Raw genomic sequence first — 115343 nt, 5'->3', positions numbered from 1 at the left:
GGCCGGTCGGGTGGGCAACAGGGCTGTGTGCAAACTAAACCGGGCGGGGGTGGTGAGCACCGGCGCATCGGCCAGTGTGGCCTCGTTGAGAGCGTACAGGTGCAGGGTCACATGGGGTTTGTGCACCGAATCGATGAGCGTTTGCAGCCGCATGGGGTTGGTCGGGCTGGGTAGGGTCACTATGGGTTCGCCCCGTTGCCGGGCCTGTTGCAACTCAAACCGGAAGGTGCGCATCACCAGCGAGTCGGCTACGGCTATGTGTACGGCTGTCCGGTCTTTGGGGTTGGTTTTGTCGGGCCATACGGGTTCGGCCAGCCAAACCGAGAGCAGGGTAATCAGCAGACACCGGAGCGCGAGTAGCAGGGCATTTTCAAATTTGAGCCCCCGTTGTGGCTGTTCGGTGGCTTCGCGGAGCCACTCCATAGCGGCCCACGCCATCGGCTGGCCTTTTTTCTGATGCCAGAAGTGAATCAGAATGGGCACCGCTACGGCCAGCAAACCCCATAAAAAAGCAGGCTGTACAAATGTCATGTAAAAAGGGGTTTGTCATTTTTGGCAGCCGCCATAAACCCAAAACTAAGTAGTCAGACAGAATTAAATGTAAAATGAATAGTGTAAAATGTGTAATGAAATGGCTGATTATTAGCAGGTAATACAATTATTCATTATGCATTTTACATTGTTCATTCACTTAAAGACCATAAACCAAAAACTAAAGACCAAAAACCGGAACACCGGCCGCTCTAAACCATATTCCCTTAACCCAGAACTCTCCGAAGCACCAGTGCGATCGGCTCGCTCAGGAGCGCGCGGGTCAGTTGCACGTTGGGCACGCGGAGGCCTTCGTCCAGCATCTGAAAGTAAGCCGCGGCCCGCTCCCGAATCGTATTCTGCACGGCTTCGGCCTGTATCTCCACTTCCCGGCCGGTTTCCAGATCCTGAAAGCGAAAAAAGCCCGACATCGAGAAGTCCATTTCCTGATCGCCCAGTACCTGAATCAGCAGAATTTCCCGGCGCGGATGCGCCAGCGTTCGTACCAGCGCGAGCCACTCGTCGTTGACCTGCAACAGATCCGACACCACAATGAGCATCTCATTCGTTTTGGTGCCAAACGGCGGTAGTGTCGGCTCGGTTGGGTTCCAGGCCCCGGCGGCTTCAGCCTTTTCGAGAGCCACTACAATCTGCTGAAACGCCTGATGCCCTGGCCTGGCCAATGGCTGCATGATACCGTTTTGCAGACCATACAGGCTCATGTCGTCGCCTTGCCGAAAGCCAAGGTAAGCCAGCGAAGCCACCACAATTTTGGCGTAACTGAGCCGCGAAATGCCGTTTTCGACGTAGTTCATTGAGCCTGACAAATCGAGCAGAAACCGAATCTGGCGGTTGCTTTCCGTGGCCGATTCGCGCACCATGTGGCGGTCGGTACGGGCCAGCAGCTTCCAGTCGATGCGTTTGGGGTCGTCGCCGGGTTGGTAGTGCCGGTATTGCTCAAACTCCGCGCCTACACCCGCCCGCCGACTGGTGTGCAGCCCCAGCCGAAGCTCCTCGCTAACGAGTTTGCCGGCAAGGTGAAGGTCATTGAGTTTGATGAGTTCCTGAGCAAGCATAGGGCATACGGATCAGAGCTTCAGTTCGGCCAGCACCTTGTCGATGAGCGTGTCGGTGGTGATGCCTTCCGACTCCGCCCGGAAGTTGAGCGCCACCCGGTGCCGTAGCACGGGGTGCGCCAGCGCCCGAATGTCGTCGGGAATAACCGAAAACCGCTCGTTGAGCACGGCGCGGGCTTTGGCGCACAAAATGAGGGCCTGCCCCGCTCGTGGGCCCGCCCCCCATTCGCCCCACTGCTTCACAAAAGCCACGGGCGTTTGGTCGGATGGGCCGCTTCCCGGCCGGGTCGACCGAACGAGCCGGTTGACCATCGTCAGCAGTTCGTCGCTGATGTGTACCTGCCGGGTGAGGTTTTGCAGTTCGAGTACTTCCTCATCCGTAAAGATGGTCGACAGCGCTGGTCGACTGGTACCGGTAGTTTGACGGAGTACGGCCAGTTCTTCGGTTTCGGAGGGGTAGCCGAGCCGAATATACAGCAAAAACCGGTCGAGCTGGGCTTCGGGCAACGGGTAGGTGCCGGCCTGCTCAATGGGATTTTGGGTGGCAATAATCAGAAAGGGCCGGGGCAGTGGGTAGTCCTGCCCGTTGTAGGTAACCCGGTACTCCTGCATGGCTTCGAGCAGGGCAGCCTGGGTTTTGGGCGGGGTCCGGTTAATCTCGTCGGCCAGTACCACATTGGCAAAAATGGGCCCTTTGTTGAACTGGAAAAACTTCCGGCCGGTCTGATGGTCTTCTTCCAGTACCTCCGTGCCCAGAATATCGCCGGGCATCAGGTCGGGGGTAAACTGCACCCGCTTAAACGACATCGCCAACGCATCCGACATGGTTTTGACCAGCAGGGTTTTAGCCAGGCCGGGTACGCCTTCGAGCAGGCAGTGGCCGCCCGCCAGCAGGGTAATCAGCACCTCGTCGATGGCTTCGTGTTGCCCAACGATCACTTTTCCAATTTCCGCTTTCAGCAGCGGTAGCTTACTGACGAGTTGTTTGTAGTGTTGTGTGTTCAAAAAAAGTAGCAGTTGACGGTAGCAGTTGGCAGTTGGGTAGGCCGTCAGACTGGATTAAGCTGTCTACAGCCACTGCCAGCTATTACTTAGGTTAAAGCATACGTTACAATATTGACCCCAAATTTGGTGTTGTCTTCGGCCAGAAACCGCTTGTTCCGGAAGTCATAATCCCACTCACAGCCGTAATCCTTGTTGCTGTACAAAACTCCAATGCGTCCGTTCACCATCACCGCCTTCAGGTAGTCGTGCACAAGGTCGTCGCCCCAGCCATTGAGCTCAAACGAGGTGGTTGGCGGGCCGTCGTAAAACTTAAAGAAACAGGTGTAAAGGGGGTGGTTGTTCGGGATTTTTTGCAGGGCTTTGGGCCCGAAGGTGCGGGCCATTTCCTGCTCAAACGACTTGGCAAAAAGCCCGTCTATGTCGTGGTTACAATCGTCGACAAATACAAAGCCGCCGTTTTGCACATACCGCCGGAAGTGGTCGCGCTCAACGGCCGAAAACTCCACCAGTTTGTGTCCGCTGAGGTAGCAAAACGGCGCCCGGAACAGGTCGTTGCTGCTCAGTAGCACCACGCGCTCTTTCTGATCGACCGGAATCTTGGTGTATTCGACCAGCGAATGCAACAGGTTGACCGGCATCCGCTGATCGGTATCCCAATCGCCGGAGGTGTACTGGATGCGGGTAAAAACGAATGGTTTCACGCGGTCGCTAAGCGCTCTTCAGGTTGTTGATTGGGTAAAAATAGCGATTTGTGGCCGACCAACCCGTGAATTGTGATAAACGGACGCGACTTGGCCGCAGATAATATGGAATAAACGAATTTCTACCGAATCAGTGGTGGCTTTTGGTCAAGGGGTGTAGGACACGTTTTTTGACAGGATTACAGGATAAACAGGATTCATTCAGGTCGGAGAAAATCCTGTTTATCCTGTAATCTTCCGTGCCGCCGGGTCTGATGAGCTTGCCTTATACCCGGTCAGGCTGCAACGCCGGAGGTCTTTTCGGTAGGGAAGAAAAAAAATTGAAAAAAAGTCGGCAAGGATAGAAGAACGTAAAAAGATTACGTTTTGGGGGTTGCAAATTTGTCATGAACAGTAAACAACAATACTGATTATGAACACGGCAACGCTTCTTCAATCTTCGCAACGAATCGCCCCGGCTACGCAGCATCTGATGCGCTGGCAGGAGCCGTTGGCTACGCGCCTGCGCTATGGCCACAACTTGCCGGGTCAGGTAGCGAACCGGCTCCTCAACGTCGAACTGGGCCTGTACCTGCTGGCCGAACTGCTGCCTATGGCTCCGCCCGAAGCCCTGCCCGACCTGCTCAACGGCCGTGAGTCGGCTTATCTGAAGCGGCCGGTCTGGACACCCAAGCAACACCGGTACCTCAGCCGTTGCCAGTTGCTGCTGGCCCCCTACAAAGACCGGGCTACCTGGTTTAATGCGCTGGCTAAGTACAACACGCTGCCCATTGGCCCGCGCGTGTTTACGCTCAATGCCAACGGGGTGTATCGGTCGGGTGTAGATATGTATGCATTGCATGAGCGGCTCATTTTGTTCCGCCGGGCCCTTATGTAAGCCCAATTAGAACACTAAACGAAGCCATTAAGGGTTGTCAACGCTGGTATATGACCGCTTGTTGGCAACCCTTAACGGCTTTTTGGGTGAAGTGTATGTAGCAGTTTGTAGCCAAAACAGGTGAAAGAGGGGTAACTTACCCCGCACTATCGGGTTGTATGTATGAACCCGATGCCCCTTGTGCTATGACCCCGGACTTTCTGCTCTACGGAGCCAATGGCTACACCGCCCGGCTTATTATTGAACAGGCTACTCACTACGGCCTAACGCCGATTCTGGCCGGGCGCAATGCCGAAAAAATAGCCCTGCTGGCCCGGCAGTATGGGCTGGAGTACCGCGTGGCCGATCTGACCGATGCCGCATCACTCGATGCTGCGTTGGCGGGTGTTCCGGTGGTATTGCATTGTGCCGGGCCATTTTCCAAAACGGCCTTACCCATGCAGCAGGCCTGTTTGCGTACTCAAACGCACTATCTGGATATTACGGGCGAAGTGGCTGTATTTGAGCAGGGGAAAGCCTTGCACCAACAGGCCGTAGACCGCCAGGTTATGCTGATGTCGGGTGTTGGGTTCGATGTTGTCCCTACTGATTGCATGGCCCTGCACCTGAAAAACAAACTCCCCGATGCGACGCATCTGCAACTGGCGTTCGCCAACGACGGGGGGAGCGTGTCGCGGGGCACGGCCCTCACCGCCGTCGAAAACCTGGGGACTGATGGGCTTATTCGGCAGAATGGGCAACTAAAAGGCGTTCCGAATGCCTACAAAACGTTGGAGGTGCCCTTTGAGCCGGGCCGAAAGCGGGTTTGTGCCACCATTCCGTGGGGCGATTTGTCGACGGCTTACGCGACAACGGGCATTCCGAATATCGAAACGTACATGGCCATGACGCCGGGCATGATTCGGGGGCTGCGGTTGGGTAACGCGCTGGGTTGGCTATTGGGTAGTAAGCCAGTGCGGAGGTTTCTGCAAAACCGCATTGAAAAGCGGCTCACCGGCCCCGACGCCGGGGTGCGCAACCGGTCGCGGTCGCTGGTGTGGGGGCGGGCCGAGAACAAAGCCGGGCAGTCGGTTGAAGCGTGGCTGGTATGCCCCGAAGGTTACACGCTCACCGCCACCATGGCGTTGATCATCACCCGCAAGGTACTCAATGGCAACTGGCAACCTGGCTACCAAACCCCCGCGGGCCTTTACGGCGAGGGATTGGTGCTCGAAGGAGGAGGGGAGTGGGGGTGAGGAAAGGGAAAAGGAAAAAGGAAAATCTGTTCCCCTTCTGCCTTCTGCCTTCTCCTTTTCTCCCTTCCTCCCTTTTTATAACTTATACCAAGCAATCAGCAACCCGCCGATGGCGGCTCCGACGAGTGGGCCGAGCACCGGAACCCAGGCGTAACCCCAATCGGACGACCCTTTGCCGGGAATGGGCAATACGGCGTGCGCCAGCCTAGGGGCCAGGTCACGGGCGGGGTTAATGGCATAACCCGTGGTGCCGCCGAGCGAGAGACCGATGCTCCATACCAGCACACCCACCAGATACGGCCCTACGCCCACGGCCATTTGCCCGAGGCCTTTCGACGAAATGCCCGCCAGGCCCAGAATGAGTACAATGGTACCCAGCGCTTCGCTCAGAAAGTTGGCACCGTAATTCCGAATGGCGGGCCCGGTTGCAAAGCAGGCCAATTTGTTGCCGGGGTCGGGCGTGGCGCCCCAGTGGGGCAGGTGGTGCAGCCAAACCAGAATGGCCCCCAGGAAAGCGCCGATCATCTGCGCCAGAAAATACGACGGAATTTTACTGTAATCGTCCGTTGCGACGGCAAAGGCAAGCGTTACGGCGGGGCTCAGATGGGCGTCGATGCTGCCGAAGGCTTTGGCGACAAATACGCCAAACGTAACCGCAAAGGCCCAGCCGGTAGTGATGACTATCCAGCCAGCGTTTTCGCCTTTGGTTTGTTTCAATACGACATTGGCAACAACGCCATTGCCCAACAAAAGCAGCACCATCGTGCCAATCAGTTCACCCAGGAAAGGAGAGGTTTGCATAAGTTTTACAAGAGAATAGAGCGGCCGTTGGTTTAGGTTACGATTCAGGGTCGGTCGCCCGGCTTCTGAGAGTGATATTTTGTGCTAATTAAGCCATATTTTTGAGACTCATACCCAATTCATCACGAATGAAAACTATCGAATTTGAAATAACCGGCAAACCCGCCGAAATTCTCCGCACCGTTGAACGCCCCCTTCCTGAGCCCGGCCCGGGTGAAGTACGCGTGAAAGTGCTTGCCAGCCCGATCAACCCGTCGGACATTATGTTTGTGCAAAATCTGTATGGTATCCGGCCGCAGCTGCCGTCGGGCGCGGGTTTTGAAGGAGTTGGTATTGTCGATAAAGTCGGCGATGGCGTGTCAATTCAGCCGGGGACCCGTGTGGGTTTTTCGGGCGTTGGAGCCTGGTCTGAATACACGATTGCGCACCACCGGAGCCTGATTCCGGTACCCGACGCCATGCCCGACGAGGTGGCCGCTCAACTGTTTGTGAATCCGTTTACGGCCTTTGCCATGGTGCAGGAGTCGGGCGTACAGGCTGGGCAGTGGCTCATGCTCACTGCCTGCGGGTCGGCATTTGGTAAAATGGTTATTCAGCTTTGTAAACAGAAAGGTATTCAGACTATCGGCACCGTTCGGCGCGATGACCTCAACGACGAGCTGAAAGCCTTGGGCCTGACGGAGGTGATCAACACCGAAACCGAAAATATGGCCGCCCGCGTCCGCGAGATCACGGGCGGAGCGGGTGTATCCTGCGTGCTCGATGCCGTGGGCGGGCACACCGCAAGCGAGGCCATCAAGTGCCTCGGCAAAGGCGGGGTGATGCTCATTTACGGCTTATTGAGCCTGCAAGACCCGTCGATCAACGTGGGGCTGATGATTTTCCGCGAGCTGACGATTCGGGGTTTCTGGCTCACCGACTGGATGCGCCGGACCGATAGTAAAACCCGGCAGGAGGTGGCGCAGAATGTTATTTCGATGCTGGCGTCGGGAGAGATTCAGTTGCCTGTCGAAGCAACGTACTCACTTGATCAGATCGTTGAAGCCGTTGAACATTCGGAGCGGCACGGGCGCTGGGGTAAGATTCTGGTGAAGCCCTGAGCCCCGCCCTTTCCTAATTTTACGCCCCGGTTTGCGTACCCTTTGCTATCTTTGAACATGTGGCTACGGGTATAAGGTGCTCCCTGAGTGCCTTATATCTGGAGTTTGACACTGTAAATTAACAATATCCGGCAAAGGCTTCTCGTTAACACCGAGGTAATGCGCTGCCGCTCATTGCTTTCAACCTCCGACGATTACTGTATGATTTTGCTTCAGGTTCCGGCTCTTGACACGGCCGCATCGGCCTCCGCTGCTACGGGAGTGGCCCCCCAACAAAGCCTGCAACTGATTGACCTGGTTGCCAAAGGGGGCTGGGTTATGATTCCCATCGCCATCCTTTTCTTCGCGGCCCTGTACATCATTTTCGAACGATTCTTTGTGATCCGGGCGCAAACCCGTGTTGATGAAGGGTTTGTCGACAACGTGAAAGACATGGTGCTGCAGGGGAATATCAAATCGGCTGAGTCGTTTTGCCGGAATCAGAAAACATCCGTTGGCCGCGTGTTTGAAAAAGCCGTTGGCCGGATCGGGGCCCCCATCCGCGAAATTGAGAGCACCATCGAAACCGTTGGGCAGATTGAACTGGGACGCCTTGAGCGCAACATGGGTTACCTCGGGGTAATTGCCGGTATTGCGCCCATGCTTGGGTTTATCGGGACCATTTCGGGGATTATCCGAATCTTTTACGACATCTCGCTATCCGACAACATCAGCGTCGGGATTATTGCCGGTGGTCTGTACGAAAAAATGATTACCTCAGGGGCTGGTCTTATTGTGGGGGTTATTGCCTACACGGGCTATCACCTGCTCAATATGATGGTCGAGAAGTTTACACTCCGGCTCGAAATGAACGCGTTCGAGTTTCTGGAAGTGCTCCAAAAGCCTACCGAAAACGTTCGGGTTCGCTAGAAGCGATGAGTGATGAGTTATGAACGATGAGTGGACAACTACTCATTCATAACTCATCGCTCATAACTCATCACTACTATGAAGCTACGCCGAAAAAATAAGTTTGCCGCCGAAGTGGCCACCTCGTCGCTGAACGACATCATGTTCTTCCTGTTGTTGTTCTTTTTGATTATCTCGACGGTGGCCAACCCGAATGTAATTAAGCTGATGCTGCCCAAGGCTTCGTCGTCGCAGCAGTTGAGCAAAAAGCAGGTGACGCTTTCAGTGGATGCCAACAAGCAGTATTTTATCGATAAGCAGCCGGTTGCGCCCGAAAACCTCGAAAATGAGCTGAAGGCGATTATGGCCGGTATCGATGAGCCCACGGTGGTGGTTCGGTTCGACAAAAGTCTGACGGTTCAGGATCTGGTAGGCGTACTCGAAACGGGTGCCAAATTGAACATCAAAATGGTTATGGCTACGTCTAAGTAAGCCGCCAAAGCGTTTAACAGCAAAGGGGAGCCGGTTTCGACCGGCTCCCCTTTGCGTTGGTGTCAGACTCGTTCAGAGGGGAGGTATGAAACCCTGATCTTACTGTGTAGCGGCCAACTCTAAACCGGAAACCCTAAACTCTAAACTACTTTTTATAGAAGCCAGCGGAAGAATACAAACAGCGTAGCCGAGAGCAGAATGGCAACGGGCAATGTCAGCAACCAGGCAAGCATAATGTTTTGAATCGTACCGGCTTGCAGGTTTTTGATGCCTTTGCTGGCCACCATAGCACCGGCAATACCCGACGAGAGCGAGTGCGTGGTACTAACCGGCACTTTGAAGGCCGACGCCATACCGATGGTAACAGCCGCTACCAGCTCGGCCGATGCCCCCTGCGCGTAGGTCAGGTGGCTCTTGCCGATTTTTTCGCCCACGGTCACCACAATCCGTTTCCAGCCAATCATGGTTCCGAAGCCCAATGAGAGCGAAATCATCAGAATAACCCAGAAAGGTGCGTGGTCAGTAAATTTCCGCAGGCCTTTTTCTTCCTGCGTAGCGGCTGCACTCAGGGCTTTCCGGTCGGCGTCGCTCAGCTTTACGGCTTCACTTTCGTTTAGTTTCTTCACATTGCTGCTGATCGTGAGCAGGGCCTGCCGAACGTCGAGTGCGTGTTCGCGTTCGATTTTGTTGGCGGCCAGCACCTTCTCCAGATTCTGCGCACTCGCCTTGATCTGGGCAATGCGGGCTTTCTCGGTCACGTTGAGCAGCGTGGTGTCGATAAGGGCAATTTTCTGCTCCACAACCGTCAGGTCGGGGCGGAGTTGCTGCACATCGAGTCGGTTGTCGACGGCGAAATAAGCGGGCAAAATACCGATCAGAATAAGCATAACCAGACCGATACCCTTCTGACCGTCGTTGCGGCCGTGAAAAAAGCTCACCAGCGTACAGGTCATGATCAAAATACCGCGCACCCAGGCCGGTGGTGCCTGTCCGGGTTGTGGTTCGTCGAAAAGCTGCTTGCGCACTTCTTTGTTGAGCGACCGGCGCAGCACAAACATGAGTACTACGGCAAGGCTAAACCCGATCAGGGGCGACAGAAACAGGGCTGCAAACACTTCCTTGGCTTTGTCCCAGTTGACGGCTGCAATGCCCATTTCGTTGTCGGGCAGAACGGCATAACCCAGCCCAACGCCAATAATGGCCCCGATCAGCGTGTGCGAGCTTGACGCGGGCAGACCAAAATACCAGGTCCCAAAGTTCCAGATAATGGCGCTGAACAGAAGCGCCAGCACCATGGCTATACTGTGGTAGACGTTCTGATCAATCAGCAACTCGACCGGAAGCAGGTTTACGATGCTCATACCCACACCCACGCCCCCGGTGATTACCCCCAGAAAATTCATAAATCCAGACCAGACAACGGCCTGAGTTGGTTGCAGCGAGTTGGTATAAATAACGGTGGCAACGGCATTGGCGGTGTCGTGAAAGCCGTTGATGAATTCGAAGACGCAAGCGGCTAAAATGCAGAATGCGAGCAGGATAAAAATGCCGGTCTCTAAGCCGAACATAGTGATTTTAAGTTAGATACAAGCTTCTGGTTTGACTAAACCACCACAAAGGTCTGCAAAACCAGCCACGCGCCGGGGAATCCAATGTTATGTAATTGTTAAGTCTGCAACAGGGCCTTTGCCTGCCTCGCCATTTTGGGGTATCCGCGCGGGCTCGAACTGAACCCGGGTTTGGGGCAGGCTCTCGGGGTATTCTTCCCGTAAAAACACAATAATGGCCTCGCGCAGGTGGCAACGCAGGTCGAAGGCCGAGGGAGCGTCGGCCGCAGAGACCAGAATCCGGACAATGACGCCCGTAGGGGTGGTGTCGGTAATCTGAACGGCAAAAACGTCCTGATTCCAAAGCGGGTCGGCTTCGGCAAACTCGCGGGCTTTTTCGCGGAGTCGCTCAATCGGTACGTTGTAATCCAGATACAGCAGAATCGCCCCCGTGATGGAAGCATCGGAGCGGGTCCAGTTCTGGAACGGGGTTTCGACAAAATACGTGATAGGCAAAATCAGCCGCCGACGGTCCCAGAGCCTGACCACCACGTTGGTCAGGTTGATTTCTTCAATACGGCCCCACTCATTTTCGACCACCACGGCATCGTCGAGCCTGATTTGCTGGGTAAAGGCGATTTGAATACCGGCCAGCAGGTTAGCCAGGGTTTTTTGGGCCGCAAAACCAATCAAGACCGAGAAAACCCCCGCCGAGGTAAGCACACTAAGACCTACTTTCCGGCTTCCCTGGAAGGTGAGTAAGAGCAGGGCTCCACTGATAATGAAAATCAGAAAAACAATAAACCGCCGGACGAACCGAACCTGCGTGACAAACTTTCGCTGCGAGAGGTTTACATCCTGCGTGGTGTCGTATTGACGCACCAGGAGCAGCTCACCTACTTTCAGGAGTTGGACCACCAGCCAGGTAGCCGCTATCAGAAACAGCACCTCGGCCGCCTTGTCGGCTACGGGATGACGTCGGATAAACCGCGCCGATTGTATGTTGGTGGCTAATAGAAAAAACAGGGAAGGTACAAACGCCCAAAATGCCCAGCGTACGTAGGTGCGTAGGTAACCCAGGGCCTGCGAAGGGCGTTTTCGGTTCACAAACCGGATCGTTTGCGTCACGATCAGGTTAACAATAAGCCCCGCCAGAACGGCAATAATTAACAGAATCCAGCCCGACAGGTCACGGTTGGGAACAAATCCAAACCACCGGATCAGGCTACGAATCCAGGTATCAATCTGTTGCTGCATGGGGCAAAGGTAAGGCTATTCAAATGTGATTGTCCGGTAAATCGCCTGCATGGGCAAGGCCCGAGTGCTTAATCTTATGATTTGGTTCAAGATAGATCGGCTACTCAGTACTGGACATTAGATGTTGGACATTAGACGTTAGACCTCCCTACAGAATGGTAATAAGTCTAACGTCTAATGTCTGAAGTCCAAATGTCCAGTACTGAAGATCGGCTATTAATCGATTGGTTTTTCGACTACGCCAGCAGGGGTTTTATCACCTTGCCGTGCACATCGGTTAGCCGGTACCGACGCCCCTGATGCTTGAAGGTTAGTTTCTCGTGGTCTACGCCCATCAGGTGCATCACCGTGGCCTGAAAATCGTGCACGTGTACGGGGTCGCGGGCGATGTTGTACCCAAATTCGTCGGTTTCGCCGTACACGAAGCTCTTTTTTATGCCCGCACCCGCCATCCAGATGGTGTAGCAACGCGGGTGATGATCGCGGCCGTAGTTGTCTTTTTTCAGTTTACCCTGTGAATAGTTGGTACGCCCAAACTCGCCCCCCCAGATTACGAGCGTATCGTCGAGGAGGCCGCGCTGTTTGAGGTCCATCACCAAAGCCGCCGATGCCTGATCGACGCTTTTGGTTTGCACCCTGATGTCGTTGGGCAGGTTGCCGTGCTGATCCCAACCCTGATGGTAAAGCTGCACAAACTTCACATCTTTTTCTATCAGTTTACGCGCCAGCAGGCAGTTGGCCGCAAACGTGCCGGGCTGCCGGCTATCGGGGCCGTACAGGTCAAAAATGTAGTTGGGTTCTTTGGAGAGGTCGAGGGTTTCGGGCACCGAGGCCTGCATTCGGTAGGCCATTTCGTACTGTTGCATTCGGTTGTCGATCTCCGGGTCGAGCACGTGTTTAGCCTGCTCATGATGCAGTTTGGCCAGATAATCGAGCATCCGTCGGCGGCTCGTCCGATCAATACCGGGCGGATTGTTGAGGTAAAAAACCGGGTCGGGGCCCGACCGAAATACCACTCCCTGATGCACCGATGGCAAAAAACCGTTGCTCCAGAGCTTGGCGTAGAGGGGTTGGTCGCCGTTGCGGCCTTTGGAAAGCAGCACCACAAACGCGGGCATATTCTGATTGTCGGAGCCGAGGCCATAACTCACCCACGAGCCAAAACTGGGCCGACCAGCCTGTTGACTGCCCGTTTGGATAAACGTAACGGCGGGGTCGTGGTTGATGGCTTCGGTGTGCATGGTTTTGATAAAGCACAGGTCATCCACCACCCGCGACGTGTACGGCAGCAACTCACTCACCCAGGCACGGCTTTGGCCGTGTTGCGCAAATTTGAAGGCCGATGCCGCCAGCGGAAACCGGCTTTGCCCGGCGGTCATGCCGGTCAGGCGTTGCCCTTTTCGCACCGATTCGGGTAGCTCCTGCCCCCACATGGTTTCGAGCCGGGGTTTGTAATCGAACAGTTCGAGTTGGCTGGGTGCCCCGCTTTGAAACAGATAGATAACCCGCTTTACCTTAGGCGGAAAATGCGGTTTGCCGAGCGCCGGACCCGCGGCCGCCGAAGCCGTACCCGGATTGAGCAACGACGCCAGCGCCAGCGTACCAATACCGGCACCGGTTTGCCCCAGAAACGTCCGGCGGCTCATCATATCGTGGAGTTGATCCTGAAGGTCCATAGTGGTTATCGGTAGCAGGGTCTGGATGGTTGCTCCAAAGGTCCTTGTGGTTTATCGCTTTACAATGGCTTCGTCGAAATTCATAATCGTGTTGCCTACCACCGTCCAGGCTGCGAGCTGTTCGGGCGGTAGTTGCCGGGCAACGGGGTATTCACCCACGGTGAGCAACTCGGCTGCCCGCTTGGGGTTGGCCCGGAAATCGCGTAGTTCTTCGGCGTAGAGCTGTTGCATCAGGCCGACTTCCTGCGGACGGGCGGGCCTGCCAACAATCGACTTGAAGAAGGCATGTATTATCTCTTCGCTGTTCGCCAGATTGCTTTTTCGCTTTTCGGCCTCTTTCTGGGCCAACACGCGGGCAGCCTCTACAAACTGAGGATCATTGAGCGTAACCAGTGCCTGTAGCGGGGTCGATGTTTTTTGTCGTTTTACGGTACAGGTGTGCCGCTCGGCCGCGTCGAAGTTGAGCATCATGGGCGGGGGCGACGACCGTTTCCAGATTGTGTACATCGACCGCCGGTACAGGCTGTCGCCGTGGTTCTGCACATAATTCACGGCGTTGCGCGTAGCCAGGGCCTCCCAGATACCCGCGGGCTGGTACGGGTGTACGCTCGGTCCGCCAATCTGGCGAGTCAGTAAGCCGCTGGCGGCAAGGGCATTGTCGCGTACCTGCTCGGCACTCAGCCGGTAACTGGGCCCCCGGCTCAGGTAGGTATTGTCGAAGTCGCGTTCGCGCACCGATGGCGGCACGCTCGACGATTGCCGGTACGTGGCCGAAAGTACAATCAGTTTGTGCAGGGCTTTCACATCCCACGGCCCCACGTTCCCGGCGGGGTCAGACCAACCGTCGCGAAAACGGACCGCCAGATAGTCGAGCAGTTCGGGGTGCGAGGGCAGGTTACCCTGATTCCCAAAGTCGTCGCTGCTTTTTACGAGTCCCTGCCCGAAATATTGCTGCCAGATTCGGTTTACGGCTACGCGGGCAAACAATGGGTTGTCGGAGCGGAGTAGCCATTGGGCCAGCCCCAGTCGGTCGGGCGTTTCGTTGTCGAGTGGAGGTAGAAAATGAGGTACCTCGGCCTCGACCCGCTCGCCGGGGGCATCGTAAGCCCCGCGTTTGAGCAAGTGTGTGGCCACCTTGTACCGACGTTCGCTCATGGTCATCACGTCGATTTGCTCGTTCAGAATCCGGGTTTCCTCGGCCAGTTGAGCTTGTCGCGCGGCTTGTCGTTGTTTGTACGACTCGTCGAAATTAGTCAGGTAATAGGCAAACAGGTCGGCTTGTTGGGCCTCGGTTCGGTCGGGGTTCTGTAAGGCCTCGCGCACCACATCGCGCTGCACTGTCAGCGACTGAGCCTCCAGCCGGGTAAGGGCGCGGTTGTATACCCGCACTTCATCGACGGCGTAGCCTTTGTAGTTCTGATCGTGCGAATGCCCAATCGAGAAGTTGGGCGTTCCGGCCCCCCAGTAGCTATGGTTTTTACCCCAAACGGTGCTTTGGGTGAGGTTGTCGGTCATTACCCGCGTGGCTGTCGGGTTGCCGTTAACATAAAACTGTACCCCATCGGCGCGGCTGCTGCCATCGTAGCTGATGGTCAGGTGCATCCAGTGGTTTAGGGGGAGCCGTTGCCGGGTTTCGATGTCGATGGCATCGTCGGGCCATACGTAGCTCATCCGAAACGCCAGCCGCCCGTCGGGTAGTCGCTGAAGCCGGTACCCTCTGAATCCGTTAAAAGGCCCCAAATCGCGGTTGAAGAGTGAACCTTCCAGTTTGGGATCGTTGACATTAACCCAAAGGCTTACCGTAAAGGGCTGATGCCGTTCGAACCAGGCCGGGCGGGCCCAGTCGTTTTCGGGTTGTTCCCAACGGCCGGCCCCTTTGAGCTGAAGCCGACTTTCGCCCACGAGCCTGACCCCGCGCCCAACGGCTCCTTTTACAAACGGAATCGGGTAGTCGAGATCGCCCTGGGTTTCGAGGGGGAGGGTGTCATTGGCGATGTTGGCGAACAACCGGCGTATTTTGGGCGGTTCGGCCTTAGGCTCGGCGGCTTTCGGGGAGTCTTGTTTGAGCGACGCGAGCCGAACGAGCGACTGGGGCTTGACCAACTTTTGTTTGGCTTCGTCCGGCTTCTTTTCGTCTTTCTTTTTCGACTCCACCGGCACGTCCTTGCTTTGGTCGAACGGCACGTAAATGACCAGGTTTTTCCGGGCGGGCAACAGGGCTGTTTGGGGCGCTTTTTCGGCCTTCGCCAGCCAGTCGGTAAACCGTTGCTTTACGCCTTCTTCGTCGGCCTGTTGGGCGCGGTCGAGCGTACTGATGCGCTTTCGGATAGCCGTCAGCTTGGCGTCGGCTTCGGGCGTGGGCAGCGTAATGTGCGGGGAGGGTTCGCCGTTGTACGGAATCTGGCCGTATTCGTTGTTTTGGGCGAAAAAAGCGGTCAGCGCGTAATAATCTTTCTGGCTGATGGGGTCGTACTTATGATCGTGGCAGCGGGCGCATTCGACCGACATTCCCAGCATGGCTTTTCCGAAGGTAGCTGCCCGGTCGGCCAGGTACTCCTGCCGGTATTCTTCGGGCACAATGCCGCCTTCCTGGCTTTGCTGGTGATTGCGGTTAAACGCCGTGGCAATCAGCCGGTCGCGGTCGGTAGCGCGGTTGCCGGTATTGGGCAGCAGGTCACCGGCCAATTGCCAGGTGATAAACGTGTTGTAGGGCTGATTCTGGTTAAACGACCGGATTACCCAGTCGCGGTAGGGCCACATGGTCCGCAGGCCGTCGTCCTGATACCCGTGGGTGTCGGCGTAGCGGGCCAGGTCGAGCCAGTCGACGGCCTGCCGCTCGCCATAGTGGGGGCTTTTCAGTAATCGGTCAACGGCTTTTTCGTAGGCCTGTGGCGATTTGTCGGCCATGAATTGATCTACTTCCGCCGGGGTAGGGGGCAAGCCCGTTAGGTCGAGCGATACCCGCCGGAGCAGGGTAAGCCGATCGGCCTCGGGAGCGGGCTTCAGGTTGTGTTCGGTATGCGTTTGGGCCACAAACCGGTCAATGTCGTTGCGAGCCCAGGTACCGCCCGCTTTCGGTACGTCGGGCAGGGTCGGGGCCGTAAGCGACCAGTGCTCTTTGTACTCGGCACCCTGTTCAATCCAGCGGATGAGGGTCGCTTTTTCCTCCACCGATAACGCCAGGTTGGAGGCCGGCGTGGGCATCATGTAATCGGGGTCGGTACTGACGATGCGGTGGTACACCTCGCTATGGGCCAGATTACCGGGGTCGATAGCTGTGTTGCCGCTCTCGGTCAGTGCTTCGTAAGCTCCCTCGGGTGTGTCGAGCCGGAGCCCGGCCTTTTGTTTGTTCTGGTCGGGGCCGTGGCAGGCAAAACACCGGTCCGACAGAATCGGCTTGACGTGCAGATTGTAGTCGACTTTTTCGGGCAGGTTGGCTTCGGCCGCGACAATTTCTGCGGGCTTTTCAACCGACCGTTGGCAGGAGCCGAGCCCAAGGGCCAGTTCCAGAATGCCAACGGTTGTGATGAGGGAAGCGTGACGAAGCAGCGTATTCGGGCGACGCAGCATAATCGGGACTAAATTTTTGCACAATGCGGATAGCGCATATATACAAAAATAAGAATTGTCCTTTCTGCTAAACGCTAAATGACAATTTCTACGACAAACCGGGCAAAATAGACCATAAATGAATGGTCTGTCCTGAACCGACCCGTCGTCTGATTAATATTCACGTTGTACCTGCAAGGGAACGCAGCCTGCACAACCCGATACCACACGTGGCTGAAGCTTGTCATTGGCTCGCGGTGCCCGTATGAGTTGCTGGGGCGGATATGCCTGAAAAACGCCGTACTGTAGCACCACTTCAACTGAAACCTCGGTGTCGGGCTGGTTGACCAGCCGTGCCTTGATTCGGTACGTACCTGCCACTACGCCCCCTACACCGGGCGAAACAGGTAGGTACAATCGTTGTTGGGAGTAGCCCGGTTGCTCCGTGTACGAAACGGCCGTTTGCCAGTCGGTTGGGCCAAATGGACCATCAATTCGCTCCAGGCTAATCTGCACCGGGCGTTCGGCGGCTACCAACACCTGGAACCCGTGGGTGGGTGCGTCGTATTTGTAGCCCAGTCGGTCGATGCCGGCGGCCACCGTGCCCGTTTTTGGGGGTGTGGTAGTTGCAGAGGTGGTAGAGCCCGGTTGCGTAACGGGAGCTTGCGCGATAAAGATTGAAAATACACCGTAAGCCAGAGTTACCTCGGAGGTAATGACAGCATCGGGCTGCGATGTGAGCCGCGCCGACAGTCGGTACCGGCCGGCTACTACGCCCCCAACGCCCGGAGCAACGGGCGCGTAAAACCGTTGGGCCGTGTAACCCGACTCACCCGTGAAGGAGGTGACCGGACCCCAGCCGGTTTCGGCAAAGGGTCCGTCCAGCCGCTCGAGCCGCACCTCAACGGGGCCGTCGGCATCGGTCAGCAACTGGAACCCGTGGGTTGGCGCATCGTATTTATAGCCCACTTTACGCAAACCAGCCACGGTGGAGTTGGTGGTTGTTGGCGTTTGTGGGGTAGTTGGCGTTTGCGGAGTAGAGGGTGTTTCTACCGGTGGAGTGGTAGGGGTTTCGTTGGCCGGAAAAATCGTGCGAAAACCGCCACTCAGCACAACGGCAATTGCTTTTTCGGACGTGGGCTGACCAATACGGCGGGCACTAATCAGGTATTGACCAGCTTCGACCCCACCTTCGCCCGGCCTCACCGGCGGATAAAAGCGGGTGTAATTGTACGAATCCCGAAACGCCCCGGCATTGGTCGTAAACCAACCGTTGTCGGCAAAGGTGCCATTGAGCCGCTGCACTTTTACTTCGACAGGGCCGTCGGCATCTACAAATAGGTTGAAGCCATGCGTGAGGGCGTCGTACTCGTAGCCGATGCGCCGAACCGAAGTGGCCGTACCGGGCTGTGTGGTCGGCATAGGCGTGGGAGCCGTTACGCCAAATGGCTGGCTTGGCCGCCCCACAATGGCCGGGTTGGTGGCATCGACCCGAACGGTGTACGTGCCAGTGGGCAGTGTTTCGGGCAACCGAACGGTCAGTGGGTTTTGCGTACCCGTGCCCAAATCGGCAAGTTGCTGACCATCGACCGTGAAAAGCCGCACCACAAACGGGCTGTCAGACGTGAATCCTTCGGGCCGAACGTACGGCACGGTAATGGTTTGCCCCGACCGGGCGCCAATGGGTACAATGAGGCCCGTTGTGATCTCGGGAGAACTGCCGGTGAGCGTACCCGGTTGCGATTGGCTGAAAAACTGATCGGTCAGGCTGTTGTTCCAGAGGTCGGCAAACCGGACCAGGCCATTACCGCTAAAATGCAGGCCATCGCCCCGGTCGTCGGGGCTGGTGTACAGGTCGGTTTCGGGGCCTGGCCAAACACCCTCGACGGTGTTGATAAGTTCGTTCTGACCGGCAATGATGGCCGGGTCGGTGCGGCCGCCGATGTACGAAACCCGCGACATGATCCACGGCAGTCGGCTGTAGCCGCTTTGCTGGCGGGTTTTGTCGATGACGACCTTAACGTTGGCCACGTATTCCTGTTGCCCCCGGAACCCATTGTCCGACTCGCCCTGATGCCACAGCACGGCCCGAACGCCCGTTCGGCGGGCGTAGTGATCGAGGGCGGCACTCATAGCCCGATAAGGTTGCAGGTAGGGGCCGGGCGTACCGCCGGGGTCTTGCCCCTGGGCCGACAGCCGCCAGACATTGCTGTTGGTACCGCCGTAGGCCGCGCCCAGAAACAGCACCGGCACATTGAGCCGGGCCGTAAGCCGGTCGCCAAGCATACCGAATACGTGCAGAAAGTTGTAGGGGGCCATTTTGCGGCCTGCACTCGCATGGCTGAATGTGAGGGGCAGGTTAAACTCCGGCAGGTTTTCGTCGCGGAAATCGACCACCGATACCCGGTCGTCGCTGGCACCGGCAACGGGCGTCCAGGGGTTGCCCTGTGCGTTGGATTGCCCCGATACAATAAAGACCTCACCCACGCCTACGCGCTCAACGGTTGTTTCGGCCAGTAGGTCGCCGTTCCGATAGGCTCGTACCCCAAGCCGATACCAGCCCCCCCGTACCGATAACTGTCCGCTGAAACGTCCGTTACGGGGAGCGGGGTCAATAATCGTCCAGTTGGTAGCGATACCTTGCCCCGGTACCATAGCCTCCACGCGGGCTTCGATACGGTTGGCATCCGCCGGACATGAGCCGGCAATCGGGACCTGGGCTCCGTTTTGATTGTTGCGTTGGTACACGATGCGTGGCTGGGGCGTATGCACCGCCAGTTGTGCGTAGAGTACTGTAGAAATCAGTAAGAGGGAAAGTGTGAGTAGTGCTTTTGTCATAACCGTGCAGAACACGTACGATATAGGCAAAAACTGTACGAAAAAAGGCCAATGTACACTGACTGGTACGTTGGCCTTACAAAAAAAGCACCTTTAGTAGCTAAATTGCCTGATCAATAGACGCTTAACACTATTCAAAATGAAACGGTCCGTGTATCAAAAATCAGGCCACTTTACTGCTTGGTTGTTTTGGGCGACTCAATAGCCGCTTGGGTTACACTGGTTGCAAAGCTGGCAATCGCCTGTTCGTTGAGCCCGCCAATAATTTCGAGCTGAGGAGCCGCTTTTTTCAACTGGGCAATGCCAGCGGGCGTTACTTTCGTTTGCCACAGATACAGAGTTCGTAGGCTTTTGATGCCCGCGAGTTCGGCCAGGCCAGCGTCGGAAATAGCTGTACCGTACAGGTTAAGGTACGCCAGATGGGGCAATCCTTTCAGATTTTTGAGACCCGCATCGGTGATTTTGGTTTGCTCCAGATGCAGTTTGTGCAAGTTTTTCAGTTTGGCAATCTGCGCCAGGGCACCATCGCCTATGCCCGTATTGCTCAGTTTCAGCCAAACCAGCTGCTCATCGAGAGCGGTAAGGGCAGCCGCATCGGCATCGCTGAACGTGCGGGCATTTACGGCGCTCACTTCAAGCTGATTTTGCTCTTTCGACAGGGGCATCACGAGCAAGCCTGTTTTGCGTACGGTTTCGAGGGCACCCGCATCGGCCGCGGGTACCTGCATAGTGAGCACGTCAGGTTCGGGGGCCGGGCCGGTGGGGGCCGCAGATGTCGAACTACTGCCGCTTGCCGGTGCACCACTACCCAGCTGGGCCAAAGCCGGTTTTACGGCATCGGTCACGGGCAGGTCGGCCACTTTTTTGTCGAAGGGCGCTCCCTGATCAATCCACCAGCTCAGGATAGCCACCTGACTGTCGGTAAGCTGCGTTTTGCCTTTGGGCGGCATATGCTCATCGTCGTCGAGCGGAAGCAGGCAACGCTTAATCAACTCGCTGTCGAGCCCTTTGCCCGGAACAAATACCGGCCCGCCTTCGCCCCCTTTGCGGAGCATCTCGGCCGTATCGAAACGGAGGTCGCCTTTCGATTTTTCGGCGTTGTGACATTGTACGCACCGGGCCTGCAAAATGGGGTTGACCACCTGCTCGTACACCAGTGCCTGATTCACGTCGGCCAGCGGTTTTATGGCTACTTCGGTTTCTTTGCGCGGAGGCATACCCGCCAATGACCGGAAGGGTTCGGGCGTGTATTGCGTGAGGTAGTCGGACCCGTGCGTGAGCGCCCCCCCATGATGCCCGGCCACCATCAGCAAGACAATAGAGACGACCAATGCCGGTACATACAGCAACGACCCGAACGGGATACGGTCGCCAAACCGCTCCGACTTAACCAGCCAGGCTACCCAGGCAAAACCGGCCACCCCAATACCCTGCCATTGGTGTTCTTCCAGAATTTCGGCTTCGTAGCCGCCCCCCAGCGAGAGCAGATACCCAAACAAACAGGCTACCGTGGCGCTCACCGCCGACCAGAACAGAATCAGGCTGATAACCGAATCGGTCAGGCTGACGGCTCCCAACCGCCGACCCACTTCCAGAAGCCCGGCAATCAGCAGAAAGCCAATGGGCAGATGCACAATGAGCGGGTGGAAATGACCAAAAAACAATGCCCAATCCGACGGGGCCTGGAGAAGTATCATGTAGTTAGCCGATGCGTTCGAGTTTGATCGGATACGTTTTCTGCGAACTCCACTGCGCTACGTACAGGTTCTCGTCACTGTCGACGTGTACGTCGTGCGGGTGCATGAGGCCCATAAACGACCGGTCTTTTTGTTGCTCCTGCAGTTTGCCGTTTTGGTAAACAGGGGCCGTACCGCCGGGGGTCGAAACGACCTTATCGTTTTTATCCAGAATCTGTATATAGCCCGAGTTGGGGTACTGATCGGATGTGCTTCGGTAAGCGGCCCCAAAGATGTAATCGCCGTGCAGTACCGGCCGACAAATGTAGGTGCCCGGCAACGGGATGGTCGCCAGGTATTTGCCGTCGAGGGTAAACCGCTTGAAGCACTGATGCCGCCGGTCGGTAACGAGCAGGGTTGGGTTGGCCTTATTACGGGTGTCGACAAGTACGCCGTGGCAGCAGTCGAATTTATCGTTTACAGCCGCGTCGTTGCTTTTGCCGCCAAAGTGCCGGATGTACCGCCCTTTGGCGTCGTACTGCGTAATGTAATTGGCCCCATAGCCATCGGCCACGTAAATGTCGCCATTGGCCGGGTTGACGGCTGTTTCGGTCGGGGTAAACTCACCGGCATGGGCATACACCCCGGTTTCTCGGGGGTAGTCGATCTTCATGATCTCGCGGCCTTTGAGGTCGGTTTTGATTACCTGCCGCCGGGCGTTATCGCTGATGAGCAGAAACTGTTCGCCCCCCTCGTTCAGAATAGTGAGGCCGTGAGCACCGGGGTAGGTGGTTCCCCAGCTATCGAGCAGCTTACCCGATTTGTCGTAAATCAGGACGTTGTTTTTGGTTTCGTTGGTGAGCAAAAAGATCCGCCCTTTGGCATCTTCCACCATTTCGTGGCAGTCATTGACGGGGTTTTTGCCCGCGTCCAATACGCCCCAGTTGGGTACTACCCGGTACCGGTGTGTGTTGTGGCCCAGCACCACATTATCGGCTGTGCGGATGTGGTTGGCCGGAGCCAGAACGGGCAACGTAACGCCCGCGAGGGTTGCCAGAGCCGCTTTCTGCAAGAAATCGCGACGGTCGAGCCGGTTCGTATTCATACGTGATACGTGGTTTTTGGTCTTTCGTTCGTAGCGGTATGGTGGGTTGATTGGCGCACTCGGCACGTAAATTGTGTCTGAATGGAGTAAACCGTAAACCAAAAACTAGAAACGATAAACGTTGTAAGGGTTTGTCGTAAAAGAATAATAGACCGGTTTGCTTACTTGATAGTCGGCGGTTTTTGCGCGGTAGTGAGGTAGGTAGCGGCAAGTGCCGCCGGACTTGTCTACCACTTTACTGAAGATTGTTCGTGGCGCTTTTCATACTTTTGTGGTTCCGTTGCCCACCCGGAAACACGGTACTAACCAGAGAGCTTTATTTACTTGACCCATGACGCACCAATTACAACTTCGTAAACCGCTGGCTTTCTTCGATCTCGAAACCACGGGGGTTAACATTGCGAAGGACCGAATTATCGACATCTGCATTGTTAAGGCGATGCCCTCGGGCGAAGTCGTGATCAAAAATCAGCGCGTGAATCCCGGTATGCCGATTCCGGTAGAGTCGAGCCTGATTCATGGTATTTATGACGAAGATGTAGTCGATGCACCGCCGTTTAAAGCCGTGGCCCGGGTGCTGGCGCAGTTTCTGGACGGCTGCGACCTGGCCGGGTTCAACATCAATCGATTCGATGTGCCTTTGCTGGTGGAGGAGTTTCTGCGGGCCAACGTTGATTTTGACATGCGAAACCGGCGGATGATTGATGCCCAGCGGATTTATCATCTCATGGAGCCGCGCACCCTCTCGGCAGCCTATAAGTTTTACTGCAACAAAGACCTCGAGAATGCTCACAGTGCCGAGGCCGATACCCTGGCTACATTCGAGGTACTCAGTGCCCAAATGGCCCGGTACGAGGGCATGCCCGCCAAAGACGAGGCTGGCCGGGCGGTGGTATTCCAACCTGATGTTGATTTTCTGCACGCGCTGACCATGAATAAAAACGTGGACCTGGCCGGGCGGATTATTTACAACGACAAAGGCGAAGAGGTATTCAACTTCGGTAAACACAAGGGCGTGGCCGTGCTGGATGTGCTTAAAAAAGAGCCTTCTTTCTACGACTGGATGCTCAAAGGCGAGTTTCCGCTCGACACCAAACGCCGACTGACCGAGATCCGGCTGCGGATGTTTACCAACGGCACGAAGTGAGTATGTGCCGACGGAGGCCCGTTTTAGGGCCAAATTCGGTCGGATAGGCTCTCGACGAAAGAAGTCAGCTATCCACCGACACACTTTTATCATTACATTTGCGCGACTTTTACATTACCGGTTCACTATGCAACCCACTCAGCAGGTACTCATTCCGGAGGTCATTCAACAAATACCGCTCAACTATTATCTCATTTTTAGTACAGCGTTGTTTGTGATTGGCATTATCGGTGTGTTGACCCGGCGTAATGCCATCATAATCTTCATGTCGATTGAGCTCATGCTCAATGCCGTCAACATGCTCCTCATTGCCTTTTCGTCGTACAAGTCCGATCCGACGGGGCAGGTATTCGTCTTTTTCATCATGGCTGTGGCTGCCGCCGAAGTTGCGGTTGGGCTTGCCATTATTGTGATGATCTATCGTAATACGCGCTCAATTGATATCGGGGCCCTCAACAAACTGAAATGGTAAAGCGAGTTTTCGGTTTACAGCTCTCTGTTTACCGTTGCGCCGGGCGACTTGCCCATGTTGCAACCGGTGAACATGACTGAAAACGGAAAACAGCAAACTGAAAACTTGTTTCTATGCAAGCTGAACTACTCTGTATTCTTATTCCCCTATTGCCCCTTCTTGGTTTTGTGGCCAATGGTCTGGGGTTCCGTCGGGTTCCGGCGTCGTTGGTAGGGCCGCTGGCCGTAGCTGGGCCGGTGCTGTCATTTCTGGCGGTTCTTAGCCTGTTTTCAAACTTCCGGGCAGGGGGTAATCAACCCTTCAAAGCCTTGTTGTTCGACTGGATCAGCGTGGCCGACCTGCATATTAACTTCTCCTTCCAGATCGACCAGCTCTCGCTGATTATGCTGCTGGTAGTGACGGGTGTAGGCTCACTCATTCACCTTTACAGCATTGGCTACATGAAGCACGATGAAGGGTATGGTAAGTTTATGGCTTTCCTGAACCTGTTCCTGTTCTTCATGCTCTTGCTGGTGATGGGCTCCAACTACGTCATCATGTTTATTGGCTGGGAAGGTGTTGGCTTGTGTTCGTATCTGCTTATCGGATTCTGGAACACCAACACCAGCTACAATAATGCCGCCCGCAAAGCCTTCGTGATGAACCGGATTGGTGACCTTGGCTTCCTGCTGGGCATTTTCCTCATCTTTACCACCTTTGGTTCGGTTGAATACAGCGATGTGTTTGCCTCGGCAACGGGTATGACCATTGGCGACAAAACGGTGCTGGCCATTACGCTGCTGCTGTTTGTAGGTGCCATGGGTAAGTCGGCGCAGATTCCGCTTTATACCTGGCTGCCTGATGCAATGGCTGGCCCCACGCCGGTATCCGCCCTGATTCACGCGGCTACCATGGTGACGGCCGGTATTTACATGGTGGTTCGGTCCAACGTACTGTACACCCTGTCTCCGCTGACGCTCGAAATCATGGGTGGTATTGCGATGGCAACGGCTCTGCTGGCCGCATCGATTGGTCTGTTGCAGAATGATATCAAGAAAGTACTGGCTTACTCAACGGTGTCGCAGCTCGGCTACATGTTCCTGGGCCTGAGTGTGGCGGCTTATACGGGCGGTATGTTCCACGTACTGACGCACGCTTTCTTCAAAGCGCTTCTCTTCCTTGGGGCTGGTAGTGTAATTCACGCCATGTCCGACGAACAGGACATCCGTAATATGGGTGGTTTGCGCAAGTACCTGCCTATTACGTTCTGGACCTTCCTGATTGGTACCATTGCCATTTCGGGTATTCCGCCGTTTGCCGGTTTCTTCTCGAAAGACGAAATTCTGGCGCACGTTTGGGAGCATAACAAAGTCCTCTGGGCATTGGGTGTGCTGGGCTCGGCCATGACATCATTCTATATGTTCCGGCTTCTGTTCCTGACGTTCTTCGGTGAATTCCGGGGCACGGCCGAACAAAAACATCATCTGCACGAGTCGCCCCTGACCATGACCCTGCCCCTGATGGTGCTGGCGGTATTGTCGGTAGTGGGTGGTTTGCTGAATGTACCGCACGCACTCGGTGGCCACTCTGCTCTGGCCGAGTTTATGGCACCGTTGTACGCTGGATCGCAGCAGGTGAACCCGGCTGCGTTTGGTGGGCATACCATGGGAGCCAGCGAAGAACTGATGCTCATGGGGATTTCGGCGGGGGTAGCTCTGCTGTCGGCTATTGTTGCCTACGTTATGTATGTGCGCAACGCGGCCGTACCCGCTCCTGATTCGGCCGAGCGGTCGCTGCCCGCTAAAGTGGTTTACAACAAATATTACATCGACGAATTTTACGAAGTACTCATTGTACGTCCGGTGCGGGCACTGGGCGATGGGCTCTACAGCGTTGGCGAATTCGTTGTCGATGGGGTGGTGGGTGCCGTAGCCTGGTTGGTTCGGACCGTGTCGGGCCAACTTCGGCTGGTGCAGAACGGCTCCATCGGCTCGTATGTGTTTGCTATGGTCCTGAGCCTGGCCCTGATTATTGCCCTGCGGTTTTTTATCAACTGGACGTCCGTTTTGGGCTACCTGAATATCTGAACGTAACGACCCATTCATGCTCACGCTTGCTCTTATTTTCTTCCCGGCCGTAGCAGCCACGGTCACGTTACTTCTCAACGGCGACTCGGCTAAGCGGTTTGCCCTCGGGGCCGCTCTTCTCGAGTTTTTGCTGGCGGCCTATGTTGTCAGTCAGTTTATGGCCACGCCCGAGTTTCAGTTTGGCTTCGACGTGCCCTGGATCAACGTCCTTGGTATCCGGTTCAGCGGTGGAATCGACGGCATCAGCATCTTGCTGGTTTTGCTTACAGGTCTGCTGGTTCCGCTCATTGTATTATCGGCCTTTGGTCAGAATTACAATCGGCCGGCTACGTTTTACGCCCTGATTCTGTACATGCAGGCGGCCCTGATGGGGGTGTTTACGGCCCGCGATGCGTTTCTGTTTTATCTCTTTTTCGAAGCGGCCCTGATACCTGTCTATTTTCTGGCGGCATTATGGGGCGGTGCCAACCGAATTCCGGTTACGTTTAAATTCTTCATCTACACAATTTTCGGCAGCTTGCTCATGCTTGTTGCCCTTGTGTATCTGTACTACCAAACGCCCGGTCTGCATTCGTCAGCCATTGCCGATTTCTATAAGCTTAACCTGACACCGGCCGCACAGGGCTGGGTTTTCTGGGCCTTCTTTATCGCCTTTGCGATCAAGATGCCGGTATTCCCGTTTCACACCTGGCAGCCCGATACCTACGTTGAGTCGCCGACACCAGCCACCATGTTGCTGGCGGGTATTATGCTCAAGATGGGGGTTTATGGCCTTATTCGGTTTATTCTGCCGATTGTGCCCGCCGGGCTGGACACCTGGGGGATGATGGCCGTGGTGCTGTCGGTGATCGGTATTGTGTATGGTTCGGTGATTGCTATCCGTCAGCGCGATATGAAGCGTCTGATTGCGTATTCATCGTTTGCGCACGTGGGGCTCATGGCCGCCGGGGTTTTCTCACAAACCACCTATGGTGTACAGGGTGCCCTGATTCAGATGCTGGCGCACGGTGTCAATGTGGTGGGTCTGTTTTTTGTAGCCGAGCTGATCTTCGACCGGGCCAAAACCCGGCAACTTGATCAGTTGGGTGGCATTACCCGCACGACGCCCAAGCTTACGGTACTGTTTATGATTCTGATGTTGGGAAGCGTGGCTCTGCCGCTCACCAACGGCTTTGTGGGTGAGTTTCTGCTGCTCAAAGGAGTGTTTGATTACAACAACTACCTGGGTGCATTGGCCGGTCTGACCATTATTCTGGGCGCGGTGTATATGTTGCGGATGTTCCAGAAAACCATGTTTGGTAAGGCCAGCAACAATACACAGTCGTTTGCCGACCTGAGCACCTCCGAACTTTGGGTGCTTGTTCCCTTAGTATTCTTTGTGTTCTGGATGGGCCTGTACCCGGCTTCATTCCTTAAACTCACCGAACCCGCCGTTACGAACCTGTTGCGGTACATCAAATAGACATCATGCTACCCATCATATTACTTTCGGTTTTCGGAATTGCCCTGTTGTTTCTGGGGTTTGCCAAATCAAAAGCGATTCTACTCCCGGCTACGCTGCTGTTTATTGCTATAGCCTTCGGAGCGTCGTTTGTTGACTGGGGCAAGAATTACATGTACTTCAACGACATGTTGTTGTCAACCAACCTGTCTATTGCTTTCACGGCTATTGTGCTGTTGTCGGCATTTATGGTGGTGTCGTTGTCGAGCAGTTTTCTGGAAGATGAGTCGGCTCAACCGGCCGAATACTACGCCATCATGCTGTTTTCGCTCGTGGGGGCCATCATGATGATTAGTTTCGAAAACCTCATCATGTTGTTTGTGGGTGTCGAGATTCTGTCGGTAGCCATGTACGTGCTCACCGGTAGCGACAAGCGTAACCTGCGCTCCAACGAGGCCGCCCTGAAGTACTTCCTGATGGGCTCCTTTGCCACGGGTATCATGCTGTTTGGTCTGGCCCTGCTCTACGGAACATCCGGCTCGTTTGTGCTTTCTGACCTTCGCTCGTATGTGAATGGCGGGGTTGCGTATGGCTCACCTTTGTTGCTGTACATGGGCCTGCTGCTGCTGCTGGTTGGTATTCTGTTCAAAGTATCGGCGGCTCCGTTCCATTTCTGGACACCCGACGTGTATGAAGGGGCTCCCACACTGTTTACGGCTTTTATGTCGACGGTGGTTAAAACGGCTGGCTTTGCCGCCCTGCTCCGTTTACTGTCGTTTTCGTTTACGGGTATTTACTCGTTCTGGGGCGTCATTCTGATGGTCGTGACGGTAATCACGCTGGTTGTGAGCAACTTCACGGCTGTGTACCAGAGCAGCTTCAAGCGGATGATGGCCTATTCGAGCATTTCTCATGCGGGTTATCTGCTCATTGCCCTGACGGCCGTTGGGCAGCAGAGCAAGCAGGCACTGGTGTTTTACTCGCTTGCTTACTCAGTAGCCACAATTGCCGCATTTGGGGTGTTGCTCGTGGTGAGCCGCCACCAATCGGGCGAGGGTAAACCCACCGACGAAAGCTACGATGCTTTCAACGGGCTGGCCCGGCAGAACCCGTTGCTGGGTTTTATCATGACGGTGGCTATGCTTTCGCTGGCGGGTATCCCGCTGACGGCCGGTTTCTGGGGTAAGTTTATGGTGTTTACCACAGCCGCCAACCGGGGTATTTTCTGGTTGCTCGTTGTAGCCGTACTGATGTCGGCGGTAAGCATCTATTACTACTTCCGGGTTATCATTGCCATGTACCTCCGCGACGGGCAGACAACCGCCATCCGGGTAGCTCCGTTTTATCGGTATGTACTAATTGCTGCTACTATTCTTACCATTGTCTTGGGTATATTGCCTAACTTAGTTCGCAGTCTGGTGTAACACTGTGTGAGCGCACCCATCGGGATCGCTCATCAATTCAATACGCATTGCTCTGAACGGCTACACAACAATTCTGTCTATTGGTTGTGTAGCCGTTCAATCAGTAAAGAAGTCTCAAGTAAGCCAACGGCTAACTTATCCATTCGTTTGACGGTTTGATCATTATTCAGAACAACTAACTGCCCTGTAAACGTGAACGTAGAGGTACTGCAAACAACCAAAATCGGTCGGCGTAAAGACTTTCTTACGTTTTTCCTGACGGCACTGTTTGGGGCCTCCGTCAACTTCTTCAGCCAGATCGTCTACCGCGAGAATCTGGATTATTCCTTCGATACGAGTGTCGTGCTGGGCTACCTGACTGCCACCGTTGTCAGCTTCGTACCAACCAAAGTGTACGCATTTTCGGCCCGGCAAACAGGCAATACCAGCCGCGAAGCCGTAAAATTTGTGGCCATTGCGTTGGTGGCCTGGGCGGTGCAGTATTTTGTATCGGTCGGAACACTCCGATGGATTGCCACCCCTCTGTTACCCAAAGTAGAAGTATTCTGGCGCGAAAAAACCTCACATGTGGCCGGCATGGGTTTTAGCTTCCTCGCCAATTATTTCGGGCATAAGCTGCTTACTTTCCGTAGCACCGGTGTGTATGACCGCCTGCGGGCGCGTACCGGTCGGGTCTCTTAACCCCCATTTCAATAAAGTTAGCCTACCTGCAAACAGGATTTTTCTGATAGATAAGCCCTTAAATTAAAATTAAATAGGGGTTTGCTTTGTATTTTTCAAGCCGACTCCGCTATTTGCAACCGGAACTTAAAACAACCACTATTAAGACAATGAAAAAAGTATTTGCTTTACTGTTCGTTGGCACGATGGTTACTTTCGCTGCCTGCCAGAGCAAGCCTAAGACTGAAGAAGCTGCTGTTGACTCAACTGCAACGACTACTATGTCAACTGACTCAGCTGCCATGTCAACCGACACGACGGCTGCTGCAGCTACGGATTCAGCTGCTGTTGCTCCTGCCGACAGCGCGAAGTAATTTCGGACACCAACCGAAAGCACTGGAAGAAGCCTTATCTTTGATAGGGCTTCTTTTTTTATGGATGTTTTTGAAACGCATTTTCCGGCCGGAGCCTCGGCGTATGCACGAGGGTTATGGCAGGAATACAAGTTTGGATTTACTATTTCCCGCCCCCGTCGTACACGGCTGGGCGATTTCAGGGCGCTGCCCGACGGCTCTTTGCATATTTCGGTCAATGCCGACCTAAATCCGTACGCGTTTCTGATCACGTATGTGCATGAAGTGGCGCACGCGGCTGTGCACCGGGCTCAGCCGCAAGGTCGCCGTCGGGCTGCCCCGAAGCCGCATGGGCCGCAATGGCAACAGACGTTTGCCGATCTGATGCGGCCCGTGCTGACTGCAGCGGTTTTCCCGGAAGCTATTCTGACACCCCTTCGTGATTATCTGCGGCAGCCCGCGGCCTCGTCGCATGCGCATCCGGGTTTGATGGCCGCTTTGCGTAGTGCCGATCCACAGCCAACAGGCCGAGTGCTGCTACAGGACCTTCCTGAAGGAAGCGCGTTTCGGTTAGCGAAAAAGACCTTTGTGCGGGGTACAGTTCGGCGCACGCGCATTGTTTGTAAAGAGGTGGCATCGGGCCGTTCGTATGCGATTCTGGCCCATGCTCTGGTCGAGATGGAAAATGGATAAGGGGTACGATTTTAGGGAGAACAGGCAACGTAACAGCGGGGTAGGACGCCTGGTGCAGCCCAGCGGCCTGGGATTGGCGGGCCTGGCTCTACTGCTGAGTCTGTATGCCTCGGCTCAGTCGGTTCTGCGCACCGGTACGTGGGTCAAAATCGGCATTACGCAAACAGGCCCGTACCGGCTCAGTTACGAGACTCTGAGCGCCATCCATCCGGCCTTTGCCAACGCCGACCCGCGTCGATTCCGGTTGTATGGCAACGGCGGAACCCCTTTACCACAAGCCAACGCAGCCCCGCGTCCGACAGACCTGACTGAGAATGCAATTCTGGTCGAAGGTGAGGCCGATGGGCGTTTTGACCGGGGCGATGCCCTGTTGTTCTGGGGCGAAGGGCCACACGTAATCCGGCAAGACTCGGCGACGGGCCGGTTGAGCCACACGATTAACCCCTACAGCGATACCACTTTTTATTTCCTGACCATAGCCGATCAGCCCGGCCGCCGGATGGCCGTGCGGGCACCGGGTGCTGGTACCGGCTTGTCGGCTGTGTCGTCGTTTGCCCATTACCGGTTTCACGAACTCGAACAAACGAGCCGGGTACGGTCGGGGCGCGAGTGGCTGGGTGAGTTTTTTGGCATTACAACCGAACAAACGTTTACGTTTGAGACGCCCGGTCTGGTGGCCAATTCGCCTGTAGAAATTACATCGTCGGTGGTGGCCGATGCCCCCGCAACCACCCAGTTTACCCTCCGCCTGAATGGTCAGTCGCTCGGCACCCAATCGTTCGAGGCCCTTTCGGGGTATCGCTACGATCGGAAAGGGATAGAAAACCGTCGTCTTTTTACGGCCCCGGCGGGTACCGAAACCAACCTGCGGGTTACGCTCAGCTACGATAGGGCCGGTCAGTCGGCGGCAGCGGCTTACCTCAACTTTTTGGGGGTACAAACCCGGCGGGAGTTGCGCATGTACGACGCGCCAACGCTGGCGTGGCTCACTCCCGGTCGGTACACCCTGCGGCAGGCTACGGCCGGGTTACGTGTATGGGACGTAAGCCTGCCGACCGTGCCCGTGAGCCAATCGGTAGCACCGACGGGGACCGATGCCACGTGGGCGAGCCTGAGTCGGGGGGCGTATGTGCTGTTTGCCGATAACCAGTTTAGGCAACCTCTCACGCTCGCGTTGGTGCCCAATCAGAACGTGCGGGCCGAAGCAACGCCCCAACTGCTGATCGTAACGCCAGTGGCTTTCCGGGCCGAAGCCGAACGACTGGCAGCTTTTCGGCAAACCAACGACGGCCTCACCACGCTGGTGGTGACTACGCAGCAGTTGTATAACGAATTTGCGTCGGGGCAACCCGACCCGACCGCTATTCGTGATGCGGCCCGGTATTTCGATCGGAAAACCCCCGGCACCCTGCGTTACCTACTCCTGTTTGGCGATGCTACCTTCGACTACCGAAACCTGTCGGGCATATTGAACCCGGCGCAATGGGCCAATACAGTGCCAGTTTACGAAAGTCGCGAATCGCTGCATCCGGTGCTCAGTTATTCGTCAGACGATTATTTTGGTTTTTTACAGGACAATGCTGGCGAATGGCCCGAAACCAATGCCGGAGACCTGCGACTTGACATTGGAATTGGGCGGCTTCCCGTAAAAACACCCGACGAAGCCCGTACCGTGGTCGATAAACTGATTCGGTACGCTACCGACCGTACCCTGGCGGGCGATTGGCAAACCCGGGTCGCGTTTGTAGCCGATGATGGCGACTCGAACATTCACCAGAACGATGCCGACCAACTGGCCCGCGCTATAGAACGACAAACCGCGTTTCGGCCGCAGCGTATTTTTCTGGATGATTTTGTGCAGGAGTCGGCACCGGGTGGGCAGCGGGCGCCGGGCGTGAACCAGACCATCAGCCGGATTATGGACGAAGGGCGGCTGATTATTAACTACACCGGTCATGGGGGCGAAACGGGCTGGGCCGAAGAGCAGGTACTGACCTTGAACGATATTTTTGCCTGGCGAAACCGACGCTTGCCGCTGCTTGTGACGGCTACCTGTGAGTTTGGCCGCTACGACGACCCCAACGTAAACTCTGGTGCCGAACTGGCGCTGCTGAGTCGGCAGGGAGGGGCCATTGGCCTGCTTACCACCACCCGGCCGGTGTACGCCAACACGAATTTCCTGCTTAACGAAGCGTTTTATCAGGCCGTGTTCAAGCCCGTTAATGGCCAGATGCCGCGCCTGGGCGATGTGTTTCGGGAAACGAAAAATAACAGTCTGAGCGGGAGCCTAAATCGTAACTTCGCTCTCATGGGCGACCCGTCGATGCGGTTGGCGTATCCGCAGGCCGACGTGACGCTGACGCACGTCAACGGTCGGGCCGTGAAGGCAGGGGCTCCCGATACCCTGCGCGCATTGCAGTCGGTGGTGCTGGAGGGTGAAATTGTGCAACCGGCTAACCGGCAGCGGATAGCCGATTTCAACGGGCGAGTGCGGCTAACCCTGTACGACAAACCGCTTGCGCGCACCACCCGCGGCACCGAAAGCAGCCCTATGAATTACCAAACCTACGCGAGCCTTATTTTTTCGGGTCAGGTAGCCGTGAATCAGGGCCGTTTCCGGGTACAGTTTGTCGTGCCGAAAGACATTGATTATACCTTTGGGCAGGGGCGGTTGTATGCTTACGCGCTACGGGCCGACAGCCTGTTCGATGCGATTGGCCAGTCGGCTAATCTCGTTATTGGTGGCACGGCGGCCAGCCCAGTTGTTGATACGCAACCGCCTTCGCTCACCCTCGCCGTGCTTGGGGCCACGCCCGATGCGGGCGACCGGGTACGCGTTGCCGGGCCCGACGTTACGCTGCGCATTCAAGTGGCCGATAATATGGGCATCAATCTGGCACAAACTGGCTTAGGCCACGAGCTGACGGTGCAGTTGAATACGGAGGCTCCAATCGTTTTGAACAGTAATTACGTATCTGAAGATAGCGAAGGTCGGCGGGGGAGTGCGAGCGTAACGTTCCGTAACCTGCCCTCGGGCTCGTACACGGTGCGGGCGAAAGCCTGGGATGTTAACAATAATTCAACTGAGGGGGCGTTGACGTTTATAGTGTCGGAAAAGCCCTCCCTGCTGATTCGTTCGCTCTGGGCCAGCCCTAATCCGGTAGTTGATCAAACGCAGTTGGCGTTGAATCACAACCGGCCGGGCGAAACCCTCGACTGGTCGGTGCAGGTGTACGATCAGGCCGGGCGTTTGCTGAGTGAACAGGTTGGTCAGTGCGATCGTTGCCCCGAAACCGTGTCGTTGGGTCAATGGGACGGACGAAACAGCGCTGGGTCTTTGCTAATCAACGGGTTATACCTGTACCGGGTCGTACTTCGGGCCGCTTCGGACGGTTCCGAAGCTAAAGCTGGCAACCGGATTCTGCTGGTGCGGTAACACACTGGATAAATGCCCGGCATCAATTTTGAGCACTTTTTTTCATTCATAGCGAATCGTCGTAATTTTGACCCCCGGCCCGCATCTCAGTGGAGATCAGCGCCGTGTTCACTTACCATATTTTATGAAGCGCAGCTCTTCCCGCCTTTTTCTCGGAGTCATCTGCTTTGTTCCTTTTCTGGCTTCCGCGCAAACAACGCCAGTAAATGCCAGCGGTCAGCAAGTCCGCAATGCCGTTACCTCTGCGGTGCCATTCCTGAACTTCACGCCCGATGCCCGTAGCGGTGCTATGGGCGATGCCGGGGTCGCTCTCAGTGCCGACGCTAACGCCATTTACTGGAACCCCTCCAAACTGGTATTTGCCGATAAAGACGCCGGAGCCTCGCTCTCGTACACGCCCTGGCTGCGCGACCTCATCGGCGACATGTATTACACCAACCTGATGGGGTATAAGAAGATCGGTAAGAATCAAGCTATTGGCGCTTCGATGACGTATTTTGATCTCGGAACCATTCAGTTCACGACTAGTCAGGGCCTGGCTGCCGGTACGTTCAACTCCCGCGAGTATGCCTTTACCGGGTCGTATTCGGCCCGTCTGACGAAGAACTTCTCAATGGGCGTAAACATCAAGTACCTGAACTCAAACCTTGCTGGTTCGACGATGGTAGTGGGTACGCCGGTGAAGCCAGCTGCCACTGCTGCTGCCGATATTAGCGCGTTTTACCGGAACGAGGTTCGCGACGAAGCAACCGGCCGGGGCCTTGGCCTGGCGTTCGGAGCCATGCTCTCGAATCTGGGTGGCCGCGTATCGTACGGGACAGATCAACGCTACTATATCCCAACCAATTTCCGTTTGGGAACCGCTTTGACGTACTATGCCGATCAGTACAACAAATTCAACATCGCGCTGGACCTGAACAAGCTGATGGTGCCTACACCGCCTGTCGACACAACGAAGTCGTACATTGCGTCGGTGTTTGGTTCCTTTGCCGATGCACCGGGTGGTTTCTCTGAAGAACTGAAAGAGGTTACGATCTCGACCGGGGTGGAGTACTGGTACAATGATCAGTTTGCGGCCCGGCTGGGCTACTTCCACGAGTCGGCGCAGAAAGGCGGCCGTCGGTTCTTTACGGCTGGGGTTGGCATCCGGCTTCAGGATCGGTACGGCGTTGATTTCTCGTATCTGATGCCCGTCACGCAGGGAAGCCCACTGGCTAATACCTTCCGGGTATCGTTGCTGATCAACCTGAGCAAAGGCGTTCGTATTGCCGATGAAGAAGATGTCGAAGACGACTCTTCCAACTAACATATTCAGTCACTAACGGAAAGACGTTAGGTATCAGGCTCACTTTGGATCGTCTGACGCCTAACGTCTTTCCGCATACATACACCTACGGGTTTGCGCTCAGCCAACCCTCTTGCGTAAGGCCCCCCTGAGGGGCCGTTCGGATATGCTTTTAGATCGTACACAGTCACCTTCGTTTCAGGCCATTCATGAAGTGCGTTTGCCCGCCGTGCAATCTACCACATTGGCCAATGGTTTACCCGTTCATCTGGTTTCGGTTCATCAGCAGCCGGTTATGCGGATCGAGTGTATTTTCGATGCCGGTACCTGGTACGAAAATGGGCAGGCGGGTGCTGCCTTTTTCGCTATGAAAATGCTCGCCGAAGGAACCGCCGGGCATTCGTCGGCCCAAATCAGTGAGTATTTCGACCGGTACGGGGCGTTTCTGGAACTCAACGCTGGCCCCGACCGGTGCAGTGTAGTGGTGTACTGCCTCACGCGCCATCTGGCCGATGTGTTGCCTATGGTGAAAGAAATGCTCACCGAACCGGTGTTCCCTGAGAAAGAGTTTGAAGACCTGCGCAACATTACGCTCCAAAACCTGCGCGTCAACCTCGAAAAGAACGCGTATGTAGCCGGGGTGCTGTTTCGGGAAAATCTGTTCGGGAAGGCGCATCCGTACGGGCGTACACAGCGGCCGGAGGTAGTCGAACAGATTACCCGGACCGATATTGCGGGCCATTTCGACCGAACCATTCGGAACCGCCCCTTTCAGGTCTTACTGGCCGGACACGTGACCGAAGCGGAGGTTGCACTTGTAGATCATTACTTCGGCTCAATGACCTTTGCCGGGTCCGTTACCGACACAGAGACCCTGCCCGAACTGGCCACGAGCCAACCGGTTATTCTGGCCGAAAAGGCCGAGAGTCTGCAATCGTCAATTCGGATGGGACGCCGGTTGTTTACCCGCGATCATCCCGATTTCTTCCCGATGCTGGTGACTAACGAACTGCTGGGGGGGTATTTCGGGTCGCGACTCATGAAGAATATCCGCGAAGAAAAAGGGTTCACCTACGGCATTTCGTCAAACCTGATCTCATTCCGGCACGAAGGCTACTTCCTCATCGGTACCGATGTAAAGAAAGAGTTTACCCAGCAAACCCTCGATGAAACCCGGAAGGAAATCCGGCGACTCCAAACCGAGCTGGTTCCCGCCGATGAACTCGAAACCGTCAAGAATTTTATGGCGGGTGAGTTTGTAGGCTCGCTCAACACCCCGTTCGAAATTGCCGATCGGTATAAGCTGATTTTGCTGGATGGCCTGCCAACCGACTTTCTGACGAATTACGTGGCTAACATTCGGTCGGTTTCCGCCGAAACGATTGCCCAAATGGCAACCCGGTACCTGACCGAAAATGACCTTATTGAGGTCGTAGTTGGAGGAAAGTAAGATTATGCAATAAAATAAGCGTTTTGGTATATTTGATATGCCGAAAACTTTTATTAAATCTTAACTTTGGGATAATATTGACGGTTTCTTGTGTTATCATTGCGACTGCCTGCAGAATAAAATGTAGGTTCAATCCATAATAACTCACGTTTATGAGTGTATTGGCTGTAGCCGTAGCGTTTGTACTTGCGTATCTGTTGGGCTCCATCCCAACGTCTGTTTGGTATGGTCAGGCCTTTTTTGGGGTCGATGTTCGTCAGTTTGGTAGCGGTAACGCCGGAGCCACCAACACCTTCCGGGTGCTGGGTAAGCGGGCTGGTACCGTGGTCATGCTGGTCGATGTGCTGAAAGGCTACACGGCTGCCTTGTTGGCCACGCTTCTTTGGCAGATTGGCTGGATCACCGAAGACCATATCCTGATTTTTAAGCTTCTGTTTGGCCTGACGGCCGTGGTGGGGCACCTGTATCCGGTGTTCGCTCAGTTTCGGGGCGGCAAAGGCGTTGCTTCGTTGCTGGGTATGGTATTGGCCACGCACCCTGAGGTAGCCGCCGTTTGTATCGGTATCTTTTTGCTGGTGGTGCTTTCGTCGCAGTATGTATCACTGGGTTCTATGCTGGCTGCGCTGGCGTTTCCGGTTCTGCTACTCATGCGTGCTTTCGGTCAGAAAGAAAGCCCCCTGCTTATTGTATTTGGCTTTGTGGTGTTTCTGCTGGTGGTACTCACCCACAAAAAGAACATTAGCCGAATCCTGAACGGGCAGGAAAGCAGAACCGTACTGATCCGGCTGCGGAAACGGAAATAATCGTTTATAAAATAAGGCGGGTGCAAGCCCCCGACGCGAAGGCGCTGCGAACGAGATTAATTCTGTTCCGGCGCCTTCGCTTCTTTGTATGAGGGTTTCAAAACCCGCCCGGTTTTTGCCAACTTTGCGAATCAACAGCGTGAACCTAAAAACCAAATCCTGATGAATGCTGCTACTGCATCGTACATTGAGTCAAACAAACAGCGTTATTTAGACGAACTCCTCGACCTGCTCCGAATTCCCTCGGTATCGGCCGACTCCAAATTTAAAGACGACGTTCGGCGGGCAGCCGAGTTTGTCCGCGATAAACTGACGGCGGCCGGTGTCGACCGGGCTCAGTTGTTCGAAACGGCCGGACACCCCATTGTGTACGCCGAAAAACTGATCGACCCGGCACTACCAACCGTATTGGTTTACGGCCACTACGATGTGCAGCCCGCCGACCCCTACGAACTCTGGCACACGCCCCCCTTTGAGCCGACCATCCGCAACGAGCGCATCTACGCCCGCGGAGCCTGCGACGACAAAGGGCAGTTTTACATGCACGTGAAAGCCATCGAGGCAATGATTGCCACCGACTCGCTGCCTTGCAACGTGAAGGTGATGATTGAAGGCGAGGAGGAGGTCGGTTCAGACCATCTGGGGCTTTTCGTAACCGAGAACCGGGAGCTTCTGAAAGCCGACGCCATCCTGATTTCCGACACCAGTATCATTGCCAACGATGTCCCCTCGCTCGAAACAGGTCTGCGTGGCCTTTCGTACGTAGAGGTAGAAGTGACCGGTCCCAACCGCGACCTGCACTCGGGTGTGTACGGTGGTGGCGTCGATAATCCGGTGAATGTGCTGTGTCAGATGATTGCGTCGCTCAAAGATGCCGACGGCCATATCACGATTCCGGGTTTTTACGACAAAGTAGTTGAGCTGAGTGCCGACGAGCGTGCCGAAATGGCCAAAGCACCGTTCGATCTGGTCGAATACAAACGCGACTTGGGTATTCAGGAGGTGTTTGGCGAGGCCGGTTACTCAACCATCGAGCGCACCTCGGTACGGCCTACGCTGGACGTAAACGGTATCTGGGGCGGCTATATTGGCGAGGGAGCCAAGACGGTGTTGCCCTCTAAAGCATCCGCCAAAATCAGTATGCGGCTGGTGCCGAACCAAACGCCCGATGAAATCACCGAGCTGTTTACCAAACACTTTGAGTCTATTGCGCCCGCATCTGTACGGGTTGAGGTACGGCCCCATCACGGTGGTCTGCCTTATGTGATGCCTACTGACTCGGTGGAGTTTGAAGCAGCCAGCCGGGCTATGGAAGAATCGTGGGGGAAGAAACCGATCCCGACCCGGGGGGGAGGGAGTATCCCGATTGTGGCGCTTTTTGAGCAGGAGCTGGGTATCAAGTCGATTCTGATGGGTTTCGGCCTTGATATCGACGCACTTCACTCGCCCAACGAGAGCTACGGCCTGTTTAATTTTTACAAAGGAATCGAAACCATTCCCTTGTTTTTCAAGCACTACGCGGCTCTCAAACAGAACTAAGCGTATTTTGCACCTTAAAGAGGAGCGAGAGGGATTCTCTACGCTCCTCTTTTTGTAAGCCTAAACCATGCGCACTACTACTCAATTGATAGGTCTGCTGCTTGCTGTCAGTACGCTGACAGCCTATGCACAGGCCCCTACTTCGCCGACGAGCAAAACCCTGACCCCCGCAGAACAGAAGCGGCAGGAGCGTTTGCAGCGGGAAATCGAAGCGCAACGTAAGTTTAAAGCCGAAATGGCCGAGCGGCAACGGCAGTACTTTGCCGAACAGGCCGAAAAAGAGCGCAAGCGTAAAGAACGCGAAGCGCAGAAGGAAGCTCAGAAACGGGGAGAAACACCTACGGCCAAAACAGAAGCTCCGAAGTCGGTACCCTCCAGTACGGCCCCCGCTTCAGCACCAGCACCGGCTACGTCGCCCGTAACAGCCCCTCCGGCAGCTACGTCGCCGATTTCGACGGCCCCGGCGGATGCGCCAACTCCAACGCCGAGCAAGGCCTCAACCGCCGATCGTGAACGTGAAGCCCGACGGGCATCCGAAGCCGCCCGGCAGGAGCAGGCTGCCCGCGAAAAAGCCGCTCGGCAGGCACAGGATGCACAAAACCGCGAAGCCGCCCAAAAACAACGGGATGCCCTTCAGCAACAACGCGAGGCCGCGCGTCGGCAGGCGGAGTTGGAGCGGCAGCAGCAACAGCAGCAACGGGATGCCGAACGTGCGCTTGAGCGGCAGACGAAGGAACAGCGTCGGCGCGAAGAAGCCGCTACGGCCGTGGCAACCCGCCCCGACACAACCGCGGCATTCAGTGCCCGGAAACAGTTATTTCCCAAAGACCACCTGTTTGCGCCCATCCTACTCGACCCGCTTCAATCGCAGACGTACGGCAGTGTGCTGCCTCTGTTTGTGAGCAATGGCGAGCGGTACGAGGGAACAATTGTACCCTTTGCGTTTGGCTTACAAAAACCGTTTTTCCGGCGGCAAACTGGTACCAACCGGGCCAGCGAATGGGCGCTTGATGTGGCTTCGTTCACGCAATTTGAGGTGTACAAAGACGAAAAAATTAACAAGCAGCGCCGGCAACTGATTAATACCGACTACCGGGTGGGTATCTCGTACCACCTCCGGCGCGGCCCCGGTACCTGGCGATTCCGGGCGTACCACCTTTCATCGCACCTCGGCGACGATTTTATCATTCGGAATCAGCTGAATTTCCGGTTACCCAATGCCGTTAACTACGAACTGATCGACGCGACGTACAGCCAGCAGATACGCGATGTGCGTGTGTACGGAGGTTTGGGTGTGGGGCTGCGAATTTCGCAGGAGCGCAAGCCCCTGAGCGCGCAGGCGGGGTTCTGGTACAAAAAACCATCGACCAAAAATTCGCAGCTGGTTGGCGGGCTTGATCTGAAAATGTGGCAGCAAACCAATTTCAGGCCGGGCGTCAAAGCCGGTATCGGGACAACGGTGGGGCAGGGGCCAAACAACCTGACATTCCTGCTCGAAACCTACGCGGGTTTCCGGCCTTACAGCATCTACGAAGCCGACCGGGTATTCTGGTTAGGAGTTGGGGTGTATCTGCAACCGTTTTAGGTAATCATAGAGCCACGGATTGAGCCGGTTACAGGAGGGCAATCCGTGGCTTTAACCAAACTAACCTACTCAATCCGTTCCATCCCTGCGCCTATTGCAATATCTTTGCCGGATGGAATTATCTGCGCTGACGGCAATCACGCCCGTCGATGGCCGCTATCGTCGGCAAGTAACCGCTTTAGCCCCGTACTTCTCTGAGTTTGGCCTGATTCGGTACCGGGTTCGGATTGAAATCGAGTACTTTATCGCGCTTTGCGAGTGGCCTATTCCCCAACTGGCCGATACGGATACGAACCTGTTCCCGACCCTTCGGGGGCTGTACGAGAACTTTACCGAAGCCGACGCCCTCCGGATCAAAGAAATCGAGTCGACCACCAACCACGACGTTAAGGCGGTTGAGTATTTCATTAAAGAGAAGCTGCAAAGCCTACCTATCGCCGACAAGCTGGAGTTTATCCACTTTGGCTTAACCTCGCAGGATATCAACAACACCGCCATCCCGCTCCTGCTTGATGAAGCCCTGAAAACTGAGATTACGCCCCTGTACCGCGAGGTGAATGAGCGGCTGCGTCAACTAGCCGACCAATGGGCCAATGTGCCCATGCTGGCTCGTACGCACGGGCAACCGGCTTCGCCAACCCGGCTGGGTAAAGAACTGCTGGTTTTTTGCGAGCGGATCGACAAACAGCTGGACCTGCTGACCCAGATTCCGTCGGCGGCCAAGTTTGGCGGGGCTACGGGCAATTTCAACGCGCACCACGTAGCCTACCCGGCCATTGACTGGAAGCAGTTTGGCGATGGTTTTGTGCAGAGCCTCGGGCTGGTACGGAGCCAGTTTACCACGCAGATTGAGCATTACGATATGCTGGCGGCAACGCTTGACGCGTTTAAGCGGCTCAACACGATTCTGATTGATCTGGACCGCGACATCTGGACGTACGTCTCGATGAATTATTTCAAGCAGAAGCTGAAAGCTGGCGAGGTTGGTTCGTCGGCCATGCCGCACAAGGTGAACCCCATTGATTTTGAAAATTCGGAGGGGAATCTGGGCATTGCCAACGCTCTGTTTGAGCACCTGTCGGCCAAATTGCCCATCTCCCGCTTGCAGCGCGACCTGACCGACTCAACGGTGCTGCGTAATCTGGGTGTGCCGTTTGCCCATGCAGTCATTGCGTTGAAAGCTACCCTCAAAGGACTAAATAAGCTTGAACTGAATGAAGCCGCTCTGCTGGCCGACCTGGAAGAAAACTGGGCCGTAGTGGCCGAAGCCCTCCAGACTATTCTGCGTCGGGAAGGCTACCCACAACCCTACGAGGCCCTGAAGGCTCTGACGCGTACCAACGAGAAGATTACAGCCAACAGCATCCGTCAGTTTATTGACGAGCTGGACGTGTCGGAGTCGATAAAGACCGAACTTCGTGCCGTAACTCCGCACGGATACGTCGGGATATAAGTGCCAAAGGATACGACGGGCGGGTACCTAAAACAGGCTTGTTTTGGGTACCCGCTCTTTTTTTTAGATGTTACGTGTATCAACTCGCCCGGTTTCGAGGTTTAGTACCCCGCGCGGGCATACGGCCGAACAGATGCCACAGCCCACACACGACGAACGTACGATGTCTTGCTGGCGTTGGGCGTACCAGCGCACATCAATCCCCATTTCGCAATAAGCCGAACAATTGCCGCACGAAATACACTGCCCGCCGTTGGTGGTAATCCGAAAACGCGATTTGAAACGCTGCACTAACCCCAGATAGGCGGCCAGCGGACACCCAAACCGGCACCAGACCCGGTTGCCCATGATGGGGTAAAAACCGGTACCAATGACCCCCGAAAACAGGGAGCCGATGTAAAATCCGTAGGCCGACCGAACGCTGTACGAATCGAGCACACCCAATACGGTCGATTGGCCGGTGAAGTAGGTGTACAAAACGAGGGCTGTCATCACCACCGCGAAAACCAGCACCCCGTGCACCAGCCACCGCTCAAATTTCCAGGCACCCAGCCGCTTGTCGGAAAGTTGGCGGTACGGGTCGCCGAGGGTTTCGGCCAGGCCCCCGCAGCCACACACCCAGGAACAATACCAGCGCTTGCCAAAAAAGTAGGTGAGCACAGGCACGCCTATAACTGTCAGGATAATGCCCCAAACGAGCATGAATACCCCGAAGGTGCCGGCCTCAATTTTGGCGTTGAGCTCATAATCGAAGAAAAAATCGTAGTCGAGTGGCCAGATATTTTTCAGGTCCTGATAGGGCTGATTGAGTAAGGCCAGTATTTCGGGAATCAGAAAGGCAAACGAAACTTGAAAAAACATGACCGAAGCCGTGCGCCATTGCTGGTAGGGGCTGTGCCGGTGCCGAATCAACATTCGGATGCCCATAACCAGAATCACGACCGTGTACAGAAATCCGTACAAAAACCATTGGCTGGCGAGTGCCTGAGTGCCCGGCTTGCCGCTAATCAACTGCCGGATGGGGCTCACAATGAGCGTCCAGTTGGTCAGGTACTCGGGAAAGAAATAGAGCAGAATATAAAACCCGATCAGAAATGACCCCACGAGCCATGCCACCCAGCCCCGGTTGGTAGCCGGGTGCTCGTACAGGTGCTCATTGCGAATACCCGCCGGGCCATGGTACTTCGGGTTAACGAGCACATACACTAGCCCACCCAGCGTAGCTAAGCCAATACTTAACCAGAACCACAGCCACGGGTGGTCGGCCACCGTCCCGACCGACGCGGCCTGGGTTACGGCAAAGGTGTAGTTGTCATAAATTACCGCATCCCATTGGCTGCGGGCGCGCATCTCCTCGTTGTAGCCATCTATCGCGCCCTGAAACGCCTGGATAAACGCTATCTGGTTATCATAAAGTTTATCGCGCATAGGGGCCGTTCGGTCGAGCAGAATAGCCCGGTGCTCGGGTTTTACGAGGTCCGTCAGTGTTGTTTCGGTGAGCCGAAATTGCCCCAACGTGAGACTGAGTATGAAAACGGCAAAACCGGTCAGAAAGAGCCCAAGCCCCAGATTACGTAAGAGGTGCATGTGTTAACCAAGGCGAAGAAAGTAGTTATGTAATATACGACACCCGGCTGGTAATGGTTCTAAACCGGTCGATTAAACCACTAAGTAGATTTTTTGTCTAAACTTTGGTTACTAAGAAGTAATGCCAATTAAAATTTTATGAAACATATGAAATCCCTATTGTATAGTCAGTCTAGTGTCTAAATTTGTTTAAACGCTTTTGCCGTAGCTGTTATGCCGACCGTAACTTATGAATCACTGAAAGCCGAGCAGGCCTGGATGGTCGTTTCGGATCAATTGAACCAACGTAACACGTTGCTCTCCAGAGGTATCAGTCACCTCGAACGTCAGGTAGCGGAGCTGCCACTGGCCAGCCGATTAATGATTTTGCGGTATCACTTGCGGCATAGCCTGCGCAAAATGACGGGCGATGCCCGGCGGTTGCCCCGCAACTCCGACGATGCCGATGCCATCAGTCAGCAGTGGATGCACATTCATCAGTTGCACTTTTTGCTGCGTCAGATCGACGCTGAATTGCAGAACGCTTCGGAAGATAGCGATGCATTCCGCGACTGGCTCGAATCCATGGAGTCTCGCGTCTACAAGTCGGCTTTGGTCACCTTGAATTAAGGGCTGCCGAACAAGTGAATGAAATAAAAAAGCCGCTCCTCAAGTTGGGGGCGGCTTTCTGTTTAGCATATTCTCTCAAATAAAAAGACGAAGTTCAGGGGGCCATTGGCCTACAGATTTACTGAAGTCGTTTATGCCGGATGATCACGCAGGAGGGTTCCCCGCAATCTGGAATCAGCCCGAACGATGGGTCTGTAGATTGAGCCGGAGCCAATGCTCGTAGCGATGGAGCGGCCGGTGCCGGGTTCTGAAGCTGAATTTTACCGCTGAGTAGACCATAAACAGGCGAGAAGTTCGACTGCCGGGTGCTGATGGTACGGTGCAACGGCTGGCCTGCTACGAAGTTCGACGCGTCGAGGGCGATAATGTAAATTTCGTTGGCGTACAGGCTGTTGAACTGGTAAACACCCTGGGCGTTGGTACGAACTCGGTCGAGGATCTTACCATCGGCCGGATTACCATCCCCGTTGGGGTCTGAGTAGAGCGTAGCCGTCACGTTCGGAACGCCCGGTTCGCCCGGTTCCTGCCGTCCGTTGCGGGCAATGCCGTTGCCGCGTCCGTTGTCCAGAAAAACCACGCTGGAGAGCGACTGCGGAGGGCCACAATCCGGTACAGTGATAGCCATCAGATCGACGGCGCTGAAAGTATCGTTGGCCAGAGCTACTACGTACGTACCGGCTTTCTGAAGCTCCCGTACAGCACCCTTTGGAGTGATGGTGGCCAATGAACCGCTCGGTTTGCTGATCATCCGCCACGACAGACCCGCCGATGGGGCGGTTAAATCGAGGGTGGTTATACCGCACCGGGTCGTGATATCGGGACCGGCATCGGGTACTACGTTTGAGGGGGCGGGGTTTACCGTTACCAACACCGTGTCGGTGCAAACGGTAGCCGGAGCCTCAGGCTGTGCCTGGGGCGGGCCGTCGGGGTTGGTCGAAATCCATTCAATTTGTACCGAACCGGTGGTTTGCGAGCCAGCCGGTGGAGTCAGCTGAATTTGCCGGATAATCGACGAGGCCCAGTTGGTATTGCGCAGGTCGATCTCGTACGTACGAAACTGATTGTCGTTCACCACTGTGAATTCCTTGAAGCGGAACCCCAAAAAGTCGGTATCCTCAAAGTTGCGCCAGTGAAACTGATACTTTGTCTGGTTGTTGTTCAGGTTAAAAGCGGCCCGTACGTACACTTTGGGGTTGTCGGAGCCTTTCCAGTGAACGGCCGGTGATTTGAACAGCTGCGACCCCTGACCATTGTGTACAATCTGTACTTTGTTGCTGATAGGAAAGCCCGTGTCATTACCTTCAAACAGGTGCCACCCGGCCCGGCTGTTCGAAAACCGGTAGTTCGGGCCGGTGTCGGGGCGCGGCTGGGCATATACGTAGGCACGTATATCGTTGACATGGCCCACCACCAGCTCGTAATCAAAGTCGGTAACGGAGTTATGGTCAAGCTGGGCGAATGGCGTAGCGGCAATGTATGACGTGCTGGAGCCGAACTCATTGTCGGTAAACTCGTCGCCGAAGAACCCTTCCTTAAAAAACAGGTTGTTTGGCGAGTACAGGCCCACACCCGTGCCATCGTCGCGGGTAAGCGCCATCCAGGGCTCCGACACCTTCACATTGGCTAACTCAAACGGAGCTGTGCGCTGGTATTTGTCGCCGTTGGTAAAGGGCTGTGTGCCAGTATATCCCCAGGCTTTGCGGTACGCCCCATTTAGGTACAGGCACGGAAACTCCTGCTCGCGGGCGGTGAACTGGGTCTTGTCGTTGCGGCCAAGGGTAACCCGTACGTGTACCTTTACCACCGGGCCTGCCAGCCGAACCCAGTGCTCGATGATGGTACCTTCTTCGTAATTACGGAGGGGCCAGAACTTAGCGGCCGTTTTCACATACAGAAGGTTGTCGCGTTTCTCAAACGCCAGAATCCGGCCGGGATTACCGTAGTAGTCGCCAGCCTGAAGGGGGTTCCAGCCAATCTGGCTCCAAACATCTTTGATCTCAAAACCAGCGGGTTTAAACGGAACAGGCCCTGAATAGGCAGCTACCTGTATCTGGCGGCCAAGGTCATAATTGTTGACCATGTTGACCCCCGTTTTGGTGGAGAGGTACGTGATAGCCCCACCGTACCGGCCGTCAACGCCAACTTTAATCTGGCCGTTGTCGAGCATTTCGAGCCCGGTCAGCGTATTGCTACGCAAAGGACCGTCCGACTCAATAGGGCGGTCGGCGTGTAGGTTCATGCTGTGCGCGATAGACGACAAGACAAACCGATACGTACCGGGGGTGCGCATACCGCTGATCGCGCCGGTCTGCGCGTGGATAGTTGCATCGGCCACTGGGTTGCCCGACGGCATACACCAGAAATAACCGGCTGGGGCGTCTTTCAATTTGAAAGACGACTGGGTGGTGCTCTGGTCAGCACCTGCGTCGGGTTTAACGCAGGGAATCTGGGCCAGCGCCTTCATGTTCGTTAAATGGGTGATCAGTAAAAGCCCTGTCCAGATTCCTCTGAAACGCCGTTCTCGTAAAAAAACCATACCTGGATTGACTTCTTTATAGCCTCAGGTATGGTTCTGAACAAAATGTATGCCAGTATGTTAAATAGCTCAAAATGGGCCTTATTGGCCTGTAAACGCCTTATTCTGAGCCTCAATGCTCGCGTTGTCGATCGGACCGGATGTAATTACAACCCGGTATTGGAATGTAACTGATTTGCCCGCGCCGAGTGTATAGTTCATGGGGGCGTCTTTGCCGCTCGACAAGACCGAAGGTGCCAGCGGATTTGCTGCATATAGGCCATAACCTCTTGAATGCCAATAGGTGGGGTAGCCGACGTTTTTCGGGTGATCCATGATAACGACCGAAACATCTTCATCGTTGATCTTACCGGTCAGGTTCATCCATTTGGCGCGGGTGCCCCAAACAGCCTCGCCTTCAATACCTTCGCTGCTGTGGTATTTTCCCGTAATACCGGCACTTGCCGCAGCCGGTACTTTCGTGGCGATCCCGTTTGCGTCGGTGAAAACTTCGGGTTTGTTTGAAGGGTGTTCCAGTTCGCGGCTAACCCGAATGGCAACCATGCCTTCTTTGTTGTCTTTAAAAACAACGTCTTTACCCAGTGCAGTAAGCGTTGTAATCCGGTCGATGCTGCGCTGCTTGCCGCTCCCTTTGAAAATATACGTTGTGCGTTCGCGGAGCATGGGCTGATTGTCTTTGTCGAGCCAAGCGGCTGTCACCACCAGTTCGGCCTGATCTTTCCCACTCTTCATCGATTGCACGCCCGTATGTACAACCGTTCCGTAGGTACCTTTATGGTCGGGGCTAATATCGGTCGAGTTGTTCCAGAAATCGTGGCCGTTTACGTCGCCGTAGTTCAGCCACATACCCACGTGGTGCGGGTGGTCGACGCGCTCACCGGGGCGCGGGTCGAGGGGCCAGCCACGCGTGATGAAGTTACCGCCCGCTGTGCGGATGGGGTACAGAACGGCTTTTTTGAGCGATGCCGGGCCGGGGTAGATATAGGCCGTAAAGGGTTTACCGTCGACGGTAACCTCTACCCGCTTGGCGGCTTCGTCGTGACGAAGCTGAATCCGGTTTTGTGCGACGGCCGACAAGCTGATTAATGACAGGAATAGGATCTTTTTCATGAATTTCAGATAAAAGGAATGGCACGCAAATGACGTGGATTGAGCTAACCAACAGCGATTTCCTGAACGAAATCCGTGTTGATCGGCTACATCTGCGTCATCCGCGTGCCATTCGGCCGGTTAAAAGTTAGCTCAGAATCATGTCGCTTTTACCCGCGTCCCACGCAACCCGCTTACCGGTGTGCAGGGCCGTAGTCGCCATAATGTTGGCTACCGAGTGGTTGAAACCGGCCCGTGCGGGGGCATTGGGTTCTTTGCGGCTGCGTACGCACTCCATCCAGTTAAGCATGTGGAGCGAGGTCATCGGGTCGGCTCCGGTGTTGGCACCTGTTTCCATTTTGGTGGCGTTGGCCAGCGTCATTTCGGGCAAGAGGTTAGCCTGCATACCCATATCTCTGGCCGGACCTGCCTGAAGACCACCCTCGGGCGTGATTTTGTTCGTGTCAAGGTTGATCATACCACCGTTCGAGTAGTAGTATTCTTTGGTACCGCCGGCTTCGTTGTGCATCCGCGATGAATACAGTACCTGGAAGCCTTTCGACTTATCGTTGTCTGGGCCGTAATCAAATACTGCTGTGAATGTATCGGCGTTTACGCGGCCATCTTTCCAGACGTACACCCCGCCATTGGCTACCACCGAACGGGGGTGCTCGTAGCCGCTAAACCAGTGAACGGTATCAATCTGGTGCGACATCCACTGTCCCGGAATCCCCGATGAGTAAGGGTAAAACAACCGGTACTCCAAATATTTGCGGGGGTCCCACTCCACCTTCGGCCGGTTCAGCAGGTAGCGGTTCCAGTCGGTGTCTTCTTTCCGGATTTCAGCAACGAGTTTGGGCCGGCGCCAGCGACCGGGCTGGTTTACGTTCCACGTCATTTCAACCATGCTGATATCGCCAAATTTGCCCGACCGGATAAAGTCATTGGCCGAATGGTAGTTGGGGGCCGACCGGCGCTGCGAGCCTACCTGCACAATCCGCTTCGATTTCTCAACGGCCTTGAGGGCTTTGCGGGCATCTTCCAGTGACTCAGCAAACGGCTTCTCTACGTACACATCCCGCCCAGACTCGACCGCGTCGACGCAGTGCAGCGCGTGCTGAAAGTCGGCGGTGCTGATGATGACAGCGTCCACGTCTTTCCGGTCGAGCAACTCGTCGTTGTTCCGCGACTTGAAGAAATTCGAATCCGCCCAGTTTTTGCCTTTCAGAAATTGCTCGGCTTCATCGCGACGGCGGCTCCAGATGTCAGAAACACCTACGAAGGCAAAGTTCTGGTTTTTGGCGTGGTTCATAAAGGCCGGAGCAAGCGACTGCCGGAACCGGTCAGAGAACCCAATGATACCCACCCGAACGCGCTCGTTGGCGCCGAGAATACGGGCGTAGCTGCTGGCAGAGAAGCTCATGCCAAGGCCAGCCAATGCTGATTTTTTTATAAACTCACGACGGTTTTCCATGATAGGACTACGTTTTGCCACTGAATGTTATGCCTCTTGAAAAGAGCGCAGCCGGGGCTTCCTACTGCCTGGAGTGGAGTCCGAAAGCATATTTGTTCGGGGCTGTAAGCCCGTAAGGATGACCCAGATGCACTCATAGACCGGTATTGTATGTACTGTGCGGAATAGAGCCTGCCGGAAAGGCAGCCATACAAACCACATAAACAAAAACGGGGTCTGGCTTCGCGTTGGAAACCAGACCCCGTACCCTTACTAAGCCGTTGTGAGCGGACTTACAAGGTTTTAATCTTGATATTGCGGAACGACACCTTGTCGCCGTGGTCCTGGAGCAGAATGTGGCCTTTGGGGGCTTCGCCAAACCGACCGTTGGCGTTGTAAGCGGGTGCAGCATACTTGCTCATGCTAACCAGCTTCCGGAATTCCTCGCTGCCACGCTCGTACTCTACCACTTTTTTGCCGTTGAGCCAGTGCTCCACGTGGGTACCGTTGACGAGTACGCGGCCTGCGTTCCACTCACCAATGGGGTTTACCTGCTTGCCCTGGGCAGTAATCAGGTCATAGAGCGAACCCACGGTGCGGTTGCCGTTGCGGCCCATCTTGGCATCGGGGTGCTTGGCATCATCGAGTACCTGAAACTCCAGACCGAAGGCCGAACCGGCTGGTTTGGGTTTGTGCTCAACCACAAAGTATTTCAACCCGCTGTTGGCCCCTTCGGTCAGCCGAAACTCAAACATAAGGTCAAAATTGCTGTATTCACCCTCGGTGACAATGTCGCCAAAGTTAGTCGACTCCGAACCATCCGATTTCTGAATGGATAGCGTACCATCTTCCACATTCCAGCCTTTGGCCGGAAATTTATCCATGTACGCACCCCGCCAGCCTTTGGTGGTCTTGCCGTCGAAAAGCAACTTCCAGCCCTCGCGCTTCTCTTTAGCGGTCAGGGTATTGGGCGATTGTGGCCGCTCGGCGGCAATCAGAGCTGTTAGTAAGAGGCCAGTGAGGCCGGTGATCAAAAACGATTTCACAACTTAAATTTTAGTGTCTTAGTGATGTACTCTTTACTAATGGCCGCACACTGAGCTGCCGTTTTGTCTTTTTCGGGAACACCGTCGAGCTCAACCACACCCCAGCCTTTAAACTTGATTTTGTCGAGGGCCTTAAACACCGCAGCCACATCGACATTACCCCGCCCGAGTTCAACGAATTTATACGCCCGTCCGTTGTTTGTTCCATCGGTAATAGGCGACATGGTGTCTTTGAGGTGGAGCGAATGAATCATGTCGCGGTATTGAATCACGGCTTTTTCCGGCAGGCCGCCCCCTTGTCTGTAGTGGGCAATATCGAGCAGAAGCCGCATGTACTTCGGGTTCATAGCCTGCACAATTACATCGACCTCTTCGGGGGTTTCGCCGAGTTGGTGCATGTGGTTGTGGTACACGGCCTGAACGCCCAAATCGGCCGTTTGCTGGCCAATTTTGTTCATAACCTCCGCCAGGCGCTTCAGTTCATCCGTAGTCGGTAGCCGATCTTTGGGCCGCACGTTGTTGGTGAGCTGTAAGGCCGAGCCACCCAATGCCTTCACAAAGCTGGCGTGGGCCACATGCTGGTCGATCGTGCTTTGCTCTTTGGCCGGGTCGATCTCGACATTCCCGCTCGAAAACATACACAGTTGTAGCCCGGCTGCGTCGAGCATGGCTTTCAGTTCCGAGGGTTTAGTCCGGTAAGGCCCAAACGCGTTGGCCCGGAGCTGAATACCCCGAAAACCAAGCCCGGAAATGTCTTTGATTGCCTGAGCGTCGTTGCCGCCCCAGGTGATGGCCGAGTAGCCAATCTGCAAACCGGATTTGTGGGGGGCCGAGTGGAGGGCCAGGGCGTCGGCTCCGGCCGAGAGTGCCAGAGCCGACAGGCCGGCTGACTGGAGGAACTGCCGTCTGTTGAGTACGGACTCCTTCATGATGGATTCGGGAATAGTCAGTGCCGTTTCGATGTGTCAGACACGTCACAGCGACATCTGCTGGTTAAATGTATATACTTTGTCAGAAATAATGCGATTAAAAAAGTAGGCGCGGTCGATTATCTACCCAGTGGTACAGAGGGCTTATCGTTTGACAGCTTTGTTCAACTGACCAACCGAAAGTTTAAGCGGAAAGACCAGATGCCCCCGTACTTCGAGCGAGTCGCCGGGGTGCATGGTCACCCGCCGGTCGTCGTCGTTGAGCAACAGGGTAAGGGTACCCCGTTGTAAGCCGATGCGGGTTCCTTCGGCCTGTTGACCAATCCAGAATTCGGTGCCGGTGGCTTCCACGGTTACGTCGGAGGTGTGCACCCGAAAGGTGGACGTTTTAGGGCTGTGTACCACCGAAAACCGGGCCTCGCCCTGTAACCATACAGCGCGCGGAATTTCGCCAACCCACTGCTGAACAAACTCCAGCTGACTGTTGGGTTGTAGCCGGGCTTTGGAGCCATCAGGGAGACGCACCATGCGGGTTTGGGCACTCCCCGAACGAATGGTTTGCAGTTTATCGCTCCGGTGGATCCAGTAACTCCAGCCAATAAACAGGAGTAAACCCAGTGCAGCGGCAACGGTGCGGCCAAAATACCACCACGTTACTACCTTCTGGATGCTGGGTTGCAGGGGTTTCACCTCATCGAGCTCGCGCAACGAGCCCCGAATCCGCTCCCAGAGGTTCGCCATCTCGTCGTTTGCCATAGCACCCGGCAGGGGCGTCGAGCAGTCGATGACCATTCGGCGGGCTTCTTCAACAATGGCCCGGCGGTGGGGGTGTTGCTTTGTGAAGGTTTGCCAGAACAAGGCCACTTCGTCGTCGTCGGGGTGTTGTACCCACCGCATAAACATATCGTCGAGGGCTAACTCCTCAGCGGCATATGTAGCGTAGGGTTTCATCGTGTGGACGTTTGGACGAGTGTTGATACGGGGGCAAAAGATACCCGTGCTGTAATTTCTACTTGTAATTCAGGGATTCTGACAAAAGAAGAAGTACCCCCCGGTTCACCGGACTGCGAAGATACTCACTTATCCAGTTTGTGTGGGATCTTTCTTCTTTTGTCTCTTATTTTGACTTACTGTTTCCGTTCGGGCAAAAGCACAAACCGAATCAGATTCTGGCCCGACAAATACTGATTAGCCGCAGCCCGTGTGCTTTCAACAGTGACCCGGTTTAGCTGTTCGGCTTCCCGGAGAATTTCGGTGGGGTCGTCCTGATTGAAATATTGATTGGTGAGGTAGCCCAGCCAGAAATTGTTGTCTTTCAACTGAATTTCGGTTTCCCGGCGGCTTTCGGCTTTGAACTTGTCAATGTCTTTCGGGTCGGCTCCTTTCTGTTTCACCTCGTTGATCACGTCGAGGGTTTTCCCGATGAGCTTTTCCACGTTTTCGGGCGCACAGCCAAAACCGACCCGGAAGGTGTACCGCTGCGCAGGTAGCTTGCTGTACGAGCCACTGACGCCCGGTGTGTACACGCCCCCCTCTTCCTCGCGGAGTTTTTCGGTGAGTTTTATTTCGAGCACTTCAGCCAGGGCGTCGATTTGGGTAGTGGTTTCGGGGCTCCAGCTGAGGTCGCCACTGAATACGAGTTGCACCGTAGCGCGGGGCTCCAGACCCTTGTACACCGTTTTGTTCAGCTTGCCGGCCGGAATTCGGATGCCCAGATCGCGGAAGTTTTCCCGGGGGGTAGTGGCATTGCCGGGTAGACCCCCAATGTATTTTTCCACGAGAGGCTTGAGCCGGGCGGGGTCGATGTTGCCAACAAAAAAAAAGGTGAAGTCGGCGGCATTGGCAAACCGTTCCCGGTAAATCTGTTCGGCCCGGTCGAGGCTGATCTGGTCCAGATCGGTCGGGGCAAGGGGTTGCCGGCGTGGGTTGTTTTGGCCCAGCGTTACCGAAATCGTGTCCTGAAACACTTTCTGGGGTGTTGGCGTGGTAATCTGATTCTGCAACAGGCTACGCTGGTTCGACAGGAATCCCTGCACCACGTCGGAGTCTTTGCGCGGTTGGGTGAAGTAGCTGTACAGCAGTTGCAGAGAGGTTTCGAGGTCTTTGGGGGTGGTGCTACCGCTGACCCCTTCGTTGATTTCGCTGATGTATGGATTCACACTGAGCGACTTACCCGCCAGGTATTTCCCTAACTGAATCTGATTGAACGGCCCGGTGCCGCCCTGCCCGATAAGAGTTGATGCAAACCGGGCGTTCATGTAGTCCTTCAAATCGTACAGGGATGTACCCCCGTAGCTAACACTGGCAAAAAGAATCTGGTCGTTTTTGAAGTCGGTGGGTTTCAGTACCACGCGGGCACCGTTGCCCAGGGTCCATTCAGTTACGCCGATGGGGGCAACCTGCTTTTCGCCTACCACGGGTTTTGCGGTTGGGCTGGTAGCCAGCAGCGGCTTATTAACCGTCTGATCAACGTAGGCCGTCAGGTCTTTGCCCGCATTGTCAATGACCCGAATTACCTGCTCTACGCTCGGGAGTTTGTCTTTGTCTTTTTCGGGGGCCATAATCACGACCGCCCGGTTTTCGTTGCCGATAAACGTACCTGCCAGTTTGTTTACCTCGCTCAGTTGAATCCCATCGAGGTACTTATTCACAAACTGGTAATAAAAGTCAATACCTGTAGCAGGGCTGCCCTCCAGATAGTACTGCACGTACTGCCCCACGAGCGACGACGACCGGGTTTTGTCGCGCTCACGATAGGCCTGCTCAACGCCGGTGCGCAACTCCTGCTTGGCCCGAGCCAGTTCGGTCGGGGTAAAGCCGAAACGCCGGGCGCGGCCGTTTTCGTCGAGCACCGCCCGAATGGCCACCTCTACACTGCCGGCATCTTTGGGTACGGCTATCGACGAGAATGCATCCAGATTTCCCAGAAAACCACCGTAGTTACTGAACCCAAACACAAAGGGTGGATTGGCTTTCTGGGTCAGCTCCTGAATCCGGTTTCCGAGCATGGCGTTGAACAGGCTCCGTTGCAGACCGTCGCGCAGGTCGCCAATGGTCCGTTCTTTTATTTCGGGCCGTTTGTAAATCACCTGTACAATGGTGTTTGGCTGTTCGGGGTCGGTCACCACTACGACTTTAGTGTCTTTGTGGGGTTCGATGCCGTACTCGGGCCGGGCTTTGGCGTTGGCAGCAGGCTTGGGAATCCGGCCGAACTTTTCGCGGATCATGGCTTCCACCTGCTTTTCGTCGAAGTCGCCCACGGCAATTACCGCCATCAGGTCGGGACGGTACCAGTCGCGGTAGAAATCACGGAGTAAACTCGGTCGAAAACTGCTGATAATGTTGTCTTTACCAATGGGTAGCCGGCTTGCGTACCGGGAGTTGTTCAGGATAAGCGGAAAGTACTTGTCGCGCATGCGTTGCTGCGCCCCACGCCCGAGCCGGGCTTCTTCCAGAATAACCCCCCGTTCTTTTTCGATTTCGACCGAATCGAGCAGCGCATTGTGTGCCCAGTCTTCCAGAATCTGGAACGACCGTTCGAAAAGCTGGACGGAGTCGGTGGGTACAGGGAGCTGATATACGGTTTCGTCGAAGCTGGTGTACGCATTCAGGTCGGCACCAAAGCGTACGCCCGACGATTGCAGAAAATTAACGAGTTCGTTTTTAGGGAAATTCCTGGTGCCGTTGAAGGCCATGTGCTCCATGAAGTGAGCGAGTCCCTGCTGGTCGGGGTTTTCGAGTACCGATCCGGCCCGGATCACCAGCCGCAATTCAGCCCGGTTTTTGGGCTCGGAATTTTTGCGGATAAAGTAGGTAAGGCCGTTTGGCAGCTTGCCCACCTTCACAGTCGGGTCGAACGGAATGGGAGAGGTTAAACCTGCCGGGCCTTTGGTGATTTTGGCGGGCGTTTTTGGTGCCGAGGTTTTAGGGGCTGGCTGGGCCAGAAGGAGCGAGGAGCTGAGGAGCCACCCCGCCAGGTATACGTACCGAAGCATACGGTCGGGAAGTCGTTCGTTTAGATAAAGTTAGCCGCACCAACCTAGTCAGTGCGGCTAACCTGAATAACGAACCGACGGCCAGAAACGTTTATAAATAGCTGGCCATTTCGGTTTGTAGTGCCTGCGCTTCGGCGGCTGCCCGCTCGGCAAAGTCGGGCCCGGCCGATGCGTATAGAATACTCCGGGAAGCATTGACCAGCAACCCGCCCCGGCTATTGAGGCCTATCCGCGATACCTCGGCGAGTGAGCCGCCCTGAGCGCCCACCCCCGGAACAAGCAGAAAATGATCGGGGGCAATTTCGCGGATACGTGCCAGTTGGTCGGTTTGTGTGGCCCCTACCACAAACATCAGTTGGTCGGGCGTGGTCCAGGTTTGGGCGGTTTCCATCACAACTTCAAATAATTCCTGCTCGCCTACGGGTTGGCGTTGAAAATCGGCGCTACCGGCATTGGAAGTTAGGGCCAGCAGAATGACCCATTTGCCGGGATATTCCAAAAACGGGACAACCGAATCGCGGCCCATGTACGGGGCCACCGTTACGGAGTCGAAATTGAGACCGGCCGCCGAGGGGTCAAAAAACGTACGGGCGTACAGGCTTGAGGTATTGCCAATATCGCCCCGCTTGGCGTCGGCAATAGTAAAGCAATCGGCCGGGATGTAGTCGATTGTTTTCTGAAGGCTCTCCCAACCGCGCGGGCCCATAGCCTCGTAAAAGGCAATATTGGGTTTGTAGGCTACGGCATACGGGGCGGTGGCGTCGATGATAGCCCGGTTAAATGCAAAAACAGGGTCGGGCTCGTTCAGCAGGTGCGATGGGATCTTACGAATATCTGTATCCAGCCCTACGCAGAGGTATGACCGTTTCCGGTAAATAATTTGGGAAAGTTCTTCGGCAGTCATGCAACGGATTAACGAAAAGTCATGTCGTCAAAGGTACGAACTACGACTGGGCTTTCGTAGTTTTGTACCAATTACCGGATTTTCATCTAATTAGAACTGATTTATGCAGGTTCGCCAAACGTCGATCGAGGGGCTGATTGAACTGATTCCACGCGTATTTAAAGACGAACGAGGACACTTTTTAGAAACATACAACAAGCCGTTGTTTGAGTCATTGGGCTTGCCCATGAACTTTGTGCAGGACAACCAGTCATTTTCGGTAAAGGGCGTTTTGCGGGGGCTTCATTTTCAGAATGAGCCGTTTGCGCAAGGAAAACTGGTACGGGTGATCACCGGCCGAGTACTCGATGTGGCCGTTGACCTCCGGGAAGACTCACCCACGTTTGGCCGGTACGAGACATTTCTGCTGGATGCTGCTCTGAGCAATATGGCCTGGATTCCGGCTGGTTTTGCGCACGGCTTTGTGGCTCTTGAAGACTGTATTTTTAGCTACAAGTGCACGAATGTATATAACAAGCAGGCCGAGGGTGGTCTGATTTGGAACGACCCGGATATTAACATTGACTGGGGCATTACCAATCCGATTGTTTCGGACAAAGATCAGGAGTTGCCCACGCTGCGGAGCCTGTTTCCGCATGCGATGGTTTAGCCTAAATCAATTCTTTTTCAAAAAAAGCAGAGTCGTGAGGCTCTGCTTTTTTATTTTGGCATAGTTCATGTATAATGAGGTTTTACCCAACTAACCCCCCATAAAATCGTGAGGCTCTTACTTAAACTCTGCGGCTCTTACTTAACGCATGCCTATGTCGTTTTCTTTCCTTACGCGCTCACGAAGGCCGGCTCCCCGGTCTACCTCACTGTCGGTGAACACCACAGACATTCACTGCCATATCCTGCCCGGGCTGGGGGGAGGTCCTGAAACGCTCGATCAGAGTGTCTCAATCGTTCGTCAGCTCAGTCGGCTTGGATTTAAGCGAATTGTGGCGACCCCCCATATCATGCATCGCTTTTATGGGGCAACGCCGGAGCAGATACGAACAGCAGCACATACCCTTCAGCATCGACTCCTCGACGAGGGGCTGATGGTCTATATTGATACGGCAGCTCAGTACTACATCGACGATGGGTTTCTGACTATGCTCGACAACCGCAGTGAGCTGTTACCGTTTGGGACGTATATCGACGCCCCTCGGTCGCTGGTGCTCATCGAAACGTCGTTGATTAGCTTTCCTGATACCTGGTACGATGTGACCGATATGCTTAATGCACGCGGATTGATGCCGGTACTGGCGCATCCCGAACGGTATATCTATTTGCAGAACAACCGCGATTGGGTGCGCTTGCTCCGAAACCGCGGAACGCTCTTTAAGCTGGATATGAGCTCGTTACTTGGCCGTCATGGGCAAACGGCCCGGCAAATGGCCGAGTGGATGATTGAGCAAGGGCATATCTCGTTTATTGGAGCCGATGTGCTCAATGAACAACACCTCCGTATGTTACGCGAGGCTTTGGCTTCGTCGTTTGGGCAACGATTGAGAAAGTAAACACAGGTATTAGGGCGGGTAGCCGATAAGGAGCCCGCCCTAATCTTATTTTTCAAACATTTCTTCCAGCACTTTACGGCCTACTTTCCGGGCCGAGAGTGGATTTTGCCCCGTCACAAGACGCTCATCCACTTCGAGGTGAGGCAGAAACGGGATTAGCCCCTTGCTATAGTGTGCGTTTTTTTTCTTTAGCTCATCTTCGAGCAAAAACGGTACTTCTTCGTCCAGACGCACCAGCTTTTCTTCCATATTCGAGAACCCCGTAACCTGCTTGTCGTTGAGCAGATAGCTGCCGTCTGAGAGCCGGACGTTGAGCAACCCGCAAACCCCGTGACACACCGCTGATACCATACCGCCGGTTTCGTAAATGCGCCGGGTGATGGCCTGTAGCTGTGGGTTATCGGGAAAGTCCCACATGGTGCCATGCCCACCGGTTAGGTACAGCAGCTGATACGGCTCCGTTGCAACGTCGGCGAGGCTGACCGAGTTTTCCAGTTTATGGCGAATCTCGGGGTTCTGGTACCATTTTTCATTGATGTTATCGCGTCGGTCGAGGCTCCGCTCATCAATCGGGATAAAGCCACCGTGTGGGCTGGCAATGTCGATGGTGAAGTTTCGGTCGGCGATTTCGTCGTAAAAGTGGGTAAGTTCACTCAGCCAAAGTCCGGTTTTGTGGGGCTTGGTTGGGTAATCTTTGTGATTGGTACAGACAATGAGGGCTTTCATATAGAAGGCAAAAGGGCGTGCACACGGAACGCCAATCTACAAACCAACACCAACAATCCAAAAGAGATTAGCCGTTCGAGAGTTCCTGAGCGCGTACCTGAGCCGCCCGGATACCGGCCACCAGGGTATCGGCCAGCGAGCCAGCTTCGAACTGACGCAGGGCAGCCTCGGTGGTTCCTCCTTTCGACGCGACGGCTTTGATCAGGTCGTCGAGCGATTTATCGGCGTTGTTGATCAGGTGAAACGAGCCGAGCATCGTTTGTTTCACCAGCAGCGTGGCCACACCCTCGTCGAAACCCATTTGTCGGCCGGCCTCTACCATAGCTTTAACCACGTAGTAAAAGTAAGCGGGGCCGCTGCCACTCAGTGCCGTAACGGCATCGAGCATGGCTTCGTCTTCCAGAAAAATAGACCGCCCGGTAGCATTAATCAGGTTCTCAACCCGGCGCAGGTTGGTCAGGTCTACCTCTTTGGCCGCCGTGAAGCCCGTAATACCCATACCGAGCATAGCGGGCGTGTTGGGCATGGCCCGGATTACCAGCGGGTGATTGAGCCGTTGCTGAATCTGACTCATCGGAATCCCTGCCATGATCGACAGGACCACCTGATTCGGTTTGATCACGGCGGCTAGTGCATCGCACACCCCGCCAAAATCCTGGGGTTTCACCGACAGGATAACCAGATCATACTCCGCTACGCGTGGCCCGATGGTATCGACCACAACTCCGGCTTTTTCGGCCTTGAGCGCCTGCGACCGTTCGGTGCTTTTTTCAATCAGTAACAGGTCATCTTTCTTTACCAGATCGTACTGAAGAAACGACTTGGCGAAGGCCATACCCATGTTACCACAACCAACAATTGCAATTTTCATAAAGTGGGAAAAGGAAAAAGGCGGTAATAAAAAAGGAGAAAGAATACCGTACGTTCTGTCTCCTTTCTCCTCCTGCTCATTATTTTAGAATCTCTTCAAGTTTTTGTTCGAGTGCCGGGCCGCGTAGGTCTTTGGCAATAATCTTCCCCTCTTTATCGAGCAGAAAGGTCTTCGGAATGCCCGTTACTCCGTACTGCTGAGCCGCAGCCGACTGCCAGTAGCGCAGGTCCGAAACGTGTGTCCAGGTGAGGTTATCGTTCCGAATGGCCTTTACCCAGTTTTCGCGGCTTTGGTCGAGCGATACGCTGTAGATGGTGAAGTCTTTGTCTTTGTACTTGTTGTACAGCCGCACTACGTTGGGATTCTCCATCCGGCAGGGCCCGCACCAGCTCGCCCAAAAATCAACAAGCACATACTTGCCCCGTAGCGACGACAGTGGTACGGCTTTACCGGTGGTATCGTTCAGGGCAATGTCGGGTGCCACCGAGCCGGTCATCAACCCCCGAATCCGGGCGATGTTACCAATAAATCCTTTGGCCTGCGGGCTGTTAGGGTTTTCGCTTTCAAACCGGCGTGCCAACTTATCAAGCGTGGGGAAATCGGTATCGACGCTCAGAAAATTGGTGGCAAATAAGGCCGCCAGTGAGGTACCCATTTCGGGCAACAACGCTTTTACCTTATCCGTAAACTCTTTAGATGCTGCATCAGACTGAGCCATAATCGCGTCCATTTTTTTCTGGTCGCGCTTGGCGGCTGCATCGTTATACTGGTTTTGCCAGGCGGTACTTTTAGCCCGGATGTCCTCGTACATACTCATCAGTTTGCCGTAGTACTCCATATTCCTGGAGCCCGTAACCACGGCCTGCCCTTTTTTACCCGTTTTCAGATCGGTCTGGAAACCGTCGGCCGTGATATTGAGGGTTTCGCCACCTTCGAGCAGGAGCACCACTTTCTGGCCACCGGCAATATTGACCAGATACACGCCCCCGCCGTCGGGTATGCGCGACTTAATCGTAAACTGGTTGTTGCGGTCGAGCTTAGCTGAATCGAGCCGGAGGGCGGGTTGTCCGTTGGTCTCCAGATACACCATGTTGCCGGGGCTGGCGCTCCGTACTTTGCCCGTCAGGTTAATTTCTTTCTGAACGGGTGCTGTTTGGGCCATAGCGGCCACAGCAGGCACAAACGCCGACAGAAGTAGGCCAAAAAGTTGCTTTACGTTCATAGTCACTTCGACAATTCGTTGACAATTAATTGATTGACTAACTTGGGGTCTGCCGATCCTTTTGACTTTTTCATCACCTCACCAACAAACAAACCTAGCAGGTTTTTTTTGCCTTTCTGGTACTGGGCAACTTTATCGGGCCAGGCGGCCAACACCTCACTTACCAACGTTTGCAGGGCGTCGGTATTGCGGTTCTGCTCCAGCCCGTGGGCCTTGGCCAGTTCGGCGGGTGTTTTTTCGGGGTTTTCAATTAAGAGGCCGAAGATCGTTTGAGCCGCGGTTTGGCTCACCGTTCCGTCATCGATGAGCGTAATCAGGCTGGCCAACTGCCCGGCCGATACCGGAAACTGGCGCTCGCGTAGTGTCCGGTCGCTGAGTTGCGCCCGTACGGGGCCCATGAGCCAGTTCGATACGGCCTTATAGTTGGACGTCTGGGCGCAAACAGCCTCAAAATAGTCGACCAGTTCGCGGGCGTCCGAAAGTTGGGTAGCGTCGTACTCGGGTAGGCCGTAGTGGGTCGTTAGTTTCTGAAATACGGCGGCCGGCAAAGCAGGCATGGAGGCTTCAATGGCCGACAACCACTCGTCAGACACCACCAGCGGAGCCAGGTCTGGATCGGGGAAATACCGGTAGTCGTTCATGGTCTCTTTCTCGCGCATGGCGTGTGTGAGACCCGTGTTGGCGTCGAACGTGCGGGTTTGCTGCCGGATTGGTTCGCCCGCTTCGGTAGCCTCAACCTGTCGCCGAAACTCAGCCTCGACCGCCCGCTGCACATTGCGGATCGAGTTGAGGTTTTTTACTTCAACTTTGGTACCGAGGTGAGTAGCGCCCTTTGGCCGGATAGACAGGTTAACATCGCAACGCAGCGATCCCTCTTCCATATTTCCATCGCAAATACCCAGGTACCGAACCAGTTTCCGCACCTCAGTGAGGTACTGTCCCGCTTCTTCGGCCGATTGAATGCAGGGTTCGGTCACCATCTCGATGAGTGGCGTACCGGCCCGGTTGTAGTCCAGATTGGTAGAGGTACCCTCGTCGTGAATCGACTTCCCGGCGTCTTCTTCCAGGTGAATGTGGTGAATCAGCACGTCATGATCTACGGTAGGCTTTCCGTTCTCGTCTTTGAGTTTTACTCGGATGCGGCCACCCACGCAGATCGGGGTCTTGTCCTGCGAGAGCTGGTAGCCCTTGGGCAGGTCGGGGTAAAAGTAGTTTTTTCGGGCAAAAACGTTGAACCGGGTAATGTCGCAACCACAGGCGAGGCCCATCCGAATGGCGTATTCGACAGCTTTCCGGTTTAGTTTGGGCAGGGTGCCGGGGTGCGCCAGCGTGATAACGCTCACGTTGGTGTTGGGTTCCGACCCGAAGACGTTGGCGTCGGCCGCAAAAATCTTGGACTCGGTTAATAACTGGCAGTGCACCTCCAGGCCAATGACGGCCTCATATTTTGTGCTTACCTCGCTGCCGGGGGCTACCGCTGCTACCATACGTACTGAAAAAGCTATTTTCAGCAAAGATAGTGGCATTTAGCTTGCCTACCTCAAATCACATTGAGCCGGTACTTCAAATAGGTTTGAGCCAGCAGGGCAATTTTGGTGGTATCCGGAACCCGCACCCGCTCGTTCTGAATCTTCGTCACAGGCAGCGCCTTAATCTTGTTGAACAAGGTTTGGTAGTAAGTGTAGGCCAGATACACGCCCATGCGCGCACCTTTGGGCAGATTCATGATACCGATATAAGCCTCGTCGAAGTCGCGTTGAATATCGTCTTCAATCAGTTGCTTGGCATCGCGTGAGAAATCATTGAAATCAACGCCCGGAAAATAGGTCCGGCCGCGTTCCTGATAATCGCTTTTGACATCGCGCAGGAAATTTACTTTCTGAAAAGCGGCTCCCAGCTTCCGGGCCGACTCGCGAAGCCGGTCGTATTCGGCACAGTCGCCCTCGCAGAATACGCGCAGGCACATAAGCCCAACTACCTCGGCCGAGCCGTAAATGTATTCGTTGTAGCCGCTATCGTCGTATTCCTGAAAATACAGATCCATCTCCATACTTTTCAGAAAGGCGTCGATCAGCTCGCGCTCTATTCTGTATTGCCGAACCACCAGCTGGAATGACTGAAGCACCGGGTTCAGGCTGATTCCCTTCTCAATGGCTTCGTAGGTATCATACCGGAACTTGTCGAGCAACTCTTTCTTGTCGAAGTCGTGAAACGTATCCACGATTTCGTCAGCATAGCGCACAAAGCCGTAGATGGCGTAAATGGGCAGGTGAAACTTACGGTCCAGTGTTTTGATACCGAGCGTAAACGACGTGCTGTAGTGCTCGGTGATCAATTTACTGCATTCCAGTGCCGTTTGGTTAAATAAAGCCATCATAGCATGTAGGGGGTACGGGAGGATGGAGAAACTGTAATCTACGCAAATTCTCTGGCAACTTCATCAGCCACGACCAAGCCAGAGATCAGAGACGGCGGAACGCCCGGCCCCGGAACCGTCAGTTGCCCCGTATAGAACAAGTTGGTGACTTTTTTGTTTTTTAGCGAGGGTTTCAAAAAAGCCGTTTGCAGCAACGTATTGGCCAAACCGTAGGCGTTCCCCCGGAACGCATTGTAATCGGCCTTGAAATCACTATGGGCGTAGCTACGCTTGTACACGACATGCTCGCGGATGGGCTCGCCAACGTAGGCTTCCAGGCGCTCCATAATGAGATGATAGTATTTCTCGCGGGTAGCCTCGTCGTCGGTCAGGTCGGGCGCAACCGGTATGAGCAGGAACAGGTTTTCGGAGCCTTCTGGAGCTACGCTGGAGTCGGTTTTCGACGGGGCCGACGCATAAAACAGCGGACGTGAGGGCCAGCGTGGGTTGGTATAAATTTCTTCGGCGTGTAGGGTAAAGTCTTCGTCGAAGAACAGGTTGTGATGCTGAAGCTTGGGCAAACGCTTGTTTACACCGAGGTAAAACAAGAGCGACGAAGGAGCCATAACGCGCTTTTTCCAGTACGCGTCGTCGTAGTTGCGCAGGCGTGGGTCAACGAGTTTCGTTTCTACATGGTTGTAATCGGCACCTGCTACCACTACATCCGCTTCAAAAACACCTTTATCGGTTACGATTCGGCGGGCCGCCAGGCTACCGGGGGCCAGCTCGATTTGCTGTACGTTCTGATTTAATAAAATTTTGACCCCTTTTTCTTCGGCCAGGCTTACCATGCCTTTCACAATCTCGTGCATGCCGCCCATAGGGTACCAGGTGCCCATAGCCATTTCGGCATAGTTCATCAGACTGTACATGGCCGGTGTATTCTGCGGAGTCGCGCCCAGAAAAAGAATCGGGAACTCGATCAGCTGCAACAGACGGGGGTGGCTGAAAAACTTACGGGCGTGGCTGGCGAAAGACTGAAACACGTCGAGCCGGGCTACATCGTACAGTAGTTTCAGGCTCATAAACTCGGTAATCGACCGGCTTGGCTTCCAAACGAACTTATGAATACCAACGTCGTATTTGTAAGCGGCCTGCCGCAGAAATTCTTCCAATCGGGCTCCGCTGCCGGGTTCAATAGATTCGAACAGGCGTTTCAGACCGGCCATGTCGGCGGGCAGGTCAACGGCTTCGTTGGGGCCGAAAATAACCGAGTAGGAGGGGTCTAACCGGATCAGGTTGTAGTAATCGGAAGGCTTTTTGCCGAATCGGGCAAAATACGTTTCGAAGATGTCGGGCATCCAATACCAGCTTGGGCCCATATCGAACGTAAATCCAGACGCCTGAAAGACCCGGGCTCGCCCGCCGGCCATTTCGTTCTTTTCTAAAATTGTGACGTCGTATCCTTTATTGGCCAGACTTGTAGCCGCCGACAGACCGGCGAAACCGGCCCCAATCACAATTACCCGTTTAGGCATATGCACGATCCGGCTGAGAGCCGGGTTAAGTCAGTTTTTAGGTAGGTACCGGCCAATCTAAAAAATAAATGGCGAAGGCCGTAAAAAGGTAACCTAATTCAGGGGTATTGGTTTGGTGTAAAACCAAAAAAGTTGGTCGCAAAACAACCAACTTTTCGGAACCTTCCTCTTTTTTAACCAAAAACTACTCAATCAAGATATAATACGAGTGGCCTCGTAAAAAGTCACACGATTATGCAGCATAATACGCATAAACTTTCAATTTATCTTTCAGCTCCTTGCGGGCGATGTGAATCCGATTCTTCACCGTACCGATGGGTATGTCCAATTTAGCGGCAATTTCGTGGTATTTGAAGCCCCGGAAATGCATCATAAACGGCGTGCGGTAGGTTTCATCAAGGCTGTTGACAGCCCGGCTGATGTCTTCCTGAGCGAAGGTCGAGTACGCGCCATTGTCCGTGCTGCTGTCCATCGTGTTGATGTAATGCAGGTTGTCGGTTGTGTCAATGAAGGTATTCTTCCGAACCATCCGCTGATAGTTGGTAATAAATGTATTTTTCATGATCGTGTAAAGCCACGCCTTCAGGTTGGTACCGTCGGTGTACTTGTCACGATTGGTAAATGCTTTCAATAACGTGTCCTGCAACAGATCATTGGCATCTTCAACGTCTTTTGTCAGGCGCAGGGCGAAGGGACGAAGTGATTTCGATACTTTGCCAATATGATGAGTGAATTCGAGCGCTGTCATGGCTGTTCAGTGTGTTATTTGTTGAACCGAGTCTGTGATTGTTTAGACAAAAACGCAACCAAAGTTTTTCAAAAAAGAAAATATCACTCGTAAAAAGGGTAAATGACTCAAAATTAAGGGGTTAAAAAGGGGGCTCTTTCATGCCAGTTTGTCAATCTCAACCAGTGTGGAGTGAGGAACTGTGGAAATCATACCCCATACTGTGGAAATGAACGCTCAGGCTTTGTTTAAGTTCCCTTGGCATAAAATTAAACAAAACTTTTGGCTTGTCAAGTGCAACTAACAGAAAAAGCCGCCTAACTAATGTTGGGCGGCTTTTTCTGTTTAACAAAACTGCAACAATCTTACTCAGAAGGGTTGTTGAGGTTACTGTGACGGCGTCCGTAGAGGAAATACACGATTAAGCCGAGCGTTCCCCAAATCACAAACGTGATTTTTGTATCGGTCCGGAGATTGTACATCAGGTACAGGTTAGCCAGAATACCAAGCGTAGCAATAACTGGCAGGGCGGGGGTCCGGTAGGGGCGCTCCAGGTTTGGCTCACGCACCCGAAGGATCCATACAGCCGCGCAAATCATAGCAAACGCGAGCAGCGTGCCTGAGCTACACAACTCCGAAACCTTGTCGATAGGCGTCAGGGCCGCTACTATCGAAACAATGGCACCTACGAAGATGGTACTCTTCCAGGGTGTCTTGAAGGTGGGGTGGATGGAAGCAAACAGGTTTTTGGGCAACAGACCATCTTTGGCCATGCCGAGGAAGATACGAGTCTGTCCGAGCATCATCACGAGCATTACCGAAGTAAGACCGGCAATGGCCGCAATCGTGATCAGGTAAACCGCCCAGGTCAGACCAGCGTCGGCAAAAGCCTGCGCAACCGGTGCTTTCAGGTCCAGATCCTTATAGTTGACCATACCCGTCAGCACGAGCGAGACAAGAATGTACAACAACGTACAGATCAGCAGAGAGGCAATAATCGCAAACGGAACGTCTTTGCGCGGGTTGATGGCCTCGCCAGCCTGGGTCGACACAGCATCGAAACCGATGTAGGCGAAGAACACAATACCAGCGGCTGTCACGATCCCATCAAAGCCATAATGGGTTTGGCCAGAATCGTCTACAACTGGATCAGGAATAAACGGCGTCCAGTTCGATACATCGACAAAGAAAGCCCCGGCAATGATAACAAAGATTACCGTAGCCACTTTCACAATCACAATCAAGTTGTTGGTGCTGGCAGCTTCTTTGATACCTTTCACCAGAATGTAGGTAACTACCCATACAATCAGGAAGGCCGGCAGGTTTACGGCAAACGTAAAATCAGGAATGACTTCGCCAGCCGCACGCAGTTTCTCGGCTTTTTCCTGAGCCGTTACCGGATCGTTCATAAGCCAGAGCGGAGGGTCAATACCGAAGAGGTGAAGCAGTTTTTCGAAATACCCCGACCAGCTTACGGCTACTGTTGTGGCACCCATCATGTATTCGAGAATGAGGTTCCAACCGATAAACCAGGCGAAGATTTCACCCACGGTACCGTATGAGTACGCGTAGGCTGAGCCTTCTACCGGTAAAATGGAAGCAAATTCAGCGTAGCAAAGTGCGGCAAACGTACAGGCAATCCCTGCAATGATGAACGCTACAGCCAGTGCCGGACCGGCCCAGTCGTGAGCAGCAATACCCGTCAGAACGAAGATACCCCCTCCAATTACAGCGCCAATACCGAGCGACGTAAGGCCCCAACGACTCAAAACTCGCTTGAGCTCGCTCTTTTTCATGTCGGCCTCGTAAGCAGCCAAGGGTTTTTTACGCCATACGCTGGTATCTACCTGTTTAATCTTTGTTTCCATGTAGAGGAAAGATTATTGTGATGAATTAGTGTTTCAGGAAATTTTGTGCTGCTACAACGAGCAAACAAGATAGCGAAATATTCAGCAAGACAAAAAAAGCCGGATGATGCACAAACCACCCGGCTTTTTCGGAATTCACAATTTATGACTGCGACGGACGGATCAGGGGCGTTTTTGCCTTCTTCTCTTTCTTAGCCGCCGTTGCCGAAAACTCTTCGGGCGTCTCCACGTTGTCCGTAAAGTCGGCCGGAACCGTGTCAATCCGGGCAGTGGTAGGCGTGGTTGGCTTGTCCTGATCTTTGCTCAGGGTGTCAACCACAATCGGGGTAGCTACGAACAGCGATGAGTAGGTACCCACAATGACCCCGATCAACATAGCGAACGAGAAGCCCCGGATGGTAGCACCACCAAACAGGAAGAGCACCACCAGTACCAGCATCGTCGACAGACCCGTAACGGCCGTGCGGCTCAGGGTGCTGTTGAGGGCGTTGTTGATAATCGTCGCGATACTTTCTTTCTTACCCTTGCTTTCGTTCAGGTACTCGCGTACCCGGTCGAATACCACAACGGTATCGTTCATTGAGTAACCCATGATAGTGAGCAGGGCACCGATAAAGGCCTGATCAATATCGAGGGAGAACGGCAGGATACCGTTGAAGATAGAGAAGATAGCCAGGATGATCAGGACGTCGTGGAACAGAGCCACCAATGCACCGTAACCGAAAGCCAGCTTCTTGAATCGAATCAGGATGTAGGTGAATACCACGGCTACGGCCAGCAAAATCGACCAGAAGGCCGACACAATCAGGTCGTTGGCAATGGTAGGACCTACCTTCTGCGAGCTTTCGATGCTTGCTTTGTTACCGCTGATTTTGGCCAGACCATTATTTACGGCAGCTTCTACCTGCTTATCTGAATCGGGCGAGTCGTTATCGATCATGTAGCTGGTCGTAATCTTCACCTGATCGGAGTTAACCCCCGTACCACCGTAGGTTTTCACCTCAGGGGCACCACCCAGCGGAGCTTCCAGGGCATCGCGTACATCGGTTGTGGCAATAGGCTGCTCAAACCGAACCACGTACGAACGACCGCCTTTGAAGTCAACACCTAAGCCGAAGCCTTTCCACAATACCGAAACAATACCCAGTGCGATGATCGTCGACGAGATGATGTAGTAGATGCGACGGTGTGAAACGAAATCGAAGTTCGAATCCTTGAAGAGGTTTTTGGTCCAGCCTACCGAAAAGGCCAGCGTTTTGCCGCTCTCGGTGTACGAATCCAGAATCAGGCGTGTGATCAGGATAGCCGCAAACAATGACGTGAAAATACCGATCACCAGCGTTACGGCGAAGCCACGAATCAGACCCGTACCAAACAGCAGCAGGATAAAACCAGTAAGCAGGGTGGTAATGTTCGAGTCGAAGATAGACGAGTACGCGTTCCGGAAACCGTCGGAAATGGCTTGCTTAAACGGCTTGCCCAGTGCCAGTTCTTCTTTGATCCGCTCAAAAATCAGTACGTTCGCATCCACCGACATACCGATCGTCAGTACAATACCGGCAATACCGGGCATAGTCAGTACGGTGCCAGGTACGGCAGCCATAACGCCCAGCAGGAAGAACATGTTTATAATCAGGGCGATGTCGGCAATTACACCGGCGCTACCGTAGTAGATTACTACAAAGGCCAGTACGATGAGCAAGCCCACCAACGACGAAATGATACCGGCGCTGATAGCCTCCGAACCGAGCGTAGAACCCACGATGCTTTCTTCTACAATGGTTGTGGGGGCAGGCAGTTTACCGGCCTTCAGTACGTTGGCCATGTCTTTGGTTTCTTCAACCGTAAACTGACCCGTGATGCTTGAGCGACCACCCGTGATTTCGTTTTGTACGTTGGGGGCCGTGTACACCTGATTGTCGAGCAGGATGGCTACGGGCCGGCCTACGTTGGCACCCGTCAGGGCGGCCCACTTACGGGCGCCCGTTGCGTTCATGTTCATGGTCACCTCAGGGCGGCCAGCTTCATCGTAATCATTGGCGGCATCGGTAATCACATCGCCTTCGAGTGGAGCCTGACCACCGGGTTTCTTCAGGAAGTAAATCGGCAGAATCTCACGGTTGTCGGTGGTGGTGAAGCCTTTCCGATCCCATGAGTACACCATATCAGCCGGGAACAGAGCCCGCACTTCGGGGTTGTTCAGAACGGCATTGGCACGAGCCGTATCCTTCAGGTAAACACCCAGTTGATTTTGCGATACAGGGACAAATAATTGAGTCAGGGCTGAACCGGTAGCGGCTGAGTCGGCTTTGGTTGAGTCACCTTTAGCACCACTGGCCAGCTGAGAAGCCAAATCACCTTTGGCGGCTGTGCCCGACGCGGGAGCAGCCGTCTGTGCGGCTTTGCGAGCAGCTTCTTCACGAAGCAGGTAAGCGCCCAGACCTTCGATACCGGCCGAGATTTCGCCCAGTTGGTACACCTCGCAGAACTCAAGCTTGGCCGCACCAGTCAACAGTCGGCGGATACGCTCGGGGTTGTCGGCACCCGGCAACTCGATAAGTACCCGACCCGTACCCGGCAGGCGCTGTACGTTGGCGTTTGATACCCCGAACTTGTCGACACGAGCCTGAATAATCTGGAAAGCCCGGCCAATAGCGCCTTCAACTTCCTCATTCAGTACCCGGCGTACCTCGGTGTCGGTCGACTGATAGCTCAGTTTACCCCGGTTGGCACTGGTCGCAAACAGGCTGGCCAGTTTGTTGCCCGGCGACACCTCTTTGTAGGCGTCAACGAACAGATCAACAAAGCTGGCGCGGCTCGATTTCTGCGCTTCCTGTGCTTTCTTGATGGCCTCGTTGAACTTGGGGTCGCGGGTATTGCCAGCCAAACCGCGCAAAATGTCGGCTGGTGTTACTTCGAGTACTACGTGCATACCGCCCTGGAGGTCAAGACCCAGGCCGAGTTCGCGCTCGGTCACTTCCTGAAGCGTGTTGCCCAGATAAACGGGCTCTTTCCAGAGCGAATCGAGATACCGCTGTTTCTTTCTGAGATCAATATCGCCTGACTTAGTAGTGGCGAAGGCCGTCGCGTCTTCTTTAATGCTACGCGAGACGAAGGTAAACGACAGGTAGTAAACGCTCAGCAGCGCAATGACACCCGTCAGGATAAGTATTCCGGTTTTGTTTTGCATGGTCTTTCTACAGAAGACACTAATTGGAGGAACGCAGCGAGTCGCTCAACGCACGCATTTGGGGCTAGCCACGGAGCGGAACGAATGGTACTGATTCCGATTGGAAAATGGATTGTTACTGAAGAATGGAATGTGACAGCCCGACACGGAGAATAAACGTGTGTGTTGGGTCACGAGTGGGCCCGACTACGGGGCATTGGGGGCAATAAAATGGCCGAATACGTGCCGGAAATAAGCGAAATAAAAATAAGGCTCGGTGAGCAGCAGCCGAACTGTACCGGCTGCCAGCATCAGCAAAACCGCCATGATCGGCGGGGGCAACAACCAGAACGGCTGTTCAAAATCGAAAGAAGTAGCCGGGGTAACAACGGCTTCAAACGCGGCCGTACTAATCTGCGTTTCGGCGGGCGCATCGGTCTTGCCTGCTTTCTGAGCGGCTTCGGTTTTCTGTACGGGCGCTTTTCCTGCTATTTCGTGACCCATTGAGGAATGACCCCAACCAGCCAGGAACAGCAGCAAGCTAACCAGTAACAGGCTAACCGAACGGACCAATATAATGCGCTGATGCTTCACGGTTTTACAATGCAGATTACAAATTTAGTGCCATTCTGTAAGATCTGCAAACCTTCTGGTGGTGATATTCACGCCCGTCGCTGGTTACCCGAACCGACAGTGTCTACCAAATTGCCGCATATAAACAATCCGTGCGGGCAACTTTCAGTACAGCAGGATAGCGGAGGGGTGGCAGGGTCGTTTCGGCCAAATTTGAATCGCTGATAGTAGAACCAACCCCGTATTTGTTTCTTGAAGGGAAAATTAAGCCAATCAAGTGGTCATGAAAACGATTGTATGTAGTCTCTTTTTGTGTGCTCAGGTGTTTTTTGCGCAGGCCGTATTTGGGCAGCAAAGTCTGGGGGTTGTTCGGCACAATCATCTGGCCCTGCACGTGAAAGATATACAGGCCAGTACGCAATTTTACAAAGAAGTACTCGGGCTCAAGTCTATTCCGGTCCCCGACAACCTGAAAGCCATTCGCTCGTGGTTCGATGTGGGTGAGGGGCAGCAGATTCATTTACTGGCCGGGCGGAATACGGAGTTTACCCACGACAAAAACGGAAGCCACATTGCGTTGTTTGTGACCGACATTGCGCAGTCGGAGGCTTTCCTGAAACAGCGGGCCATTACCTACCACAAACAGGTTCGGTTTGATGGCGTCGTACAGATCTATTTTCCTGACCCCGATGGGTACTTATTCGAGTTGAATGAAGTGAAAAAATAAACAAATCGAAGACGCCCGACTGGTAATCAGTCGGGCGTCTTCGATTTATCGGGTTCAGGCGGTAACGCCCTCGGCAAATAACTGAATCATTTCCCGGTTGAAGGCCGGAATATCGTCGGGGTTGCGGCTCGTGACCAGATTCCCGTCGCGTACGACCGTCTGATCAACCCAATTGGCCCCGGCATTGCGCAGGTCGGTCTGAATAGATGGGTACGAAGTCATGGTTTTGCCCTGTACCACATCGGCTTCAATCAGGAGTATAGGCGCGTGGCAAATAGCCGCCACTGGTTTTTGATTATCGAAAAACGACGTTACAAACGACACGGCTTCGGGCTCGAGCCGGAGTTTATCGGGGTTCAGCACCCCGCCCGGTAATAGCAGGGCATCATAGTCGTCGGGGTTGGCCGATTCGAGGGGGAGGTCCGAATCGAAGGTATCGCCCCAGTCGGTATCGTCCCAGCCTTTCACTTCACCCCCTTTGGGCGAAATCACATGAACAATAGCCCCGGCGGCTTCGAGCGCATTTTTGGGGTCGGTGAATTCGATTTGTTCGAATCCTTCGGTAAACAGGGCGGCTACTTTCTTGCCCTGAAGGTTTGGTTGACTTTCCATATTCGTTGAGTTACTATTTGAGAAAAAACACCGGTAGTCCGGCTTTGTTTGCTAAACTGTTCGGACGGCGGGTAGCGACTCGACAAACTGGTTGGTGAAAAGCTTGTTGATGTCGAGGTTCATCACGATCTCCCCATCGCGGTTCACAATTAGGCGGTGCCGGATGAGGTAGTTGACAAACTGAACCCAAACCTCCCGGCGCATAACGCCCCACTGCCCCGCCGTGTCGAGGTAATAACCTGAGGCTGTCTGCTGGCTCAGTTCCACAAACCCTTCGTCGGCCAGGGTGGGGTGCCCACTGGTTTTGCAGAGCAGGTGCGCGGCTTCGTCGGGCTTTTCGACGGCAAACCGAAAGCCAGCCGCCGTTGCTTCCACAAACCGTTGGAGCACATCAGTCTTCTGGTCGATCAGATCCTGCCGGGTAGCCAGCAGGGGGCTGTAGCCGTACGGAATTTCGTAGTCGTCGAGCAGAAACCGGTTGAGCTGCACATCGTTCAGGGTAGCTTCTACCCCCTCCCACGGCAGAAAAATCCAGGTAGCGTCGATCTCGTTGGTGAGCAGGGCCTGCCATAAATTGAGCCGGGTTGGCTTGTGGGTAGCAATTACGCCCCGGCCGCCATCGTTGCGAATCATTTGCCGGACAATATCGTCCTCAAACCGGGCCCCGTACGAGCCGTACACCTTTCCGTCGAGTTGAGCCGGGCGTTCGAGGCCGCTTTGCTGGAGCGTCACAATCGCGCTGGCATCGCGGGCCAGCATGGCCGCTACGGCTACCAGCGGCACGTTGGGCGTAGTGGTGTGGAAACTGATGACACTCTCCGAGGGGACCACGGCCAGGTCGACCTCGCCTTTTGCCAGCCGACGGGCGGGTGTCTGTTTGTACTTATCCACATCGGGCGAGGTAATTTCCACCGTGAGGTTGGCATCCCGGTAATAGCCGAGGGCCGATGCCACATAAAATCCAGTATGATTGGTATTGGGTGTCCAGTCGAGGGCAAGGCGAAGCAAATCCATAAAAAAACGGGCTAACTACAAGAGTTAACCCGTTTCGGTTGGCATTAGTTATGAGCTGTTACGCGTTAGCCTGTAGTTAACAACGTGTCTTAAAAGTTAGCCGTCAGGTTTACAAAGTAATAGCCCCCGTTGAATCCAAATTGGGTGGCGTTACGGCTGTACACAAACCGGCCAAAAGACGTATTGTCGAGCGGTGGTGTCACAAAAGCCTGCGTATTCTTAATCTTGTCGGGGTACACATCCAACGCATTGTTGGCACCAACCGCAATGGTAATGGCTTTGGTTAGCGCATAGCCAATGTTGATGTCAGTCACAATTTTGGGGCTGTACGTCTCGTCGAGGGCTGCGTTCGACGGGTCACGAACGCCCACTTCGCCAAACCGGGTAGCCCGGACATTAAAGCGCAGTTTATTGATCGTGTAGTTAGCCCCAAGGGTTATTTTGCTGCGTGGATTGGCTAATTCAATGAAACCCCGCTGCTGCCGGTTAAACAGTACGTTTCCGAAGGTGTTGTCGTTCGGAATACGTTCTGTACCGCGTAGTTCGGTAATGTCGGTGCGGTTGAAGTTAGCCGCCAGCGTCAGGTCCAGCTTGCCCGTGTTGATTCTGGGGCTGGTCGAGACTACTACATCCAGGCCGCGAGTGCGGGTGTTGATGGCATTGGTAAAGAAAGCCGCTGCGTTTACATCGCGGGCCCCGGCTCCGTCGAGAATACCAGTCACTACTTGTCCAGAGGTGCTTGTGCCCCGCTGAAATTGTCCGGTCAACACAATCCGGTCGGTAATATCAATCTGGTAAGCATCCACCGTGATGCTCAGGTTCGAAACCGGCCGCGACGTAAGCCCAAGGGCGTAATTCAACGATCGTTCGGCCTTTAGCTGAGGGATGCCGAAGGCGTTGGCGATTGCCTCGCCGTTGCGGAAGGTGCCCACCTGTAAGGGGGTGAGTGTGCCGCCTACGTTGACAAACTGTGTTGATACCGCGCTGAACAGCCGCTGATGCATAGAGGGGGCCCTGAAACCGGTTGAGATACTTCCCCGAATCGACAGGATTTCGTCCACAATTTTGTAGCGACCGGCTACCTTCCAGGCTACGTTGCCCCCAAAGTCAGAGTAATTTTCAAACCGGGTAGCCGCGTTCAGCAATAACCGGCTGGTAATGTCGCTTTCCACATCGACATAGGCTGCAAATACATTCCGGGTGGCATTAACGGCATTGGTGGGCCGGAAACCCGGGAACACCTGCGCCCCGGCGGCAAACTGAGTAGCCGGTGGAGCCTGGTTGTAGCTCTGCCACGAGGTTTCTTCGCCAGCCGAAATCTGGTAGTTGTCTACCCGGTACGAGAGGCCACCCGCTACGTTGAACGAGTTCAGGCCCAGCTGACTGCCAAAATCACGCGATACCCCTGCATCGGTCGTGAGCTGATTGAACCGGAGTGTACCGGCGTAAAACTCCGACTGTGTCCGGTCGGGGCGGGTAGTGGCCCGCGCCAGCGAAGCGTTCAGGGAGTTTTTTACGTCGAACCGGAATTGGTTACCACCATACACCGCACTGACATCCCAGTTCCAGCCCGATTCGCTCTTGCCGCTCAAACCGGCCGTGCCCGAATAATCCTGGATAGTCGACTGAATTTGCGGCAGATAGCCATTCCGGTATATCGTTGTGTCGATCTGCGTATTCTGAAACGGGTAACGGTAGAAGCCCGCAGCAATGCCGCGCCGATAGTTATAGCCGCCGTTGGCGTAGAAGGTGGCGGTTTTGCTGAGCGGAAGCCGCATATTGATAAACGTAGCAACGTTGTCGACGGCCGAATTACCAATCTGCATGTTGTTTTCCCGGCTGAAGCCCCGTTGCGCAATGCGGGCTTCGTCTTGCGCCCGCAAGGTCTGGTTTACCGCGCCATTGCTGACCCAGTTGAAATACACCGGGCCGGTGTAGGTACCAGCACGATTGGTGGCTTCGCGGCTGCGACCCTCAACCGTTACGCTCAATACCCCTTCTTTCCCCAGCCGGAAACCGTGGTTCACGCCCAGCAGCAACACCCGGCCGTCGCCGGCATACTGCTGGCCAAATTGCGCATTGACCGAGGTGCCGATTTTTTCTTTTAGCCGAAGGTTGATAACCCCCGCAATTGCGTCGGACCCGTACTGCGATGCCGCTCCGTCGCGCAACACTTCAACGCGTTCCAGCGCAGTGGCTGGTAAGGCGTTCAGGTCAGTGCCCACCGAGCCGCGCCCGATGGTTCCGTTGACGTTGACCAGTGCCTGATTGTGCCGACGCTTGCCGTTGAGTAGCACCAGCACCTGATCGGGGCCAAGGCCGCGAATGGTGGCAGGGTCGATGTGGTCGGTTCCGTCGGCTACGGTCTGACGCGACGAATTGAATGAAGGCGCCACAAAGTTCAGCTGCTGGGTTGGTTCAACCTGCCCGGTGGCGGCCAGGTCGCGCGATTGGATCACATCGACCGGGGCAACGGTTTCAACGCTCGTGCGTACCTGCGTTGAGCGCGAGCCCACCACCACTACTTCGCTGAGGCTTGCATTTGACTCGGTTAGTTCGACGTTCAACACGACCGACTCACCAGCGCCTACCGTTACTTTTGATTCACGGGTTTCGGAGCCGATCGCGCTAAACCGAATCGTATAGGTACCGGCTGCTTTCAGGGGTAACGAGTAAGAACCGCTTCCGTCGGTAGTGGCACCCTGTGTGGTACCGGTAGCCAGCACCGTGACACCAGCCAGGGCCTCTTTGGTGCGGGCATCGGTGACGCGCCCGCTAATTCGCTGGGCAAATGAGGTTGCCACTGTCAATAGCAGTAGCGAAGCGGTTAAAGTGAGCCGCTTCATTGTATAGAACTTGCGCATAGGTTAGTTGGTTGACAAAATTAAATTTTGAAAACTTTACTGATCACGACGAAATGTCTACGTAGATGCAGACATATGCCGTAAAATAAATAACCCGATTCAGCCCATACGGTTTGAATCGGGTTATGCTTTTAAAAATTACTCACCACTTACTTTTTGCGCGGAGTACCGGTATTACTCTGTTATTCAGCTTTATATTGCTGAATGATTTTGTACAGAGCTTTTTGCTTTTCCAGCTCCGGGAAAAACTCAAAGAGTTGCAGATGGCCGTTGTAGTCGAGGGTAAGGGCCGCTTCGAGCTGTATCAGGGCTTCGCGGTACATGCCTGCATGGATCAGATATACTGCTGAGCGGTAGTACAAGTCAGCTTCTTTGGGTAACTCCTCCAGGCCCAGCTGAATAATGTCGTTGGCTTTGTCGAAGTTGCCCTGATCAAACGGCACCAGCGACCAGACCAGGTACACATCGGGGTTCGACGGGTCGACCGAGGCCGCCTTTTCGAAGGCTTCTACGCTTGATACCACATTGCCGATTTTATACTCCGTTTCGGCCAGCGCAAGGTAATACTCGGCGTTGTTGTCGTTGAGCTTGATGGCTTTTTGCAGAAAGGGAAGGGCTTCGTACCACTTGCCCGATTCGCTCAAACAAACCCCGATACCGTACCAGGCTTCGTCCCACATGTTATCGAGCCGAACAGCCTCGCGGTACTCCCGAATGGCTTCGGGCAGGCGATCCTGCTTTTCCAGACTGGCCCCCAGGTGGCAGTAGGTATCAGCGGTTGGTTCTTCGTGCAGCAGGGTAGTCCGGTAGCAACCTTCGGCCTTTTCAAACTGCCCCAGGTTCATGTACGTATTCCCCAGATTGAAGTGCGCCGAGGCAAAATCGTCCTTAATGATCGTTGCGTACTCGTACGCTTCGGCGGCTTCCTCAAACCGGGTCAGCTTGCTATACGTAATGCCCAGATTGTACCACGCATGGTACGAATACGGGTCTTTGTCGATTAGACCTTTGTAGTACGGCAGGCTGGCCTCAAGCTCACCCGTTACGTCGAAGCAAAACGACAGCTCGTACAGTGCGTTCTCGTTGGCCATGTTGAGGTCAATGGCCTTTTTGTAGCAGTTGATGGCTTCGTCGTATTTGCCCCAGTTCTGATAGCTCTGACCAATCTGGAAATAGATATCGTCTTTGTCGTCGGTGTTGTCGAGCATGTCTTCCAACACCTGCACCGATTCCTCAAACCGCCCGGCCATGTTCAGTACCGTTCCCTGCATGTACTGCACGTCGAGGTCGCCGGGGTTAAAGAGCCCCGCCCGTTCGAGCAGTTCGAGCGACTCATCAAATCGGCTGAAATTGGCCAGAATCTGCGCCTTGTCGAGCATCAGCTCCAGGGCGTAGGGGAAGTTTTCGAGGCCGGCTTCGGCGGCTTGGAACGCTTTTTCGAGGTCGCCCTCACCCAGGTAGTGCTCAACGAATCGCTCATAGACGTCAAGGTCAAAAAATTGACGCTCCTGCTTAACCAGCATGGCCTCAAACCGCCGGAGAGAATCATTTATATCACCTTCTCTTTCTTCAAACTCTTGCTCCATGTTGAGTCCTCAATGGGTTATGTTCAGGGGATAGGGGCCGCACCAGAAGCGCGAGCTATCCCAAACTGTAAGAAATATAAGTACAAAATCAGAATCTGCAACGCCCGGAATTAAAAAATTACAGCCCGGTGAAAGCTCGGGCCGCGCGTGTCAGGGTTTCTGAAAGAGGGCGGTATTGAAAATCAATTGTCTGGGTGATTTTCTGTCCATCAAACGCATACCACGAACTGGCCGACCGTGCTGTTTCGCGGGTGATGAGCGGGGCTTTGCCCGTCAGTCGGGCGCGGATACTTTCCAGCGGCCAGAGCAACTGCGTCAGTACAGGCGCTATGCGAATCCGGGGTGGGCGTTTGTTGAGGGCTGCCGCCATCTGTTCTAACAATTCGCGGTAGGGAATCGTGCCCGCGTTCAGAATAAACCGGTCTTCGGTGAGCGAATCGGCCTCCATGAGCTGGAAAAGGGCTTCAGCTACGTCGAGTACGTCGACATAGTTGACCAATCCGGCCGGATAAAACGGTTTTTCGTCGTTGACGTATTTGAAAAGCTGTACGCTGCTCCGGTTCCAGTCGCCCTCGCCCAGCACAATACTCGGGTTCACCATCACGGTGGGGAGCCCCTCGGCTACGCCCCGCCATACTTCCAGCTCGGCCCGGTACTTGCTCTTGGCGTAGGCCGAGTTATTAGGCGACTCTTCCCATTTCTGGCTCTCATCAATCCCGATCGGCTCGGTGGTGCGGGTTTTGCTCGCCGGGCGGCCCAGGGCGGCTACCGAACTCAGGTAGCCCAGCTTCCGAACATCCGCTTTCAGGCATACATTGACCACGTTGGCGGTGCCCTCCACATTGACCTGATCCATACGCGCCCGGTCTTTCGGAATAAACGAAACCAGGGCGGCCGCGTGAATCACGTCGAGGGTGGGGGTGTCGCGTTTGGCATGCAGGGCGGCTTCGAGCGAAGGAATATCGAGGACATCGCCCTCGTGCCAGCGAATCTGATCGGCCACATCGGCGAGTAAGCCCGTGTGCCCCACCGAGCGGGTGAGTGCTTCGACCCGGTAGCCGGCTGCCAGGTAGCGCCGGGTTATATGTGACCCTATAAAGCCGGTAGCACCGGTTATGAATACGGTTTTAGGGGGTATCGGTGAATCCATGCAAAAAGTGGCCGGAGCTATGAAAGGGGTACTCAAAACGCCACCGTCCGGTGACCACATAACCAACCGGGAACATATTAAGGTCCCAGTGGGTATATTCCATAGCGATTCGACCCTGTTTTGGTAAACTTAACAATCCTCGGTGCCGAATTGCTAATTTTGCAGAAATTAGTTGCCAGGAGCCGGTATGGATGGCACCGCAAGGCCGTCTGTCCGGGTGCACCAGGCACTCAATCTCCAATCATGTTAGAAAATCCGCAGCGATATACCGTAACGGCAGCCCTTATCTACGCTAACGGCCCTATTCATATCGGGCACCTTGCCGGTTGCTACCTTCCGGCCGATATCTACGTGCGTTACCTTCGGGCAACGGGCAAAGATGTGGCCTTTATCAGTGGTACCGACGAACATGGGGTGCCGATCACGATCCGGGCGCAGAAAGAGGGGATCACCCCGCAGCAGGTGGTGGATAAGTACTATACCCAAATCAAAAAATCGTTTGAAGATTTCGGGATCTCGTTCGACATCTATTCCCGGACTTCCAACAAGATTCACCACGAAACCTCGCAGGAGATCTTCCTGAACCTGTATGAGGGCAGTAATTTCACGGAGGAGGTCACCGAACAGTATTACGACGAAACCGCTAAGCAGTTTCTGGCCGACCGCTACATTGTGGGCGTGTGCCCGGTATGCGGTAACGAAAATGCGTACGGCGATCAGTGCGAACGCTGCGGTTCGACCCTCAGCCCTACCGAGCTGAAAGAGCCGCTGCGGTCGATGCTGTCGGGGGCAAAACCGGTGCTGAAATCGACCAAAAACTGGTACCTGCCCCTCGACCGGATGCAGCCCCGGATCGAAGAATACGTAAACAGCCACCCGGAGTGGAAAACCAACGTGTTTGGGCAATGCCAGTCGTGGCTCAAAGAAGGCCTGCGTCCCCGCGCTATGACCCGCGACCTCGACTGGGGCATCAGCGTGCCCCTGCCCGACACCGACGGTAAGGTGCTTTACGTATGGTTCGATGCGCCTATTGGCTACATTTCGATGACCAAAGAGTGGGCTGCCGAGCAGGGCCGCGACTGGGAACTGTACTGGCGCGACGAGCATACCAAGCTGGTGCACTTTATTGGCAAAGACAATATCGTGTTTCACTGCATCATTTTCCCGGCGATGCTGATGCACGAGGGTAGCTATATTCTGGCCGACAATGTACCCGCCAACGAATTTATGAATCTGGAGGGCGACAAAATCAGTACCTCGCGCAACTGGGCCGTCTGGCTGCACGAGTATCTGGACGAAATGCCCAATAAAGAAGATGTGCTCCGGTACGTGCTGGCGGCCAATGCCCCCGAAACCAAAGACTCTGAGTTTACGTGGAAGGACTTCCAGACCCGCAATAACGCCGAGCTGGTTGGGATATTCGGAAACTTTGTAAATCGGGCTTTCGTGCTGACGCAGAAATTCTGCGATAACCGCGTGCCCACCCTCGCCGACCTGACCGAGTACGACCACGTGGTGCTGAACGAACTGGCGCAGTACCCCGACCGCATTGGGCAGGCCATTGGGCAGTATCGTTTCCGGGAGGCCCTCATGCACCTTATGGACCTGGCGCGGCTTGGCAATAAGTACCTGGCCGAAACCGAGCCCTGGAAGGTGGTTAAAACCGATGTGAACCGCGCCCAGACCATTCTGCATATTGCGTTGCAGATTACGGCCAACCTGAGCATTTTGTGTGAGCCCTTTCTGCCGTTTACGGCCCGCAAGCTCCGGCAGCAACTGAATGCCGAGGTGCTGGACAAGGATATTCTGACCTGGCTCAATGCCGGAAAAGCCGACCTGCTCACCGAAGGGCATACGCTGGGCCAAAGCAGTCTTCTGTTTGAAAAGCTGGAAGATGATGTGATTAATCGACAGATTCAAAAATTACACGACGCGAAACGCATGAACGAGTTAGCCACTAAAGAGGTACCCACCCTCAAAGGTGAGATCACCTACGACGATTTTGCCAAAATGGACATTCGGATCGGTACCATTACGGAAGCTGAGCGAGTGCCTAAAAGTGATAAGTTGCTGAAACTACGGGTTGATGACGGGATGGGCGGCCGCCAGATTCTGAGCGGTATTGCCAAGCACTTCGCGCCCGAGGACCTGATCGGGAAGCAGGTGACGTTTCTGGCCAATCTGGCCCCGCGCAAGATGATGGGGCTGGAGTCGCAGGGTATGATTCTGATGGCTGAGGACCGCGACGGAGCCCTGGCCATGTTGCCGCCCAGCAAGGATGTTTGGAACGGAGCTACTGTTAGCTAATACTCAATTTATTGGCTTATAAAATGCTGTGAAGGCCGGGTAAAAACCCGGCTTTTTTACTTAGTAACCAGGGTCAAATAAAGGAGAATATACCCTAGGGTTATTTGTTTTGATTGCAAAAGGATCTTGGTATAGTCATAAATTTTGTCTCCTTTGGGGGGCGGAATTACATTAAGAACAAATTAATTATGTGTCTTTTAAAGCTACTTAAAGGTACTGATGTGTAGAAATATATAGCGACTTATAGAAAAAATACTATCAATAGGACCACTTGTTCGAAATGCGGCAAATTGTGATCTAAAGATGAGTTACTCGGTATATATAAAATAGTCTAAATGGACAGATCTAACCCATCTTTAAAAAATCCATACAATGAAACCGAAGTTCCAACTACTCATAGTAGATGAAAGTACCTATGTAGCTGGTATTCTCACGCAAACGCTTGAAAAGGACTTTGAGATAACCGTTGTTAACACAGGTCAGGACGCGGCTCGGCTACTAATCCAAGGAAATCGGTACGATTGTGTGCTTACCGAGTTGAATCTTCCATTTTTCAGCGGTCTCGAAATCACGAAGCTGATTCGGATGAGCAAACTCATTGCTCATACCCCAATTGTTATACTTTCCAGTGCTACCTCCAGCGACACCCGAATTGAGTGTCTTGAACAAGGCGTTGACAGTTTTATCTCCAAGCCGTTCAACCCACTCGAAGTGAAGGCCAAACTCAATGCACTCCTGCGCCGGACGGTTCCCCAAACCGACGAGCGGATGGTGGCCGATCTGGACCGCGCCGAACCCAAAAGCGCCTGGCAGCCCAAGTCTCGCTTCCTGTCGATTTTCTCGCGTGGGTACAGTGTATCGCAAAGTGCCTGATTGGTTATAGGGCCCGTGGGCAGTTGTCTGGTAAAAACAGAGCAATATCTGTGCCAGCATCACGGTGCTAAGTCCTCGTTATACAGCCTCCTTGTTTTGTGAATAGTTCGATAAGGCCCAGTCTTCTCCTGATCGAAGAAGACGACTATATCGTGAATCGGCTTATCGATTCATTGGGCGGATCATGTTTGCTCACGCGCTTTCGGAATACAAAACATGCAGAACTGTGGTTGGTCGGTGCTACTCCGGTAGATCTGATTATCGTAGACCAACAAAGCAGTTTTGGGGTATTGGCCCTGGTTCGGACTAACCGAACGCTGGTGTCGGTGCCCGTTTTGTTGACAAGAGAGCTTGACAGGCAGATCGTTAGAGTTTCATCAACCCCAGGAGTTATGGATATTATTGACGCGGAGGAGTCTGACAAGCGTATTCGGCAGCAAGTAGATTATTACACGGAGGTCTATGACCGATTGAAGCAGGCCCCAGCGCCGGTCGAGGGGCAGACGGCCTTTGTGTTTCGGTTACCCTGGTGGAAACGTGCCGTCGATGTGCTGGTGTCGTCGGTGGCTCTGATCCTGCTTTCGCCACTCCTGTTGCTCGTCGCGATTCTGATTAAACTCGATTCGAGGGGGCCGGTTTTTTACCGTTCTACCCGAGCAGGTACCAATTACCGGATCATCAACATGTATAAGTTCCGGACTATGCGCGTTCGGGCCGATCAGGAAATTACAAGTTTGGCCGGCTCCAACATCTATGCCAAAAGCCCCCAGCCAGCCGATTTGGAAGACCCCATTACTGACTCGGCCACGTTTTTGTGCAGTGCCTGCCGCGAGCGGGGCATTGCGTGTCAGCAGCCACTATTCGACCAGAACCGGCTGATTTGCGAAAAGCTGTACCTGCGCGAAAACGAAGAAGCCGCCAAGTTTATGAAGTTTCGGAACGACCCCCGCATTACGCGTCTGGGTACGTTTCTACGCAACAGCAGTATCGACGAGCTGCCGCAATTGCTCAATGTACTACTCGGCGATATGTCGGTGGTGGGTAACCGGCCCTTACCCCTGTACGAAGCTGAAAAACTGACCACCAACGAGTCGGCACAGCGATTTGCCGGACCGGCTGGCCTCACGGGTCTCTGGCAGGTAAAGAAGCGGGCTAAAGGACAGGGTCCCATGTCGGATCGTGAACGAACGGCTCTCGACATTGAGTATGCCCAGACTTTTTCGTTCAAAACAGACCTTTACATCATGTGGCGGACCCTCTTTAGCTTATGGCAGAAGGAAAACGTGTAGGCGACAAGGCCCCGCTCGTGTCGATGGTGACCATCAACTACAATCAGGCCGAAACGACCCGGCAATTTCTCGAGTCGGTGCGGGGGCTGGCGTACCCGAATTATGAGGTAATCGTTGTCGACAATGCCTCGGTACCAAGCCTGACCAGCCAAGTGGATATGGCGCGGTATCCGTGGGCACGCGTTGTGCGGAGCGATGTGAACCTGGGTTTTACGGGTGGTAATAATCTGGGAATGCAGCACGCGCGCGGGGCGTACTTTTTCATTGTGAACAACGATACCGAGCTGACTCCCAATGTGCTGGATGAATTGCTCCGGCCGTTTGAGCAGTCGGCGTTGGTGGGTGTGGTATGCCCCAAAATCAGCTATTTCGATAATCCCCGGCTCCTGCAATACGCCGGGTACGGTGCCATGAATATGCTGACCGGAACGGCGCATATGGTAGGTTGCAACCAAACCGATCAGGGGCAGTTCGACCAGCCGGGGCCGACCCCTTTTGCGCACGGATGCGCCATGCTCGTGAGCCGAAGGGTGGTGGAGCAGGTAGGGCGTTTTGCTGAGCGGTTTTTTCTTTACTACGAAGAACTCGACTGGTCGCAGCGCATCCGCAATGCCGGGTTTCAGATCTACTACCAGCCGTCGGCCAGTATTTTACACAAAGAGTCGGTTTCGGTGGGGCGGCACAGCACGCTCAAAACGTACTACCTCACGCGCAACCGGATTTTGTTTATGCGTCGGCACGGTTCACCGGCTCAACGGGCTGTGTTTTACGCCTTTTTTGCCGGAGCAGTGCTGCCCAAGCACCTGCTCACGTATGCGCTGAAAGGGCAGTTTGCCCATGCCAAAGCGTTTGCGCGTGGTGTGCTCTGGAACCTCACGTCGGGGAGTACGTCGCCCGTGTAATACCTAATCTACTGCTATCCATGACAGCGCTCTATTACATACTGGTCGGTTTATTTGCGGGGCTGAGCTTTGTGGTGTTTTACACCTATCTGGGGTACGGCCTTGTGGCCTGGGTGCTGGTGAAACTGCGCGGCAACCAGCGCCAAAACGCCCAGCCCGCAGAGCTGCCGCACGTGACTATGGTGGTGCCTGCCTATAACGAAGTCGATTATCTGCCTGCCAAGCTCCACAACTGCCTCGCGCAGGATTACCCGGCCGACCGGCTGCACATCCTGTTTGTGGTAGAAGGTTCAACCGACGGATCGGCCGAGTACCTGGCCCGGCAGGAGGCCCCCAACCTCCGCATTCTGTCGGGGAGTCAGCGCTTAGGTAAGATTGCCGCTATGAACCGGGCCATGAGCGAGGTACAAACGCCCATCACCATTTTTACCGATGCCAATACGCAGCTCAACACAGAGGCTGTGAGCCGCTTAGTGAGCCGGTTTGCGGAGGGTGTGGGGGCCGTAACGGGCGAAAAACGGATTCAGATGGCCGATGCCGAGTCGGCTGCGGGTAGTGGCGAAGGCCTGTACTGGCGGTATGAATCGTTTCTGAAAAAACTGGATGCGCAACTGCACACCATTGTAGGGGCTGCGGGCGAGTTGTTTGCCATCCGCACCGATCTGTACGAACCCGTAGAGCCCGATACCCTGCTCGACGATTTTGTGATTTCGCTACGAATTGCCGGGCGCGGGTACCGGGTTGAGTACGCGCCCGATGCGTACGCGCTCGAACGGCCGTCGCATTCGGTAGGTGAAGAAAAGAAACGTAAGGTTCGGATAGCCGCCGGTGGTTTTCAGGCCATGAAACGGCTGGCGTACCTGCTCAACGTGGCGCGTTATGGCTGGTTGAGCTTTCAGTATGTATCGCACCGGGTATTGCGGTGGGCCGTAACGCCGTTCTGTTTGCCCGCCCTGCTCTTGCTCAATGTCCTCATTCTGGGTGTGCTGTACGCCCCTGATACCCAGACTCCGCCGGGAACGGCCTCGTTCTGGTGGGCTATGTTGGGGGCTCAGCTTGTTTTCTACGCGGCTGCCTACGTAGGCTACGTGCTCGAAAACCGACAAACCCGCCTGAAACTGACGTTTGTGCCCTTCTATTTTGTGTTCATGAACTGGTGCGTCCTGCTGGGATTTGCCCGGTTCAATCGGGGTAATTTGACGGGTGTCTGGGAAAAATCGAAGCGAGCGGCCTAAGCAGAGGCCATTCGACACAAACTCAACGATTCAAAAAAGACAATGACCCATACTGATTCATTTACCGAAACGCTGATGGACCGGCTCCGGGATAAAGCCTGGCTGGTGGGGGTGTTCGGTGTGGCAACGGCGCTGGTAAGTGGTTGGCTCATTGGTACGATGGGCGTCAAAGGGGCGATGATTATTGTAGCCCTGCCCATTGTCCTGGCGGTGCTGCTGAGTATTCTGCTCGAACCCCGTATCGGCCTGTACCTGTACGTTAACTTTAGTTTTCTGATTGGAGCGTCGCGGTTCCTCGAAAATGACCTGCCGGTTGGTACCGGCCTCGACGGGTTGCTGGTGTTCACGTTGCTGAGTGTCTTTCTGAACGGTCGGCAGATGAACTGGCGTCGGTTGAATAATCCGGCTTTTTATCTGCTCACGATTTGGCTTGTTTACACCATCCTTGAGTACTTCAATCCCAATGCACCGTATCAGCCGGCCTGGTTTTATCATGCCCGCTCGTACTCACTCAACTGGTTTTTTCTGGCCATCATCGTGCTGGTAACGCCCATTACCACGGCCAATGTCTGGCTCTTTATCCGAACGTGGCTGGTGTGGTCGGTGCTGGCGGCTTTGTGGGGCTTCAAACAGCAGTATATCGGCCTCACACCCGCCGAGCAAAACTGGCTGGCCGCCGGGGCCGAAAAAACCCACATTTTGTGGGGCCAACTCCGAAGCTTCTCGTTTTATTCCGACGCCGGGCAGTATGGCTCCGAGATGGCGGGTGTCACGCTGGTGAGCCTGATCCTGTTTTTTCAGGTCAAAAAGATCCCGTCTAAGCTGCTATATCTGGTGTTGGTGCTGGTATTGTTCTGGGGGTATGCCGTTTCGGGTACTCGGTCGTCGCTGTTTGTGCTCATTGCCGGTTACGCGGCTTATCTGGGCTTGCAGCGCAAAATTGTCCCTATTATTCAGGGCGTCAGTTTGGCGGCTCCGTTGCTGGCAGTACTGCTGTTTACCAACATCGGCAACAACGTGTACCAGATTTACCGGATTCGGACGGCGTTGCGACCCACGCAGGATGAGTCGTTTCTGGTGCGGCTGGAGAATCAGCAGCGCATTCGTAACTACCTCAAAGACCTTCCGTTTGGGGTCGGGGTTGGGTCGTCGTCGGGAGCCGGGGTTCGGTTTTCGCCCAATCACTGGGCCGCCCAAATTCCGCCCGACAGCTGGTATGTGCAGCTTTGGATCGAGACCGGCATTGTGGGCGTGGTGATTTATCTGTTTATGCTGGCCGGGATGATTCTGATTGGTACGTACCGGCTCTGGCAACTCAAAGACCCCTGGCTGACTACCCTCATGCTGGTGCTGCTATCCGAATTTATCGGCATTGCCGTGGTGAGTTACTCGAACCCCATTATGGGTCAGTTTCCAACCAGCACCATCGTGTTTATCAGTTCCATGCTGTTTACGTCGGCCCACCGTTGGGCGCGTAAGCCAGCCCCTTCTGTCGACGATTCATTGTTACACCGCGTCCCATCCTACCCCGTACATGGAGCCTTTCGATAGTATCGTATGTGTTGGTCAGACCACCTGGGAGGGCGACTTCCAGAAGGCGGTTGTGCAGCTGATGTGTGAATTTTCCGTGCGGCACCGGGTCCTGTACGTCGACTATCAGCATACGTACAAGGATTTACTGATGGGCGTGGCCGGGCAACGCGGGGTACCGGTACGAACCCTGATGCGGTTGACCAGTCAGTTGGCAAAAAAGCCCGGAAAAAATGGGAGTGAGGTGTACGTGTGGCACCCGCCTACCATGTTGCCGATCAACTGGTTATCGCCTGAGCGGCACGACCGCCTGATCAACTGGAACGTAAACCGGTTGGTAAAGAGCCTGCGGAGCGTGTTGCGGCAGCTGGGCATGAAACGGCCCCTGATTATTAACGGCATGAATCCGGTGTTTGGCCTGCCTATGTTGCATCAGCTCAACGAGGCCGGTACCATATATTACTGCTTCGACGAAATCAGCATTGCCCGCTGGATGAATCGGCACGGTGGACGCTATGAAGAAGAGTACCTCCGCCGGGTCAATGCCGTCGTGACGACGTCCGAAACCCTGCTCCAAACCAAGGCGCTGCGGCAGCCTAACGCCTTTTGCGTGAAAAATGGCGTCAACTTCGAACTGTTTCATCAGGCGCGGCAACTGGCCGAGAAGACACCGCCTGTCAAGCCGGTGGTGGGGTATCTGGGCACGGCCGACAATCGGGTCAACGTCGATATAGTGGAGTATTGCGTTCGGGAGATGCCCGACGTGACGTTTCAGTTTATTGGCGAAATAAAAGAGCCGGCCCTAACCGAACGACTGACGCGTTACCCCAACGTGGTGTTTACACCCCCGCATCAGCCCGCCCAGTTGCCCCCGCTGCTGGCCGGGCTGTCGGCTGCTATGATTCCGTTTGTTTGCAACGAGCACACGTACACTATCTACCCGCTCAAAATCAACGAGTATCTGGCGGCCGGATTACCCGTTGTGTCTACGCCTTTTTCGATTCTCGACGATTTTGCGGGCGTTATCGAAATGGCCCCCTCGCCTGAGGTGTTCGTGCAGGCCCTGCGTCGGGCCCTGGCCGATCAAAGCCCCGAACGCATTGCCCAACGGGTCGAAATGGCCCGTAACAACTCGTGGGAGCAGCGTTCGCACGAGTTCGAAGCCATCTTTCAGCAGCTTATTCTTCAGCATTCACAGACGCGTTAGCGAGCCCGGCATGGTTCTACAGGCGCACCCAGCCTGCCGGAATCAGATCGGCGGTGTTCCAGGGTTTGTTCCGAAACCACTGTTTGGGGGCAATTACCCGTTTGTCAGGGCGGGGGTTGAGCCAGGCTCCCCACCAGCTAAACGAACTGTTGGCAATGATGTGATGATGGCAAAGGCTCATCAGTTGCAGGTCGTCCACGTCGGCATCGGGGCCGGTATTTTCGACGAGTACGTGCGGGCGCTCAAAACGCATGTGCTGCCGTACCCACTCGGGGTCATCGCTAAACACAAGCAGAGTCGCGTCAGGAAATTGCCCGTTTATCTGGGCCAGGGCGGTCTGGTAGTAGGTATCATCGAGGGCACCGAATGACTGGCTGAACTCCGGGTGGCTTACGTAGTCGCCCCGGCGGATATGCACCGAAACCGGCGTCTGGGTTTGCTCAATCTGTTGCCGGTACCGGGCGTACATTGGGCCCGGCTGGCGCGTAAATGTCAACTCCCGCCGAATGGTAGCCGCATTCGAGGCAAAATACCCTTCCGACTGCCAGAAACCGTCCAGCGTAATAAAGGCCCCTTTGGCGTTGGGTACGGCCGGGTCAAGGTGAAAATGCGGCTCTTTTCGGGTATCGAAAAGCGGGCGTAACGACCGACCGGGCAGCAAACGGGTGGCTTTAGACACATACAGCCAGGGCGAATAATCGAGCAGGTCGTAATCAATCGAAAACCGGTCGAGCTTAAACTGGCGGGGGGTGTCGGTTTCGTAGGTTCGGTGATAATAGCGCAGGTCGAACCAGAGCCGGGTTTGGTTCTGAATGGCCAGATGCCGCCCCAGTGCGTACTGAAATAACTGGTTACCTAAGCCGCTTGTGATTTTTGCAATAACCATACAGGTTGGCCCGATCGGGGGTTAAAAATACTGGTCTACGTACGCGAAAACCTCCTCCGTGCTTTTGGCGTGCAGAATTTTGGCGCCTGAAAAAGCCGGGAAAATAGTACTGTATTCGTCGAAGGCGTGTTCGAAACCTCCGCCGGGGTGCGACAGAATCACATTGATACCCCCGAAATAACTGGCCAGGGCGGCCGTGCCACCATGCATCGAGACAAACCGGTCGGCGTTGGCATACACCATCAGTTGCAGATGATTGTAGTTGGCTACCTGCGTGCGGTATTGCTCGAAGAGGTCGTTCATGAGCAGCACCTCGGGGTGGTTGGCCCGAATCCAGGCATGTTCGCCCAAATCCATAATCTCGCTGTTGTCCAGCACAATCTGCCCCGATAGCGGCCGGTTGTACACAATCTGATAGGTTCTTTTCAGGCGCGAGATGAGCCGGTCGAGGGCGTCGATGCTCAGAAAATTGATCGGTGGGCGGTCCCACTCAATATTGTACTTGTTGGCAATCACTAGCAGCGGTTTGTTGTACACAAACAGGTTGTTGCGGTAATGGCTTTTAAACGGGGGCGGGGTCCACTTGCCAAAATCGTACGTTGGGCTGTGGGTCATGTTAGGCACGTCGTAGCTGTCGTAGCCTTTCTGCCAGATCCGCTCGGTATAGCGCTCGGTGTGGTTTTCGCTGAAATAGTAAAAGGGTTTCGTGTTGGCGCAGCCGATCGTTTGTTTTAGCGTACCATTGCGGTGATGCCAGTACGCAAACGGCAAACAATAGCGCAACTCCTGGTCAAACTCGCCCTGAAACGAAATCACTTTGTACGGCTTTCGGGTGAAATAGTCGCGACGAACGAAGCGAAGTTGATTCAGGCGGGCAAACCAGTTGTCGCGGATAAAATACGGCAGGTCGCCCCGGTACTGCGGGTACCGGATAGCGGCCATGACGTACAGAAATTTGAGCAGAAGGCGTTGCATACAAGCTAAGGAAGAGGGCTAAAGGGAGGGCACCGGTTGGCCAACGTGCTGTTGGTAGACCGCCATCAGTTGCCGGGCGGTGTGTTGCCAGGAGAACGCGTTGGCTCGCTCAAGCCCCCGTTCGCGCAACTGTGCCCGCAACTCGGCCGAACTGAGGAGCCGGTGAAGCTGATGGGCCATTTCGTCGGGGGAGGCCGGGTTGGCCAACAAGGCCGCATCGCCCGCTACTTCGGGCATGGCCGAGGTGCTGGCCGTCAGTACGGGGGTGCCGCAGGCCATCGACTCCAGAATGGGTAGCCCGAAGCTCTCACGTAGCGATGGACACAAAAACACACTGGCGGCATTGTACACGACCGGCAATAGCGTGTTCGGAATGTACCCGCACAGCAAAATGTCGTTGGTTAGCGCCCGCCCGCCAATCTGGTCGAGCAACCCATTGACGTACTCGGCCGACACGTTGGCCATCACCAGCGGGAGAGTCAGTAAACCCTGGTTCTTTAGCTGCAGCAGAGCCTTCAGAACCCCAACGACGTTTTTCTTGGGGTCGGTATTTCCCAGAAAAAAGATGAACTCGGCCGGGAGCCGGAACCGCTCGCGTACCTGCGCCAGCGTGGCTGCATCGGTAATAACCCGAAACTGCCGACTGACTGCATTGTGCACCGTAACTACCCGCTCGGCGGGCAACCGGAGGTGGTCGATAATCCGGTGCCGCTCGTAGTCCGAGACCGTGACAATGCAGTCGGCCTTTTTGACAACGGCAGGGACGTTCCAGCGCCGGTACCCATTGCCCAGCCGCTGATACCAGTTACCACCGACGATGGCTTTTTCCAGAAAAATAATGTCGTGCAGGGTAATCACGAGCGGAGCCGAAACCCGCAGCGGGGCCGTGTTGGCCGTGCAGTGCAGCAGGTCGGGCTGGTACGATTTTACGGCTTTGGGCAACGTAAACTGCTCCCAGACAGGGTAGGCTCCGCCCGGTAGTTCGATAATCTGGATATTTGGGGCCGCAGGCAGACCGGTGCGGTCGGTATCGGGCCGGGCAAATACCAGAAACTCGTGTTGAGGGTACTCGGCCAGGGCGCGAATCGTTTCGACGGCCACGATATCCATTCCGTGTTTGTGGGGACGCAGGAGCCGCTGGGCCTCAATACCAATTCTCATGATTCGTTGGGGTGAGCCGGGCACCACCTACGGAAGGAGGCCGGATCGATTTCGTAAAAACAAACGGTTTCTGGGCCGTCGGGAAGAGCAAGAGCGGCCGGGTAGCCCCGGTCTACTGCAAAGGGGTACACACGCCAGTGACCAGCCCCACCGAGCAGGCCCGCATCAATGCGGTGGGTGCCTTCCAGCGCCGGAATCGCCGTCAGATGGTCGTTCATGCCCTGTCCTGTGGCTTTCATCAAGGCTTCTTTTCGCGTCCAGAATTGGTAAAATAGAGTCTGTGCATCCGGGCTTTGCACCAGGGCCCGTTGTTCGGCCGGACTTAATATGGACGAAAAAAGGTCGCTGACGTCAACATCGGACCGCATAAATTCTACATCAACGCCCACGGGAACACACCCAACCGCCAGCACAATCCAGGCACCGGAGTGCGACACGTTGAGGTGAACCGTCGGGGAGTCGGGCAGAAAGGGCTTGCCGGTCGGGCTCGTATCTACGCGAACGTCTGCCGGGTTTTGCCCGGACAATACGCCCGCCAGCAGTCGAAATAAACCCCGTCCCACCACAAACCGGTGCCGGTCGGCGGGGAACCGGAACCGGTCGGCCCGCTCCCGTTCGGTTGGTTGGAGCAACGTTTCCCAGAGGGCTACGGTGGCCGCTTCGGTGGGGAGCGGCATTCGGAACACAGAAATGGTATCGGGGGCTGGCACGAGGGGCTGTCCGGGTTGCCAGGGTGCCGAAACCGATGAATGACAGGTGACAAGAGCCGTTTGCATGGGGTAAAAGTAAGCGGATTTGGGAAGTTCTGCCCCGTTATTTAATCCATAGCGCAGGTTGGGTGACTGTGGTAAGCTGCCAGCGTCTAAAAAGAAGCATGCCCGCCCGATTCGTATTACGTACAAAAGCGGCAAAACGGCTACGCCGATCTGTTTGCCTGGCTGCTGGCTGGTTTGGGGTTTTCACCTTTACCACCAGCCAGCACAGTGCTGCCCAGTCGTGTTCGGGAGCTACGGCCGAAGTGCTCATCCGCGAGTCGTTTGGTACGGCCGAAGCCACGGCTTCGCTAAGCGGCCGCACCTCCTACCAATACGCGACCAAAGCCTGCCCCGACAATGGCGAGTACACCATCGCGTCGGCCGTCGACCGTACCTGCTTCGGTTCGGTTTGGCACGGCCTGCCCACCGACCATACCGGCAATGCGGGCGGAGCCATGCTGATTGTGAACGGGTCGGACTTACCGGGTGAGTTTTTCCGGCAAACCATTCCGGGCCTGTGCGGAGGTACCACCTACGAGTTTTCGGTATGGGGCCTCAACTTGCTTCAACCCAACAACTGCACCGACTCCTCTCTGCCCAACCTCACCATTGAAATCGAAACGGCAGGCGGCCGCCCCCTGCGACGCATCGATATTGGGTCTATTCCCGAAACGGTCACGCCCGAATGGCGTCGGTTTTCGGCTTCGTTTACCATGCCCGAAACCGATGAGCCTGTGCTGGTCAAACTGATCAACAATGCGGCCGCCGGTGGTTGCGGTAACGATTTGGCCCTCGATGATCTGGAGCTGATTCGGTGTAGCGCCTGCCCGCCCGAACCGGTATATGTGCCTGATGCCTTCACCCCAAACCACGACGGCCACAACGACCGGCTGGCGATTTACCTGGCCGAAGCCGTTTCCGTTGATATTAAGATTCTTGACCGATGGGGTAGCCTTGTGTATGCCAGTAATACCCTGACGGAGCAATGGGACGGCCGGTTTGGTGGTGTCGACTGCCCGTCGGGTGGGTACACCTGGATTGTTACGTATCGGGTTGCCGACTCGCCCACTACCACGTCTACCTACGTCCGATCGGGGCGTGTGATGCTGCTTCGTTAATTCATGAAATCGTATTTTTTATCCTTGTCGGTGGTGTGTGTCGGGCTGTTGTTTCTGCTCGATGGCCCGCGTCGGCACTCGATTCAAAACCCTGTGTCGGTGCCTGTGACCCGGCTTAAACCCCACCAAATCCCCATCGACGGCCAACGTTGGTATCAGGTGGTGAATGCCCAGCATGGTCTCGACGGCCTGTTCGATGGTATTACCGATCAGGCTGTACACACTGGCTATAACAAGCTGCTGAAAAACTACGATGCCTACTACCCCCTGCGCGAGGGCGAAACCATACGCATCGACAGCATCCGACTCTACGATTATACCGATACAAATACCGACGCTCCGCTGACGCTCTCGATTATCACCGCCGACTGGAAACGAATACCGATTGCCCGGTTTGTTGGCGACAAATACAAGGAATGGGTAGGCCCTGACCCGGCCCGCCCGAACACGTTTGCCCTGCCCAGGCCGGTAACTGGTGCCCGGTATTTGCTCCTGAATACGTCCGGTGCGTACCCATCGGAACTGGAGCTGTACGGCGCGTACACGCCCGGCAAACTGCCCACCAAGGCTTCGGTTCGCACGGGTACGCCGTTTCGGCAGGCCATTGGGGTAAACATGTTTGAGTGGAACATGGAAGAGGCCGCCCGCTCCTGGGAAATTGACGAGAGTCGGGTACCGGCTATTCGGTGCTTTGGGGCGGTGCGGCACTACATGGATTGGGAAAAGCTCGAAGCCCAGCCCGGTCAGTACACGTTCAACCTGACGCTCAGCGGGGCCTGGAATTACGACGCCCTGTACGAGCGGCTGCACCGCGAAGGGGTGGAGGTGCTGGCCTGCCTGAAAACCATTCCGAAATGGATGGAAAATACGTATCCGGCCGGGCAGCGGGATTACGGCAACAACCCAGCCCCGTACGGCCGCGATCTGGGTCAACCGCAATCCTACATTGAACAGGCTCGGGTGGGGTTTCAGTACATAGCCCGGTACGGCTCTAACAAGCGGGTGGATCCGGCGCTGGTAAAAATCAGTACGGTGAAAACCTGGATGCCGCCCAACGAGAAAAAAATTGGGTTGGGTCTTATTCGCTACATTGAGTGCGAAAATGAGCGCGACCGCACCTGGGGTGGGCGGCAAGGCTACCAAACCGCCCGCGAGTACGCGGCTAATCTGTCGGCGTTTTACGATGGCCATAAAAAGACCCTGGGGCCGGGCGTGGGCGTTAAAAATGCCGACCCAACCGTTACGGTCGTCATGGGCGGGCTGGCTTCGCCCACGCTCGATTACCTGCGGGCTATGGTCGACTGGTGCCGCGAACACCGGGGCTACCGGCCCGATGGGCGGGTGGACCTTTGCTGGGATGTGATCAATTATCACCTGTACGCCAACGACGCCCGTTCGTCGCAGGGCGGTGGGGGTACGCGCGGGGCCGCTCCTGAGGTGTCGGGCGTGGGCGAGCAGGCGGCCGCTTTTGTGCAACTGGCGCACGAGCTGGCCTACGATATGCCCGTCTGGATTACCGAAACGGGTTACGATACGCACCCCGGCAGCCCGTTTCACGCCATCCCGGTCGGTACCAAATCGGTGCTTCAAACCCAGGCCGACTGGATTTTACGGACGTCTCTCCTGTTTACCCGCGTGGGGGTGGCCCGCACGTTTTTCTACCAGCTGTACGACGACAACCCGGACAACCCCACTCAGTTTAGCTCGATGGGCCTCATCAACGGCGATAAAACCCGCAAGCCCGCAGCCGATTACCTGGCGCAGGCGCTCCGGCTCATGGGCAATTACGAGTACCGCCAAACCCTGAGCCGGTATCCAGTTGTGGCAGACCGTTACGAATACCGGGGCCAAACGTCCTATGTATTGGTTGTCCCCGACGAGCGGGCCCGTACGGCTACCTATACGCTGTCGGTTCAGCCGGGCGATACCGTGCGGGTTTGTACGCCGGTGGCTGGCCGTGAAACCATGCCGTGTACGAGCCGCGTGGCCACGTCGGGGCAACTGACACTAACCGTGACCGAAAGGCCCACGTTTGTGATGCTGGGTAAGCCCGCAACCGCCTTCCGCGCCCAAAACCCTCAACCGAAGACCTCTGCACCCCGATGAGCAATAAAGAAAAGGCCATGGACGGCGGTAAATGGATCACGTTGTCGACCGTGATTTCGACCGTATTTCAGTTTGCGCAGGTCGCCCTGTTGGCCCGCCTGCTCGACCCGGCCGATTTTGGGGTGGTTAGCGTCAGTAACCTGATTATTGGCTTCTTCGGCGTGTTTGCCAACCTCGGTTTTTCCAACTCGATCATCTACAAGCAGGAGAGCGACCGCACCGTACTATCGACGCTCTACTGGCTCAACATGCTCGTAGGCGCGTTGATTTTTGTGGTGATTCAGTTTGCAACGCCCGCCATTGTCTCGTTTTACAGCGAACCCCGGCTCGAAAGGGTACTGCACCTGTCGTCGGGCTATTTTCTGATCGTGTACGTTGGGCAGCTGTACATGTTTTTGCTCGAAAAGGAGCTGCGGTTCCGGTCGGTGGCCACCGTCGATATTATCGGCACGGTAATCGGGGCAGGGGCTACTATCAGTTTGGCCTACAGTGGCTTTCAGGAGCTGTCGCTCATTATCGGGCAGCTGATCAGCCAAACCGTGAAGAGTGTTACGCAGGTGATACTGGGACGCCGGTATTTCAAGCCTGCCTTTCGATTTTCGCTCAATCAGGTGCAGGAACACCTGCGTTTTGGCGTGTACAATCTGGGCGACGGGATTCTGGGGTTTGTGCAGTCCAACGCCGACAATTTTTTCATCGGCAGCATTCTGGGCGTGAAAATGCTCGGCTACTACACCTTAGCTTACCAGTTGGCGGTTTTCCCGATCAACCGGCTGAATCCCATTATCCTTCAGGTGGCTTATCCCATTCTGGCTAGGATGAAAGATGACATTGAAGGCCTGAAGCGAGCGTACCTGAAAATTCTGGACGTCCTTATCTTCTGTAATCTGCCCCTGTTGGCCGGTTTGTTTATAACCGCCGAAAGTGTTGTTCCGCTGATTTACGGGCCGGGCTGGCAGGAAACCACCCATCTGATTCAGATTTTCGTTTTCGTAAGCCTGTTTGCCTGCCTTAGCCACCCGCTGTTTACGCTCGCGTTCACGCGCGGCAAGCCCAACCTTTTGTTTTATCTAAACCTGGCTACGCTGGTGGTGAAGATTCCGCTCGTGTACGTGCTGGGGCATCTGTACGGGGTAACGGGCATTGCCGTCTCGTTTCTGCTGGCGACTTTCTTTAACCTCGTGGCCAACTTTTTTCTGGTGCACTACCTCGTGGGCGATTTCTTTGGTCAGTTTCTCAAAAACTTTGTACAGCCGTTGCTGTTTGGGGTGATCATGGTAGCGGTGATTGCTACGTACAAAACGGTGGTAGGGTACGAGGGCATGGTGCATACCGTGGCGCAGATAGCCCTCGGGGCCATCACGTACGTAGGTCTGACGCTGGCCTTCAAGTTCTCGTTTGCCGATTTGCGGGCTCTACGGCTGGCGAAGGGCTAAAAAAAACCTGCAAGCTAACGGGCTTGCAGGTTGAAAAGCCTGACAGGATTTGCCGGCCCTAACTCTCATCAAGGGCTTTTTGCAGAATTCGGGCAAACTCCTTGTCGTTAGGTGGCAAAAGCATGGTGGCATGGTCGCCCGGAACATCGTGAATGTGCAGACCCCGGAGGGCAAACTTCTTCCAGCCGAGGAATTCGCGGTCTTCGATGTAATAAAGCCGCTTCTTCGCCTTGAAAACATGAATGACCCCGTCGTACGGCTGAATCCGGTAGGTGTGAAAAGCCGTTTCGTGTTTCTCCATCATTCGTTGCAGATGGTCGTCGAGGGGCATAGGCTCGGTGTTGGCTAAGCCCACAGCCTTCAATACACCCTTTACCTGCCGCTCAACGTATTCGCCCTGATACCGGAGCGTCGGGATCGGGTCTTCGAGCAGCGACCGGCCAATCCAGGCCATTTTTGGAATCTGCCGACCTAAACGCCACGTCAGCCGACTCAAAAAGGGGCGGCTTTGGGTCGAGTCTTCGGCGTTGGTATCGAACATGCCGAGTAACTTCACCACTTTCCCCTGTTGCTGCAACTGCCGGGCCATTTCGAGGGCTACGTACCCGCCAAAGGAGTAGCCCGCCAGCGCGTAGGGGCCGTTGGGGTCGTGTTCGAGTAGCTCTTCGATGTAGTCGGCGGCAATAGCCTCCATGCTGTCGAGTGGCTCCTCGGTGCCGTCGAGGCCGCGGGCCTGAAACCCGTAAATGGGCTGCTCGGCATCCATGTGTTCTATCAGACCTTTAAACGTGAGCAGATTGAGCCCCCCGCCATGCACCACAAAGATCGGGGGCTTGCTCCCGTACGGCTTAATAGGCACCAGCGACCGTTGCAAGCTGTAGGCCCGATCGGGCTGAATGAGTCGGGCCAAAGCCCGAATGGTGGGCGCTTCGAACAGGGTAGACAACGGTAACCGCCGACCGGTTTCGCGTTCGAGCTGTGCCATGGCCCGCACGGCTAGCATGGAGTGCCCGCCCAACTCAAAGAAGTTATCGTCGACGCTAATGTCCGGCAGTCCGAATATCTCCTGCCAGATAGCAGCTATCTGTTTTTCTTCGCGGGTACTGGGTTCGCCCGAGGGTTTCGGGGCGGCTTCTTTTTTAACAAACGCTGGGGCAGGCAGGGCTTTCCGGTCAATTTTGCCGTTGGCCGTTACCGGCAGTTTGGCCAGTGCTACAAAATCGGTGGGCACCATGTAGCTGGGCAGCGTTTGGGCCAATTGTTGCCGCCACTGCCCAATTTGCTCTTTTGTAAGCGTGGGGATGGCGCGGTAGGGTTCGCTCACGAGCGAACTGAGGGGCGCTTGTGCTTCCTCGGCCAGCCCGGCGGGGATCGGGGGGAGTTGGGTACCGGCCGTTTCGGGAATAAAAACGACATCGAGCGCATTGTCGTGCCCATCCGACGCCCAGCGAACAAAGGCCCGGAAGCCCGTTTGCCCGGCCAATTGCCAGAACTGATTCGGGTCGATGCCCGTCGGAGCCTGTGTAAGCCGTTGCCGGATCGCCTGAATAGATGCCAGACCGTCGGCATCGTGTATCCAGAGCCGCAAGGCATGGTCGGTTGCCGTGCGCCCGTTGGGTACACCCGTGAGCCGTACGCTCTGGAGCGGATGCTGGCGTAGGTAGCTTTCCAGCGATTCCACGGAGCCTACCGTATTCCAGTCGAGGTTTGTGTCTACATCAGCTGTTGCTGGGGCCTCGCCCACGTACAGCCACACGTCGAAGTGGTATTGGGTGGTTTCGTTGATGGCGGCCCCTTCGCGGAGTTGCACATCGACCGCCGAAATAGCGGGTATCAGGGTTGGCAGCTGGTAGAAAAACGCCGGGTCGGCCATGAGCTCGTCGTCGAGCCGGATGCGTCGGTTCACCGCGTCCCGGAAATCGGCAACCCGTTGGGTGTCGGCGGCCCGTCTGAGCTGATCGGCGGTATGGTGTTGTTCCTGAAGGCGATACATCTGCATATCGCCCACAAACACACAGCCCCCCGATGCGGTAGCCGCTACGGCGCCCCGAATTACGTCGAGCAGGTAGCGGAGGTCGGGGAAATACTGTGCCACGCTATGCACCAGCACCAGATCCTGCGAGGCCGGTTCAACCATGGAGTAGTCGTCGGCCAGGGCCACCTGCGCCCGAATCTGCCCTTGTTTGGTCAGGCTGCGTCGGGTGAGTTGCTGGTTCAGGTTGTCGATGGCCGATTGGGCGTAGTCGGTGGCGATGTAGCTGTCGGTGTCGGGTGCCAGCTCAAACAGCAGTTGCCCGGCCCCGGAGCCCACTTCGAGAATTCGGCGGGCGCGTAGGGCTTTGATGCGTTTGATCGACTGTTTCAGCCATTCGTTGGCTTGCTCGCGGATGTCTGTCTGGTTAGAAAGCTGCTCGGCAATCCGAATGTCCAGGTCGGCTACGTCGGCTGGGTTGGCGGTGGGGTCGCCCAGTCCCGCTTCGTAAATAGCGTCCCAGCGGCTCTTCCAGCCCGCATCGCCTTCGTCGGTTGGGTTAGTGCCCGGCACTACGTAGGCCACGAGTCGTTGGTCGCCGGGCTGGTCTTCGCGGGCCATCACCACGGCATTGTCGATACCCGGCAACCGGAGTAGCTGATGCTCGATTTCGCCTGGTTCGATCCGGTGCCCCCGAATCTTGATCTGCTGATCGATCCGGCCGAGGTACTGAATATCTCCGTTGGGCAGGTACCGGCCCAAATCGCCCGACCGGTAAAACCGCTCGCCCGGTGCAAAGGGCAGGGTAACAAATTTTTCGGCCGAAAGCTGTGGCTGGTTGAGGTAACCAGCCCCCACACCGGCCCCGCCGATGACCAGTTCGCCCGCCATCCCGCCCGGTAGGGGCTGTAGGTGCTCATCAACAATCACAATCCGTACCCCGCCAATTGGGGGGCCAATGGTGATGAGGTCGTCGGTGGGTAAAATCGTCTTGCCCGTTGCGTAAACCGTCGTTTCGGTTGGGCCGTAATAGTTGTACAGCTCCCGGCACGAGCCCAGCAGTTTGTCGGCCAGGTCTTTGGGCAGAGCCTCGGCGCATGAAATCACGCGCAGGTTGGCGGAGCCGCGCCAGCCGGTTTCCCACAACATGCGGAGGGTGGCTGGGGTGGTTTGTACAAACGTGATGGCCTCGTACCGAAACAGCTCGGCCAGAGCCTGCCCATTCCGCACCGTATCAGCATCAACTACCACGAGTTCGGCCCCTACGAGCAACGGCAGGTAGATTTCGGCGGTAGTGATGTCGAACGCAATGGTGCCCATCGTCACCGTTTTATCGGCCGAAGTCAGGCCGGGGTGGTGGGTCAGGCTACGCAGCACGTTCACTACGCTGCGGTGGTAAATCTGCACGCCTTTGGGCCGCCCTGTTGTGCCCGAGGTGTAGAGCACGTAAATCAGATCGTCGGGCGAAACAGGTATGGCGGGTTCGTCCGACGGGTAATCGGGTAGCGTTGGGGTGATGTCTTCCAGAATCAGCTCGCGCAGGGGGAGGTCGATTCGGCCCCGATGCGCCTGATTAGTCAGCAGGACCGAGCAACGGGCGTCGGCCAGAACGTACTGGATCCGGTCGGTTGGGTGGCGCGGGTCGACGGGAATGTACATGCCGCCGGTTTTCATGATGGCCAACAGGCTCACAATCAGCTCGGCGGAGCGTTCGAGGGCAAGGCCAATCCGGTCGCCTTTCTGCACCCCGTTGGCAATCAGCAGGTGGGCCAGTTGGTTGGCCTGCTGGTCCAGTTCCGCGTAGGTGAGCGTCTGATTCCGAAACCGAACGGCTGTTTTGTCGGGAAACTGTCGGGCGGTCTGGCTCAGCAACCGATGCAGTGGCTCGGTATCGGGTTGGGCCGCTGCGGGCGTGGGTGGCGAAGTTTGGAGCGGAGCCGAGGGGTTTTCAACAACCGTTTCGAGCAACGCGATAAACCGATTCTGAAACGACTGGATAGTCTCGGGGCGAAACAGCTGGGTGTTGTACGTCCATTCCAGGCATAGCGTATCGCCCGAACCCGTCGCATTGACCGACAGGTCGAAGTTTTCGAAGGCCCGTGGGTTGCTGTGGAACTGATGCTGAAGCCCTGCAAACGCGACCTCGCTGTCGAGGTTCATATCCACGTTGAACACGGCTGATACCAACGGCACCCGCGACGGGTCGCGGGGAATGGCTATTTTCTGAAGCAGCCGCCCAAACGTGAACTGCTGGTGATCGAGGGCGTCGAAAATCTGGTCTTTCCGGCGAGCGAGGTACGTCGAAAAGGAGTCGTCGGTGCGTAGCATACTCCGCAAAGGGAGCAGGTTTACGCAGTGGCCTACCAGTCGGTCGTACCCGGTTGTTGGCTGACCGGCGGCCGGCAGGCCCAGCACTAAGTCGGGTTGTCCTGAGAGTTTGTGCAACAGCACTTCGTACGCGGCCAGTAGGGTCACCACAAAACTACCCCCTGCCTGAGCGCCTATTTTGCGAACAGCACGTATCAGAGCGGGGTCAACGGGGTAGTCGTGCCTGGCACACGCGAATGTGCGCCGACTTGGGCGCGGGAAATCGGTTGGCAGATGAAGCGGGGGAGGCACCTGCCGAAACTGGTCGACCCAATATTGCTCGGCCTGTTTTGAGGCCTGGCTTTCGTGGGCAGCCTGCTGTTCGACGGCAAACCGGCTTATGGAGTCGGCGGGCCGAACAACCGGAACCCGACCCTGCGCGTAAGCTGAATAGAAAGCGGCTAAATCCTGCAGCAAAATACCCACCGACCAGCCGTCGCAGATAATGTGGTGGGCTGTCAGGGTAAAATGATGTAGCTCATCGGACAGCCGGATTAGGCTTGCCTTTACGAGTGGCCCGTGTTGCAGATCGAACGTATGCCGGACGTCGGCGGCTACCCAATCGGCGATGTGTTGCCGCTGCTCGGCTTCGGGCTGTTGGCCGGCGTCGGTGTAAATCAAGGGTAGGGCAAGGTCCTGAAAAATGAGCAGGCGCGTTCCGTCGCCACTAAACGCCGATCGCAGGCTTTCGTGGTGCTGGGTCAGGCTGTGCCAGGCTTTTTCGAAGGCTTCCCGGTTGAGCTGTCCCTGCAACCGGAGCGACACCGACTCGTTGTAGGCCCGGTTCGCATCGTCGCCCCCAAACTGGCAGGCCGTCCAGATTTCGGCCTGCGGTTCGGTAATAGGAATAAGCCGTTCGATTTCGGGCCCGGCAAACGGGTCGAAGTCAACGGGTTTATACGTAATTTGTGTGGTACGGTTGTCCATGCTCCGGCTTACTGTAGTTCGACCTGTAAGTACCGGCCGGGCTGTGCCGGATTGGGCACAAACCAGGCGGGGTTACCCTGTTGATCCCGCCCTAAGCGGGCACCGGGTACGGGTGAAATCTCGTAAGATACTGGATCGGGTGAAGTTTTAAGGCCATTTATCAGTTTTCGGGGCAAAAAAGTAGCTTCGGTTAACTCGTGCACACTGTCCATAAAACACCGGACGATGGTGTCAATCTCGGCATCGGTATGGGCTTCGGTCATGAAGCAGGGGAAGCCATCCCAGACATGAATTCCTTTTTCGCGCATGAGTGTGAAGAGCAGTTCGCCGTAGGGAATATCTTCATGCCACTTGATTTTCCAGAGTGAGCCAAAATGCGCTACGTACATGGGCAATCCCTGCTGCGTGAAAAAGGCATTGAGCGCGCTGGCCAGCCGGGTTGTTTTGGCGGTCAGGGCTTCTTGCAGGGCCGGGCCCACCGCCTGCATGTGACGCAACGACGCTTTGGCGGCCGCGAGTGCCAGCGGGTGGCGCACAAACGTGCCTGCAAAGTACGTGACACCCACCTCCGGCACCGACGCATCGCCGAACTGCCAATGCCCGCCGTCGAGGGCATCCATGAAGGTGCGGGTGCCCGCAATCACGCCGATGGGCAGGCCTCCGCCCACCACTTTACCGTAGGTTGCCAGGTCGGCCCGGATGCCAAACAGGGCCTGCGTTCCCCCCGGATGCATTCGGAAGCCCGTGATCACTTCGTCGAAGATGAGGGCTACCCCGGCCTCGGCCGTAATCGTGCGTACCTCTTTCAGAAACTGGATCGGGACAAACTCCGGTCGGCGGCTCTGCACCGGCTCCACCAGTACGGCCGCCAGCTCGTGCGCCCGTTCGCGAATCAGGCGGAGGCTTTCGTCGGTGCCATATTCCAGAATAAGCATGTTCTGCACCGACTCCGGCATGATGCCTGATGCCGCCGGAAACGACTTGCCTTTTTTCGTGCCCCGTACCAGCACTTCGTCGTTGATTCCGTGGTACGAACCCGAAAAGGCCACAATCAGGTTGCGGCCGGTTACTGTGCGGGCCATGCGTACCGCTCCCAGCACCGCTTCGGAGCCGGTATTGCACAAGGCCACCCGGTCGAGGCCCGTAAACGCCCGAACCAGTTCGCACACTTCGCCCGCCAGCTGATGCTGGGGACCCACCTCAAACCCGGCTTCGATCTGGTTGTGCAAAATGGCCTTCATAAAGTCGGGCTGGTAGCCAAACATGTTGGAACCGAAGCCGTTGAGCGCATCAATGTATTCGTTGCCGTCGATGTCCCACAGGCGGCTCCCGCCCGATTTATTCACGACAATCGGGTAAACCAGCTCTTTGGTACGTGGGCGGAAACCCGTCACAACCCGCGGGTCGGCCATGGTAGCCCGGTGGGTTTCGGTGTAGGCCTTGCTCCCGGCGGTTTTCTGATTGTAGCGGTCCGTCAGCTTCTGAATGAAAGCCTCCTGAACGGGTGTCAGCTCGGATGCCTGCCGCTCAATGCGGGCGGTAGCCCCGAATGGCTTTTTCAACTCTACGGCTTCCTCGGGTGTGATATCGGGTGTCGAAACGCCCACGGGTTTGCTTACGGGCGTGCTCTCGACTACGGGTGCAGGGGCCGGGTAGTTCTGTACAACAGGCGGTTGCTGGGCTGGTGCTGTGCCTTGCATCAGCGCTACCTGTTTGGCCAGAATCTGAAGTTGCTGGGCAATCAGCCCCAGGGGTGTGTCGCCTGCCACGAGTGGCTGCGGGGCGCTGTCGGGTTGTGGGTACTGAGCGGCCGACGTTGGTAGCGGAGCCGGAGCGGGCGTCGGCTGATACTGATCGATGGGCAACGACGCATCGAGGTACGTAGCCAGCTGATTGGGCGTCGCATAGGCCGAGGTCAGTTGCCGGAAGGTGATGGGTAGGCCAAACTCTTTTTTAAGGGTCTGGGCAACCTGTGTCAGCAGCAACGAATCGAAACCCAGTTCCAGGAAGGCTTGATCGGGGCTTCCGCCGGAAATGTCCAGCCCAGAGGCTTCTTCGAGCAGGGTGTTTATTTTAGAAAGGATTAGGTGTTTACGCATCAGTGTGGTAGGGATAGACTGTGGAATAGAGACGGATGCCGCAGTCCCCAACGGAGCTGGCTGCGGTAGAGGGGCGCTTGCCTCAGAAGCCGGTTGCCGGGGGGCGGTGGGCGGGTCTACCCAGCACCGCTTCCGATCGAACGCATAGGTTGGTAAGGTAACCCGTTGCCGTGCCTGACCGGCGTAAACCGCCTGCCAGTCGGGTGTGAGGCCGTAAAGCCAGAGTTGGCCGAGCGTAGTGAGCATAGCCTGGCAGGCACTTTCCCAATTGGGGTGCGACACCATGCCGGGTAGGGCACAGGCGGGTTTGGGGAGTGCCTGTTGACGAATCAGCGTGGTCAGTGCCTGACCGGGGCCAACCTCCAGAAATACCGAATGACCCAGCGCCAGCAGCGTATCGGCCGCATCGGCAAACCGGACGGTATCGCGTAGGTGATTCGCCCAGTAGCGCGGGTCGGTGGCCTGCGTATCGGTAAGCAGTTGGCCAGTTACGGTCGATACAACGGGGGACTGGGGTCGGTTCAGGCTAATCTGGCGGACGGTTTCTTCAAAAATACCCACCACCGGGTCCATCATGGCCGAGTGAAACGCGTGGCTGGTGGCCAGCGGTTTGTTCGGAATGGCGTGCGTATCGAGAAGCCGGGCAAAGTCAGCCAGGGGTTCGTCTGGCCCGGCCACTACGCACAGGTTGCGGCTGTTGATGGCCGCTATCGACAGCGTTGGCGGCAACAGCTCCCGTACGGCATCGGCGTTCAGGCGTACCGACAGCATGTGTCCGCGTGGTTGCTCGCTCACGAGTTGCCCGCGTATGGCAATCAGCCGCAGGGCATCGGAAAGGCTGAATACACCCGCCAGATGAGCCGCTACAAATTCACCGATACTGTGCCCGCATAAAACCGTGGGCCTGAGGCCCCAACTGCTCCAAAGCGTAGCCAGAGCGTACTCGGTCACAAACAGAGCAGGCTGGGTGTAGCGGGTGTTGTTGAGACGCTGTTCGGCTTTTGCATCCGAAACATCCGGGTACATCACGGCTCGAATATCGCCGTCAAGATGCTCGGTCAGAAGGCTGGCGCAGGTATCCACAGCCTGCCGGAATACGGGCTCGTTTTTGTACAGGTTGCGTCCCATACCCAGAAATTGCGTCCCCTGCCCCGGAAACAGGAAAACCAACTCGTCGGGAACCTGGGTCAACGTGTTGCTCGAATGACTCGCGGGGGCATTGGTCAATTGGGCCGGTGCATCGGTGCCGGGAGCTGCCACCACAAACCGGCGATGAGGGTAATCGGGCCGGGTGGTTTGTAATGTATAGGCAGCGTCGGTCAATTCGGATAGGGTCGGGTTGGGCAGGGCGCGGGCCAGTTGGCTGGCGTAGTCTGTCAGGCTGGTTGCTGATTTAGCTGACCAGGTAAGGAGCCCAACCGGGCGGGCATTGTTCTCCGGTTCGGCCGGAATGCCGGGCTCGGGCGCTTCGGCCAGAATCAGGTGGACGTTGGTACCGCCAACCCCCAGCGAACTAACGCCCGCGAGCCGCTTTTGCCCTTTGGTGACGTGCCAGGGCCGGAGCGTATGGTTGACAAAAAACGGGCTATTGGCAAAGTCGATGGCCGGATTAGGCCGTTTGAAATGCAGGGAGGGCGGTAATTGCCGGTGCCGCAGCGCCAGCACCGTTTTGATCACCCCGGCTACACCCGAAGCGGCCGTCAGGTGGCCCATATTGCTCTTGATGGAGCTAATTGCGCATTGCTGTTTAGGTACGTTTGGGCCAAAAGCCAGTGTCAATCCCTCAACCTCGATGGGGTCGCCGAGTGGCGTGGCGGTACCGTGAGCCTCTACGTAGCTGATGTGCTCAGGGCCGACGCCCGCATCGTTCAGGGCCATCCGAATAGCCTCGGCCTGCCCCTCGGCGCTGGGGGCCGTAAACCCTCCTTTGCCACCCCCATCGTTGTTTACACCCGCACCTTTCACCACCGCCCAAATGGTGTCGCCATCGCGTTGAGCGGCTTCGAGCGGTTTGAGGAGAACAACGCCCGCACCATCGCTGAAAACGGTGCCCTGCGCGTCGGCGTCGAACGGCCGACAGTGCCCGTCGCGGCTGAACATGGCTCCTTCCTGATACAAATGGCCGCTTTTGATGGGCACCGTGATACTGACTCCCCCCGCCAGGGCTACATCGCACTGCCCACTCCGAAGGCTTTGTACGGCCTGTGCAATCGCCAGCAGGGAGGTGGAACAGGCAGCGTACACACTGACGGCCGGTCCCTTGAGGTTTAGCTGGTAAGCCGTGCGCGAGGCAATGTAATCTTTCTCATTCAGGGTCATCACCTGAAAGCTACCTACGGCATCAACCAACCGGGTGTTGGGCTGTACGTTGTTGGGGAAATAGGTGTTGTTGCCGGACCCGGCGAAAACGCCTACTTTCTGGCCATGGTTTGGTTTCAGGTAGCCGGTTTGCTCCAGCGCTTCGGCCGCAATTTCCAGAAACAGCCGTTGCTGCGGGTCCATGAGTTGGGCCACGGCCGGTGTTAACTCAAAAAAGTGGGCGTCAAACCCGTCGACGTTTTCCAGAATACCCCGCGCTTTTACGTACGAGGGGTCTTGCCGCACCGAAGCGGGTAGGGAGGGGTCGAGTTCGGCTTCGCTGAAAAACTGAGTGGTTTCCCGGCCCTCAACCAGCACCTGCCAGAGCTCGGTGAGGGTAGTCGCACCCGGAAACCGCCCTGAGAGGCCAATAATGGCGATGTCGCCGGCGGCTTGGCGAGTGCTCGGCTGCCTGAGGGCATCGGAAGGTGCAACGTCGGGCGGGGCTGCTTGCCCCAGCACCTGCGCTATACCGGCTACGGTCGGAAACCGGTACAGCTTCGTGACGGATAGGGTATGACCTTGTTGCCGCAGAGCCGCCACCAGCCGTTGCGCCAGCAGCGAGTTACCCCCCAGGTCGAAAAACCGGTCGTCCAGACCTACTTCGTCCAGGTGTAGCACCTCACCCCAGATGCGGGCAAGCTGTTTTTCGAGCGGGGTACGTGCCTGCCGAAACGGCCCAAGGGTGTCGGGGCGTTGGCGTTCAGGCGCGGGCAGTCCTTTCTTGTCTACCTTGCCACTGGTGGTACGGGGCAGGTCGGGAAGCCAGACAAACGCCGAGGGCATCATGTACTCGGGCAGACGGCTTTGCAACGTTTTTCGGAGGTCGGCCGGGCTTGTCCGTTCTTCGTCGGCAACGACGTAAGCAACGATCTGGTGCTGACTGCCAGCACCTTCACGGGTTACCACTACCACCTGCCGAATGCCTTCCAGGCTGCTGATGACTACTTCAATTTCGCCCAGCTCGACCCGGTGCCCCCGAATCTTCACCTGATCGTCGCGACGACCCAGAAAATCAATCGAGCCATCGGGCAGAACGCGGCCCAGGTCGCCGGTACGGTACACGCGTACGGGTGCGTGATCGGGCGCGGTCAGGAGGGTAAATTTCTCGTCGGTAAGCCGGGACTGGTTGAGGTATCCTTCGGCAACGCACACCCCACCAAGGCAAATTTCGCCCGTTTCGCCATTTGGTACGGGGTTGAGGGCCTCATCGACAATGTACACGTACACGCCCGGTATCGGGTGGCCAATGGTAGGTAGGGCAGGCCAGGTTGCTGGGGTGCCGGTGAGCGTCAACTGCGTAACCACATGGCACTCGGTGGGGCCGTACTGATTAAACAGGGTACAGTGGGGGAGTGCGGTAAAAAACTGAGCCACCTGTGGGGTGATTTTCAGTTGCTCGCCCGCCGTCATCACCTCCTGCAAAGAGGTTGGGTATCGCTCACTTGCCACAGCGGCTTCGGCAAGGTATTGCAAGGCCACAAACGGGGCGAAAAGTCGGTTGATCCCCTGTTCGTCGATAAAATGCAATAGGGCTGTCAGGTCGAGCCGGAGCGTATCGTCGATCAGTACGAGCGTACCGCCTGTACTCAGGGTGGCAAATATCTCCTGAAACGAGACATCGAAGCTGAGCGGAGCCAATTGCAATGTGCGGCTTCCGACACCGGCCGCCGATGCGTCGGCTTGCCAGCGAAGCAGGTTGACCAGCGGCCCATGCCCCATGCAAACGCCTTTGGGTTGGCCGGTTGAGCCCGAGGTGTACAGTACGTATGCGGTTGAGCGCTGTTCGGCCGGGCTGGCAGGCGCATCGGTGGTTGTATCGGCCGCCATTACCCGCAGCCCCAGCTCTGCAAACAGGTGGGTGTCAGAAGCCGGTGCCAGGCAGGTAGTTACACCCGAATCGGCTTTGACCTGCGCCAGTCGGGCCGAGGGGTAGGTTGGATCGAGGGGTAGGTATGCTTTGCCCGCCTTCAGGATAGCCAGAACTGACACAACCATTTCCAGACACCGGGTGGTGCTGACGCCGATCAGGCGCGCCGTCGGGTCGTGTTGGATCAGGACGCGCGCCAGTCGGTCGGCCCGGTCGTTTAAGGCCTGATAGGTGAGTGATTGGTCGCCGAATACGACGGCTGTCTGGTTAGCGTGTGCCCGAGCTGCCTGTTCGACAAGCCCATGCACCCGCAACCCGGAAACAGCGTCGATCCCAGCCTCTTGACGGATAGATGTATGCATACGATCGAATCACATGATGATGAGGTTAGAACGTTGTGTAATGTTCAGGGGGAGGCTGACCCCGTCCCATTAACAGACTAAAATTCTAACTAACTGTAAGTGATTGGTTTGTTTTCGGCCGGCCGCCGGTGTATTCTACGATTCGTAGCGTTGCGGCTGTAACGTTTGATCGCGGTACACAGGAGCCTGCTTGACATCGGCGGGTGGGGTAATCTGCAACAGATCGCCCCCCACCCGGTTCAGTACCACCAGCATAGGTTGGTTGGTGACACGGGCGTACAGGTTCAGGAGTTGTTTTTCGGCCCGGCCCCAGCTACTTTGCGCATCCACCACCAGCAGCGATAGTACGCTTTCTTTCATCAGATATACCGGAATCTGATTGCTGATGAGCGGGGGCAGTTCCAGCACCACCCGGTCGAACTGCGAGGGGTCGAAGTCATGATCGTGGTCGATGAGGTACTCAAGGCTCGTCACGTTCATGAAGTCGGCCCGAACGGTGTACGGAAACAGGGTAACCCCGTTTTTGTACACCCGCCGTTCTTTCGGACTTTGCCGGGGGTAGCAATAGGCCACCCGCTGGTCGGCGTCGGTGTACAGCCGGTTGAGGCCCTCGGCCACCCACGATTTACCCTGCTTCCCCCGAATACTGAATAGGGTCAGTACGGGCGGGTACGGTTTGTCTCGGCTCTGGGCAATTTCGATATTGATGGCGTTGAACAACTGCTCAAACATGGTGCGGGCTGTGCGGGTCACGCGGGAATACACCATAGGCTTTTTCACCGTCGGGAAAATGGCCGTCATAGGCAGGCCAATCTGCCGCTCGGCCTGCTCGGGCGAGTTGAGGCTCTTGTTGAGCCAGAACCGGAGGGCCGTCAGCAACAGAGCCAGAAATATGCCGACACCGAACCCGACAATAATCAGTTGAAGCCGTTTGGAAGGTTGTGGGAGCAGCGGGTAGTCGGGCGCGTCGAGCGGTTCGAGTTTGCCCCCGGCTACATCCTGCCGTTTGGTCCGCGACTGATCCACGTGCTGGAGCAGGTCGAAGTACTCTTTCTCGGCTACGCTCAGGTCGCGCTTCAATTGTCGCAGCTGCGCTCCCAGTGGGCTGAACTGACTCGTTTTGTTGTCTAACTCGCTGATCCGACGCTGGTACACTTCCAGCCGGGCCGCTGATTCTTCGTACTCAAGGGTTTTGGCCAGCAGATCGGCACTAATGGTCTGTTGCGGCACCGATTCGTCGGTGGTCGTGGCGGCATCGTACCGTTGGGCGCTGGCTTTCAGTTCGTCTTCGGCCTGTTTTACTTTCGTCTGCAAGCGCGTAATCACGGGCTTGGGTTGGTTATACGCCCGGGCGTTGGCCAGTTGCGCTTCGGCCTGAGCCAGTTTACGCTGTTTCTCCGAAAGGTCGTTGTTGACTTTTTTGATGGTTCCCTGCTGACCCATTCTCGACCGGAGGGCTTCCATAGCAGCCTTGGCCGCATTCCGGCGCATCAGCTCTTCGTTGTATTCGCCCACGAGGGCTTCGCGGGAGGCAGCCACGTTGCGGGCCTCTTCGTCGTAATCGAGCACCCGGTGCTGTATGCTGAATGCCTGCAAATTACCCTCGGCCTTGTCGAGGGCGGCTTTGGCTTCTTTGAGCTTGTCTTCGTAATACCCCACAACCGAGTTCGTTTCGGCCGTTTTGAGGGTCGAGTACCGCTCATTCAGAATCGAGATGGCGTGTACCAGCGTACGTTGGGCTACGGCCGGGTCGTTGGCCTCGTACTCCAGCAGCATCACGTCGTTGGTGTTTTTGCGGGAGGTAGCGTCCAGCTTTTCGCCGATAACCAGAATCGAGTAAGGCAGCTCTGACTTGAGGAGCAACTGCTTCACCGGGTTGTCGGTGGGTACCTTGGCCAGGCTGTCGATGGCCCGGCGCAGGTCGGTCACGTTGCCGTAAATGGGCAGTATGAGTCGCCAATCGGTCGGAAACGCCTGTTGCAAATCCTCGAAGCCCGCGCGCCCAAGCACGAGCGTGTCGGGTTCGCTCAGTTGCAGGTGATCGGCCAGGAGGTTAGTCCCGATTCGGAGCAGAGTCTCCTTTGATTTGAGGGTGGTGAGCATGTTGTCGAACGCACTCGCCGACTGATCGCCGAACGAAGGGCGCTGGTCCGACGTGATCGAGTAGCCCGACGACAGACCCGTGTACAACGACGCGTACGAAATGTAGGTTTTTACCTCGTTGCGGGTCGCATAAAACGCCATGCCGGCTGTGAGTAGCGGCAAGACAATAAACCAGATCAGGTGCTGTTTCAGCAACCGGAGTAAGACCTCGATATTCATTTTCAGAATCGTTTCATACGTTGGATAGGAACGCCCACTAATGACTCAAACTGGTGGACGTTTTTCAGGAACTCTCCTTTGACCTGCTCAGTCACCACCTTCGACTCGATGTACCGGTTGGTGGCCGTCGATATGGCTTCGCTGGTAGCTCGGCCTTTCTGATTTTCGGCTTCCACAATGCGCAGGGCAGCCAGGGCGGCCTGTTCGTCGGTGAGTCGGAGTTTCAGAATCTGCTGGGCCGTAATCATGTCCTGATAGATGGTGATCAGTTCCCGGCGAATCTGCTGCTCAATGATGTCTTTCTGAATCTCCGAAGCCCGGTAATTGGCCGTCGCCTGTTTGATCTGATGTTTCCGACCAAACAGATCATAAAGCGACACCCGGAAGTCGACACCGAAGCGGTAGCCGTTGGCAATCTGCCCCAGTTGGTCGCCTTTTTGCAGAAGGCTCGTTGTCACTAACGACTGGTTGCCACCCGAATAGTTGGCGAAACCCGACGCGTTTTGCAGAATCTGTACCTTCGACAGGTCGCGGGCGGAGCCGAGCGAGTTGGTCACTTCGTTCTGGTACTTAATCAGGGGAGAGTACGAAACGGCCATCTTGACCAGGTCATCGAACGGCATAAGCTGCACGGCAATGTCCTGGTCTACATCCAGAAATGTGCTGTCGTTGACGATCCCGACTGATTGCCCGAACGAGACTCGATTGCGCGAATTCGGTCGCTGCGCCAGGCAAACCGAATGGAATAAGATTATCAGTAGGAAAAATAGACTGATAACCAGATGCTTTACCATCATGCTCTTTAACAAATGATTATACACAAGTTATGGGCTTGATTGCTGTAACTGGGTATGTGAGTGGCTGCATTCTTTTGACGTGGTTTCGGCATTATGTCACGTCGTTCATGTTAATCCTTTTTGCCAATTTTTGGGGATGGGCCGATTCAGGAATTGGAGTGCTTGGCCGCGTGGGGGGTGTGCATAAAACGGCTGAATGCTTTTCGCATGTTGAATACGGCCCGGGCAAACCGAAGCATCAGCGTAGGCACGAGCAGGAGGTCGCGCAGGGTGAGTTGTTGCCAGAGGTAGCGCGGCACGGCCAGTAGTAAGCTACCCAGTAAAATGAGTAACAAAATAAGGGGGGTAAGCCAGTAGGTAGTTGCCCCGGCCGCAAAACCCAGTAGCGTGGTGAGGCCCAATACCCCAAGTAGCAGTACACGCGGTAGCACCAGGGTTTGCAGTATCTTAAAGGCACCCTCAAGTTGACCCCGGCCCAGGCTGGCCATCCCCCGCCCGAAATACTGCACCAGAAACTGCCATTGGGCGGCAATCCAGCGGGTACGTTGGTGCTGAAACACCGCCGGGTTGGCTACTTTCTCGTCGTAAATGAATGCTTTCTCCAGATACGCAATGGGGTGGCCTGCCAGCAAAAGGTTCATTTCCAGTTCTTTGTCGTAGCCGCCCGTGGTGGTTTGCCCGGCCATAGCCGCCCGCATGAGCGCCGGGTCGAAGGCCATACCTGAGCCTATCAGGGCGCTCGAAAGGCCCAGAGCCCGCACCCCTTTCCGAAAAATATGGTTGTTGATCTCTTCGCTGACTGCATCGAGCACGGCCACACCGGCATGGCTGTTTTTCGCAACCCGGTGCCCCTGCACGGCTCGCCAGCCTCCGCCAAAGGCCGCGTTGATGCGCTCCAGAAAATCAGGAGCCATATGATTGTCGGCGTCCGAAACGGCCACTATGTCGTAGGGTTCAGGTGCAATGGCGGCCAAACCCGCGTTGATGGCCTTTGTCACGGTCGATTGCTCAAACACCACGGGTACCACCCGGATCGGGAAAGTGGCCAGCTGGCTCAGCGTTTCGGGGCTGAGTGAGTCGGCAATCACGACCAGATCGAACCGGTCGGTGGGGTAGGTCTGCTGCAAATTCGCCCGTACCGAGTCGATGATGACGGCATCTTCTTTATACGCCGGGATAAGTACGGCAATTTTTCGGAAGACCGTCTGAAGCGGAGTTGGCTCTATATCGTCGGGCCGGCCAAACCGGCCTGCGATGGCGCAAATGGCCACGTAGCCGACATTAAACACCAGAAAACCAATCAGAATATACCAGAGGAAAGCGAGAATATCCATACCGTGCGGGGCTTCCTGCGGTTGGTTGAAGCCCTTTGGGTTTTGACGCAAAAACGTTAGCAAAGCAACCATCTGACTCCCAGAAAATAAGTGACAGGGACATGCCACTATTTTGCGTCTCGGCGGGTTTACCCAACAGTCAGACCGCTCCTGCTCTGGCTATCACTACGCTACCAACACATACTATGAAGCTACTTTACTCGTATTTACGCCATTACTGGGGTTTATTGCTACTGGCGTTGCTACTGGCTGCTATTAACCAGATCTTTTCCCTGCTCGACCCGTACATTTTTCGCAAAATCATTGATCAGTATGTGGTTAAAGAGGGGGCAGTATTACCCCAAACCACCTTTGCCGATTTCCTGACCGGGGGCGCGGGCATACTCATTCTGCAAGCGCTGGGCGTGGCTATGGTGAGCCGCATTGCCAAAAATTTTCAGGATTACTACGTCAACGTCATCACGCAGCGGCTGGGGGCACGGCTTTACTCCGATGGCCTGCGCCACTCGCTCGATTTGCCCTATCAGGTGTTTGAAGATCAGCGTTCGGGCGAGACCCTGGGTATTCTCCAGAAAGTTCGGGCCGATGTAGAAAAGCTCATTCAGGCGTTTGTCAATATCCTGTTTACCTCGGTGGTAGGCATTGTGTTTGTGATGTGGTACGCCAGTACGGTGTATTGGCCTATTGCCCCGGCTTACTTCCTGACCATCCCGTTGCTGGGGTTTGTGAGCTCGTTGCTGAGCCGCAAAATCAAGGTGGTGCAAAAGAATATCGTGGCCGAAACCACCGCCCTGGCTGGCTCTACTACCGAGAGCCTGCGCAACATCGAACTGGTCAAAAGCCTGGGCCTTGCCCAACAGGAGACCGAGCGGCTCAACGGCACCACGGAGAAAATTCTGAAGCTCGAACTTAAAAAAGTGCGTTACATCCGGTCACTGTCGTTTGTGCAGGGTACGTTTGTCAACCTGCTGCGCAACACTATTATGTTGTTTATGCTGTTTCTGGTGGTGCAGGGTCGCATTACGGTCGGTGAGTTTTTCTCCCTGTTTATTTACTCGTTTGCCATTTTCGGGCCGTTGCAGGAGCTGGGCAACATCATCAATATCTACCGCGAAACCGAAGCATCGCTGGCTAATTTTGCCCGGATCTTAGACACCCCGAAAGAGGTGCGCCCGGCCCATCCGCGGCCCATCGGGACTATCGAGCAGCTGTCGTTCGATGGCGTACATTTCAAACACCTTACGGCCAACTCGCCCGCGCTCAATGGGATTTCGTTTGGGGTCAAAACGGGCGAGACCATTGCCTTCGTGGGGCCGTCGGGCTCGGGCAAAACGACACTCGTGAAACTGCTGGTAGGGCTTTACCCTCCGCTGTTGGGGCATATTCGGTACAACGGCGTTCCAAACAACGAAATCAATATGGATGAGCTGCGCGAGCAGATCGGCTTTGTGACGCAGGATACCCAACTTTTTGCCGGTACCATCCGCGAAAACCTCCGGTTTGTGGCTCCGCAGGCAACCGACGAGGAATGTTTGCAGGCTCTGCATCAGGCCGCGGCCGATTCGTTGCTGGCCCGCGCTCCGCAGGGGCTCGACACGGTCATTGGCGAAGGGGGCGTAAAAGTGTCGGGGGGCGAAAAACAGCGGTTGAGCATTGCGCGAGCCCTGTTGCGGCAGCCCGCCCTGCTCGTGTTCGACGAAGCTACCTCGGCGCTCGACTCGCTCACCGAAGAAGAGATCACCAATACCGTCCGTCGGTTGTCGGCCTCGCGGCAGCACATCACCATTCTGATTGCCCACCGGCTGAGCACCATTCTGCACGCCGACCGCATTTTTGTGCTCGAAAAAGGCAACGTTGTGGAGCAGGGCGGGCATACCGAGCTGCTCGAACAGCGCGGCCTGTACTATGCCATGTGGCGGCAGCAGATTGGCGAGCGGAAGGAAGCCCTGACCGTGCGCTAAGGAGCCGTGGATAACCTACCGGACGTTTGCAAAAGAGCCGTACCTTTGTGCTATGAAAAAAGCGGAAATGCGTACCGATAAGGGTACAATGATCATCGAATTTTTTGAGAAAGACGCGCCGGGCACGGTTGCCAACTTTGTAAAACTGGCTGAATCGGGCTTTTACAATGGCGTCAAGTTTCACCGGGTTATCCCGAACTTCATGATTCAGGGGGGCGACCCCACGGGTACGGGCGCGGGTGGCCCCGGCTACAGCATCCCCTGTGAGCTCGACGGCGACAATCAGTACCACGACCGGGGTGTACTGAGCATGGCACACCGGGGCCGCAACACGGGTG

General features: G+C 55.4%; 81 protein-coding genes (2 of these 81 cut by a window edge). 36 read left to right on the top strand and 45 right to left on the bottom strand.

Annotation, left to right across the window (positions count from 1 at the left end; all coding sequences use genetic code 11):
* The 4 genes from RUDLU_RS0112035 to RUDLU_RS0112020 all read right to left on the bottom strand — a co-directional run.
* Positions 1-531, bottom strand: the 5' end (the start) of a protein-coding gene (locus RUDLU_RS0112035) for a BatA domain-containing protein (protein WP_019988640.1). 546 nt of this gene lie to the left of the window's left edge; the window shows 531 of its 1077 coding nt (coding positions 1-531); its start codon is at positions 529-531; the stop codon falls past the left edge of the window.
* Positions 532-758: 227 nt separating this feature from the next.
* A complete protein-coding gene (locus tag RUDLU_RS0112030; protein WP_019988639.1) occupies positions 759-1607 on the bottom strand; it encodes a DUF58 domain-containing protein in 849 nt (282 codons plus the stop codon).
* Positions 1608-1619: 12 nt separating this feature from the next.
* Positions 1620-2612, bottom strand: a complete 993-nt coding sequence (locus RUDLU_RS0112025) for an AAA family ATPase (protein ID WP_019988638.1) — start codon at positions 2610-2612, stop codon at positions 1620-1622.
* Positions 2613-2698: 86 nt separating this feature from the next.
* Positions 2699-3313, bottom strand: coding sequence for a DUF4159 domain-containing protein (locus RUDLU_RS0112020; protein ID WP_019988637.1), 615 nt, complete (start codon positions 3311-3313; stop codon positions 2699-2701).
* Positions 3314-3725: 412 nt separating this feature from the next.
* Here RUDLU_RS0112020 and RUDLU_RS0112015 point away from each other — a divergent pair, with 412 nt between their 5' ends.
* Together RUDLU_RS0112015 and RUDLU_RS0112010 are read left to right on the top strand one after the other, a co-directional pair.
* A complete protein-coding gene (locus RUDLU_RS0112015) occupies positions 3726-4190 on the top strand; it encodes a pPIWI_RE_Z domain-containing protein (RefSeq protein ID WP_019988636.1) in 465 nt (154 codons plus the stop codon).
* A 185-nt stretch (positions 4191-4375) separates the two neighbouring features.
* Positions 4376-5425, top strand: coding sequence for a saccharopine dehydrogenase family protein (locus RUDLU_RS0112010; protein WP_019988635.1), 1050 nt, complete (start codon positions 4376-4378; stop codon positions 5423-5425).
* Between the two features lie 75 nt (positions 5426-5500).
* Here RUDLU_RS0112010 and RUDLU_RS0112005 read toward each other — a convergent pair whose 3' ends face one another.
* Complete coding sequence (locus RUDLU_RS0112005; RefSeq protein WP_019988634.1) at positions 5501-6226, bottom strand: MIP/aquaporin family protein; 726 nt, start codon at positions 6224-6226, stop codon at positions 5501-5503.
* Positions 6227-6354: 128 nt separating this feature from the next.
* Here RUDLU_RS0112005 and RUDLU_RS0112000 point away from each other — a divergent pair, with 128 nt between their 5' ends.
* From RUDLU_RS0112000 to RUDLU_RS0111990, 3 genes are all read left to right on the top strand, one after another.
* Positions 6355-7326 (top strand): zinc-dependent alcohol dehydrogenase family protein, encoded by a 972-nt coding sequence (locus RUDLU_RS0112000; protein ID WP_019988633.1) that lies wholly within the window; start codon positions 6355-6357, stop codon positions 7324-7326.
* A gap of 201 nt (positions 7327-7527) precedes the next feature.
* Positions 7528-8235, top strand: a complete 708-nt coding sequence (locus RUDLU_RS0111995; protein WP_019988632.1) for a MotA/TolQ/ExbB proton channel family protein — start codon at positions 7528-7530, stop codon at positions 8233-8235.
* 78 nt (positions 8236-8313) lie between these two features.
* Positions 8314-8706, top strand: a complete 393-nt coding sequence (locus RUDLU_RS0111990) for an ExbD/TolR family protein (protein WP_019988631.1) — start codon at positions 8314-8316, stop codon at positions 8704-8706.
* Positions 8707-8858: 152 nt separating this feature from the next.
* On the opposite strand, the gene RUDLU_RS0111985 is transcribed toward RUDLU_RS0111990, so the two are convergent.
* From RUDLU_RS0111985 to RUDLU_RS0111955, 7 genes are all read right to left on the bottom strand, one after another.
* Positions 8859-10274 (bottom strand): inorganic phosphate transporter, encoded by a 1416-nt coding sequence (locus RUDLU_RS0111985; protein ID WP_019988630.1) that lies wholly within the window; start codon positions 10272-10274, stop codon positions 8859-8861.
* Positions 10275-10361: 87 nt separating this feature from the next.
* On the bottom strand, positions 10362-11510 hold the full coding sequence (locus RUDLU_RS0111980) for a mechanosensitive ion channel family protein (protein WP_019988629.1): 1149 nt from the start codon (positions 11508-11510) through the stop codon (positions 10362-10364).
* Positions 11511-11746: 236 nt separating this feature from the next.
* Positions 11747-13186 (bottom strand): DUF1501 domain-containing protein, encoded by a 1440-nt coding sequence (locus tag RUDLU_RS0111975; protein ID WP_019988628.1) that lies wholly within the window; start codon positions 13184-13186, stop codon positions 11747-11749.
* A 51-nt stretch (positions 13187-13237) separates the two neighbouring features.
* Positions 13238-16756 carry a DUF1553 domain-containing protein gene (locus RUDLU_RS0111970; RefSeq protein WP_019988627.1) on the bottom strand — a complete coding sequence of 1173 codons (3519 nt, stop codon included), beginning with the start codon at positions 16754-16756 and terminating at the stop codon, positions 13238-13240.
* Between the two features lie 153 nt (positions 16757-16909).
* A complete protein-coding gene (locus tag RUDLU_RS28765) occupies positions 16910-19573 on the bottom strand; it encodes a sialate O-acetylesterase (RefSeq protein WP_019988626.1) in 2664 nt (887 codons plus the stop codon).
* A gap of 173 nt (positions 19574-19746) precedes the next feature.
* Complete coding sequence (locus tag RUDLU_RS27375) at positions 19747-21270, bottom strand: c-type cytochrome domain-containing protein (RefSeq protein ID WP_019988625.1); 1524 nt, start codon at positions 21268-21270, stop codon at positions 19747-19749.
* Between the two features lie 4 nt (positions 21271-21274).
* Positions 21275-22354: a twin-arginine translocation signal domain-containing protein gene (locus RUDLU_RS0111955; RefSeq protein WP_019988624.1), complete on the bottom strand. Its 1080-nt coding sequence runs from the start codon at positions 22352-22354 to the stop codon at positions 21275-21277.
* Positions 22355-22685: 331 nt separating this feature from the next.
* Here RUDLU_RS0111955 and RUDLU_RS0111950 point away from each other — a divergent pair, with 331 nt between their 5' ends.
* The 15 genes from RUDLU_RS0111950 (at position 22686) to purB (ending at position 42161) form a co-directional block, all read left to right on the top strand.
* A complete protein-coding gene (locus RUDLU_RS0111950) occupies positions 22686-23501 on the top strand; it encodes a 3'-5' exonuclease (protein WP_019988623.1) in 816 nt (271 codons plus the stop codon).
* 127 nt (positions 23502-23628) lie between these two features.
* Positions 23629-23973 (top strand): NADH-quinone oxidoreductase subunit NuoK, encoded by a 345-nt coding sequence (gene nuoK, locus RUDLU_RS0111945; RefSeq protein WP_019988622.1) that lies wholly within the window; start codon positions 23629-23631, stop codon positions 23971-23973.
* Positions 23974-24086: 113 nt separating this feature from the next.
* Positions 24087-26039, top strand: coding sequence for an NADH-quinone oxidoreductase subunit L (gene nuoL / locus RUDLU_RS0111940; protein ID WP_019988621.1), 1953 nt, complete (start codon positions 24087-24089; stop codon positions 26037-26039).
* 16 nt (positions 26040-26055) lie between these two features.
* Positions 26056-27501, top strand: a complete 1446-nt coding sequence (locus RUDLU_RS0111935) for a complex I subunit 4 family protein (protein WP_019988620.1) — start codon at positions 26056-26058, stop codon at positions 27499-27501.
* A gap of 5 nt (positions 27502-27506) precedes the next feature.
* Positions 27507-28904: an NADH-quinone oxidoreductase subunit N gene (locus RUDLU_RS0111930; protein WP_019988619.1), complete on the top strand. Its 1398-nt coding sequence runs from the start codon at positions 27507-27509 to the stop codon at positions 28902-28904.
* A gap of 192 nt (positions 28905-29096) precedes the next feature.
* Positions 29097-29585 carry a GtrA family protein gene (locus RUDLU_RS0111925; protein ID WP_019988618.1) on the top strand — a complete coding sequence of 163 codons (489 nt, stop codon included), beginning with the start codon at positions 29097-29099 and terminating at the stop codon, positions 29583-29585.
* A gap of 149 nt (positions 29586-29734) precedes the next feature.
* Positions 29735-29938 carry a hypothetical protein gene (locus RUDLU_RS0111920; protein WP_019988617.1) on the top strand — a complete coding sequence of 68 codons (204 nt, stop codon included), beginning with the start codon at positions 29735-29737 and terminating at the stop codon, positions 29936-29938.
* Between the two features lie 60 nt (positions 29939-29998).
* Positions 29999-30610 carry a SprT family zinc-dependent metalloprotease gene (locus tag RUDLU_RS0111915; protein ID WP_019988616.1) on the top strand — a complete coding sequence of 204 codons (612 nt, stop codon included), beginning with the start codon at positions 29999-30001 and terminating at the stop codon, positions 30608-30610.
* Positions 30567-34046: a type IX secretion system sortase PorU gene (gene porU / locus RUDLU_RS0111910; protein WP_245581666.1), complete on the top strand. Its 3480-nt coding sequence runs from the start codon at positions 30567-30569 to the stop codon at positions 34044-34046. The genes RUDLU_RS0111915 and porU overlap by 44 nt, the downstream gene beginning before the upstream one ends.
* A gap of 124 nt (positions 34047-34170) precedes the next feature.
* A complete protein-coding gene (gene porV, locus RUDLU_RS0111905; RefSeq protein ID WP_027302993.1) occupies positions 34171-35352 on the top strand; it encodes a type IX secretion system outer membrane channel protein PorV in 1182 nt (393 codons plus the stop codon).
* Between the two features lie 145 nt (positions 35353-35497).
* Positions 35498-36781 (top strand): M16 family metallopeptidase, encoded by a 1284-nt coding sequence (locus RUDLU_RS0111900; protein ID WP_027302992.1) that lies wholly within the window; start codon positions 35498-35500, stop codon positions 36779-36781.
* Positions 36782-36933: 152 nt separating this feature from the next.
* On the top strand, positions 36934-37584 hold the full coding sequence (gene plsY / locus RUDLU_RS0111895) for a glycerol-3-phosphate 1-O-acyltransferase PlsY (protein WP_019988612.1): 651 nt from the start codon (positions 36934-36936) through the stop codon (positions 37582-37584).
* 162 nt (positions 37585-37746) lie between these two features.
* The gene (locus RUDLU_RS0111890; protein ID WP_027302991.1) at positions 37747-39123 is read left to right on the top strand and encodes a dipeptidase; all 1377 of its coding nucleotides are present in this window, start codon (positions 37747-37749) and stop codon (positions 39121-39123) included.
* Between the two features lie 67 nt (positions 39124-39190).
* Positions 39191-40708 (top strand): DUF1207 domain-containing protein, encoded by a 1518-nt coding sequence (locus tag RUDLU_RS0111885; protein ID WP_027302990.1) that lies wholly within the window; start codon positions 39191-39193, stop codon positions 40706-40708.
* 112 nt (positions 40709-40820) lie between these two features.
* A complete protein-coding gene (purB, locus tag RUDLU_RS0111880; RefSeq protein WP_019988609.1) occupies positions 40821-42161 on the top strand; it encodes an adenylosuccinate lyase in 1341 nt (446 codons plus the stop codon).
* A 63-nt stretch (positions 42162-42224) separates the two neighbouring features.
* On the opposite strand, the gene RUDLU_RS0111875 is transcribed toward purB, so the two are convergent.
* Positions 42225-43748: a 4Fe-4S binding protein gene (locus tag RUDLU_RS0111875; RefSeq protein WP_019988608.1), complete on the bottom strand. Its 1524-nt coding sequence runs from the start codon at positions 43746-43748 to the stop codon at positions 42225-42227.
* A 213-nt stretch (positions 43749-43961) separates the two neighbouring features.
* On the opposite strand from RUDLU_RS0111875, the gene RUDLU_RS0111870 reads away from it, so the two are divergent.
* Positions 43962-44357, top strand: a complete 396-nt coding sequence (locus tag RUDLU_RS0111870; protein WP_019988607.1) for a hypothetical protein — start codon at positions 43962-43964, stop codon at positions 44355-44357.
* Positions 44358-44475: 118 nt separating this feature from the next.
* On the opposite strand, the gene RUDLU_RS28760 is transcribed toward RUDLU_RS0111870, so the two are convergent.
* The 8 genes from RUDLU_RS28760 to pyrF all read right to left on the bottom strand — a co-directional run bounded on the left by RUDLU_RS28760 (position 44476) and on the right by pyrF (position 56309).
* Positions 44476-46821: a hypothetical protein gene (locus RUDLU_RS28760; protein ID WP_019988606.1), complete on the bottom strand. Its 2346-nt coding sequence runs from the start codon at positions 46819-46821 to the stop codon at positions 44476-44478.
* Positions 46822-46974: 153 nt separating this feature from the next.
* Positions 46975-48003 (bottom strand): DUF6807 domain-containing protein, encoded by a 1029-nt coding sequence (locus tag RUDLU_RS0111860; protein WP_027302989.1) that lies wholly within the window; start codon positions 48001-48003, stop codon positions 46975-46977.
* A 127-nt stretch (positions 48004-48130) separates the two neighbouring features.
* Positions 48131-49456 carry a Gfo/Idh/MocA family protein gene (locus RUDLU_RS0111855; RefSeq protein ID WP_019988604.1) on the bottom strand — a complete coding sequence of 442 codons (1326 nt, stop codon included), beginning with the start codon at positions 49454-49456 and terminating at the stop codon, positions 48131-48133.
* A 272-nt stretch (positions 49457-49728) separates the two neighbouring features.
* Entirely contained in the window at positions 49729-50481 is a 753-nt protein-coding gene (locus RUDLU_RS0111850; protein ID WP_019988603.1) for a 3-keto-disaccharide hydrolase, read from the bottom strand.
* The gene (locus RUDLU_RS0111845) at positions 50478-51410 is read right to left on the bottom strand and encodes a sugar phosphate isomerase/epimerase family protein (RefSeq protein ID WP_019988602.1); all 933 of its coding nucleotides are present in this window, start codon (positions 51408-51410) and stop codon (positions 50478-50480) included. The genes RUDLU_RS0111850 and RUDLU_RS0111845 overlap by 4 nt, the downstream gene beginning before the upstream one ends.
* 144 nt (positions 51411-51554) lie before the next feature.
* Positions 51555-52361 carry a FecR family protein gene (locus RUDLU_RS27365; protein WP_019988601.1) on the bottom strand — a complete coding sequence of 269 codons (807 nt, stop codon included), beginning with the start codon at positions 52359-52361 and terminating at the stop codon, positions 51555-51557.
* Positions 52362-52537: 176 nt separating this feature from the next.
* Entirely contained in the window at positions 52538-55405 is a 2868-nt protein-coding gene (locus RUDLU_RS0111835) for a M16 family metallopeptidase (RefSeq protein WP_019988600.1), read from the bottom strand.
* 91 nt (positions 55406-55496) lie between these two features.
* Positions 55497-56309, bottom strand: a complete 813-nt coding sequence (gene pyrF / locus RUDLU_RS0111830) for an orotidine-5'-phosphate decarboxylase (RefSeq protein ID WP_019988599.1) — start codon at positions 56307-56309, stop codon at positions 55497-55499.
* Between the two features lie 103 nt (positions 56310-56412).
* Here pyrF and rfbC point away from each other — a divergent pair, with 103 nt between their 5' ends.
* Positions 56413-56958, top strand: coding sequence for a dTDP-4-dehydrorhamnose 3,5-epimerase (gene rfbC / locus RUDLU_RS0111825; RefSeq protein WP_019988598.1), 546 nt, complete (start codon positions 56413-56415; stop codon positions 56956-56958).
* A 148-nt stretch (positions 56959-57106) separates the two neighbouring features.
* A complete protein-coding gene (locus RUDLU_RS28755; RefSeq protein WP_342663136.1) occupies positions 57107-57853 on the top strand; it encodes a tyrosine-protein phosphatase in 747 nt (248 codons plus the stop codon).
* Positions 57854-57898: 45 nt separating this feature from the next.
* On the opposite strand, the gene RUDLU_RS0111815 is transcribed toward RUDLU_RS28755, so the two are convergent.
* From RUDLU_RS0111815 to RUDLU_RS0111770, 10 genes are all read right to left on the bottom strand, one after another.
* Positions 57899-58579, bottom strand: coding sequence for a type 1 glutamine amidotransferase domain-containing protein (locus RUDLU_RS0111815; RefSeq protein WP_019988596.1), 681 nt, complete (start codon positions 58577-58579; stop codon positions 57899-57901).
* 67 nt (positions 58580-58646) lie between these two features.
* Entirely contained in the window at positions 58647-59450 is an 804-nt protein-coding gene (gene proC / locus RUDLU_RS0111810; RefSeq protein WP_019988595.1) for a pyrroline-5-carboxylate reductase, read from the bottom strand.
* Positions 59451-59529: 79 nt separating this feature from the next.
* Positions 59530-60672 (bottom strand): TlpA disulfide reductase family protein, encoded by a 1143-nt coding sequence (locus RUDLU_RS0111805; RefSeq protein ID WP_019988594.1) that lies wholly within the window; start codon positions 60670-60672, stop codon positions 59530-59532.
* Between the two features lie 2 nt (positions 60673-60674).
* The gene (gatB, locus tag RUDLU_RS0111800; RefSeq protein WP_019988593.1) at positions 60675-62159 is read right to left on the bottom strand and encodes an Asp-tRNA(Asn)/Glu-tRNA(Gln) amidotransferase subunit GatB; all 1485 of its coding nucleotides are present in this window, start codon (positions 62157-62159) and stop codon (positions 60675-60677) included.
* 53 nt (positions 62160-62212) lie between these two features.
* Positions 62213-63049, bottom strand: coding sequence for a phytoene/squalene synthase family protein (locus RUDLU_RS0111795; protein ID WP_019988592.1), 837 nt, complete (start codon positions 63047-63049; stop codon positions 62213-62215).
* 38 nt (positions 63050-63087) lie between these two features.
* The gene (locus RUDLU_RS0111790; RefSeq protein ID WP_019988591.1) at positions 63088-64566 is read right to left on the bottom strand and encodes a phytoene desaturase family protein; all 1479 of its coding nucleotides are present in this window, start codon (positions 64564-64566) and stop codon (positions 63088-63090) included.
* A 232-nt stretch (positions 64567-64798) separates the two neighbouring features.
* Complete coding sequence (locus tag RUDLU_RS0111785; RefSeq protein ID WP_019988590.1) at positions 64799-65314, bottom strand: RNA polymerase sigma factor; 516 nt, start codon at positions 65312-65314, stop codon at positions 64799-64801.
* 344 nt (positions 65315-65658) lie between these two features.
* On the bottom strand, positions 65659-67161 hold the full coding sequence (locus RUDLU_RS0111780; protein ID WP_019988589.1) for an APC family permease: 1503 nt from the start codon (positions 67159-67161) through the stop codon (positions 65659-65661).
* A 142-nt stretch (positions 67162-67303) separates the two neighbouring features.
* Positions 67304-70351 (bottom strand): protein translocase subunit SecDF, encoded by a 3048-nt coding sequence (gene secDF, locus RUDLU_RS0111775; protein WP_019988588.1) that lies wholly within the window; start codon positions 70349-70351, stop codon positions 67304-67306.
* Positions 70352-70537: 186 nt separating this feature from the next.
* Complete coding sequence (locus tag RUDLU_RS0111770) at positions 70538-70924, bottom strand: hypothetical protein (RefSeq protein WP_044129423.1); 387 nt, start codon at positions 70922-70924, stop codon at positions 70538-70540.
* Positions 70925-71186: 262 nt separating this feature from the next.
* On the opposite strand from RUDLU_RS0111770, the gene RUDLU_RS0111765 reads away from it, so the two are divergent.
* Positions 71187-71630: a VOC family protein gene (locus RUDLU_RS0111765; protein WP_019988586.1), complete on the top strand. Its 444-nt coding sequence runs from the start codon at positions 71187-71189 to the stop codon at positions 71628-71630.
* Between the two features lie 54 nt (positions 71631-71684).
* On the opposite strand, the gene RUDLU_RS0111760 is transcribed toward RUDLU_RS0111765, so the two are convergent.
* The 5 genes from RUDLU_RS0111760 to RUDLU_RS0111740 form a co-directional block, all read right to left on the bottom strand.
* Entirely contained in the window at positions 71685-72242 is a 558-nt protein-coding gene (locus tag RUDLU_RS0111760) for a type 1 glutamine amidotransferase domain-containing protein (protein WP_019988585.1), read from the bottom strand.
* A gap of 51 nt (positions 72243-72293) precedes the next feature.
* Complete coding sequence (locus RUDLU_RS0111755; RefSeq protein ID WP_019988584.1) at positions 72294-73256, bottom strand: ABC transporter substrate-binding protein; 963 nt, start codon at positions 73254-73256, stop codon at positions 72294-72296.
* 89 nt (positions 73257-73345) lie between these two features.
* Positions 73346-76120 carry a TonB-dependent receptor gene (locus tag RUDLU_RS0111750; RefSeq protein WP_019988583.1) on the bottom strand — a complete coding sequence of 925 codons (2775 nt, stop codon included), beginning with the start codon at positions 76118-76120 and terminating at the stop codon, positions 73346-73348.
* A 182-nt stretch (positions 76121-76302) separates the two neighbouring features.
* On the bottom strand, positions 76303-77706 hold the full coding sequence (locus RUDLU_RS0111745; protein ID WP_019988582.1) for a tetratricopeptide repeat protein: 1404 nt from the start codon (positions 77704-77706) through the stop codon (positions 76303-76305).
* Positions 77707-77824: 118 nt separating this feature from the next.
* A complete protein-coding gene (locus RUDLU_RS0111740) occupies positions 77825-78856 on the bottom strand; it encodes an NAD-dependent epimerase/dehydratase family protein (RefSeq protein ID WP_019988581.1) in 1032 nt (343 codons plus the stop codon).
* Between the two features lie 243 nt (positions 78857-79099).
* Between RUDLU_RS0111740 and metG the strand changes: the two genes are divergently transcribed.
* From metG to RUDLU_RS0111705, 7 genes are all read left to right on the top strand, one after another.
* Entirely contained in the window at positions 79100-81163 is a 2064-nt protein-coding gene (gene metG, locus RUDLU_RS0111735) for a methionine--tRNA ligase (RefSeq protein WP_019988580.1), read from the top strand.
* A gap of 372 nt (positions 81164-81535) precedes the next feature.
* Positions 81536-82036: a response regulator transcription factor gene (locus tag RUDLU_RS0111730; protein WP_019988579.1), complete on the top strand. Its 501-nt coding sequence runs from the start codon at positions 81536-81538 to the stop codon at positions 82034-82036.
* A 392-nt stretch (positions 82037-82428) separates the two neighbouring features.
* Positions 82429-83325, top strand: a complete 897-nt coding sequence (locus RUDLU_RS27355) for a sugar transferase (protein WP_019988578.1) — start codon at positions 82429-82431, stop codon at positions 83323-83325.
* Positions 83304-84227: a glycosyltransferase family 2 protein gene (locus RUDLU_RS0111720; RefSeq protein WP_019988577.1), complete on the top strand. Its 924-nt coding sequence runs from the start codon at positions 83304-83306 to the stop codon at positions 84225-84227. The genes RUDLU_RS27355 and RUDLU_RS0111720 overlap by 22 nt, the downstream gene beginning before the upstream one ends.
* Positions 84228-84247: 20 nt before the next feature.
* Positions 84248-85462 (top strand): glycosyltransferase family 2 protein, encoded by a 1215-nt coding sequence (locus RUDLU_RS0111715; RefSeq protein ID WP_019988576.1) that lies wholly within the window; start codon positions 84248-84250, stop codon positions 85460-85462.
* A gap of 42 nt (positions 85463-85504) precedes the next feature.
* Positions 85505-87013, top strand: coding sequence for an O-antigen ligase family protein (locus tag RUDLU_RS0111710; RefSeq protein ID WP_019988575.1), 1509 nt, complete (start codon positions 85505-85507; stop codon positions 87011-87013).
* Positions 86997-88199: a glycosyltransferase gene (locus RUDLU_RS0111705; RefSeq protein WP_019988574.1), complete on the top strand. Its 1203-nt coding sequence runs from the start codon at positions 86997-86999 to the stop codon at positions 88197-88199. Before RUDLU_RS0111710 ends, RUDLU_RS0111705 begins: the two co-directional genes overlap by 17 nt.
* 16 nt (positions 88200-88215) lie before the next feature.
* Here RUDLU_RS0111705 and RUDLU_RS0111700 read toward each other — a convergent pair whose 3' ends face one another.
* Genes RUDLU_RS0111700 through RUDLU_RS27350 form a run of 4 tightly spaced genes read right to left on the bottom strand, consistent with a single transcriptional unit; the run spans position 88216 to position 91997 of the window.
* Complete coding sequence (locus tag RUDLU_RS0111700; protein WP_019988573.1) at positions 88216-89085, bottom strand: alpha-1,2-fucosyltransferase; 870 nt, start codon at positions 89083-89085, stop codon at positions 88216-88218.
* Positions 89086-89106: 21 nt separating this feature from the next.
* A complete protein-coding gene (locus tag RUDLU_RS0111695) occupies positions 89107-90060 on the bottom strand; it encodes a hypothetical protein (RefSeq protein WP_019988572.1) in 954 nt (317 codons plus the stop codon).
* Between the two features lie 18 nt (positions 90061-90078).
* A complete protein-coding gene (locus tag RUDLU_RS0111690) occupies positions 90079-91221 on the bottom strand; it encodes a glycosyltransferase family 4 protein (RefSeq protein WP_027302987.1) in 1143 nt (380 codons plus the stop codon).
* Entirely contained in the window at positions 91218-91997 is a 780-nt protein-coding gene (locus RUDLU_RS27350; RefSeq protein ID WP_019988570.1) for a 4'-phosphopantetheinyl transferase family protein, read from the bottom strand. Before RUDLU_RS27350 ends, RUDLU_RS0111690 begins: the two co-directional genes overlap by 4 nt.
* Positions 91998-92095: 98 nt before the next feature.
* On the opposite strand from RUDLU_RS27350, the gene RUDLU_RS27345 reads away from it, so the two are divergent.
* From RUDLU_RS27345 to RUDLU_RS0111670, 3 genes are read left to right on the top strand one after another with little or no spacing between them, the layout of a single operon-like run.
* Positions 92096-93094 carry a T9SS type B sorting domain-containing protein gene (locus RUDLU_RS27345; protein ID WP_019988569.1) on the top strand — a complete coding sequence of 333 codons (999 nt, stop codon included), beginning with the start codon at positions 92096-92098 and terminating at the stop codon, positions 93092-93094.
* Positions 93095-93097: 3 nt separating this feature from the next.
* Positions 93098-95200: an alpha-amylase family protein gene (locus RUDLU_RS0111675; protein ID WP_044129421.1), complete on the top strand. Its 2103-nt coding sequence runs from the start codon at positions 93098-93100 to the stop codon at positions 95198-95200.
* Positions 95197-96636 (top strand): MOP flippase family protein, encoded by a 1440-nt coding sequence (locus RUDLU_RS0111670; protein WP_019988567.1) that lies wholly within the window; start codon positions 95197-95199, stop codon positions 96634-96636. The genes RUDLU_RS0111675 and RUDLU_RS0111670 overlap by 4 nt, the downstream gene beginning before the upstream one ends.
* 58 nt (positions 96637-96694) lie before the next feature.
* Here RUDLU_RS0111670 and RUDLU_RS0111665 read toward each other — a convergent pair whose 3' ends face one another.
* The 5 genes from RUDLU_RS0111665 to RUDLU_RS0111645 form a co-directional block, all read right to left on the bottom strand.
* Positions 96695-101902, bottom strand: coding sequence for a non-ribosomal peptide synthetase (locus RUDLU_RS0111665; RefSeq protein ID WP_019988566.1), 5208 nt, complete (start codon positions 101900-101902; stop codon positions 96695-96697).
* 8 nt (positions 101903-101910) lie between these two features.
* Positions 101911-108591: a type I polyketide synthase gene (locus RUDLU_RS0111660; RefSeq protein WP_019988565.1), complete on the bottom strand. Its 6681-nt coding sequence runs from the start codon at positions 108589-108591 to the stop codon at positions 101911-101913.
* 135 nt (positions 108592-108726) lie between these two features.
* Positions 108727-110913 carry a GumC family protein gene (locus RUDLU_RS0111655; RefSeq protein ID WP_019988564.1) on the bottom strand — a complete coding sequence of 729 codons (2187 nt, stop codon included), beginning with the start codon at positions 110911-110913 and terminating at the stop codon, positions 108727-108729.
* Positions 110914-110915: 2 nt separating this feature from the next.
* Positions 110916-111710 carry a TolC family protein gene (locus RUDLU_RS0111650; protein ID WP_019988563.1) on the bottom strand — a complete coding sequence of 265 codons (795 nt, stop codon included), beginning with the start codon at positions 111708-111710 and terminating at the stop codon, positions 110916-110918.
* 146 nt (positions 111711-111856) lie between these two features.
* Complete coding sequence (locus RUDLU_RS0111645) at positions 111857-113095, bottom strand: glycosyltransferase (RefSeq protein ID WP_342663135.1); 1239 nt, start codon at positions 113093-113095, stop codon at positions 111857-111859.
* 134 nt (positions 113096-113229) lie between these two features.
* On the opposite strand from RUDLU_RS0111645, the gene RUDLU_RS0111640 reads away from it, so the two are divergent.
* Complete coding sequence (locus RUDLU_RS0111640; protein ID WP_019988561.1) at positions 113230-115005, top strand: ABC transporter ATP-binding protein; 1776 nt, start codon at positions 113230-113232, stop codon at positions 115003-115005.
* 52 nt (positions 115006-115057) lie between these two features.
* Positions 115058-115343, top strand: partial view of a peptidylprolyl isomerase gene (locus RUDLU_RS0111635; RefSeq protein WP_019988560.1) — the 5' portion only. It continues 155 nt past the right edge of the window; 286 of the gene's 441 nt are visible here — the first part of the coding sequence; its start codon is at positions 115058-115060; its stop codon lies off the right edge, out of view.

This window comes from Rudanella lutea DSM 19387, assembly GCF_000383955.1.
In the GTDB taxonomy this organism is placed as follows: Bacteria; Bacteroidota; Bacteroidia; order Cytophagales; family Spirosomataceae; genus Rudanella; species Rudanella lutea.
This window is presented reverse-complemented; position numbering and strand designations above follow the sequence as displayed.

Excerpts from the sequence above, each read along its gene's own strand:
- RUDLU_RS0111950 (WP_019988623.1), top strand. The coding sequence starts at position 22,686 with ATGACGCACCAATTACAACTTCGTAAACCGCTGGCTTTCTTCGATCTC.
- RUDLU_RS0111705 (WP_019988574.1), top strand. The coding sequence starts at position 86,997 with ATGGAGCCTTTCGATAGTATCGTATGTGTTGGTCAGACCACCTGGGAG.
- RUDLU_RS0111990 (WP_019988631.1), top strand. The coding sequence starts at position 8,314 with ATGAAGCTACGCCGAAAAAATAAGTTTGCCGCCGAAGTGGCCACCTCG.
- RUDLU_RS0111760 (WP_019988585.1), bottom strand. The coding sequence starts at position 72,242 with ATGGAAAGTCAACCAAACCTTCAGGGCAAGAAAGTAGCCGCCCTGTTT.
- secDF (WP_019988588.1), bottom strand. The coding sequence starts at position 70,351 with ATGCAAAACAAAACCGGAATACTTATCCTGACGGGTGTCATTGCGCTG.
- proC (WP_019988595.1), bottom strand. The coding sequence starts at position 59,450 with ATGAAAATTGCAATTGTTGGTTGTGGTAACATGGGTATGGCCTTCGCC.
- RUDLU_RS0111715 (WP_019988576.1), top strand. The coding sequence starts at position 84,248 with ATGACAGCGCTCTATTACATACTGGTCGGTTTATTTGCGGGGCTGAGC.
- RUDLU_RS28765 (WP_019988626.1), bottom strand. The coding sequence starts at position 19,573 with ATGACAAAAGCACTACTCACACTTTCCCTCTTACTGATTTCTACAGTA.
- metG (WP_019988580.1), top strand. The coding sequence starts at position 79,100 with ATGTTAGAAAATCCGCAGCGATATACCGTAACGGCAGCCCTTATCTAC.
- porV (WP_027302993.1), top strand. The coding sequence starts at position 34,171 with ATGAAGCGCAGCTCTTCCCGCCTTTTTCTCGGAGTCATCTGCTTTGTT.
- RUDLU_RS0111930 (WP_019988619.1), top strand. The coding sequence starts at position 27,507 with ATGCTACCCATCATATTACTTTCGGTTTTCGGAATTGCCCTGTTGTTT.
- RUDLU_RS0111675 (WP_044129421.1), top strand. The coding sequence starts at position 93,098 with ATGAAATCGTATTTTTTATCCTTGTCGGTGGTGTGTGTCGGGCTGTTG.
- RUDLU_RS0111815 (WP_019988596.1), bottom strand. The coding sequence starts at position 58,579 with ATGAAAGCCCTCATTGTCTGTACCAATCACAAAGATTACCCAACCAAG.
- RUDLU_RS0111795 (WP_019988592.1), bottom strand. The coding sequence starts at position 63,049 with ATGATGGCTTTATTTAACCAAACGGCACTGGAATGCAGTAAATTGATC.
- plsY (WP_019988612.1), top strand. The coding sequence starts at position 36,934 with ATGAGTGTATTGGCTGTAGCCGTAGCGTTTGTACTTGCGTATCTGTTG.
- RUDLU_RS0111745 (WP_019988582.1), bottom strand. The coding sequence starts at position 77,706 with ATGGAGCAAGAGTTTGAAGAAAGAGAAGGTGATATAAATGATTCTCTC.
- RUDLU_RS0111975 (WP_019988628.1), bottom strand. The coding sequence starts at position 13,186 with ATGGACCTTCAGGATCAACTCCACGATATGATGAGCCGCCGGACGTTT.
- RUDLU_RS28755 (WP_342663136.1), top strand. The coding sequence starts at position 57,107 with ATGCCTATGTCGTTTTCTTTCCTTACGCGCTCACGAAGGCCGGCTCCC.
- RUDLU_RS0111640 (WP_019988561.1), top strand. The coding sequence starts at position 113,230 with ATGAAGCTACTTTACTCGTATTTACGCCATTACTGGGGTTTATTGCTA.
- RUDLU_RS0111920 (WP_019988617.1), top strand. The coding sequence starts at position 29,735 with ATGAAAAAAGTATTTGCTTTACTGTTCGTTGGCACGATGGTTACTTTC.
- RUDLU_RS0111710 (WP_019988575.1), top strand. The coding sequence starts at position 85,505 with ATGACCCATACTGATTCATTTACCGAAACGCTGATGGACCGGCTCCGG.
- porU (WP_245581666.1), top strand. The coding sequence starts at position 30,567 with ATGCGATTCTGGCCCATGCTCTGGTCGAGATGGAAAATGGATAAGGGG.
- nuoK (WP_019988622.1), top strand. The coding sequence starts at position 23,629 with ATGCAACCCACTCAGCAGGTACTCATTCCGGAGGTCATTCAACAAATA.
- RUDLU_RS0111970 (WP_019988627.1), bottom strand. The coding sequence starts at position 16,756 with ATGCTGCGTCGCCCGAATACGCTGCTTCGTCACGCTTCCCTCATCACA.
- nuoL (WP_019988621.1), top strand. The coding sequence starts at position 24,087 with ATGCAAGCTGAACTACTCTGTATTCTTATTCCCCTATTGCCCCTTCTT.
- RUDLU_RS0111695 (WP_019988572.1), bottom strand. The coding sequence starts at position 90,060 with ATGCAACGCCTTCTGCTCAAATTTCTGTACGTCATGGCCGCTATCCGG.
- RUDLU_RS0111785 (WP_019988590.1), bottom strand. The coding sequence starts at position 65,314 with ATGACAGCGCTCGAATTCACTCATCATATTGGCAAAGTATCGAAATCA.
- RUDLU_RS0111915 (WP_019988616.1), top strand. The coding sequence starts at position 29,999 with ATGGATGTTTTTGAAACGCATTTTCCGGCCGGAGCCTCGGCGTATGCA.
- RUDLU_RS0111755 (WP_019988584.1), bottom strand. The coding sequence starts at position 73,256 with ATGGATTTGCTTCGCCTTGCCCTCGACTGGACACCCAATACCAATCAT.
- RUDLU_RS27365 (WP_019988601.1), bottom strand. The coding sequence starts at position 52,361 with ATGAAACCCTACGCTACATATGCCGCTGAGGAGTTAGCCCTCGACGAT.
- RUDLU_RS0111985 (WP_019988630.1), bottom strand. The coding sequence starts at position 10,274 with ATGTTCGGCTTAGAGACCGGCATTTTTATCCTGCTCGCATTCTGCATT.
- RUDLU_RS0111870 (WP_019988607.1), top strand. The coding sequence starts at position 43,962 with ATGCCGACCGTAACTTATGAATCACTGAAAGCCGAGCAGGCCTGGATG.
- RUDLU_RS0111885 (WP_027302990.1), top strand. The coding sequence starts at position 39,191 with ATGCGCACTACTACTCAATTGATAGGTCTGCTGCTTGCTGTCAGTACG.
- RUDLU_RS0111750 (WP_019988583.1), bottom strand. The coding sequence starts at position 76,120 with ATGCGCAAGTTCTATACAATGAAGCGGCTCACTTTAACCGCTTCGCTA.
- RUDLU_RS0111980 (WP_019988629.1), bottom strand. The coding sequence starts at position 11,510 with ATGCAGCAACAGATTGATACCTGGATTCGTAGCCTGATCCGGTGGTTT.
- RUDLU_RS0111860 (WP_027302989.1), bottom strand. The coding sequence starts at position 48,003 with ATGAAAAAGATCCTATTCCTGTCATTAATCAGCTTGTCGGCCGTCGCA.
- RUDLU_RS0111835 (WP_019988600.1), bottom strand. The coding sequence starts at position 55,405 with ATGCTTCGGTACGTATACCTGGCGGGGTGGCTCCTCAGCTCCTCGCTC.
- RUDLU_RS0111995 (WP_019988632.1), top strand. The coding sequence starts at position 7,528 with ATGATTTTGCTTCAGGTTCCGGCTCTTGACACGGCCGCATCGGCCTCC.
- purB (WP_019988609.1), top strand. The coding sequence starts at position 40,821 with ATGGAATTATCTGCGCTGACGGCAATCACGCCCGTCGATGGCCGCTAT.
- RUDLU_RS28760 (WP_019988606.1), bottom strand. The coding sequence starts at position 46,821 with ATGAAGGCGCTGGCCCAGATTCCCTGCGTTAAACCCGACGCAGGTGCT.
- RUDLU_RS0112010 (WP_019988635.1), top strand. The coding sequence starts at position 4,376 with ATGACCCCGGACTTTCTGCTCTACGGAGCCAATGGCTACACCGCCCGG.
- RUDLU_RS0112000 (WP_019988633.1), top strand. The coding sequence starts at position 6,355 with ATGAAAACTATCGAATTTGAAATAACCGGCAAACCCGCCGAAATTCTC.
- rfbC (WP_019988598.1), top strand. The coding sequence starts at position 56,413 with ATGCAGGTTCGCCAAACGTCGATCGAGGGGCTGATTGAACTGATTCCA.
- RUDLU_RS27355 (WP_019988578.1), top strand. The coding sequence starts at position 82,429 with ATGGATATTATTGACGCGGAGGAGTCTGACAAGCGTATTCGGCAGCAA.
- RUDLU_RS0111900 (WP_027302992.1), top strand. The coding sequence starts at position 35,498 with ATGCTTTTAGATCGTACACAGTCACCTTCGTTTCAGGCCATTCATGAA.
- RUDLU_RS27345 (WP_019988569.1), top strand. The coding sequence starts at position 92,096 with ATGCCCGCCCGATTCGTATTACGTACAAAAGCGGCAAAACGGCTACGC.
- RUDLU_RS0111765 (WP_019988586.1), top strand. The coding sequence starts at position 71,187 with ATGAAAACGATTGTATGTAGTCTCTTTTTGTGTGCTCAGGTGTTTTTT.
- RUDLU_RS27350 (WP_019988570.1), bottom strand. The coding sequence starts at position 91,997 with ATGCAAACGGCTCTTGTCACCTGTCATTCATCGGTTTCGGCACCCTGG.
- RUDLU_RS0111660 (WP_019988565.1), bottom strand. The coding sequence starts at position 108,591 with ATGCATACATCTATCCGTCAAGAGGCTGGGATCGACGCTGTTTCCGGG.
- gatB (WP_019988593.1), bottom strand. The coding sequence starts at position 62,159 with ATGGTAGCAGCGGTAGCCCCCGGCAGCGAGGTAAGCACAAAATATGAG.
- RUDLU_RS0111955 (WP_019988624.1), bottom strand. The coding sequence starts at position 22,354 with ATGAATACGAACCGGCTCGACCGTCGCGATTTCTTGCAGAAAGCGGCT.
- RUDLU_RS0111790 (WP_019988591.1), bottom strand. The coding sequence starts at position 64,566 with ATGCCTAAACGGGTAATTGTGATTGGGGCCGGTTTCGCCGGTCTGTCG.
- RUDLU_RS0111670 (WP_019988567.1), top strand. The coding sequence starts at position 95,197 with ATGAGCAATAAAGAAAAGGCCATGGACGGCGGTAAATGGATCACGTTG.
- RUDLU_RS0111720 (WP_019988577.1), top strand. The coding sequence starts at position 83,304 with ATGGCAGAAGGAAAACGTGTAGGCGACAAGGCCCCGCTCGTGTCGATG.
- RUDLU_RS27375 (WP_019988625.1), bottom strand. The coding sequence starts at position 21,270 with ATGATACTTCTCCAGGCCCCGTCGGATTGGGCATTGTTTTTTGGTCAT.
- RUDLU_RS0111805 (WP_019988594.1), bottom strand. The coding sequence starts at position 60,672 with ATGAACGTAAAGCAACTTTTTGGCCTACTTCTGTCGGCGTTTGTGCCT.
- RUDLU_RS0111875 (WP_019988608.1), bottom strand. The coding sequence starts at position 43,748 with ATGCACCTCTTACGTAATCTGGGGCTTGGGCTCTTTCTGACCGGTTTT.
- RUDLU_RS0111690 (WP_027302987.1), bottom strand. The coding sequence starts at position 91,221 with ATGAGAATTGGTATTGAGGCCCAGCGGCTCCTGCGTCCCCACAAACAC.
- RUDLU_RS0112005 (WP_019988634.1), bottom strand. The coding sequence starts at position 6,226 with ATGCAAACCTCTCCTTTCCTGGGTGAACTGATTGGCACGATGGTGCTG.
- RUDLU_RS0111890 (WP_027302991.1), top strand. The coding sequence starts at position 37,747 with ATGAATGCTGCTACTGCATCGTACATTGAGTCAAACAAACAGCGTTAT.
- RUDLU_RS0112030 (WP_019988639.1), bottom strand. The coding sequence starts at position 1,607 with ATGCTTGCTCAGGAACTCATCAAACTCAATGACCTTCACCTTGCCGGC.
- RUDLU_RS0111740 (WP_019988581.1), bottom strand. The coding sequence starts at position 78,856 with ATGGATTCACCGATACCCCCTAAAACCGTATTCATAACCGGTGCTACC.
- RUDLU_RS0111700 (WP_019988573.1), bottom strand. The coding sequence starts at position 89,085 with ATGGTTATTGCAAAAATCACAAGCGGCTTAGGTAACCAGTTATTTCAG.
- RUDLU_RS0111845 (WP_019988602.1), bottom strand. The coding sequence starts at position 51,410 with ATGAAGGAGTCCGTACTCAACAGACGGCAGTTCCTCCAGTCAGCCGGC.
- RUDLU_RS0111665 (WP_019988566.1), bottom strand. The coding sequence starts at position 101,902 with ATGGACAACCGTACCACACAAATTACGTATAAACCCGTTGACTTCGAC.
- RUDLU_RS0111935 (WP_019988620.1), top strand. The coding sequence starts at position 26,056 with ATGCTCACGCTTGCTCTTATTTTCTTCCCGGCCGTAGCAGCCACGGTC.
- RUDLU_RS0111780 (WP_019988589.1), bottom strand. The coding sequence starts at position 67,161 with ATGGAAACAAAGATTAAACAGGTAGATACCAGCGTATGGCGTAAAAAA.
- RUDLU_RS0111855 (WP_019988604.1), bottom strand. The coding sequence starts at position 49,456 with ATGGAAAACCGTCGTGAGTTTATAAAAAAATCAGCATTGGCTGGCCTT.
- RUDLU_RS0112015 (WP_019988636.1), top strand. The coding sequence starts at position 3,726 with ATGAACACGGCAACGCTTCTTCAATCTTCGCAACGAATCGCCCCGGCT.
- RUDLU_RS0111730 (WP_019988579.1), top strand. The coding sequence starts at position 81,536 with ATGAAACCGAAGTTCCAACTACTCATAGTAGATGAAAGTACCTATGTA.
- pyrF (WP_019988599.1), bottom strand. The coding sequence starts at position 56,309 with ATGACTGCCGAAGAACTTTCCCAAATTATTTACCGGAAACGGTCATAC.
- RUDLU_RS0111655 (WP_019988564.1), bottom strand. The coding sequence starts at position 110,913 with ATGAATATCGAGGTCTTACTCCGGTTGCTGAAACAGCACCTGATCTGG.
- RUDLU_RS0111650 (WP_019988563.1), bottom strand. The coding sequence starts at position 111,710 with ATGATGGTAAAGCATCTGGTTATCAGTCTATTTTTCCTACTGATAATC.